This is a genomic window from Enterobacter sp. RHBSTW-01064 (assembly GCF_014103035.1).
In the GTDB taxonomy this organism is placed as follows: Bacteria; Pseudomonadota; Gammaproteobacteria; order Enterobacterales; family Enterobacteriaceae; genus Enterobacter; species Enterobacter mori.
Window position 1 is genome coordinate 343750 of the sequence record NZ_JABXOU010000005.1, and the last position, 107822, is coordinate 451571.

98 protein-coding genes, 2 tRNA genes, 1 pseudogene and 1 riboswitch (1 of these 102 running past the window's edge) are annotated in these 107822 nt (G+C 56.1%); of the genes and pseudogenes, 57 read left to right on the forward strand and 44 right to left on the reverse strand.

Annotated features, from left to right (window positions below):
- The 8 genes from ihfB to HV355_RS17010 all read left to right on the forward strand — a co-directional run.
- Nucleotides 1-268, forward strand: partial view of an integration host factor subunit beta gene (gene ihfB / locus HV355_RS16975; RefSeq protein ID WP_003858233.1) — the 3' portion only. Its footprint begins 20 nt before the window's first position; 268 of the gene's 288 nt are visible here — the last part of the coding sequence; its start codon lies off the left edge, out of view; it ends in the stop codon at nucleotides 266-268.
- 213 nt (nucleotides 269-481) lie between these two features.
- The gene (locus HV355_RS16980) at nucleotides 482-2746 is read left to right on the forward strand and encodes a ComEC family protein (RefSeq protein WP_182402765.1); all 2265 of its coding nucleotides are present in this window, start codon (nucleotides 482-484) and stop codon (nucleotides 2744-2746) included.
- A gap of 36 nt (nucleotides 2747-2782) precedes the next feature.
- Nucleotides 2783-4534, forward strand: coding sequence for a lipid A ABC transporter ATP-binding protein/permease MsbA (msbA, locus tag HV355_RS16985; RefSeq protein WP_089598356.1), 1752 nt, complete (start codon nucleotides 2783-2785; stop codon nucleotides 4532-4534).
- Entirely contained in the window at nucleotides 4531-5508 is a 978-nt protein-coding gene (gene lpxK, locus HV355_RS16990) for a tetraacyldisaccharide 4'-kinase (RefSeq protein WP_174340657.1), read from the forward strand. Before msbA ends, lpxK begins: the two co-directional genes overlap by 4 nt.
- Nucleotides 5509-5552: 44 nt before the next feature.
- On the forward strand, nucleotides 5553-6782 hold the full coding sequence (locus HV355_RS16995; protein ID WP_182402767.1) for a winged helix-turn-helix domain-containing protein: 1230 nt from the start codon (nucleotides 5553-5555) through the stop codon (nucleotides 6780-6782).
- A 45-nt stretch (nucleotides 6783-6827) separates the two neighbouring features.
- On the forward strand, nucleotides 6828-7010 hold the full coding sequence (ycaR, locus tag HV355_RS17000; RefSeq protein ID WP_006174474.1) for a protein YcaR: 183 nt from the start codon (nucleotides 6828-6830) through the stop codon (nucleotides 7008-7010).
- A complete protein-coding gene (gene kdsB / locus HV355_RS17005; protein ID WP_182402769.1) occupies nucleotides 7007-7753 on the forward strand; it encodes a 3-deoxy-manno-octulosonate cytidylyltransferase in 747 nt (248 codons plus the stop codon). The genes ycaR and kdsB overlap by 4 nt, the downstream gene beginning before the upstream one ends.
- Nucleotides 7754-7894: 141 nt before the next feature.
- Nucleotides 7895-8788, forward strand: a complete 894-nt coding sequence (locus tag HV355_RS17010) for a YcbJ family phosphotransferase (protein WP_042713970.1) — start codon at nucleotides 7895-7897, stop codon at nucleotides 8786-8788.
- On the opposite strand, the gene elyC is transcribed toward HV355_RS17010, so the two are convergent.
- Nucleotides 8765-9544, reverse strand: a complete 780-nt coding sequence (elyC, locus tag HV355_RS17015; RefSeq protein ID WP_126815672.1) for an envelope biogenesis factor ElyC — start codon at nucleotides 9542-9544, stop codon at nucleotides 8765-8767. The genes HV355_RS17010 and elyC overlap by 24 nt on opposite strands.
- A 124-nt stretch (nucleotides 9545-9668) precedes the next feature.
- On the opposite strand from elyC, the gene cmoM reads away from it, so the two are divergent.
- From cmoM to HV355_RS17050, 7 genes are all read left to right on the forward strand, one after another.
- A complete protein-coding gene (gene cmoM, locus HV355_RS17020; RefSeq protein WP_010429276.1) occupies nucleotides 9669-10448 on the forward strand; it encodes a tRNA uridine 5-oxyacetic acid(34) methyltransferase CmoM in 780 nt (259 codons plus the stop codon).
- Nucleotides 10449-10451: 3 nt separating this feature from the next.
- Nucleotides 10452-11774: a chromosome partition protein MukF gene (mukF, locus tag HV355_RS17025; protein WP_010429279.1), complete on the forward strand. Its 1323-nt coding sequence runs from the start codon at nucleotides 10452-10454 to the stop codon at nucleotides 11772-11774.
- Complete coding sequence (gene mukE, locus HV355_RS17030; protein ID WP_182402771.1) at nucleotides 11755-12459, forward strand: chromosome partition protein MukE; 705 nt, start codon at nucleotides 11755-11757, stop codon at nucleotides 12457-12459. Before mukF ends, mukE begins: the two co-directional genes overlap by 20 nt.
- Nucleotides 12459-16907, forward strand: a complete 4449-nt coding sequence (gene mukB / locus HV355_RS17035) for a chromosome partition protein MukB (protein WP_182402773.1) — start codon at nucleotides 12459-12461, stop codon at nucleotides 16905-16907. The genes mukE and mukB overlap by 1 nt, the downstream gene beginning before the upstream one ends.
- Nucleotides 16908-17085: 178 nt before the next feature.
- Nucleotides 17086-18909 carry a L,D-transpeptidase gene (gene ldtD / locus HV355_RS17040; protein WP_174340661.1) on the forward strand — a complete coding sequence of 608 codons (1824 nt, stop codon included), beginning with the start codon at nucleotides 17086-17088 and terminating at the stop codon, nucleotides 18907-18909.
- Between the two features lie 175 nt (nucleotides 18910-19084).
- Complete coding sequence (locus tag HV355_RS17045) at nucleotides 19085-19636, forward strand: YcbK family protein (protein WP_182402775.1); 552 nt, start codon at nucleotides 19085-19087, stop codon at nucleotides 19634-19636.
- Between the two features lie 20 nt (nucleotides 19637-19656).
- Complete coding sequence (locus HV355_RS17050; RefSeq protein WP_089598364.1) at nucleotides 19657-20304, forward strand: MBL fold metallo-hydrolase; 648 nt, start codon at nucleotides 19657-19659, stop codon at nucleotides 20302-20304.
- Between the two features lie 48 nt (nucleotides 20305-20352).
- Here HV355_RS17050 and HV355_RS17055 read toward each other — a convergent pair whose 3' ends face one another.
- From HV355_RS17055 to pncB, 4 genes are all read right to left on the reverse strand, one after another.
- The gene (locus tag HV355_RS17055; RefSeq protein WP_047648166.1) at nucleotides 20353-21543 is read right to left on the reverse strand and encodes an amino acid aminotransferase; all 1191 of its coding nucleotides are present in this window, start codon (nucleotides 21541-21543) and stop codon (nucleotides 20353-20355) included.
- Between the two features lie 184 nt (nucleotides 21544-21727).
- Nucleotides 21728-22786: a porin OmpF gene (gene ompF / locus HV355_RS17060; RefSeq protein WP_275943577.1), complete on the reverse strand. Its 1059-nt coding sequence runs from the start codon at nucleotides 22784-22786 to the stop codon at nucleotides 21728-21730.
- Nucleotides 22787-23391: 605 nt separating this feature from the next.
- Nucleotides 23392-24792: an asparagine--tRNA ligase gene (gene asnS / locus HV355_RS17065; protein ID WP_010429307.1), complete on the reverse strand. Its 1401-nt coding sequence runs from the start codon at nucleotides 24790-24792 to the stop codon at nucleotides 23392-23394.
- 166 nt (nucleotides 24793-24958) lie between these two features.
- Nucleotides 24959-26161, reverse strand: a complete 1203-nt coding sequence (pncB, locus tag HV355_RS17070) for a nicotinate phosphoribosyltransferase (protein ID WP_182402777.1) — start codon at nucleotides 26159-26161, stop codon at nucleotides 24959-24961.
- A gap of 254 nt (nucleotides 26162-26415) precedes the next feature.
- Between pncB and pepN the strand changes: the two genes are divergently transcribed.
- Nucleotides 26416-29028, forward strand: coding sequence for an aminopeptidase N (gene pepN, locus HV355_RS17075; protein WP_182402780.1), 2613 nt, complete (start codon nucleotides 26416-26418; stop codon nucleotides 29026-29028).
- A gap of 150 nt (nucleotides 29029-29178) precedes the next feature.
- On the opposite strand, the gene ssuB is transcribed toward pepN, so the two are convergent.
- Genes ssuB through ssuE form a run of 5 tightly spaced genes read right to left on the reverse strand, consistent with a single transcriptional unit; the run spans nucleotide 29179 to nucleotide 33419 of the window.
- Complete coding sequence (ssuB, locus tag HV355_RS17080; RefSeq protein WP_120158481.1) at nucleotides 29179-29949, reverse strand: aliphatic sulfonates ABC transporter ATP-binding protein; 771 nt, start codon at nucleotides 29947-29949, stop codon at nucleotides 29179-29181.
- Nucleotides 29946-30737 carry an aliphatic sulfonate ABC transporter permease SsuC gene (ssuC, locus tag HV355_RS17085; RefSeq protein ID WP_182402782.1) on the reverse strand — a complete coding sequence of 264 codons (792 nt, stop codon included), beginning with the start codon at nucleotides 30735-30737 and terminating at the stop codon, nucleotides 29946-29948. The genes ssuB and ssuC overlap by 4 nt, the downstream gene beginning before the upstream one ends.
- 9 nt (nucleotides 30738-30746) lie before the next feature.
- Complete coding sequence (ssuD, locus tag HV355_RS17090; protein ID WP_010429320.1) at nucleotides 30747-31892, reverse strand: FMNH2-dependent alkanesulfonate monooxygenase; 1146 nt, start codon at nucleotides 31890-31892, stop codon at nucleotides 30747-30749.
- Nucleotides 31889-32851, reverse strand: coding sequence for a sulfonate ABC transporter substrate-binding protein (locus HV355_RS17095; RefSeq protein ID WP_089598368.1), 963 nt, complete (start codon nucleotides 32849-32851; stop codon nucleotides 31889-31891). Before HV355_RS17095 ends, ssuD begins: the two co-directional genes overlap by 4 nt.
- Nucleotides 32844-33419, reverse strand: coding sequence for an NADPH-dependent FMN reductase (gene ssuE, locus HV355_RS17100; protein ID WP_108416018.1), 576 nt, complete (start codon nucleotides 33417-33419; stop codon nucleotides 32844-32846). The genes HV355_RS17095 and ssuE overlap by 8 nt, the downstream gene beginning before the upstream one ends.
- Nucleotides 33420-33667: 248 nt before the next feature.
- Here ssuE and pyrD point away from each other — a divergent pair, with 248 nt between their 5' ends.
- Nucleotides 33668-34678, forward strand: coding sequence for a quinone-dependent dihydroorotate dehydrogenase (gene pyrD, locus HV355_RS17105; protein WP_010429325.1), 1011 nt, complete (start codon nucleotides 33668-33670; stop codon nucleotides 34676-34678).
- Nucleotides 34679-34843: 165 nt separating this feature from the next.
- Nucleotides 34844-35386: a cell division protein ZapC gene (gene zapC, locus HV355_RS17110; protein ID WP_182402784.1), complete on the forward strand. Its 543-nt coding sequence runs from the start codon at nucleotides 34844-34846 to the stop codon at nucleotides 35384-35386.
- Here the strand turns inward: zapC and HV355_RS17115 are convergent.
- A complete protein-coding gene (locus tag HV355_RS17115) occupies nucleotides 35383-36492 on the reverse strand; it encodes a YcbX family protein (protein WP_108416021.1) in 1110 nt (369 codons plus the stop codon). The genes zapC and HV355_RS17115 overlap by 4 nt on opposite strands.
- A gap of 98 nt (nucleotides 36493-36590) precedes the next feature.
- Here HV355_RS17115 and rlmKL point away from each other — a divergent pair, with 98 nt between their 5' ends.
- The 6 genes from rlmKL to rmf all read left to right on the forward strand — a co-directional run bounded on the left by rlmKL (nucleotide 36591) and on the right by rmf (nucleotide 44515).
- Entirely contained in the window at nucleotides 36591-38699 is a 2109-nt protein-coding gene (rlmKL, locus tag HV355_RS17120; RefSeq protein ID WP_182402786.1) for a bifunctional 23S rRNA (guanine(2069)-N(7))-methyltransferase RlmK/23S rRNA (guanine(2445)-N(2))-methyltransferase RlmL, read from the forward strand.
- A 12-nt stretch (nucleotides 38700-38711) separates the two neighbouring features.
- Nucleotides 38712-40619 (forward strand): ABC transporter ATP-binding protein, encoded by a 1908-nt coding sequence (locus tag HV355_RS17125; protein ID WP_182402788.1) that lies wholly within the window; start codon nucleotides 38712-38714, stop codon nucleotides 40617-40619.
- A 13-nt stretch (nucleotides 40620-40632) separates the two neighbouring features.
- Entirely contained in the window at nucleotides 40633-41886 is a 1254-nt protein-coding gene (pqiA, locus tag HV355_RS17130) for a membrane integrity-associated transporter subunit PqiA (RefSeq protein ID WP_120158485.1), read from the forward strand.
- A gap of 4 nt (nucleotides 41887-41890) precedes the next feature.
- A complete protein-coding gene (pqiB, locus tag HV355_RS17135) occupies nucleotides 41891-43531 on the forward strand; it encodes an intermembrane transport protein PqiB (protein WP_108416024.1) in 1641 nt (546 codons plus the stop codon).
- The gene (gene pqiC, locus HV355_RS17140) at nucleotides 43528-44094 is read left to right on the forward strand and encodes a membrane integrity-associated transporter subunit PqiC (protein WP_042713752.1); all 567 of its coding nucleotides are present in this window, start codon (nucleotides 43528-43530) and stop codon (nucleotides 44092-44094) included. The genes pqiB and pqiC overlap by 4 nt, the downstream gene beginning before the upstream one ends.
- A gap of 253 nt (nucleotides 44095-44347) precedes the next feature.
- Entirely contained in the window at nucleotides 44348-44515 is a 168-nt protein-coding gene (gene rmf / locus HV355_RS17145) for a ribosome modulation factor (RefSeq protein ID WP_010429337.1), read from the forward strand.
- A 71-nt stretch (nucleotides 44516-44586) separates the two neighbouring features.
- On the opposite strand, the gene fabA is transcribed toward rmf, so the two are convergent.
- Nucleotides 44587-45105 (reverse strand): bifunctional 3-hydroxydecanoyl-ACP dehydratase/trans-2-decenoyl-ACP isomerase, encoded by a 519-nt coding sequence (fabA, locus tag HV355_RS17150; RefSeq protein WP_010429339.1) that lies wholly within the window; start codon nucleotides 45103-45105, stop codon nucleotides 44587-44589.
- 68 nt (nucleotides 45106-45173) lie between these two features.
- On the reverse strand, nucleotides 45174-46934 hold the full coding sequence (locus tag HV355_RS17155; RefSeq protein ID WP_182402790.1) for a Lon protease family protein: 1761 nt from the start codon (nucleotides 46932-46934) through the stop codon (nucleotides 45174-45176).
- Between the two features lie 186 nt (nucleotides 46935-47120).
- On the opposite strand from HV355_RS17155, the gene matP reads away from it, so the two are divergent.
- Nucleotides 47121-47573 (forward strand): macrodomain Ter protein MatP, encoded by a 453-nt coding sequence (gene matP, locus HV355_RS17160; RefSeq protein WP_010429344.1) that lies wholly within the window; start codon nucleotides 47121-47123, stop codon nucleotides 47571-47573.
- A 64-nt stretch (nucleotides 47574-47637) separates the two neighbouring features.
- On the opposite strand, the gene ompA is transcribed toward matP, so the two are convergent.
- On the reverse strand, nucleotides 47638-48693 hold the full coding sequence (ompA, locus tag HV355_RS17165) for a porin OmpA (protein ID WP_010429345.1): 1056 nt from the start codon (nucleotides 48691-48693) through the stop codon (nucleotides 47638-47640).
- Between the two features lie 355 nt (nucleotides 48694-49048).
- The gene (sulA, locus tag HV355_RS17170) at nucleotides 49049-49558 is read right to left on the reverse strand and encodes an SOS-induced cell division inhibitor SulA (protein ID WP_089598374.1); all 510 of its coding nucleotides are present in this window, start codon (nucleotides 49556-49558) and stop codon (nucleotides 49049-49051) included.
- A gap of 217 nt (nucleotides 49559-49775) precedes the next feature.
- Between sulA and HV355_RS17175 the strand changes: the two genes are divergently transcribed.
- Nucleotides 49776-50402 (forward strand): TfoX/Sxy family DNA transformation protein, encoded by a 627-nt coding sequence (locus HV355_RS17175; RefSeq protein ID WP_042719042.1) that lies wholly within the window; start codon nucleotides 49776-49778, stop codon nucleotides 50400-50402.
- Here the strand turns inward: HV355_RS17175 and yccS are convergent.
- Nucleotides 50359-52521 carry a YccS family putative transporter gene (gene yccS / locus HV355_RS17180; RefSeq protein WP_089598375.1) on the reverse strand — a complete coding sequence of 721 codons (2163 nt, stop codon included), beginning with the start codon at nucleotides 52519-52521 and terminating at the stop codon, nucleotides 50359-50361. The two genes, HV355_RS17175 and yccS, sit on opposite strands and share 44 nt — an antisense overlap.
- 18 nt (nucleotides 52522-52539) lie before the next feature.
- Nucleotides 52540-52986 (reverse strand): YccF domain-containing protein, encoded by a 447-nt coding sequence (locus HV355_RS17185; protein ID WP_100165146.1) that lies wholly within the window; start codon nucleotides 52984-52986, stop codon nucleotides 52540-52542.
- A gap of 123 nt (nucleotides 52987-53109) precedes the next feature.
- Here HV355_RS17185 and helD point away from each other — a divergent pair, with 123 nt between their 5' ends.
- Nucleotides 53110-55164 (forward strand): DNA helicase IV, encoded by a 2055-nt coding sequence (gene helD / locus HV355_RS17190; RefSeq protein ID WP_182402792.1) that lies wholly within the window; start codon nucleotides 53110-53112, stop codon nucleotides 55162-55164.
- 58 nt (nucleotides 55165-55222) lie between these two features.
- Here the strand turns inward: helD and mgsA are convergent, their stop codons facing one another.
- Together mgsA and HV355_RS17200 are read right to left on the reverse strand one after the other, a co-directional pair.
- Entirely contained in the window at nucleotides 55223-55681 is a 459-nt protein-coding gene (gene mgsA / locus HV355_RS17195; protein ID WP_008499922.1) for a methylglyoxal synthase, read from the reverse strand.
- An 80-nt stretch (nucleotides 55682-55761) separates the two neighbouring features.
- On the reverse strand, nucleotides 55762-56424 hold the full coding sequence (locus tag HV355_RS17200) for a DUF2057 family protein (protein WP_174339306.1): 663 nt from the start codon (nucleotides 56422-56424) through the stop codon (nucleotides 55762-55764).
- Between the two features lie 171 nt (nucleotides 56425-56595).
- Between HV355_RS17200 and HV355_RS17205 the strand changes: the two genes are divergently transcribed.
- Nucleotides 56596-57009, forward strand: a complete 414-nt coding sequence (locus HV355_RS17205) for a CoA-binding protein (RefSeq protein ID WP_182402794.1) — start codon at nucleotides 56596-56598, stop codon at nucleotides 57007-57009.
- Nucleotides 57010-57043: 34 nt separating this feature from the next.
- Here HV355_RS17205 and hspQ read toward each other — a convergent pair whose 3' ends face one another.
- From hspQ to HV355_RS17230, 5 genes are all read right to left on the reverse strand, one after another.
- Nucleotides 57044-57361: a heat shock protein HspQ gene (gene hspQ / locus HV355_RS17210; RefSeq protein WP_010429359.1), complete on the reverse strand. Its 318-nt coding sequence runs from the start codon at nucleotides 57359-57361 to the stop codon at nucleotides 57044-57046.
- 60 nt (nucleotides 57362-57421) lie between these two features.
- The gene (gene rlmI / locus HV355_RS17215; RefSeq protein WP_108416029.1) at nucleotides 57422-58612 is read right to left on the reverse strand and encodes a 23S rRNA (cytosine(1962)-C(5))-methyltransferase RlmI; all 1191 of its coding nucleotides are present in this window, start codon (nucleotides 58610-58612) and stop codon (nucleotides 57422-57424) included.
- A 91-nt stretch (nucleotides 58613-58703) separates the two neighbouring features.
- On the reverse strand, nucleotides 58704-60305 hold the full coding sequence (locus HV355_RS17220; protein ID WP_182402796.1) for a glycoside hydrolase family 43 protein: 1602 nt from the start codon (nucleotides 60303-60305) through the stop codon (nucleotides 58704-58706).
- 35 nt (nucleotides 60306-60340) lie between these two features.
- A complete protein-coding gene (locus HV355_RS17225; RefSeq protein ID WP_182402798.1) occupies nucleotides 60341-61654 on the reverse strand; it encodes a glycoside-pentoside-hexuronide (GPH):cation symporter in 1314 nt (437 codons plus the stop codon).
- A gap of 173 nt (nucleotides 61655-61827) precedes the next feature.
- A complete protein-coding gene (locus tag HV355_RS17230) occupies nucleotides 61828-62715 on the reverse strand; it encodes a helix-turn-helix transcriptional regulator (RefSeq protein WP_089598382.1) in 888 nt (295 codons plus the stop codon).
- Nucleotides 62716-62859: 144 nt separating this feature from the next.
- Between HV355_RS17230 and yccX the strand changes: the two genes are divergently transcribed.
- The gene (yccX, locus tag HV355_RS17235) at nucleotides 62860-63141 is read left to right on the forward strand and encodes an acylphosphatase (RefSeq protein ID WP_108416033.1); all 282 of its coding nucleotides are present in this window, start codon (nucleotides 62860-62862) and stop codon (nucleotides 63139-63141) included.
- On the opposite strand, the gene tusE is transcribed toward yccX, so the two are convergent.
- The gene (gene tusE / locus HV355_RS17240; protein WP_010429378.1) at nucleotides 63138-63467 is read right to left on the reverse strand and encodes a sulfurtransferase TusE; all 330 of its coding nucleotides are present in this window, start codon (nucleotides 63465-63467) and stop codon (nucleotides 63138-63140) included. The genes yccX and tusE overlap by 4 nt on opposite strands.
- Nucleotides 63468-63557: 90 nt before the next feature.
- Entirely contained in the window at nucleotides 63558-64217 is a 660-nt protein-coding gene (gene yccA / locus HV355_RS17245) for an FtsH protease modulator YccA (protein ID WP_108416034.1), read from the reverse strand.
- A gap of 269 nt (nucleotides 64218-64486) precedes the next feature.
- Between yccA and HV355_RS17250 the strand changes: the two genes are divergently transcribed.
- The 3 genes from HV355_RS17250 to HV355_RS17260 all read left to right on the forward strand — a co-directional run bounded on the left by HV355_RS17250 (nucleotide 64487) and on the right by HV355_RS17260 (nucleotide 66895).
- Nucleotides 64487-66115 (forward strand): ABC transporter substrate-binding protein, encoded by a 1629-nt coding sequence (locus HV355_RS17250; protein WP_182402800.1) that lies wholly within the window; start codon nucleotides 64487-64489, stop codon nucleotides 66113-66115.
- Between the two features lie 144 nt (nucleotides 66116-66259).
- Nucleotides 66260-66347, forward strand: a tRNA-Ser gene (locus HV355_RS17255).
- Nucleotides 66348-66637: 290 nt separating this feature from the next.
- Nucleotides 66638-66895 carry a YjhX family toxin gene (locus HV355_RS17260; protein WP_126816801.1) on the forward strand — a complete coding sequence of 86 codons (258 nt, stop codon included), beginning with the start codon at nucleotides 66638-66640 and terminating at the stop codon, nucleotides 66893-66895.
- Nucleotides 66896-66995: 100 nt separating this feature from the next.
- Here HV355_RS17260 and HV355_RS17265 read toward each other — a convergent pair whose 3' ends face one another.
- Nucleotides 66996-67832 carry an alpha/beta hydrolase gene (locus HV355_RS17265; RefSeq protein WP_182402802.1) on the reverse strand — a complete coding sequence of 279 codons (837 nt, stop codon included), beginning with the start codon at nucleotides 67830-67832 and terminating at the stop codon, nucleotides 66996-66998.
- Between the two features lie 297 nt (nucleotides 67833-68129).
- On the opposite strand from HV355_RS17265, the gene HV355_RS17270 reads away from it, so the two are divergent.
- Nucleotides 68130-68217: transfer RNA gene (locus HV355_RS17270), tRNA-Ser, on the forward strand.
- A gap of 44 nt (nucleotides 68218-68261) precedes the next feature.
- Here HV355_RS17270 and HV355_RS17275 read toward each other — a convergent pair.
- Genes HV355_RS17275 through hpxO form a run of 3 tightly spaced genes read right to left on the reverse strand, consistent with a single transcriptional unit; the run spans nucleotide 68262 to nucleotide 71415 of the window.
- Entirely contained in the window at nucleotides 68262-69197 is a 936-nt protein-coding gene (locus HV355_RS17275; protein ID WP_249420873.1) for a PDR/VanB family oxidoreductase, read from the reverse strand.
- 11 nt (nucleotides 69198-69208) lie between these two features.
- On the reverse strand, nucleotides 69209-70243 hold the full coding sequence (gene hpxD / locus HV355_RS17280; protein ID WP_182402806.1) for a molybdenum cofactor-independent xanthine hydroxylase subunit HpxD: 1035 nt from the start codon (nucleotides 70241-70243) through the stop codon (nucleotides 69209-69211).
- 17 nt (nucleotides 70244-70260) lie between these two features.
- Complete coding sequence (gene hpxO / locus HV355_RS17285; protein WP_182402808.1) at nucleotides 70261-71415, reverse strand: FAD-dependent urate hydroxylase HpxO; 1155 nt, start codon at nucleotides 71413-71415, stop codon at nucleotides 70261-70263.
- 239 nt (nucleotides 71416-71654) lie between these two features.
- Between hpxO and uraD the strand changes: the two genes are divergently transcribed.
- Both uraD and uraH read left to right on the forward strand, forming a co-directional pair.
- Nucleotides 71655-72155 (forward strand): 2-oxo-4-hydroxy-4-carboxy-5-ureidoimidazoline decarboxylase, encoded by a 501-nt coding sequence (gene uraD / locus HV355_RS17290; RefSeq protein ID WP_182402841.1) that lies wholly within the window; start codon nucleotides 71655-71657, stop codon nucleotides 72153-72155.
- Nucleotides 72152-72475 carry a hydroxyisourate hydrolase gene (gene uraH / locus HV355_RS17295; protein WP_042718743.1) on the forward strand — a complete coding sequence of 108 codons (324 nt, stop codon included), beginning with the start codon at nucleotides 72152-72154 and terminating at the stop codon, nucleotides 72473-72475. The genes uraD and uraH overlap by 4 nt, the downstream gene beginning before the upstream one ends.
- On the opposite strand, the gene guaD is transcribed toward uraH, so the two are convergent.
- Entirely contained in the window at nucleotides 72455-73771 is a 1317-nt protein-coding gene (gene guaD / locus HV355_RS17300) for a guanine deaminase (protein WP_182402842.1), read from the reverse strand. The two genes, uraH and guaD, sit on opposite strands and share 21 nt — an antisense overlap.
- 104 nt (nucleotides 73772-73875) lie before the next feature.
- Complete coding sequence (locus tag HV355_RS17305) at nucleotides 73876-75372, reverse strand: NCS1 family nucleobase:cation symporter-1 (RefSeq protein WP_029741848.1); 1497 nt, start codon at nucleotides 75370-75372, stop codon at nucleotides 73876-73878.
- Between the two features lie 144 nt (nucleotides 75373-75516).
- Here HV355_RS17305 and HV355_RS17310 point away from each other — a divergent pair, with 144 nt between their 5' ends.
- From HV355_RS17310 to puuE, 3 genes and pseudogenes are all read left to right on the forward strand, one after another.
- Nucleotides 75517-76233: a GntR family transcriptional regulator gene (locus HV355_RS17310; RefSeq protein ID WP_182402810.1), complete on the forward strand. Its 717-nt coding sequence runs from the start codon at nucleotides 75517-75519 to the stop codon at nucleotides 76231-76233.
- Nucleotides 76233-77109: pseudogene (gene hpxA, locus HV355_RS17315) on the forward strand (allantoin racemase). The gene HV355_RS17310 and the pseudogene hpxA overlap by 1 nt, the downstream one beginning before the upstream one ends.
- Nucleotides 77027-77926 carry an allantoinase PuuE gene (gene puuE, locus HV355_RS17320; RefSeq protein ID WP_249420876.1) on the forward strand — a complete coding sequence of 300 codons (900 nt, stop codon included), beginning with the start codon at nucleotides 77027-77029 and terminating at the stop codon, nucleotides 77924-77926. The pseudogene hpxA and the gene puuE overlap by 83 nt, the downstream one beginning before the upstream one ends.
- A 115-nt stretch (nucleotides 77927-78041) precedes the next feature.
- Here the strand turns inward: puuE and hpxZ are convergent, their stop codons facing one another.
- From hpxZ to hpxW, 4 genes are read right to left on the reverse strand one after another with little or no spacing between them, the layout of a single operon-like run.
- On the reverse strand, nucleotides 78042-78428 hold the full coding sequence (gene hpxZ / locus HV355_RS17325; protein ID WP_182402814.1) for an oxalurate catabolism protein HpxZ: 387 nt from the start codon (nucleotides 78426-78428) through the stop codon (nucleotides 78042-78044).
- Nucleotides 78425-79822, reverse strand: coding sequence for an AtzE family amidohydrolase (locus HV355_RS17330; RefSeq protein WP_182402816.1), 1398 nt, complete (start codon nucleotides 79820-79822; stop codon nucleotides 78425-78427). The genes hpxZ and HV355_RS17330 overlap by 4 nt, the downstream gene beginning before the upstream one ends.
- The gene (gene hpxX / locus HV355_RS17335; protein ID WP_010429424.1) at nucleotides 79819-80007 is read right to left on the reverse strand and encodes an oxalurate catabolism protein HpxX; all 189 of its coding nucleotides are present in this window, start codon (nucleotides 80005-80007) and stop codon (nucleotides 79819-79821) included. Before hpxX ends, HV355_RS17330 begins: the two co-directional genes overlap by 4 nt.
- A 10-nt stretch (nucleotides 80008-80017) precedes the next feature.
- On the reverse strand, nucleotides 80018-81601 hold the full coding sequence (hpxW, locus tag HV355_RS17340; RefSeq protein WP_182402818.1) for an oxamate amidohydrolase: 1584 nt from the start codon (nucleotides 81599-81601) through the stop codon (nucleotides 80018-80020).
- 143 nt (nucleotides 81602-81744) lie between these two features.
- Here hpxW and hpxU point away from each other — a divergent pair, with 143 nt between their 5' ends.
- The 7 genes from hpxU (at nucleotide 81745) to hpxK (ending at nucleotide 88092) form a co-directional block, all read left to right on the forward strand.
- Nucleotides 81745-82584 (forward strand): MurR/RpiR family transcriptional regulator HpxU, encoded by an 840-nt coding sequence (hpxU, locus tag HV355_RS17345; RefSeq protein ID WP_182402820.1) that lies wholly within the window; start codon nucleotides 81745-81747, stop codon nucleotides 82582-82584.
- Between the two features lie 191 nt (nucleotides 82585-82775).
- On the forward strand, nucleotides 82776-83558 hold the full coding sequence (locus HV355_RS17350) for a transporter substrate-binding domain-containing protein (RefSeq protein WP_010429429.1): 783 nt from the start codon (nucleotides 82776-82778) through the stop codon (nucleotides 83556-83558).
- A 4-nt stretch (nucleotides 83559-83562) separates the two neighbouring features.
- Nucleotides 83563-84228 carry an amino acid ABC transporter permease gene (locus tag HV355_RS17355; protein WP_182402822.1) on the forward strand — a complete coding sequence of 222 codons (666 nt, stop codon included), beginning with the start codon at nucleotides 83563-83565 and terminating at the stop codon, nucleotides 84226-84228.
- Entirely contained in the window at nucleotides 84228-84884 is a 657-nt protein-coding gene (locus HV355_RS17360) for an amino acid ABC transporter permease (protein ID WP_071787484.1), read from the forward strand. The genes HV355_RS17355 and HV355_RS17360 overlap by 1 nt, the downstream gene beginning before the upstream one ends.
- On the forward strand, nucleotides 84865-85602 hold the full coding sequence (locus tag HV355_RS17365; protein ID WP_010429436.1) for an amino acid ABC transporter ATP-binding protein: 738 nt from the start codon (nucleotides 84865-84867) through the stop codon (nucleotides 85600-85602). The genes HV355_RS17360 and HV355_RS17365 overlap by 20 nt, the downstream gene beginning before the upstream one ends.
- Before the next feature lie 13 nt (nucleotides 85603-85615).
- Complete coding sequence (locus tag HV355_RS17370) at nucleotides 85616-86857, forward strand: alanine--glyoxylate aminotransferase family protein (protein WP_148399662.1); 1242 nt, start codon at nucleotides 85616-85618, stop codon at nucleotides 86855-86857.
- Nucleotides 86854-88092: an allantoate amidohydrolase gene (gene hpxK, locus HV355_RS17375; RefSeq protein WP_182402824.1), complete on the forward strand. Its 1239-nt coding sequence runs from the start codon at nucleotides 86854-86856 to the stop codon at nucleotides 88090-88092. The genes HV355_RS17370 and hpxK overlap by 4 nt, the downstream gene beginning before the upstream one ends.
- Here hpxK and HV355_RS17380 read toward each other — a convergent pair.
- Nucleotides 88089-89204, reverse strand: coding sequence for an ABC transporter ATP-binding protein (locus tag HV355_RS17380; RefSeq protein ID WP_100165114.1), 1116 nt, complete (start codon nucleotides 89202-89204; stop codon nucleotides 88089-88091). The genes hpxK and HV355_RS17380 overlap by 4 nt on opposite strands.
- 321 nt (nucleotides 89205-89525) lie before the next feature.
- Here HV355_RS17380 and HV355_RS17385 point away from each other — a divergent pair, with 321 nt between their 5' ends.
- The 6 genes from HV355_RS17385 to HV355_RS17410 all read left to right on the forward strand — a co-directional run bounded on the left by HV355_RS17385 (nucleotide 89526) and on the right by HV355_RS17410 (nucleotide 96631).
- Nucleotides 89526-90740 (forward strand): extracellular solute-binding protein, encoded by a 1215-nt coding sequence (locus HV355_RS17385; protein WP_182402826.1) that lies wholly within the window; start codon nucleotides 89526-89528, stop codon nucleotides 90738-90740.
- A gap of 57 nt (nucleotides 90741-90797) precedes the next feature.
- Nucleotides 90798-92102, forward strand: a complete 1305-nt coding sequence (locus tag HV355_RS17390) for a sugar ABC transporter permease (RefSeq protein ID WP_108416055.1) — start codon at nucleotides 90798-90800, stop codon at nucleotides 92100-92102.
- 11 nt (nucleotides 92103-92113) lie between these two features.
- Entirely contained in the window at nucleotides 92114-92965 is an 852-nt protein-coding gene (locus HV355_RS17395; protein WP_042715482.1) for a sugar ABC transporter permease, read from the forward strand.
- 2 nt (nucleotides 92966-92967) lie between these two features.
- The gene (locus HV355_RS17400) at nucleotides 92968-94170 is read left to right on the forward strand and encodes an arabinogalactan endo-beta-1,4-galactanase (protein ID WP_182402828.1); all 1203 of its coding nucleotides are present in this window, start codon (nucleotides 92968-92970) and stop codon (nucleotides 94168-94170) included.
- Between the two features lie 29 nt (nucleotides 94171-94199).
- A complete protein-coding gene (locus HV355_RS17405) occupies nucleotides 94200-96257 on the forward strand; it encodes a beta-galactosidase (RefSeq protein WP_182402830.1) in 2058 nt (685 codons plus the stop codon).
- 131 nt (nucleotides 96258-96388) lie between these two features.
- The gene (locus HV355_RS17410) at nucleotides 96389-96631 is read left to right on the forward strand and encodes a PTS transporter subunit EIIB (protein ID WP_072250618.1); all 243 of its coding nucleotides are present in this window, start codon (nucleotides 96389-96391) and stop codon (nucleotides 96629-96631) included.
- A gap of 104 nt (nucleotides 96632-96735) precedes the next feature.
- Here HV355_RS17410 and HV355_RS17415 read toward each other — a convergent pair whose 3' ends face one another.
- Nucleotides 96736-98001 carry a maltoporin gene (locus tag HV355_RS17415; RefSeq protein ID WP_010429455.1) on the reverse strand — a complete coding sequence of 422 codons (1266 nt, stop codon included), beginning with the start codon at nucleotides 97999-98001 and terminating at the stop codon, nucleotides 96736-96738.
- 269 nt (nucleotides 98002-98270) lie between these two features.
- On the opposite strand from HV355_RS17415, the gene HV355_RS17420 reads away from it, so the two are divergent.
- Complete coding sequence (locus HV355_RS17420; protein ID WP_010429458.1) at nucleotides 98271-99347, forward strand: LacI family DNA-binding transcriptional regulator; 1077 nt, start codon at nucleotides 98271-98273, stop codon at nucleotides 99345-99347.
- A 42-nt stretch (nucleotides 99348-99389) separates the two neighbouring features.
- Here the strand turns inward: HV355_RS17420 and HV355_RS17425 are convergent, their stop codons facing one another.
- Nucleotides 99390-100391, reverse strand: a complete 1002-nt coding sequence (locus HV355_RS17425) for a magnesium transporter (RefSeq protein ID WP_089598404.1) — start codon at nucleotides 100389-100391, stop codon at nucleotides 99390-99392.
- 60 nt (nucleotides 100392-100451) lie between these two features.
- Nucleotides 100452-100621: riboswitch (M-box (ykoK) riboswitch) on the reverse strand.
- 159 nt (nucleotides 100622-100780) lie between these two features.
- Between HV355_RS17425 and HV355_RS17430 the strand changes: the two genes are divergently transcribed.
- Nucleotides 100781-101284 (forward strand): DedA family protein, encoded by a 504-nt coding sequence (locus HV355_RS17430; RefSeq protein ID WP_182402832.1) that lies wholly within the window; start codon nucleotides 100781-100783, stop codon nucleotides 101282-101284.
- 1 nt (nucleotide 101285) lies between these two features.
- On the opposite strand, the gene HV355_RS17435 is transcribed toward HV355_RS17430, so the two are convergent.
- A complete protein-coding gene (locus tag HV355_RS17435; RefSeq protein ID WP_108416060.1) occupies nucleotides 101286-102035 on the reverse strand; it encodes an SDR family oxidoreductase in 750 nt (249 codons plus the stop codon).
- A gap of 100 nt (nucleotides 102036-102135) precedes the next feature.
- On the opposite strand from HV355_RS17435, the gene HV355_RS17440 reads away from it, so the two are divergent.
- Nucleotides 102136-102495 carry a helix-turn-helix domain-containing protein gene (locus tag HV355_RS17440; RefSeq protein ID WP_182402834.1) on the forward strand — a complete coding sequence of 120 codons (360 nt, stop codon included), beginning with the start codon at nucleotides 102136-102138 and terminating at the stop codon, nucleotides 102493-102495.
- Nucleotide 102496: 1 nt separating this feature from the next.
- Here HV355_RS17440 and HV355_RS17445 read toward each other — a convergent pair whose 3' ends face one another.
- The gene (locus HV355_RS17445) at nucleotides 102497-103291 is read right to left on the reverse strand and encodes an SDR family oxidoreductase (protein WP_182402835.1); all 795 of its coding nucleotides are present in this window, start codon (nucleotides 103289-103291) and stop codon (nucleotides 102497-102499) included.
- Between the two features lie 125 nt (nucleotides 103292-103416).
- On the reverse strand, nucleotides 103417-103860 hold the full coding sequence (locus tag HV355_RS17450) for a helix-turn-helix domain-containing protein (RefSeq protein ID WP_148399646.1): 444 nt from the start codon (nucleotides 103858-103860) through the stop codon (nucleotides 103417-103419).
- A gap of 151 nt (nucleotides 103861-104011) precedes the next feature.
- Between HV355_RS17450 and agp the strand changes: the two genes are divergently transcribed.
- Nucleotides 104012-105253, forward strand: a complete 1242-nt coding sequence (gene agp, locus HV355_RS17455; RefSeq protein WP_010429482.1) for a bifunctional glucose-1-phosphatase/inositol phosphatase — start codon at nucleotides 104012-104014, stop codon at nucleotides 105251-105253.
- Between the two features lie 35 nt (nucleotides 105254-105288).
- On the opposite strand, the gene HV355_RS17460 is transcribed toward agp, so the two are convergent.
- Both HV355_RS17460 and wrbA read right to left on the reverse strand, forming a co-directional pair.
- Complete coding sequence (locus tag HV355_RS17460; protein ID WP_008499832.1) at nucleotides 105289-105516, reverse strand: YccJ family protein; 228 nt, start codon at nucleotides 105514-105516, stop codon at nucleotides 105289-105291.
- 20 nt (nucleotides 105517-105536) lie between these two features.
- Nucleotides 105537-106133, reverse strand: coding sequence for an NAD(P)H:quinone oxidoreductase (gene wrbA, locus HV355_RS17465; RefSeq protein ID WP_010429487.1), 597 nt, complete (start codon nucleotides 106131-106133; stop codon nucleotides 105537-105539).
- 392 nt (nucleotides 106134-106525) lie between these two features.
- Here wrbA and HV355_RS17470 point away from each other — a divergent pair, with 392 nt between their 5' ends.
- Nucleotides 106526-106696, forward strand: a complete 171-nt coding sequence (locus HV355_RS17470) for a general stress protein (protein WP_001273664.1) — start codon at nucleotides 106526-106528, stop codon at nucleotides 106694-106696.
- Nucleotides 106697-106813: 117 nt separating this feature from the next.
- Complete coding sequence (locus HV355_RS17475) at nucleotides 106814-107734, forward strand: DMT family transporter (RefSeq protein ID WP_182402837.1); 921 nt, start codon at nucleotides 106814-106816, stop codon at nucleotides 107732-107734.
- The last annotated feature ends 88 nt before the right edge of the window (nucleotides 107735-107822 follow it).

Consider the following 107822-nt stretch of genomic DNA (forward strand, 5'->3'; position numbering starts at 1 on the left):
TGAAAGACTTGCCAGTCAGCAACCGCACATCCCAGCAAAGGCTGTGGAAGATGCTGTTAAAGAGATGCTGGAGCATATGGCCACCACTCTTGCCCAGGGCGAGCGCATTGAAATCCGCGGTTTCGGTAGTTTTTCTCTGCACTATCGTGCTCCACGTACCGGGCGTAACCCGAAGACTGGCGATAAAGTTGAGCTGGAAGGCAAGTACGTTCCGCACTTTAAGCCGGGTAAAGAACTGCGCGATCGCGCCAATATTTACGGCAACTGAGTTTTAGCCATAATGGCTAAGCTGGGTTTAAAAGAAAGCACCTGCGGGTGCTTTTTTTGTGCCTCTCGTCTGCATTTCTGAATGCGTCACGCATTTCCATTCTGGCTTTTCTGCAAACCGCTAAAAACGTTGCAGCGCCCGCCGTAACGCCCCTTTTTCCTGTCTGACGACACGCTATTCTCACGGCATACTGCCCGAAACAGGGAGGTATAAATGGGGATCCACATTGTCAGTGCTTGTGCCATTCTGGCCATTATTCCGCTCTATTGGTTACCTGTTTTACCGGAACCAGAGAGCGTCTGGATGATGATTGCCGCAGGTATCGCGTTAGCCGCGCAGCAAAGACGATGGCTAACGTTCTCAGGCATCGGGTTGCTCTTTTTTTGCTGGGGCGTATTAGCGGCGCAGGAGAGCGTTTGGCCCTTGAATCATCTCACGACAGGGCCGCAGCAGGCGGAGGTGGTCATTACAGCAACCGACGGCGCAACAATGCATCAGGGAAACATTGTCAGCCTCAACGGAAAACGCTGGTGGGGCGTTACTGGGGTGACGCTGTATGGCAATTACCTGCCCCAAAAAGGGTGTGCCGGTCAACGCTGGGCCATGGTGCTGCGTCTTAGAGCGGTACATGGTGAATTAAACGACGGTGGCTACGATTCGCAGAAAAATGCTTTTGCCCGACATCAAACGCTGAGCGGGCGTTTTACGAATGCTGAGGCTGTTGACGCACGCTGTAGCCTGCGTTCACGGTACCTGGGCTCACTGCAAAACGTACTCACAGCATATCAGTGGGGGCCGGTGATCCTTGGGCTGGGGATGGGGGAGCGCCTGAATGTACCGCGTGAGATAAAAAATCTCATGCGCGAGACAGGGACAATACACCTGATGGCGATTTCGGGTCTGCACATCGCGCTGGCTGCGTCCATCGTCTGGTTACTGGCAAGAGGGTTGCAATATTTCCTGCCGAGCCACGCTATCCATTGGCAGTTTCCCATGCTTGCAGGGCTGTGCTTTGCGGCTTTTTATGCATGGTTAACGGGGATGCAGCCGCCCGCAATGCGCACGGTGGTCTCTCTCATGGTGGTGGCTGCGCTGCGGATTAGCGGCCGTCAATGGTCTCCCTGGCAGATCTGGTTAGCCTGCGTGGCGGCGATTCTGATTTTTGACCCTGTGGCTGTTCTGTCGCAAAGCTTTGCGCTGTCGGCGTTTGCGGTTGCGGCATTAATTTTTTGGTACCAGTGGCTACCGCTTCCGAACGGGCTCTGGATCCGCCGACTAAAACCTCTGGCAAATCTCATACATCTGCAAACAGGGATGCTGTGCCTGCTGCTTCCACTGCAGGTGCTGATATTTCATGGTTTCAGCCTGTCTTCATTCCTCGCAAATCTGTTTGCTGTTCCGCTGGTCACGTTTATTTCCGTGCCCCTGATCCTTCTCGGTATGCTGCTCCATCTTTTTCCGCTGGCGTTACTGGAGAACGCTGTCTGGTATGCGGCCGATAAGTCTCTGGCAGGGTTATTCGGGTTGCTGGCTCGCTTGCCGAACGGCTGGCAGGATGTCGATGAACGTTGGCAATACCTGACGCTGCTACCCTGGCTTGCCATTATCGGCTGGCGTTTTCGAAGCTGGAAAGTTCTACCGGCTGTTTGTCTGACAGCAAGTATTATGCTCGCACTTCCTTTGTGGCGAACGGATAAAACTGACAGCTGGACGCTGCACATGCTGGATGTCGGGCAGGGGCTGGCAATGGTGATTGAACGTCAGGGGAGGGCTATTTTATACGATACCGGGCTGGCCTGGCCGGGGGGCGATAGCGGGCAGCAGTTGATCATTCCATGGTTACGCTGGCATCACCTGAAGCCAGAAGGGGTAATCCTGAGCCATGAGCATCTCGACCACGCGGGAGGACTGGCATCGCTGCAAAAATCCTGGCCCGAAATGTGGGTGAGGAGTCCGCTGCACCAGGATGGACATCTTCCTTGTTTTCGAGGGCAGCGATGGCAGTGGCAGGGGCTAACGTTCAGCGTTCACTGGCCGCCTGAAGAAGGGCACGCCAAAGGTAATAACCGCTCCTGCGTGGTTAAGATCGACGACGGTGAGCAGAGCATCCTGCTGACCGGGGATATTGAAGCACAGGCTGAACTGGCAATGCTGAGCCACCGCTGGCGCAATCTTGCGTCTACACTCATTCAGGTACCTCACCACGGCAGCAACACCTCGTCTTCTATGCCGTTGGTGCAGCGTGCCGAAGGGGAAATAGCGCTGGCCTCTGCAGCCCGCTATAACGCGTGGCATTTTCCATCCGCGAAAGTGGTGCGGCGCTACGGAAAAGAGGGATATACCTGGCTAGACACCCCTCATTCTGGACAAATATCGGTGACATTTTCGCAACATAACAGGCAGATCCGACGCCTGCGTGAACACAATTTACCGCGTTGGTATCATCAGTGGTTTGGCGCGCCCGTAGATAACGGGTAGAATATGCGGCTATTTCAACAAATGCTGGTTTTTTGAATGCATAACGACAAAGATCTCTCCACGTGGCAAACGTTCCGCCGACTCTGGCCGATGATTGCCCCTTTCAAAGCAGGCTTGATCGTGGCGGGCGTAGCGTTAATCCTCAACGCAGCCAGCGATACTTTTATGCTATCGCTCCTCAAACCGTTACTGGATGACGGTTTTGGTAAAACGGATCGCTCAGTGCTGCTATGGATGCCGCTGGTGGTTATTGGGCTGATGATCTTACGCGGTATTTCCAGCTATATCTCCAGCTACTGTATCTCCTGGGTATCAGGAAAAGTGGTAATGTCCATGCGTCGCCGACTCTTCGGTCACATGATGGGCATGCCGGTCTCATTCTTTGATAAACAGTCTACGGGCACGCTGCTGTCACGTATTACCTACGATTCAGAGCAGGTGGCATCATCGTCCTCCAGCGCGCTGATTACCGTGGTCCGTGAAGGCGCATCGATCATCGGCCTGTTTATCATGATGTTCTATTACAGCTGGCAGCTGTCGCTCATCCTGATCGTGCTGGCCCCGGTTGTCTCCATTGCTATCCGCGTCGTCTCAAAGCGTTTCCGCAATATCAGTAAGAATATGCAGAATACGATGGGGCAGGTCACGACCAGCGCTGAACAGATGCTGAAAGGCCACAAAGAAGTGTTGATCTTTGGTGGTCAGGAAGTCGAAACCAAGCGCTTTGATAAGGTCAGCAATAAAATGCGCCTGCAGGGAATGAAAATGGTGTCGGCCTCCTCTATCTCCGATCCTATCATTCAGCTGATTGCCTCACTGGCACTGGCATTTGTTCTGTATGCGGCGAGCTTCCCGAGTGTAATGGAGACCCTGACTGCAGGGACCATCACCGTAGTGTTCTCCTCCATGATTGCGCTGATGCGTCCGCTGAAATCCCTGACCAACGTGAACGCGCAGTTCCAGCGCGGGATGGCAGCATGCCAGACGTTGTTCAGCATTCTCGATTCCGAGCAGGAAAAAGATGAAGGTACGCGCGTGATTGAGCGTGCAAACGGAGACGTTGAATTCCGCAATGTGACCTTTACCTATCCAGGCCGTGAAGTGGCAGCACTGCGTAATATCAACCTGACGATTCCAGCAGGTAAAACCGTTGCGCTGGTGGGCCGTTCCGGCTCGGGTAAATCAACCATTGCCAGCCTGATTACGCGCTTCTACGACATTGATGAAGGCGAAATCCTGTTAGATGGTCATGACCTGCGGGAGTATACCCTGCAGTCGCTGCGTAACCAGGTTGCACTGGTTTCTCAGAACGTGCATCTGTTCAACGACACGGTTGCCAACAACATCGCCTATGCGCGTACTGAAGAGTACAGCCGCGAGCAGATCGAGAATGCCGCACGCATGGCGTATGCGATGGACTTCATTAACAAGATGGATAACGGTCTGGATACCATCATTGGTGAAAACGGCGTGCTCCTTTCCGGTGGTCAGCGTCAGCGTATCGCCATTGCGCGTGCGCTGCTGCGCGACAGCCCAATCCTGATTCTGGATGAAGCGACGTCCGCGCTGGATACTGAATCTGAACGCGCTATCCAGTCAGCGCTGGACGAACTGCAGAAGAACCGCACCTCTCTGGTGATTGCGCACCGTCTCTCGACCATCGAACAGGCTGATGAAATCGTGGTGGTAGAGGACGGCGTGATTGTCGAGCGGGGCAGCCATGCCGATCTGCTCGCCCACCGTGGCGTCTACGCTCAGCTTCATAAGATGCAGTTCGGTCAACAATGATTGCACGCATCTGGTCCGGTGAATCACCGCTGTGGCGACTGCTTCTGCCGCTCTCCTGGCTCTATGGCCTGGTGAGCGGTGCCATTCGTCTGATGTACCGCCTGGGGCTGAAGCGCGCCTGGCGCGCACCGGTTCCGGTTGTGGTGGTCGGTAACCTGACCGCTGGTGGGAACGGCAAAACGCCGGTGGTGATCTGGCTGGTGGAGCAGTTGCAAAAACGCGGTATTCGCCCAGGGGTTGTATCGCGCGGCTACGGTGGTAAAGCGACGCACTATCCGCTTCTGCTTACGGCTGATACAACAACGGCCGAAGCGGGTGATGAACCGGTCTTGATCTATCAGCGGACAGGTGTGCCGGTTGCGGTCTCACCCGTGCGCAGCGACGCCGTTCAGGCACTGCTTGCCGGGCACGCGGTGGACATCATTATCACCGACGATGGCCTTCAGCATTACGCGCTGGCGCGTGATAAAGAGATTGTGGTTATCGACGGCGTGCGCCGTTTTGGCAACGGCTGGTGGCTGCCTGCCGGCCCGATGCGTGAACGCGCGTCGCGTCTTCAGTCCGTTGATGCGGTCATTGTTAACGGTGGCCAGGCTAAGCCAGGGGAAATCCCTATGCATCTTCAGCCTGGCATGGCGGTTAACCTGTTAACGGGCGAGCGTAAGGCGGTTGAACAGCTGCCTGCGCTGGTGGCGATGGCGGGTATTGGCCACCCTCCGCGCTTCTTCGCGACGCTGGAGCAGTGTGGTGCCCGGCTGGAAAAATGCGTTCCGCTGGCGGACCACCAGGCGTTGGTGGAAGGCCAGGTAGACGCCCTGACCGTACCCGGGCAGTCGCTGATCATGACCGAAAAAGATGCGGTGAAATGCCGTGCCTTTGCGAAAGAAAACTGGTGGTATCTGCCGGTTGACGCTGAACTCAGCGGCGAGCAGCCGGAACACTTGCTCAAGGAACTGATTGCGTTGGTGCGATAAACGCTTACGCGGTTCTGGTGGCGCTTTGACTGACAGGAAAACGCATGTCTTTACCGCAACTCTCGCTTTCAGCCGCACGTCATTTACACCTTGCTGCCCAAGGGCTGCTTAAAAAGCCTCGCCGTCGCGCACAACCCTCTGACATTCTCTCCACCGTACAGCGCATGTCGTTGCTGCAAATCGATACCATCAACATCGTGGCGCGAAGCCCTTATCTGGTGCTCTTCAGCCGCCTGGGCAATTATCAGCCGCAGTGGCTGGACAATGCGCTTAGCCAGGGTGAGCTAATGGAATACTGGGCACATGAAGCCTGTTTCCTGCCCCGCAGTGATTTCGCACTGATTCGTCACCGCATGCTCTCTCCGGATAAGATGGGCTGGAAATATCGTCAGGAGTGGATGCATGAACACGCCGCTGAAATTGAGCAGCTTATCGCGCATATTCAGGAAAACGGTCCAGTGCGTTCGGCTGATTTTGAGCATCCGCGAAAAGGGGCGAGCGGATGGTGGGAGTGGAAACCGCATAAACGTCATCTGGAGGGGTTGTTTACATCCGGTAAAGTGATGGTTGTGGAACGACGTAACTTTCAGCGCGTATACGACCTGACGCACCGCGTGATGCCGCACTGGGACGACGAGCGTGACCTGCTTACGCAGGAAGCGGCCGAAGCCATCATGCTGGAGAACAGCGCCCGCAGTCTGGGGATTTTTCGTCCGCAATGGCTGGCAGACTACTACCGACTCCGTCAGCCCGCGCTTAAACCGTTGCTGGATGTGTGGCAGCGCGAGCAGCGCGTCATACCTGTCGCTGTCGAAACGCTGGGCGAGATGTGGCTGCATGCCGATTTACTCCCGCTTTTACCACAGGCGCTGGAAGGTAAGCTCCAGGCGACACACAGCGCGGTACTGTCACCTTTCGACCCGGTCGTCTGGGACAGAAAACGGGCCGAGCAGCTGTTTAATTTCAGCTACCGGCTGGAGTGTTACACCCCCGCGCCAAAACGCCAGTACGGCTACTTCGTTTTGCCTTTGCTGCATAAAGGGCAACTGGTGGGGCGCATGGATGCCAAAATGCACCGCAAAACCGGGACGCTTGAAATTATCGCGCTGTATCTTGAAGACGGGGTTAAGGCGACGGCTACCCTGGAGAAAGGATTATCATCCGCCATTAGCGATTTTGCGCGCTGGCAAGGGGCGACCAGCGTGACGCTGGGTCGTATGCCGGACGGGCTGTTTACGACCTGCCGAAGTGGTTGGGAAACAGACACTCCCTGAAAAGGGAATGTGTTAAGCTTTAGCGATTACCCATACGGAGGAACTATGGATCACCGTTTACTTGAAATTATTGCCTGCCCGGTGTGCAACGGCAAACTCTACTACAGCCAGGATAAACAAGAGCTGATTTGCAAGCTGGACAGTCTGGCTTTCCCGCTGCGGGACGGTATTCCGGTCCTGCTGGAAAATGAAGCCCGTTCCCTGGTGGCAGAAGAGAGCAAGCCATGAGTTTCGTTGTCATTATTCCGGCGCGCTATGCATCAACGCGTCTGCCGGGTAAACCTCTGGTAGATATCAACGGCAAGCCAATGATTGTGCATGTCCTGGAGCGTGCGCGCGAATCGGGTGCAGACCGCGTCATCGTGGCAACCGATCATCCGGACGTGGCGCAAGCGGTTGAAGCGGCGGGTGGTGAAGTGTGCATGACTCGCGCCGATCACCAGTCCGGCACGGAACGTCTGGCGGAAGTGGTTGAGAAATGCGGTTTCAGCGATGATACGGTCATCGTCAACGTGCAGGGCGACGAGCCGATGATCCCGGCGGTTATTATTCGCCAGGTAGCGGAAAATCTGGCGCAGCGACAGGTTGGCATGGCCACCCTCGCGGTACCCATTCATCATGCTGAAGAAGCATTCAACCCGAATGCGGTTAAAGTGGTTATGGATGCCGAGGGCTATGCGCTCTATTTCTCACGCGCGACGATCCCCTGGGATCGCGATCGCTTTGCGGTATCGAAAGAGACCATTGGTGATTCATTCCTGCGCCACATTGGGATCTACGGCTATCGTGCGGGCTTCATTCGCCGCTATGTCAACTGGGCACCAAGCCCGCTGGAACATATTGAAATGCTGGAGCAGCTCCGCGTGCTCTGGTATGGCGAAAAAATCCACGTAGCCGTTGCCAAAGAAGTTCCCGGAACGGGCGTTGATACGCCGGAAGATCTTGAGCGCGTTCGCGCCGAACTGCATTAATTTTGCCTCCATCCCTCCTTTCGGGGGGATGTTCTCACCCCACAATTTTTCCTTTCTTACCCATTATTGATCTCTTCCGGGTGACATCCGTTGTTCTCGCGCTCATTATAAAAGCAGTAGCCTTAATGGGGGTAATCTCATATGGAACAGCTGCGTGCCGAACTGAGCCATCTGCTTGGCGAGACGTTGAGCCGGGTCGAGTGTGTGAATGAAAAGGCGGATACCGCACTTTGGGCGCTGTATGACAGTCATGGAAACCCAATGCCTCTCATGGCCAGAAGCTTTACCTCACCCGGCGTCGCCAGACAGCTGGCATGGAAAATATCGATGCTGGCAAGGGAAGGTACGGTGCGAATGCCGACGGTTTACGGTGTCATGACGCATGAGGAACACCCCGGCCCGGATGTCCTGCTTATTGAGCGCCTGCGTGGTGTCTCTGTTGAAGCCCCGGCGCGCACGCCGGACCGCTGGGAACAGCTGAAAGATCAGATCGTCGAGGCGTTGCTGGCCTGGCACCGGCAGGATAGCCGCGGGCTCGTCGGTCCCGTCGACAGCACTCAGGAGAACCTGTGGCCGCTCTGGTATCGTCAGCGGGTGGAAGTGCTGTGGGGAACGCTTAACCAGTTCAACAACACCGGTTTAACCATGCAGGACAAACGCATTCTGTTTCGCACCCGCGAGTGCTTGCCTGCGCTGTTTGACGGCTTTAATGACAACTGCGTGCTGATACACGGCAATTTTACCCTGCGCAGCATGCTGAAAGATCCCCGCAGCGACCAGCTGTTGGCGATGGTTGGGCCGGGCATTATGCTCTGGGCACCGCGCGAGTACGAACTGTTCAGACTATGCGACAGCGCCTCTGCGGAAGGTTTGCTCTGGCATTATCTGCAACGGGCACCTGTCGCGGAGGCGTTTCTCTGGCGGCGCTGGCTCTATTTACTCTGGGATGAAGTGGCGCAACTGGTGAATACCGGACGGTTCAATCGCGCTAACTTCGACCTGGCGACAAAATCACTCTTGCCCTGGCTCGCCTGACGCGCCTTTCAGCCATTGCCAGAGGCGTCCAAGCGTCTCGTAACCGACACGATCGCTGTGCATCAACCAGACCGGGGACGGGATTGCTCGTTCCCACGGGTTAAGCGGCGCGTTGATCGCTATCTGGTTAGCCGGTGCGGGTAGGGGGTGTAATCCATGTTTCTCGAAGAAAATCATCGCTCTCGGTAAATGCGACGCCGATGTCACGAGCAGGAACGGCACGTCGCCGATGGCCTGCTTCACCGCGGCGGCTTCCTCTTCGGTGTCTTTTGGGCTGTCCAGGGTGATGATAGATGAACGCGGCACGCCCAATGATTCAGCGACGCGTGCGCCAGCCTCCGCCGTACTCACCGGGTTTGTTTTGGCGGCGGCTCCGGTGAAGATCATTTTCGAACCCGGATTAGCAAGCCACAGGCGGATACCTTCGTTCAGGCGCGGCAGGCTGTTGTTGATCAGATTAGAGCTGGGTGCCCAGTTCGGATCCCAGGTATACCCGCCACCCAATACCACGATGTACTCCACTTTCTGATTTCCCTGCCAGGTCGGGTACTTATTTTCGATGGGGCGTAACAGACCATCCGCGACCGGCTGCAGGCTCAGCAGCAGCATCATCAGCCAGCCGAGGGTGATAAGCGTTTTGCCACTTTTCTGAAAGCGACTGAACCACACCAGTGCCAGCCCCAGCGCGATGAGAAGCAGCAGCAGGGGAAGGGGAAGCATCATGCCTCCGATGTATTTTTTTAGGGTAAAAAGCATCCTTTTTGGTTCCTTTTTTAACCATACAGCAGGCGATTACCCGTGATATTACACCAGAGTGGTTCATTCTCCGCGCGGGTGTGACAAAATAGCGGTTTTGCAGTTAGCGAGTGGAACCTTCCCAATGCGGGATCGCAATTTTGATGACATCGCGGAAAAGTTTTCGCGCAACATTTATGGCACCACCAAAGGTCAGCTTCGTCAGACGATCCTCTGGCAGGATCTGGACAAGCTGTTGGCGGAATTGGGTGACCGGCGGTTGCGCGTGCTCGATGCCGGTGGCGGGGAAGGTCAGACTGCAATTCTGATGGCGCAGCGGGGGCACCACGTCACGCTTTGCGATCTTTCTGCTGAGATGGTTACTCGCGCCGAACGCGCGGCAGAAGAGAAAGGTGTGAGCGACAACATGCATTTTATACATTGCGCCGCTCAGGACATTCCCCAGCATTTGGAAACGCAGGTTGATCTGATATTGTTTCATGCTGTGCTCGAATGGGTCGCCGAACCGCAAGCCATGTTAAAAACGCTGTGGTCGATGTTGCGTCCGGGCGGTGCGTTATCGCTGATGTTCTACAATGCAAACGGTCTGCTGATGCGAAACGTGCTGGTGGGCAATTTTGGCTACGTGCAGCAGGGTATGTATAAAAAGAAACGGCGCACGCTATCGCCGGATTTCCCACGTGAACCGCAGCAGGTCTATGGCTGGCTGGAGGAGATCGGTTGGGAGATCACCGGTAAAACAGGCGTGAGGGTGTTTCATGATTATCTGCGTGATAAACAAAAACAGCATGACTGTTTAGACGCCTTAACAGAAATAGAAACGCGGTATTGCCGCCAGGAGCCTTATCTGAGCCTTGGCCGCTATATACACGTCACCGCGCGCAAGCCGCAGAAGCAAGGATAATCTATGAGTGAATTTTCCCAGACAGTCCCCGAACTGGTTGCCTGGGCCAGGAAAAACGATTTCTCCATCACGCTGCCGGTAGACAGACTCTCCTTCCTGCTGGCGGTTGCCACGCTGAACGGCGAACGGCTGGATGGTGAAATGAGCGAGGGTGAACTGGTGGATGCGTTCCGCCATGTCAGTGATGCGTTTGAGCAAACCAGCGAAACCATTAGCGTGCGTGCCAACAACGCAATCAACGATATGGTGCGTCAACGTCTGCTGAACCGCTTTACCAGCGAGCAGGCGGAAGGAAACGCCATTTATCGTCTGACGCCTCTGGGGATCGGCATTACCGATTACTACATTCGCCAGCGCGAGTTTTCGACGCTGCGTCTCTCCATGCAGCTCTCGATCGTGGCGGGCGAGCTTAAGCGCGCCGCCGACGCGGCAGATGAAAACGGTGACGAATTTCACTGGCACCGTAACGTCTACGCGCCGCTGAAGTACTCGGTGGCAGAGATTTTCGACAGCATCGATCTGACCCAGCGTCTGATGGATGAACAGCAGCAGCAGGTGAAAGACGATATCGCTCAATTGCTGAATAAAGACTGGCGTGCAGCCATCTCCAGCTGTGAACTTTTATTGTCAGAAACCTCCGGTACGCTGCGTGAACTGCAGGATACGCTGGAAGCCGCAGGCGACAAGCTGCAGGCCAATCTGCTCCGCATCCAGGATGCGACCATGGCGCACGACGACCTCCACTTTGTCGACCGTCTTGTCTTCGATCTGCAAAGCAAACTCGATCGTATTATTAGCTGGGGCCAGCAGTCGATCGACCTGTGGATCGGCTACGACCGACACGTGCATAAATTTATCCGTACCGCGATCGACATGGATAAAAACCGCGTCTTCGCTCAGCGTCTGCGTCAGTCGGTACAAACCTATTTCGATGCCCCGTGGGCGCTGACCTACGCGAATGCCGACCGTCTGCTGGATATGCGCGACGAAGAGATGGCGCTGCGTGATGAAGAGGTTACCGGTGAATTGCCACCGGATCTGGAATACGAAGAATTTAACGAAATTCGCGAACAACTTGCGGCGATGATCGAAGAACAGCTCGCTGTCTACAAAACCAGACAAGCACCGCTGGATCTTGGTCTCGTGGTGCGCGACTATCTGGCGCAATATCCTCGCGCGCGGCACTTTGACGTTGCCCGCATCGTGGTAGATCAGGCGGTACGCCTGGGCGTCGCGCAAGCAGATTTCACCGGACTGCCGCCGAAGTGGCAGCCGATCAACGATTACGGAGCCAAGGTACAGGCGCATGTCATTGACAAATATTGAACAAGTGATGCCAGTGAAGCTGGCACAGGCGCTGGCGAATCCGTTATTTCCGGCGCTGGACAGCCAGCTGCGTGCCGGTCGTCACATTGGTCTTGACGAGCTGGATAATCACGCTTTTTTGATGGATTTCCAGGAATACCTGGAAGAGTTCTACGCGCGCTACAACGTGGAGCTGATTCGCGCGCCGGAAGGGTTTTTCTACCTGCGCCCGCGCTCAACCACGCTGATTCCGCGTTCCGTGCTCTCCGAGCTGGATATGATGGTCGGCAAAATCCTCTGCTACCTCTACCTCAGCCCGGAACGTCTGGCGAACGAAGGGATTTTCACTCAGCAGGAACTCTACGACGAACTGCTGTCGCTGGCAGATGAAAGCAAACTGCTGAAGCTGGTGAACAACCGTTCGACAGGTTCCGATCTTGACCGTCAGAAATTACAGGAAAAAGTTCGCTCTTCCCTGAACCGTCTGCGTCGTTTGGGCATGGTCTGGTTTATGGGCCATGACAGCAGCAAATTCCGCATTACGGAATCCGTCTTCCGCTTTGGCGCCGACGTGCGCTCGGGTGACGACGCCCGTGAAGCGCAGCTGCGCATGATCCGCGACGGTGAAGCGATGCCGGTGGAAAACCATTTGCAGCTCAATGATGAGCATGAAGAGAATCAGCCGGATAGCGGGGAGGAAGAGTAATGATTGAACGCGGTAAATTTCGCTCACTAACGCTGATTAACTGGAACGGTTTCTTTGCCCGAACCTTCGATTTGGATGAGCTGGTTACGACGCTCTCCGGCGGTAACGGTGCGGGTAAATCCACCACCATGGCGGCATTTGTGACGGCGCTGATCCCCGATCTGACGCTGCTGCACTTCCGTAACACCACCGAAGCGGGCGCGACAAGCGGCTCTCGTGATAAGGGTCTGCACGGTAAGCTGAAGGCCGGTGTCTGTTATTCGGTGCTGGACGTCATTAACTCCCGTCACCAGCGCGTCGTAGTGGGCGTTCGCCTGCAGCAGGTCGCCGGTCGCGACCGTAAAGTGGATATCAAACCGTTCGCCATCCAGGGGCTGCCAACATCCGTGCAGCCGACGGCGCTGCTGACGGAAACCCTGAACGAACGTCAGGCGCGCGTGCTGACGCTGCAGGAGCTGAAAGACAAGCTCGAAGCTATCGAGGGCGTGCAGTTCAAGCAGTTCAACTCCATTACCGACTACCATTCCCTGATGTTCGATCTGGGCGTGGTGGCGCGTCGTCTGCGCACGGCATCAGACCGTAGCAAATACTACCGTCTGATCGAAGCGTCCCTGTACGGCGGTATCTCCAGCGCTATTACCCGCTCCCTGCGCGACTACCTGCTGCCGGAAAACAGCGGCGTGCGTAAAGCCTTCCAGGATATGGAAGCCGCGCTGCGTGAAAACCGCATGACGCTGGAAGCCATTCGCGTGACCCAGTCTGACCGCGACCTGTTTAAACACCTTATCAGCGAAGCCACCAACTATGTGGCCGCAGACTATATGCGTCACGCCAACGAGCGCCGCATTCATCTCGATCAGGCATTAGAGTACCGCCGCGAGCTGTTTACCTCGCGTAAGCAGCTGGTGGCCGAGCAGTATAAGCACGTCGAAATGGCGCGCGAGCTGGGTGAGCACAACGGTGCCGAAGGTGACCTGGAAGCGGATTATCAGGCCGCCAGCGATCACCTCAACCTGGTGCAGACCGCGCTGCGTCAGCAGGAAAAAATCGAGCGCTATGAAGCGGACCTCGATGAGCTGCAAATTCGTCTCGAAGAGCAAAACGAAGTGGTGGCTGAAGCCGCCGACATGCAGGAAGAGAACGAAGCCCGCGCCGAAGCCGCCGAGCTTGAAGTGGATGAGCTGAAAAGCCAGCTTGCCGATTACCAGCAGGCGCTGGACGTGCAGCAGACGCGTGCTATTCAGTACACTCAGGCCCTGCAGGCGTTACAGCGTGCCAAAGAGCTGTGTCATCTGCCTGACCTGACGCCCGAAAGCGCCGACGAATGGCTGGATACCTTCCAGGCAAAAGAGCAGGAAGCCACTGAGAAACTCCTGTCTCTCGATCAGAAAATGAGCGTCGCGCAAACGGCGCACAGCCAGTTTGAGCAGGCTTACCAGCTGGTGGTGGCGATTAACGGCCCGCTGGCGCGTAATGAAGCCTGGGACGTCGCCCGTGAACTGCTGCGTGACGGGGTGAACCAGCGCCATCTGGCCGAGCAGGTTCAGCCGCTGCGCATGCGTCTCAACGAGCTGGAACAGCGTCTGCGCGAGCAGCAGGAAGCCGAGCGTCTGCTGGCGGAATTCTGCAAGCGTCAGGGGAAAAATTACGATTTCGACGAGCTTGAGGCTCTGCATCAGGAGCTTGAAGCGCGTATTGCGGCACTTTCAGACAGTGTCTCTAACGCCAGCGAACAGCGTATGACGCTGCGCCAGGAGATGGAGCAGCTTCAGTCCCGCTCGCAAAAACTGTTGCAGCGTGCGCCGGTCTGGCTGGCAGCTCAAAGCAGCCTGAGCCAGCTCAGCGAACAGTGCGGCGAGCAGTTTGAATCCAGTCAGGAAGTGACCGAATACCTGCAGCAGCTGCTGGAGCGCGAGCGCGAAGCGATTGTTGAGCGTGATGAAGTCGGTGCCCGCAAGCGTGAAGTCGACGAAGAAATTGAACGCTTAAGCCAGCCGGGCGGTGCGGAAGATGCACGCCTGAATACCCTGGCGGAGCGTTTCGGCGGTGTACTGCTGTCCGAAATTTATGACGATGTTGGCCTGGACGATGCGCCGTATTTCTCCGCGCTGTATGGTCCGTCGCGTAATGCAATTGTTGTCCCGGATCTGTCGCTGATTTCTGAGCAGCTGGCAGGACTGGAAGATTGCCCGGAAGATCTCTACCTGATCGAAGGGGATCCGCAGTCGTTTGATGACAGCGTATTCAGCGTCGACGAGCTGGAAAAAGCGGTGGTGGTGAAAATCGCTGACCGCCAGTGGCGCTATTCTCGCTTCCCGGAACTGCCGCTGTTTGGCCGTGCCGCGCGTGAAAACCGTATTGAAAGCCTGCACGCCGAGCGTGAAACGCTCTCCGAACGCTTTGCGACGCTGTCGTTTGACGTTCAGAAAACCCAGCGTTTGCACCAGGCATTCAGCCGCTTTATTGGTAGCCATCTTGGCGTGGCCTTTGACGCGGATCCGGAAGCAGAGATTCGCAGGCTCAATACCCGCCGTGGTGAACTTGAGCGCGCGATTGCCAATCATGAAAGTGACAACCAGCAGAGCCGCGTCCAGTTTGAACAGGCGAAAGAGGGCGTCGCCGCCCTTAACCGCATCCTGCCGCGCCTGAATCTGCTGGCTGATGACACGCTGGCTGACCGCGTAGATGAAATCCAGGAACGTCTGGATGAAGCGCAGGAAGCCGCGCGTTTTGTGCAGCAGCACGGTAATCAGCTGGCGAAGCTGGAGCCGGTCATCTCCGTTCTTCAAAGCGACCCGGAACAGTTCGAGCAGCTAAAAGAAGATTACGCCTGGTCACAGCAGGTGCAGCGCGAAGCGCGTCAGCAGGCGTTTGCCCTGACGGAAGTGGTGCAGCGTCGCGCCCACTTCGGCTACTCCGATTCAGCAGAAATGCTGAGCGGAAACAGCGATCTGAATGAAAAACTGCGTCAGCGCCTGGAGCAGGCTGAAGCCGAGCGTACCCGCGCTCGTGAAGCCATGCGTACGCATGCCGCACAGCTGAGCCAGTACAGTCAGGTCATGGCCTCGCTGAAAAGCTCCTTCGATACCAAGAAAGAGCTGTTGAACGATCTGCACAAAGAGCTGCAGGATATTGGCGTGCGTGCCGACAGCGGTGCGGAAGAACGTGCGCGCATTCGTCGCGATGAACTGCACAGCCAGCTCAGCAACAACCGCGCGCGCCGCAACCAGCTGGAAAAAGCGCTGACCTTCTGCGAAGCGGAAATGGACAACCTGACGCGTCGCCTGCGCAAGCTGGAGCGCGACTATCACGAAATGCGCGAGCAGGTCGTGACCGCGAAGGCGGGCTGGTGCGCGGTAATGCGCATGGTGAAAGACAATAACGTTGAGCGTCGTCTACACCGTCGCGAGCTGGCCTATCTTTCCGGGGACGAATTGCGTTCCATGTCGGATAAAGCGTTGGGTGCGCTGCGTCTGGCTGTGGCGGATAACGAACACCTGCGTGATGTGTTGCGCATGTCGGAAGATCCGAAGCGTCCAGAGCGCAAAATCCAGTTCTTCGTGGCCGTTTATCAGCACCTGCGCGAACGTATTCGTCAGGATATCATCCGTACCGACGATCCGGTCGAAGCCATCGAACAGATGGAAATCGAGCTGGGTCGCCTGACGGAAGAGTTGACCTCCCGCGAGCAGAAACTGGCTATCAGCTCCCGCAGCGTGGCGAACATCATCCGTAAGACCATTCAGCGCGAGCAGAACCGTATCCGCCAGCTGAACCAGGGCCTGCAGAGCGTGTCGTTTGGCCAGGTTAACAGCGTACGTCTGAACGTGAACGTGCGTGAGGCTCACTCTACGCTGCTGGACGTGCTGTCTGAACAACACGAACAGCACCAGGATCTGTTCAATAGCAACCGTCTAACCTTCTCTGAAGCGCTGGCGAAGCTGTATCAGCGCCTGAACCCGCAGATCGATATGGGCCAGCGTACGCCGCAAACCATTGGTGAAGAGCTGCTGGATTACCGTAACTATCTGGAGATGGAAGTTGAGGTTAACCGTGGCTCCGACGGCTGGCTGCGTGCGGAGTCTGGTGCGCTGTCGACGGGTGAGGCTATCGGTACCGGTATGTCGATTCTGGTGATGGTTGTCCAGAGTTGGGAAGATGAAGCGCGTCGTCTGCGCGGGAAAGACATCTCGCCATGTCGTCTGCTGTTCCTTGATGAAGCGGCGCGTCTTGATGCCCGTTCCATCGCCACGCTGTTTGAGCTTTGCGATCGCCTCGATATGCAGCTCATCATCGCGGCACCGGAGAACATCAGCCCGGAAAAAGGGACGACGTACAAACTGGTACGTAAAGTGTTCCAGAACAGCGAACACGTACACGTTGTCGGGTTACGCGGTTTTGCACCGCAACCACCTGAGTCCTTACCGGGTACGGCAGACGCCTCCTGAGGTGTTTTGTTACAAAGCGCGGCGCAGTAGCGCCGCTTTTTTTTTACTCATAGCTTGTGCTTACGGCTGCGTTATCTTTAAACTTCTTTACATAAGGTAAGCCAACAGCAATTGTGCCTACCTATAATGAAAGAAAGCCCCAATGTGATGGGCGTGTCGTGAAAACAGGGGGCAAGGGATGTTGCTAAAGAAAAATCGTGGTCGTCAGCTGTCAGTGCTGAGTTTGTGTCTGGCAGTGATGTTTGCTCCACTGTTCACCGCGCAGGCTGATGAGCCTGAGGTTGTACCGACTGACAGCTCTGCAACGATGGGCGCTCAGCCTACATCGTTGTCGCAGCCGCTGGAGCAGTCGCCAGCAACGGCCATTATGGCCGGTATTACGCCGTTACCTGAAGGTATCGACATAGAGTCTGTCCGTCAGCAGCTGCAGTCCGGGCTGCCATCAGGATATACGCCTGCTTATCTCAATCAGCTCACGCTGCTCTATGCCGCGCGTGATATGAAACCGATGTGGGACAATCGTGATGCGGTGCGAGCTTTCCAGCAGCAGCTGGCCGAAGTGGCCATCGCGGGCATTCAGCCGCAGTTTACGACCTGGGTTGAGCTGTTGACCGATCCTGCCGTGACGGGGAAGGCGCGTGACGTGGTTCTCTCGGATGCCATGATGGGGTATCTCCAGTTTGTGGCGGGTATTTCGGTGAATGGCAATCGCTGGTTATACAGCGAAAAACCGTACAAACTGGCGACGCCAGCCCTGTCGGTCATAAACCAATGGCAACTGTCACTGGATAGTGGCGACCTGCCGCGCTTTATCGCAAGCCTTGCGCCTGCACATCCGCAATACGCCACAATGCATCAGTCGCTGCTTGAGCTGGTTGCGGATTCGCGTCCGTGGCCGCAGCTGCGAGCGACCGCCACGCTGCGTCCGGGGCAGTGGAGCAGTGATGTTCCCGCACTGCGCGAAATTCTCAAACGTTCCGGCATTCTGGATAATGGGCCAAAGATTGCGCTTCCTGGCGATGACGGTCAAAGCGTGGCCGTGAGCCCGTCGGCACCGGTAAAAGAGACCAGTGCAGCTCCGCTAAGCTCGAAGCCAGCCGCGTATGATCGCGAGCTGGTTGCGGCAGTTAAGCAGTTCCAGGCTATTCAGGGGCTGGGTGCCGATGGCGTAATTGGTCCGTCAACGCGCGACTGGCTGAATGTTTCTCCGGCACAACGGGCGGGCGTACTGGCGCTGAATATCCAGCGTTTGCGCTTGCTGCCAGGCACGCTGTCTACCGGCATCATGGTAAATATACCGGCGTATTCGCTGGTCTATTACCAGAACGGGAGTGAAGTGCTGGCTTCGCGTGTGATTGTCGGGCGTCCCGATCGTAAAACGCCAATGATGAGCAGCGCGCTGAATAACGTGGTGGTTAACCCGCCGTGGAACGTTCCGCCGACGCTGGCTCGTAAGGATATCCTGCCTAAGGTCTGGAACGATCCAGGATATCTGGAGCGCCACGGGTATACCGTGATGCGCGGCTGGAACAGTAAAGAGGCGATAGATCCCTGGATGGTCGACTGGTCAACGATAACGGCGTCAAATTTACCGTTCCGCTTCCAGCAGGCTCCAGGCGCCCATAACTCGCTGGGGCGCTATAAATTCAACATGCCAAGTTCAGATGCAATCTATCTGCATGATACGCCGAACCACAACCTGTTCCAGAAGGATACGCGCGCGCTCAGTTCGGGCTGCGTCCGTGTGAATAAGGCCTCCGAGCTGGCAAATATGCTGCTGCAGGATGCGGGCTGGAACGATACGCGGATTTCAGATGCGTTGAAACAAGGTGATACCCGTTACGTTAATATCCGACACAACATTCCGGTCAATCTTTACTATCTGACGGCGTTTGTCGGCGAGGACGGGCGCACCCAGTACCGTACAGATATTTACAATTATGATCTCACTGCGCGATCCGGCGCACAAATTTTGCCAAAAGCTGAACAATTAATCAGGTAAATGAAGTAGTTCGGGCAAATTGATTGTCGTAAGTTATGGTGAATACGGGGCGATCTGGCTGTAAGCCGCGTATTCACTGGGGTTGGGCGCCTTGACGTAAGCTGTTTTGACGGTTAAGGTGCCCTTCGTGCGCTAAGCATATTTACGATTTCATTGACCTGTAGACCTGATTATCATGGACAAATTTGACGCTAATCGCCGCAAATTGCTGGCGTTAGGTGGTGTTGCGCTCGGCGCTGCGGCCATCCTTCCGACGCCAGTATTTGCCACCCTCTCGACACCACGTCCGCGTATTTTAACGCTCAACAATCTTCATACCGGTGAGTCGCTTAAAGCGGAGTTTTTCGATGGCAGAGGCTATATTCAGGATGAATTAGCAAGACTTAACCATTTTTTCCGTGATTTCCGCGCGAATAAAATAAAAGCCATCGATCCAGGACTGTTTGATCAGATTTTCCGCCTTCAGGGCCTGCTGGGAACCAGCAAGCCGGTGCAGCTCATTTCAGGATACCGTTCACTCGATACCAACAATGAACTGCGCGCCCACAGCCGTGGGGTAGCGAAAAAAAGCTATCACACCAAAGGGCAGGCAATGGATTTCCACATTGAAGGCGTTTCGTTAGCCAATATTCGCAAAGCCGCGTTATCTATGCGCGCAGGTGGTGTAGGATACTACCCACGTAGCAACTTTGTGCATATTGATACCGGGCCGGTTCGGCACTGGTAATAACGAAACACAGGAGCAGTATGAACTATCGTATTATTCCGGTTACCGCGTTCTCCCAGAACTGTTCGTTGATCTGGTGCGAGCAAACTAAACTGGCCGCGCTTGTCGATCCCGGCGGTGACGCTGAGAAAATCAAGCAGGAAGTCGCAGCAAGCGGCGTTACGCTGATGCAGATTTTGCTCACTCATGGTCATCTTGACCATGTGGGTGCTGCGGCTGAACTGGCTGAACACTACGGTGTGCCGGTGATCGGCCCGGAAAAAGAAGATGAGTTCTGGCTGCAGGGGTTACCCGCCCAAAGCCGTATGTTTGGCCTTGATGAGTGTCTGCCATTGACGCCCGATCGTTGGTTAAACGAAGGAGACCGCGTTACCGTAGGGAATGTGACTTTACAGGTGTTGCATTGTCCTGGGCATACGCCAGGCCATATCGTCTTCTTTGATGACCAGTCACGTCTGCTGATTTCCGGCGATGTTATTTTCAAAGGTGGCGTAGGACGCAGCGATTTCCCGCGCGGCGATCACGGTCAGTTGATTCAGTCGATTAAACAAAAGTTATTGCCGCTGGGTGATGACGTAACGTTTATCGCAGGACACGGTCCGATGTCGACGCTGGGCTATGAACGGCTCCACAACCCGTTCCTTCAGGATGAAATGCCTGTCTGGTAACCCGAATAAAAAAAGCCTGCATAATGCAGGCTTTTTTATGGGCGCAACTTACAGTACGGCGACAATCGCTTCGCACAGTGGCGCCATGTTGTCAGGCGTCATGCCTGCAACGTTCACGCGGCCAGACGCTACGGCGTACACGCCAAACTCTTCACGCAAACGCAGAACCTGCTCTTTGGTCAGGCCGCTGAAAGAGAACATGCCGTTCTGTTTGATGATAAAGCTGAAGTCGCGGTCAGCGCCTTTCTCAGCCAGCGTGTTCACGAACAGCAGGCGCATGCGCTGAATGCGCTGGCGCATATCGTTCAGCTCTTGTTCCCAGATAGCGCGCAGCGCATCGTTGCTCAAGATAGTGGCAACAACAGACGCACCGTGTGCCGGTGGGTTAGAGTAGTTCGCGCGGATAACCGATTTCATCTGGCTGAACGCACGATCGACGGTCTCTTCGTTTGCCGCGACCAGCGTACAGGCACCTACGCGCTCATTGTACAGGCCGAAGTTCTTGGAATAGGAACTCGCCACGATCAGTTCCTGATGCACGGCTGCGAACGCGCGCAGGCCTTCCGCATCTTCTTCCAGACCACGGGCAAAGCCCTGATAGGCGAAGTCAAACAGCGGCAGCCAGCCTTTTTCTACGGACAGCTTCGCCAGGTGTTCCCACTGCTCAAGCGTTGGATCGATACCGGTTGGGTTGTGGCAGCAGCCGTGGAACAGCACTACGTCACCCGCCTGCGCTTCGCTCAGGCTCGCCAGCAGGCCGTCAAAGTCGAGAGAGTGGTTTGCCGCGTCGTAGTAAGCATATTCACGCACTTCCAGACCCGCAGAGTTAAAGACGCTCTTGTGGTTTGGCCAGCTTGGGTTGCTCACCCATACGCGCTTAACAGAGGTGTTTTTCGCCAGGAAATCCGCCGCAACGCGCAGCGCGCCGGTACCGCCAGGGGTTTGTGCTGTGCGAGCGCGTTTGCTGCTCACAATTTCGCTGCCTTTACCGAACAGCAGTTCCTGAGTGCAGCGACCAAATTCAGGGATACCATCAATACCGAGGTAGTTTTTGGTGGTTTCGTTTTCCAGCAGATACTGTTCAGCTTTTTTAACGCTGGTCAGGACCGGGGTTTTGCCGGTTTCATCTTTATATACACCAATACCCAGGTTGATTTTGCCAGGGCGGTCGTCGGCACGAAACAGATCGGCCAGGCCCAGAATAGGGTCGGCAGGAGCGGCGGTAATGTTCTCAAACATGACGAAGTTCCATTGTGATTACAGAAGTGAAATCCGCTATCAGGTTAACGGTAGATTTACAAAATGCCAACCGTTTGCGACGAAAAGCGTGCGGCTTTTCAAAAGTCGCCATTATTTTCTGTCGGGCATAAAAAAACAGGGCCGAAGCCCTGTTCATTATGCATATAACAACGTGGTGTACTGATTAGAACTGGTAAACCAGACCTACAGCAACGGTATCATCGTTGTTGATGCCCAGCTTGTTGTCGTCTTTCAGCTGGTTGATCTGGTAGTCAACATAGGTGGACATGTTTTTGTTGAAGTAGTAAGTCGCACCGATGTCGATGTAGTTGATGTAGTCTTCATCACCCACGCCTTCTACGTCTTTCGCTTTAGATTTGTAGTAAGCGATGGATGGACGCAGGCCGAAATCGAACTGGTACTGAGCGACAACAGAGAAGTCCTGAGATTTGTTAGCGAAGCCGTTGCTGCCCAGACGAGCCGCGTTACGCATTTCGCCGTACAGCGCTGCCAGGTAAATGTTGTTCGCATCGTATTTCAGACCGGTTGCCCACTGCTCAGCTTTATCGCCTTCGCCCCACTGCAGGGTCTGCTGGTTGTTGGTACGGTCAGCCGCGCCGTAAGCACCGACGATGCCGAAGCCGTCGAACTCATAGCTCAGAGAGGTTGCCCAGCCGTCGCCGTTAGAACGGGTTGCGTCAGTGCGTTCATTTTTGCCCAGGTACTGAACGCCAAAGTTCAGACCGTCAACCAGGCCGAAGAAGCCGCTGTTACGGTAAGTCGCCAGGCCACCGGTACGGCCAGAGAAGAAGTTATCGCTTGCGCCAGTGTCGCCACCGAATTCTGGCAGCATATCGGTGATACCGATTGCGTCATAGACCAGACCGTAGTTACGACCGTAGTCGAAGGAGCCTGCGTCACCGAATTTCAGACCTGCGAATGCCAGACGGGTTTTGTTACCGGACTGAGCATCAGCGCCTTCAGAGTTGTTACCCTGGAAGTTGTATTCCCACTGACCGTAACCGGCCAGCTGATCGTTGATCTGGGTTTCGCCTTTGAAGCCCAGACGCGCGTAAGTCATGTCGCCATCGTTGCCGTCATTATCAGAGAAGTAATGCAGACCAACAGCTTTCCCGTAAAGATCTAATTTGTTGCCGTCTTTGTTATAGATTTCTGCAGCGTTTGCTGCACCGGCTACCAGCAGGGCAGGGATAACCACTGCCAGGATATTGCGCTTCATCATTATTTATTACCCTCATTGGTTTTTTTATGACACTCGCCACTGCCGTCAATAAATTCTGTCAATAAATATTTCCGGAACTATTGATGAGAGTTAGGTGTCTTTATGTATCTGACAGGCATCTTTCCATTCATAGAACCGTTTCGCTAGCCTGAAAGTGCTACAATTCTCAAGATTGGGTAACAAAAAGAAATAATGTGTAACTATATATGTATTTTTGGGAACTTTGTGAACCATCTCAAATTTCAGAGAGACTTGGTTAATTAAGCGGCGGTTTTATTCCTATATATATGAATTGCTTATGTTTAATTTGGCTAAAGGCAATTCATATAAACAGCGGTTAAACAGCTCATCTTTTCTTATGACCGCGAAAGGCCTTCTGGATGGCTGTGAAATTGAATAAAAAATATGCTATTGCTTGAGAATTAAATAAGCACAATAAGAATGCGGGATATTTTTTATTCACAGATATTTCATGGAAACAAAACGTAACAGCTAGTGCTTTTGACGGGGTTGTCTTTTAAAGAGGCTGACTTTGCGCTGACATAAACTGACATTGCAGAATAAAATAATGGCCAGCATGTGCTGGCCATTATCATTGAGGCGGGTTAGAAGCTTGCGTTACGCGGCGTACGTGGGAACGGAATCACATCACGGACGTTCTGAACACCGGTTACGTAGGCAATCAGACGCTCGAAGCCCAGGCCGAAGCCTGAATGCGGAACAGTACCGTAACGGCGCAGATCGCGATACCAGCTGTAGTCAGCCGGGTTGAGACCCATCTCTTCCATACGGGCATCCAGGACGTCCAGACGCTCTTCACGCTGAGAACCCCCGATGATTTCACCGATGCCAGGTGCCAGGACATCCATTGCGGCAACGGTTTTACCGTCTTCGTTAAGGCGCATATAGAAGGCCTTAATGTCTTTCGGGTAGTTTTTCACGACAACCGGTGCTTTGAAGTGTTTCTCTGCCAGATAGCGTTCGTGCTCAGAAGAGAGATCCACGCCCCAGTAAACCGGGTTCTCGAACTTCTCACCGCACTTCTCGAGGATGGCAACCGCATCGGTGTAATCCACCTGCGCGAAGTCAGCGGATACAAAGCGCTCCAGACGGGCAATAGCGTCGTTATCCACGCGCTCAGCGAAGAATTTCATGTCGTCTGCACGTTCTTCCAGAACGGCTTTAAACACGTATTTCAGCATGGCTTCCGCCAGGCCTGCCACATCATTGAGATCGGCAAAGGCCACTTCTGGCTCCAGCATCCAGAATTCCGCCAGGTGGCGACTGGTGTTGGAGTTTTCTGCGCGGAAGGTTGGGCCAAACGTGTAGATCTTAGACAGCGCACAGGCATAGGTTTCACCGTTGAGCTGGCCGGATACCGTCAGGAAGGCTTCTTTACCAAAGAAGTCTTTGTCGTAATCCACTTTACCTTCCGGCGTACGCGGCAGGTTTTCCATATCCAGCGTGGAAACGCGGAACATCTCACCCGCACCTTCAGTGTCGGACGCGGTGATCAGCGGCGTGGATACCCAGAAGTAACCCTGCTCATCGAAGAAACGATGCAGCGCCTGCGCCAGCGTGTGACGCACGCGGGCCACCGCACCGATCAGGTTGGTGCGTGGACGCAGGTGTGCCACTTCGCGAAGATACTCAATGCTGTGGCGTTTTGCCGCCATCGGGTAGGTATCCGGATCTTCCACCCAGCCGGTGACTTCAATCGCCGAAGCCTGAATTTCGAAGCTCTGGCCCTGACCAGGCGATGCGACAACCACGCCGGTAACAATGACGGAGCAACCTGTGGTCAGGCGCAGAACGTCATCATTGTAATTGGGCAGAGAATTATTAATGACGGCCTGTACAGGATCAAAGCAGGAACCGTCATAGACGGCGAGGAAGGAGATGCCAGCTTTAGAATCTCGGCGGGTACGCACCCATCCGCGCACGGTGACTTCTTGGTCAACGGCGACACGGCCCTGGAGTACGTCGGCTACAGGCACAACGCTCATAATATTCTCTCTGTTAATTGTCGGAAATGATAAACACTTGTCCGCCCTTATGGGGGGATATCTATGTTACCTGGCATCCGCCATCAGACAAGCAGATTTCGCAGTCTTAAGAGAAGAAATAAGAAATAAATAAGAAGTGGGGAGCCTTTACGGCTCCCGAAAGCGGTTAACTGGCTTTTTTAACCTGCGGCAGATCGAAGGCTTTGCGCAATGCGCGGACAAAAGCTTTGTCATGACAGATGGTTTTACCCGGACTATCAGAGAGTTTCGCCACCGGCTTGCCGTTACATTCCACCAGCTTTATGACGATGTTCAGAGGTTTTACCTGAGGAATATCGCAGGTCAAACGGGTGCCAATACCAAAGCTCAGATTCACTCTGGAGGAGAAGTGGCGGTAAAGATCCACCGCTTTGGCTAAATCAAGGTTATCAGAGAAGACCAGCACTTTCGTCATCGGATCAATGCCCAGCTTCTCGTAATGGGCAATGGCCTTTTCACCCCATTCCAACGGGTCTCCGGAGTCATGGCGTAAACCCTGATAACGCTCAGCAAATTCAGGACCGAAGTCGCGCAGGAAGGCATCCATTGTGATGCAGTCGGTGAGGGCGATCCCCAGTTGATTCGGATACTCATCAAGCCATGCGGCCAGGGCCGCGCGCTGGCTATTGGCCAGGTCAGGGCTGATCTGCTGATGCGCCTGGAACCACTCGTGCGCCTGGGTGCCCATTGGCGTCAGGTCCAGACGACGCGCAAGGTCGTAATTACTGGTGCCCACAAACCACGGCTCTTGCTGAAGACGTTTAACGATAGCCTGCTGTACTTCGCGAGAGAAACGACGGCGAGTGCCAAAGTCCATCAGGCGGAAGCGGGACATATCCAGCCCTTCGGTCAGGTGGGAAAATTCAACCAGCTTATTCTCCAGTGAGGCAACCGCCTGCTCGACGCCGGTTTCCGGCGAACGGTAGCGGTGGGCCAACTCGCTGATCACCGCCAGAAGCGGCACTTCCCACATGATCACTTCACGCCACGGACCGGCAAGGCGGATATTCAGCTTGCCATTATCGTTAGTCACCGTGACCTGCTCTGGCTTGTAGCGGAAGTCGCGCAGCCAGGTAAGGTAGTCAGCTTTAAAGAAGGGCAGGCCGGAAAGCCAGTGATATTCGTCGTCCTGCAGCGCCAGATGCTGCATGGCATCGACCTGTTCACGAATGGAATCCGCGTAGATACCCAGCAAGTCGTCGCCCCGGCAGCGAAACTCCGCCGCAACATGAACGTCATGGTAATGGTGGAAAACGGCTTGCTGCATATGCAGTTTATACGCGTCGGTATCCAGCAATGTATGCAGAACAGGAGAAGCGAATTGAGTCATAGGTGCGCAGTAGCATCCTCTCACGGGAGCGTTTAGTACAATAAACAACTCCGGAGTATACCTGTTTTAGTGATTTATTGAACCCCGATCACAACATAAGCGCTCTTTATGGTCGAGGGCATTTTGTGCCTCGTGTTATACAAATGTAGCGAAAAAGGTGTTTGTACCTGAAAAGATGAACATTCTGCATAGCGCGTTTTAGACAACAGGAATATATTGAAACGTTACTCGACAAACGATGCATAAGGTTTTCTATGACACAACAGCCACAAGCCAAATACCGCCACGACTACCGTGCGCCGGATTACCTGATTAGCGATATCGATCTGACTTTTGACCTGGATGCCACTAAAACCGTCGTGACAGCGGTGAGCCAGGTGACGCGCCAGAGCGCGACGGCTGTACCGCTGCGTCTTGATGGTGAAGACCTGACGCTGGTTTCCCTGCATATTAATGATGAAGCGTGGGCTGATTATAAAGAAGAAGGCAACCAGCTGGTTATCGACAACCTGCCGGAACGCTTTACGCTGCGCATCGTCAACGAAATCAGCCCGGCCGCCAATACCGCGCTGGAAGGGCTCTACCAGTCAGGCGTGGCGCTGTGTACCCAGTGTGAAGCAGAAGGCTTCCGCCACATTACCTGGTATCTGGATCGCCCCGATGTACTGGCGCGCTTCACCACCAAAATCATTGCCGATAAAACCCTGTATCCGTTCCTGCTCTCGAACGGCAACCGCGTGGGCGAAGGCGAGTTGGAGAACGGTCGTCACTGGGTACAGTGGCAGGATCCGTTCCCGAAACCGTGCTACCTGTTTGCGCTGGTGGCGGGTGATTTCGATGTCCTGCGCGACACCTACAAAACCCGCTCTGGCCGCGACGTGGCGCTGGAACTGTTTGTTGACCGCGGCAATCTTGACCGCGCGCCGTGGGCGATGACCTCGCTCATCAACTCCATGAAGTGGGACGAAGAGCGCTTCGGCCTCGAATACGATCTCGACATTTATATGATCGTCGCCGTCGACTTTTTCAACATGGGCGCGATGGAGAACAAAGGTCTTAACGTCTTTAACTCCAAATACGTGCTGGCGCGTACCGATACCGCCACCGATAAAGACTATCTCGATATCGAACGCGTGATCGGGCACGAATATTTCCATAACTGGACCGGTAACCGCGTCACCTGCCGCGACTGGTTCCAGCTGAGCCTGAAAGAGGGCTTAACCGTTTTCCGCGACCAGGAGTTCAGCTCCGATCTGGGCTCCCGCGCCGTGAACCGCATCAACAACGTGCGCACCATGCGCGGCCTGCAGTTTGCGGAAGATGCCAGCCCAATGGCGCACCCGATTCGTCCGGATAAAGTCATCGAGATGAACAACTTCTACACCCTGACGGTGTACGAAAAGGGCGCTGAAATCATCCGCATGATCCACACCCTGCTGGGCGAAGAGAATTTCCAGAAAGGGATGCAGCTCTACTTCGAGCGTCACGACGGCAGCGCCGCCACCTGCGACGACTTCGTCCAGGCGATGGAAGACGCGTCCAACGTGGATCTGTCCCATTTCCGCCTCTGGTACAGCCAGGCCGGTACACCTGTCGTGACCGTTAAAGACGACTACAATCCGGAGACCGAGCAGTACACCCTGACCATCAGCCAGCGCACGCCGCCAACGGCCGAGCAGGCGGAGAAACAGCCGCTGCACATTCCGTTCAGCATTGAGCTGTACGATAACGAAGGCAAAGTGATCCCCCTGAAGAAGGGCGGTCACCCGGTACAAAGCGTGCTAAACGTCACCCAGGCGGAGCAGACGTTTATTTTCGATAATGTTTACTTCCAGCCGGTACCTGCGCTGCTGTGCGAATTCTCTGCGCCGGTAAAACTGGAGTACAAGTGGAGCGATCAGCAGTTGACGTTCCTGATGCGTCACGCGCGCAATGACTTCTCTCGCTGGGATGCGGCGCAGAGCCTGCTGGCAACCTACATCAAGCTGAACGTGAACCGTTATCAGCAGGGCCAGCCGCTGACGCTGCCGGTTCATGTTGCGGATGCCTTCCGCGCGATCCTGCTGGACGAGAACATTGACCCGGCACTGGCGGCTGAAATCCTGACCTTACCGTCCGCGACTGAAATCGCCGAGCTGTTCGAGATTATCGACCCGATTGCGATTGTCGCAGTTCGTGAAGCGCTAACCCGCACGCTGGCTGCCGAACTGGCGGATGAATTCCTGGCCATTTACAACGCCAACAAGCTGGATGCGTACCGTGTTGAGCATGCCGATATCGGCAAACGTTCCCTGCGCAATACCTGTCTGCGCTATCTGGCCTTTGGTGAGGTGGAACTGGCGAACACGCTGGTCAGCAAGCAGTATCACGAAGCCGATAACATGACCGACGCGCTGGCTGCACTCGCCGCAAGCGTTGCCGCCGAGCTGCCGTGTCGTGATGCGCTAATGCAGGAGTACGATGACAAATGGCATCAGGATGGTCTGGTGATGGACAAATGGTTCATTCTGCAGTCCACCAGCCCGTCCGCCGATGTGCTGAGCACCGTACGTCGCCTGCTGAAGCACCGCTCGTTCACCATGAGCAACCCGAACCGCGTCCGCTCGCTGATTGGCGCGTTTGCCAGCAGCAACCCGGCTGCCTTCCACGCGGAAGACGGCAGCGGCTATCAGTTTATGGTGGAAATGCTGACCGAGCTGAACAGCCGTAACCCGCAGGTGGCGTCGCGACTGATTGAGCCGCTGATCCGCCTGAAACGCTACGATGCGAAGCGTCAGGCGAAGATGCGCGCCGCGCTTGAGCAGCTTAAAGGGCTGGAGAACCTGTCTGGCGATCTGTACGAGAAGATTGCTAAGGCGCTGGCCTGATGTAAAAAAGCCCGGTGGCGCTACGTCGTTTTGTAAGCCTAAAGTGTTACCCATGTTTCCGGTTCATACCCTACGCTTACCGGGCCTACGTGGGGTCGCGGGGCATCGGTTTTCTCCCTCTCCCTGTGGGAGAGGGCCGGGGTGAGGGCATCAGGCATTGGCCTTTATCCGCTGAATCTCCGCTTCCCCACGTTTCATCACCCGATCCAACACTTCCGCCTCCAGCTCCGCCAGTTTTGCCGAGCCCACGCGGCGAGGGCGTGGGATATCCACCGTCAAATCCAGACCAATCTTCCCGTCTTCTATCAGCAGCACCCGGTCCGCCATCGCGACGGCCTCGCTCACGTCATGCGTCACCAGCAGTACCGTAAAGCCATGCTCCTGCCACAGGGACTCAATCAAATCCTGCATTTCGATCCGCGTCAGCGCATCAAGCGCGCCGAGCGGTTCATCAAGCAACAGCAGGCCGGGACGGTGAATCAACGCGCGCGCCAGCGCCACGCGCTGTTTCTGTCCCCCTGACAGCGCAGCAGGCCACTCGCCTGCGCGGTTTTCCAGCCCGACGGCGGCCAGCGCCTGACGCGCGTTATCCCGCCAGTTGCCCTTCAGGCCGAGACCGACGTTGTCGATAACCGTTTTCCACGGCAGCAGGCGCGCGTCCTGAAACATCATGCGCGTATCGTCCTGAATATTGGCCAGCGGCGTTGAGCCTGCCAGGATTTCACCGCCGTTGGGGGCTTCCAGCCCGGCCAGAAGGCGCAGCAGCGTACTCTTGCCGCCGCCGCTGCGTCCGACAACGGCCACAAATTGTCCGGCGGGAATATGCAGATCCAGCCCGTTAAGAATGGTGTTTTCGCCGTAGCGTTTGGTGACGCCGTTGAGCAGTAACGGCGTCCCCTGGTTCAGTCGTGCAGTATTCATGCTTTTGCCTCCTGAAGGGTATAGGCCGGGTTCCAGCGCAGCCAGCTGCGCTCCAGCCACTGGGCGCTGACGTCAGCGAGTTTGCCGAGCAGGGCGTAAAGGATGATGGCTACCACCACTACGTCGGTTTGCAGGAATTCACGGGCGTTCATCGCCAGATAGCCGATGCCGGAGTTAGCCGAAATGGTTTCCGCCACAATCAGCGTCAGCCACATCAGGCCGAGCGCAAAACGCACCCCAACCATAATCGAGGGCAGGGCGCCCGGCAGGATCACGTGCATAAAGAGAGAAAAACCGGACAAGCCGTAGCTTCGCGCCATCTCAACCAGACCGCGATCGATATTGCGGATGCCGTGCCAGGTGTTGATGTAAATCGGGAACAGCGTGCCCAGCGCCACGAGGAAGATCTTGGCGCTCTCATCAATGCCAAACCACAGGATAACCAGCGGGATCAGCGCCAGATGCGGCACGTTGCGCAGCATCTGTATAGACGTATCCAGCAGCCGCTCACCCCAGCGCGAAAGGCCGCTGATCAGACCCAGAACCAGACCGATACTGCCGCCAATGGAAAACCCAATCACGGCGCGCCATGAGCTGATCGCCAGATGCTGCCACAGCTCGCCGCTCACGCTCAGCGACCAGAACGCTTCAACAACGCCCTCCGGAGAGGGCAGAATGCGGCTCGACAGCCAGCCGGTGGACGACGCGAGCTGCCAGAGGGCCACGATGCCGACGGGTAAAAACCACGGCGCGGCGCGCAGCAGCCATTTTTGTGATGTGGCAGACATGGTCACTCCTTAGCTCTGCGCGGCTTTTCGTGGAATAAATTCGTTCGCCACGGCTTCGCCCTGAAGCTGGAGTTGCTGCGGCTGCGGAATTTCCGGGATGGCGACATCCAGGTGCGGGAATAACAGTTCGCCCACCTTGTAGGCCTCTTCCAGATGCGGATAGCCGGAGAGGATAAAGCTGTCGATGCCCAGGTCTGCGTATTCATTAATCCGCGCGGCCACCGTTGGACCATCGCCGACCAGCGCTGTACCTGCGCCGCCGCGTACCAGACCAACACCCGCCCACAGGTTCGGGCTGATCTCCAGGTTCTCGCGCTTGCCGTTGTGCAGGGACGCCATCCGGTGCTGCCCGACGGAGTCGGTTTTAGCAAACGCGGCCTGCGCCTTCGCGATGGTCTCATCGTCCAGATGGGAAATCAGGCGGTCGGCGGCCTGCCAGGCTTCTTCATTGGTTTCGCGCACAATCACATGAAGGCGAATACCGAAACGCACCTTGCGACCGTGGGCTGCTGCCTTGGCGCGGACCTGGGCTATTTTCTCCTTCACCAGCTCAGGCGGTTCGCCCCAGGTCAGGTAGAGATCGACCTGCTCGGCGGCCAGATCCTGGGCCACATCCGACGATCCGCCAAAATAGAGCGGCGGGCGCGGCTGCTGCACCGGCGGGAAGTAGAGTTTCGCGTCGCGAACGTGAATATGTTTGCCTTCGAAGGTGACGGTTTCACCTTCCAGCAGGCGTCGCCAGACGCGGGTGAATTCGGCGGAGGCCTCGTAGCGCTCCGTGTGATCGAGGAACACGCCATCGCCCGCCAGCTCCTGCGGATCGCTACCTGTGACAAGGTTAAACAGGGCGCGACCGTTGGACAGTCTGTCCAGCGTTGCCGCCTGACGCGCCGCCACGGTGGGGGAAACCACGCTTGGACGTAACGCGACCAGGAACTTCAGACGCTGGGTGACCGGGATCATCGACGCGGCGACCAGCCACGCATCCTCGCACGACCGTCCGGTTGGGATCAGCACCCCGGTGAAACCGATTCGGTCCGCCGCCTGCGCAATCTGCTGCAGATAGCCATGGTCAACCGGGCGTGAACCCTCTTCTGTACCAAGATAGTGTCCATCACCGTGGGTGGGTAAAAACCAGAAAAGATTCAGACTCATGATTTAGCTCCTTCTTTGCCTGCGGGCTGCCAGATGCGTTCGCGAATATTGACTTGTTTTGGCACCAGGCGGTTTTGATAGAAAAGGTCAGCGGTTTGTTGCTGAAGGGCGGCGACCTGCGCATTAACAGGCGCAATGGTGGTCGGCGGACGGTGGCTGAGATAGCTCGCGATCACCGGTTCAGGTAAGCCCATGGTTTTTGCCAGCAGGGTAATGCTTTCCTGACGCTGGCTCTGGGTCAGGGCATCGGCCTGGGTAAAGGTATCCAGTACGCCCTGAATGAATGCGCCGTTTTTCTCCGCGTAAGGACGTGCAGCGAGATAGAACGAGCCGGTTTGTTTCAGCGTGGTGCCATCTTTCAGCACCCGCACGCCACCCTGCAGTAAGGCTGCGGAGTAGTACGGATCCCAGATGGCCCAGGCATCCACGTTCTTCTGCTGGAATGCGGCGCGCGCGTCGGCAGGCGTCAGGTAAACGGGCTGAATGTCGGTGAACTTAAGCCCGGCCTCTTGCAGGGCGCGCAGCAGCAAGTTGTGTGAGCTGGAACCTTTCTGGAAAGCCACTTTATGGCCTTTAAGATCGGCAACGCTTTTAATCTCGCTATTTTCAGGTACCAGAATCACCTCGGCTTTCGGTTTAGCGGGTTCAACCCCCACATAGACCAGATCGGCCCCGGCAGCCTGAGCAAAGATAGGCGGAATATCGCCCGTGCTGCCCAAATCGATACTGCCGACGTTCAACGCCTCCAGCATCTGTGGGCCTGCAGGGAACTCCACCCAGGAGAATTTGGTGTCCGGGAAGCGTTTTTCCAGAAGCTGGTGGCTTTTCGCCAGCACCATGCTGACGCTGCCTTTCTGATAGCCGATGCGCAGGCTTTCCGGCGCGGTTTCCGCCGCATGAGCCAGCGACGACAGAGCCATCAGCCCTGCCAGCCCGATACGTGTCAGTGTTTTAAACATGAGCGACTCCTTGCGACGGATTAAAAGCGGGAACCTGGATATCCCGGCGATGCAGCGCATGCCAGAACGTTTCCAGTGCGCCATCAAGGCGGGTTTGCAGATTTGGCGTAAAGTGGGGTTTGTGTTGATAGTCGATGACCTGTGAATCATCTGCGAAAACGCCATGCAGGATCTCCTGTGCTTTCAGGGCGTTCAGCACCGGTTTCAGGGCGTAATCCACCGCCAGTAAATGGGCAACCGTACCGCCCGTAGCCAGCGGCAGCACCACTTTGCCGTCCAGCGCGCGCTCCGGAAGCAGGTCAAGCAGGGTTTTCAGTGCGCCAGAAAAAGAGGCTTTATAAATGGGCGTCGCCACAATTAAGCCATCTGCCCCCTTGAGCTGCTCGATCAGTGTTTTCAGCGCGGGGCTGTCGAAGCGGGCATAGAGCAAATCTTCAGGTTCGAAGTTATGTAGATTCCAGTGGCACACTTCCACATCCAGAGCAGTGAGCTTTTCGCGGGCATATTCCAGCAGGGCGCTGGAACGCGAGGGAAACCGTGGACTACCGGCCAGGGTGATGACGCGCATGTTTGCTCCTTATAACTAATTGTTTGCTTTTATCTAACATTCATAACAATTTTAAGGAGTGTGACATCGCCGTGTTATTCCACTAAATGATTTATCTGCAATTTAAATGCGAAAAAGTGCATAAGAAACAGGCGCGCAGGTAAACGTTTGCGTTTTGCGCGATTTTTTTGCCGCAGGTCAATTCCCTTTCCGGGCGGGATCGCACATAATCCCCTCCCGGTTTGCACACCGGGAATCCAGGAGAGTTCATGTACTACCCCTTCGTTCGTAAAGCCCTTTTCCAGCTCGATCCTGAGCGCGCTCATGAATTTACATTCCAGCAATTACGTCGTATTACAGGCACGCCTCTGGCTGCGCTGGTGCGTCAAAATGTGCCGGAAAAACCTGTCCAATGCATGGGCCTGACCTTCAAGAATCCACTGGGCCTGGCTGCCGGTCTGGATAAAAATGGCGAATGTATTGATGCCCTGGGCGCGATGGGGTTTGGCTCCATCGAAATTGGTACCGTTACGCCGCGTCCGCAGCCGGGTAACGACAAGCCGCGTCTGTTCCGCCTGGTCGAAGCTGAGGGTTTGATCAACCGCATGGGCTTCAACAACCTCGGTGTCGATCATCTGGTTGAGAACGTTAAAAAATCCCATTTTGATGGCGTATTAGGCATCAATATTGGTAAAAATAAAGACACGCCGGTGGAGCAGGGCAAAGATGACTATCTGATTTGTATGGAAAAAGTCTATGCCTATGCCGGTTATATTGCGGTGAATATTTCATCACCCAATACCCCGGGCCTGCGCTCATTACAATATGGCGATGCGCTGGACGATCTTCTGAGTGCCATTAAAAATAAACAAAACGAGCTCCAGGCGATCCACCATAAATATGTTCCGGTCGCGGTTAAGATCGCGCCGGATCTTTCTATTGAAGAATTGATCCAGGTTGCCGACAGTTTAGTGCGTCATAATATTGATGGTGTGATAGCAACCAATACAACGCTCGATCGTTCTCTCGTTCAGGGAATGAAAAACTGTGACGAAGCGGGTGGGTTAAGTGGCCGTCCGGTACAATTAAAAAGTACGGAAATTATTCGCGCACTCTCTGCTGAATTACAGGGACGTCTGCCCATTATTGGCGTGGGCGGTATCGACTCTGTTATTGCTGCACGCGAGAAGATGGCTGCCGGGGCATCACTGGTGCAAATTTATTCCGGCTTTATTTTTAAAGGCCCGCCATTGATTAAAGAAATCGTTACTCATATCTAATCTTTTCTCCTAATCAGACAACCAGGGCTTTATTTCCGGCCCTGGTTGTTTTATATTCCGTCACTGTTGCTTATTTAGTCATTATAGTCTTTTATTAATGGTGTTATAAACGAGGCGGCAAACAGGACATTTTTAGTACAGGACGTTTGGGGACGGGAGAGACACATGCGAATTAAACCTGACGATAACTGGCGCTGGTATTTTTGCGACGAGCACGATCGAATGATGCTCGATTTAGCCAATGGCATGTTGTTTCGTTCACGTTTTCCGCGTCGAATGTTAACCCCGGATGCTTTCTCGCCGTCAGGCTTTTGTGTGGACGATGCTGCGCTTTATTTTTCCTTCGAAGAAAAATGCCGCGACCTGATGCTCTCCAAAGAACAGCGCGCTGAGCTGGTCCTGAATGCGCTGGTGGCTATCCGTTTCCTGAAACCGCAAATGCCAAAAAGCTGGCATTTTCTTGCACATGGCATGAGCTGGACCCCGGCAACGGGCGATGCGGCAAGCGTCAATCTGAGCGATACCGCAGAAGAGGTGAATTTACTGGTCGTTGAACCCGGTGAAAACGCCGCGCTCTGTTTGTTAGCGCAGCCCGGCGTGGCCATTGCCGGGCGAGTTATGCAGTTAGGTGATGCGATTAAAGTCATGAATGACAGGCTGAAGCCACAGCTGCGCGTTGATTCGTTCAGCCTTGAACAGGCCGTTTAAGCTTCCAGCTGGACGGACGTTTTCGGCACACAGCTGCAGCATAAAATCGTACCGTCATCACCTACCGCCGATTTCTTCAGCGCAGTGACTTCACCCTCGACCAGTTTGATTCGACAGCATCCGCAAATACCTGCACGACAGGAGTAAGGTACGCGGATCCCTGCCTGTTCCAGTTGCTCAAGTAATACCTGCTGATTGTTGCCACGGATAACTTTACCCTGCCAGTGAATATCGACCCCTGACGAAGGCGCGGACTCGATATCGACAAACTCCTCTTCCTGGCTGGAACCATAAATCCTGGCAGGGCCACGGGTGAGGATTTCTACTTCGTCACCGACGCGGATCACGCCGCTGGAGCGCGGGATGAGGTTCTGACCGAAATCCACATCACCGTTGTCCTGGGCGGTACGGAATGACTGCAACGTTTTCAACGGTTCACCGGAAGGATGTTTTTGGCCTTTTTCTGGGCTGACAGTGGTGAAAATGCAGCGACTACATGGCTTCACCACGTCGAAAATCACGCTGCCGATGCGGATCACCTTCCAGGTATCTTCGTCCCAGGCGTCGGCACCTGTGACCACCAGGTTAGGGCGGAACTGTTCCATCTGAACGCTGGCTTTGCAGCGGCGCTGTAAATCACGCAGCGAGGCTTCGTTGGTCAGCAGGAACGGGAAGCCATCGGCGAAGGAGAGGGGAACGGCGTCATGGCGCTTCACGCGACGCGTCAGTTCAGGACCAACCCAGCGCAGCTGCACGTCGCGGGAGAAGAACCCGCTCAGCCAGCGGTTAATTTCATCCGGGGCGATGCGCGCGGTAAAATGATTGCCCCACACTTCCGTTGGCGCGTCGACAGGGGCAAAATCAGCAAAGCGAATCACTACGCTGGAACCGTCCGGCGCGGTCAGGTGCAAACCGTCATGAAGTGGAGAAGGGGTAAAGCGAACCATCTGCGGGAACTGGCGTGCGGTAATGAACGTACCGTCAGGCTCGGTGACCATAAAAATGCGATCGAAGGCGAATCCGCTCATGTCGGCCAGCGCGTGAGAGACGCCGATGCCGCGCATGGATTTCACCGGATGAATAAAAAGCCTGGATAACGTCGCCACTGCACACTCCCACAAATGAAAATAAGCCTTCAACTTTATGACATACACGCCATATTAGCTATAATGCGCGACAATTTTCTAAGAGTAAAAGTGACGATATGAATTCTCTGTTTGCCAGTACGGCCCGTGGGCTGGAAGAGCTGTTAAAAACTGAACTGGAAAGCCTGGGCGCGCAAGAGTGTCAGGTGGTTCAGGGTGGTGTCCATTTTGAGGGCGACACGCGGCTTATTTACCAGAGCCTGATGTGGAGCCGTCTGGCGTCGCGCATCATGCTGCCGATGAAAGAGTGCAAGGTCTATAGCGACCTGGACCTCTATACCGGCGTACAGATGATCGACTGGACAGAGATCTTCACGCCAAATGCCACCTTTGCGGTGCATTTCAACGGCGTGAACGACGAGATCCGCAACAGCCAGTACGGTGCCCTGCGCGTAAAAGACGCCATTGTGGACTGCTTCACGCGTAAAAATAAGGAGCGTCCAAACGTCGATCGCGAAAATCCGGATCTGCGTATTAACGTCTGGCTGAACGGCGACACGGCGAGTATCTCTCTCGATCTGAGCGGCGCGGGTCTGCACCTGCGCGGCTACCGCGATCGCACCGGTATGGCGCCGATCAAAGAAACGCTGGCCGCCGCCATCGTCATGCGCTCCGGCTGGCAGCCGGGCACGCCGCTGCTCGACCCAATGTGTGGTTCTGGTACGCTGTTGATAGAAGCAGCCATGCTGGCAACTGACCGCGCGCCGGGGCTGCATCGCGGCCACTGGGGCTTTAAAGGCTGGGCACAGCACGATGATGCACTCTGGAAAGAGGTCAAAGACGATGCGCAGACCCGCGCGCGTAAAGGCCTGGCGGAGTACACCTCCCACTTCTACGGTTCGGACAGCGACCCGCGCGTCATTGAGCGCGCGCGCAGCAACGCCCGTCGCGCAGGTATCGGCGAGCTGGTCACCTTCGACGTGAAAGACGTGGCGAACCTGACCAACCCGCTGCCAAAAGGCCCGTACGGCACCGTAATCAGTAACCCGCCATACGGCGAGCGTCTGGACAGCGAGCCGGCGCTGATTGCCCTGCACAGCCTGCTGGGCCGCAATATGAAGGACTACTTCGGTGGCTGGAATCTCTCCCTGTTTAGCGCCTCACCGGAGCTGCTGAGCTGCCTGCAGCTGCGTGCCGATCGCCAGTTTAAGGCGAAAAACGGCCCGCTGGACTGCGTGCAGAAGAACTACCATCTGGCAGAGAAAGCGGCGGACAGCAAGCCGTCCGGCGTGGCGGAAGATTACGCCAACCGACTGCGCAAGAACCTGAAGAAATATGAGAAATGGGCAAAGCAGGAAGGGATTGAATGCTACCGCCTGTACGACGCTGACCTGCCGGAGTACAACGTGGCGGTTGACCGCTACGCGGACTGGGTGGTGATTCAGGAATATGCGCCACCGAAAACCATCGATGCGCAAAAAGCGCGTCAGCGCATGCTGGATGTGATTGCGGCCACCATCGCCGTGCTCGGCATTACGCCGAACAAACTGGTGCTGAAAACCCGTGAGCGCCAGAAGGGCAAAAACCAGTATCAGAAGATGGGCGAGAAGGGCGACTTTATCGAAGTGGGCGAGTACAACGCGCGCCTGTGGGTAAACCTGACCGACTATCTTGATACCGGCCTGTTCCTTGACCACCGTATCGCGCGCCGCATGCTGGGCCAGATGAGCAAGGGCAAAGATTTCCTGAACCTATTCTCCTATACCGGTAGCGCGAGCGTGCATGCAGGTCTGGGCGGGGCGCGCAGCACCACCACGGTGGATATGTCTCGCACCTATCTGGAGTGGGCGGAGCGTAACCTGCGTCTGAACGGCCTGACCGGACGCCAGCATCGCCTGATGCAGGCCGACGTGCTGGGCTGGCTGCGTGATACCGACGAGCAGTTCGATCTCATCTTTATCGATCCACCGACCTTCTCTAACTCCAAGCGTATGGAGGATAGCTTTGATGTTCAACGCGATCACCTGCGCCTGATGACCGACCTGAAACGCCTGCTGCGTAAAGGCGGCACCATTATGTTCTCGAACAACAAACGCGGCTTCCGCATGGATCATGAAGGCTTAGCCACGCTGGGACTGAAAGCGCAAGAAATCAGCCAGAAAACGCTGTCTCAGGACTTTGCCCGTAACCGTCAGATCCATAACTGCTGGTTAATCTCAGCGGTCTGAAAGGAAATATAAATGTCACTAATTAGCATGCACGGCGCCTGGCTGTCTTTCAGCGATGCGCCCCTTCTCGACGATACTGAACTGCACATTGAAGATAACGAACGTGTTTGTCTGGTAGGCCGTAACGGCGCGGGTAAATCCACGCTGATGAAGATCCTTAACCGTGAGCAGGGCCTGGATGACGGCCGTATCGTTTACGAGCAGGATCTGATTGTTTCGCGACTGCAGCAGGATCCACCGCGTAACGTGGCGGGTACCGTCTACGACTTCGTTGCGGAAGGGATCTCTGAACAGGCTGAATACCTGAAGGGCTATCATGAAATTTCGCATCTGGTGATGACCGACCCGAGCGAAAAAAATCTTAATGAAATGGCGCGCCTGCAGGAACTGCTGGATCATCACGGCCTGTGGCAGCTTGAAAGCCGTATCACTGAAGTGCTGGACCAGTTAGGTCTGGATGCGGATATGGAACTGGCATCACTTTCCGGCGGCTGGCTGCGTAAAGCGGCACTGGGACGCGCGCTGGTCAGCGGCCCGAAAGTGCTGCTGCTTGACGAACCGACCAACCACCTGGACATTGAAGCCATCGACTGGCTGGAAGGGTTCCTGAAGACCTTCAACGGCACCATCATCTTCATTTCACACGATCGTTCGTTTATCCGCAACATGGCGACCCGCATTGTCGATCTCGATCGCGGCAAACTGGTGACCTATCCTGGCGATTACGACACCTATCTGCTGGAAAAAGAAGAAAACCTGCGCGTAGAAGAGCTGCAAAACGCTGAGTTCGACCGCAAGCTGGCGCAAGAAGAGGTCTGGATCCGCCAGGGTATCAAAGCCCGCCGTACCCGTAACGAAGGCCGCGTGCGTGCGTTAAAAGCGATGCGTAACGAGCGTAGCGCCCGCCGTGAGGTGATGGGTAGCGCGAAGATGCAGGTGGAAGAGGCATCCCGCTCGGGCAAAATCGTCTTTGAGATGGAAGATGTGAATTACCAGGTTGACGGTAAAGTGCTGGTGAAAGACTTTTCCGCTCAGGTTCAGCGTGGCGACAAAATTGCCCTTATTGGCCCGAACGGCTGTGGTAAAACCACGCTGCTCAAGCTGATGTTAGGCCAGCTGCAGGCTGATAGCGGCCGCGTTCACTGTGGTACGAAGCTGGAAGTGGCCTACTTCGACCAGCACCGCGCGGAGCTTGACCCGGACAGAACGGTGATGGATAACCTCGCTGAAGGTAAGCAAGAAGTGATGGTTAACGGTAAGCCGCGCCACGTGCTGGGTTATTTGCAGGACTTCCTGTTCCATCCGAAACGCGCAATGACACCGGTACGCGCGCTGTCTGGCGGCGAGCGAAATCGTCTGCTGCTGGCACGTCTGTTCCTGAAGCCAAGTAACCTGTTGATTCTTGATGAACCAACCAACGATCTGGATGTCGAAACGCTGGAATTACTGGAGGAGTTAATCGACGGCTATCAGGGAACCGTGATGCTGGTGAGCCACGATCGTCAGTTCGTTGATAACACCGTGACCGAGTGCTGGATTTTTGAAGGTGAAGGCCGGATTGGTCAATACGTGGGCGGTTATCATGACGCGCGTGGACAACAAACTCAATCGCTGCTGCAAAAACAGGCAAAATCCAAAAGTGCACCGGATCCGGTTGTAGCGAAAGCAGAAACTGTCAAAAAAACTCCTGCTAAAATGAGCTATAACCTGCAGCGCGAACTGGAAGGCTTACCTCAGCGTCTTGAAGAACTGGAAGCTGCTCTTGAAACGCTGCAAATTCAGGTTGCTGATGCGTCATTCTTTACGCAGCCGCACGACTATACTCAGAAAATATTGGCTGAACTGTCCGCGGCTGAAAAAGCCCTGGAAGAAGCATTTGAGCGCTGGGAGTACCTCGAGTCTCTGAAAAACGGCGCATAAACAGGGATTAACTATGTGTGACCAGCACCACGCCGACAGGCATATATTATGCTCGCAATGCGATATGCTCGTGGCGTTGCCAGAGCTTGGTCACGGACATAAAGCCCTGTGTCCACGTTGCGGCGCAACGTTGACGACGGAGTGGGACGCGCCAAGGCAGCGTCCCACTGCTTATGCTCTTGCTGCATTGTTCATGTTGCTGCTTTCCAACCTCTTCCCTTTCATTTATATGAAAGTGGGCGGCATGACCAGCGAGGTCGATCTGCTTGAAATTCCTGGCGTGATGTTCTCGGAAGATTACGCCAGCCTCGGCACCTTTTTCCTCCTCTTTGTCCAAATCGTCCCGGCGTTCTGTCTGGTGGTGATCCTGTTGCTGGTAAACCGCGTCAGGATGCCCACATCCCTTAAAATTAAACTCGCGCGTATCCTGTTCCAGCTGAAAAGTTGGGGGATGGCCGAGATCTTTCTGGCGGGGATTCTGGTCAGCTTCGTCAAGCTGATGGCCTATGGTGATGTGGGAATTGGCAGTAGCTTTATTCCCTGGTGCCTTTATTGTGTATTACAGCTGCGCGCCTTCCAGTGCGTAGACAGGCGATGGGCGTGGGATGACATCGCGCCAGCACCGACGCTTGCGCAGACGGTTAAGGTCGGTGTGCCGGGTATCCGTCAGGGGCTGCGCTCTTGCTCATGCTGTACCGCCGTTCTGCCCGCGGATCTCGATGTGTGTCCTCGCTGTGAAACGAAAGGCCATGTACGTCGTAAAAATAGCCTGCAGTGGACGATGGCGTTGCTGGTCACGTCAATCATGCTCTATCTGCCAGCCAATATTCTGCCCATTATGATCACCGATTTACTCGGCGACAAAATGCCCTCAACCATCCTTGCTGGGGTCGTTTTGCTGTGGGGCGAAGGATCCTATCCGGTGGCTGGCGTGATCTTCATCGCCAGCATTATGGTGCCAACCTTAAAAATGATCGCCATTGCCTGGCTCTGCTGGGACGCCAAAGGTCACGGCAAACGCGACAGCGAACGCATGCACCTGATTTACGAAGTTGTTGAATTTGTTGGCCGCTGGTCAATGATTGATGTGTTTGTCATTGCCGTTCTCTCTGCGCTGGTGCGCATGGGAGGACTGATGAGTATTTATCCCGCAATGGGAGCGCTAATGTTTGCGTTGGTCGTCATTATGACCATGTTTGCGGCCATGACCTTCGACCCTCGTTTATCGTGGGATCGTGAGCCCGAGTCAAGCCATGAGGAAGAGTAAGAGCATGGAAAATAAGAGTGGAGAGGCGAAAGTGCAGAAGGTCAAGAACTGGTCTCCGGTGTGGATTTTCCCCATCGTAACCGCGCTGATCGGTGCATGGATCCTGTTTTATCATTACAGCCATCAGGGACCGGAAGTCACGCTTATCACCACCAATGCAGAAGGTATTGAGGGGGGCAAAACCACCATCAAAAGCCGCAGTGTGGATGTGGGCGTGGTTGAAAGTGCAACCCTGACGGATGATTTGACGCACGTTGAAATCAAGGCGCGTTTAAATTCCGGTATGGAAAAATTGCTGCATGGCGACTCGGTTTTCTGGGTGGTTAAACCGCAGGTAGGACGTGAGGGGATCAGCGGGTTGGGGACGCTGCTGTCCGGCGCTTATATTGAGCTGCAGCCGGGTAAGAAAGGGAGCCAGCCGGCACAATACGAGCTGCTGGACTCTCCGCCGCTTGCGCCGCCGGATGCGAAAGGCATTCGCGTGATCCTGGACAGTAAAAAAGCCGGACAGCTCTCGCCAGGCGATCCCGTGCTGTTCCGCGGCTATCGCGTGGGTTCAGTTGAAACCAGTACGTTTGACGCGCAAAAACGCACCATTAGCTATCAGCTCTTCATCAATGCGCCAAACGATCGTCTGGTCACCAGCAACGTCCGCTTCTGGAAAGACAGTGGGATCGCGGTAGATCTGACCTCGGCGGGTATGCGTGTCGAAATGGGCTCCCTGACCACGCTGTTTGGCGGTGGCGTCAGTTTTGACGTGCCGGAAGGGCAGGATTTGGGCCAGCCGGTTGCAGAGAAAACGGCGTTCAGACTCTTTGACGATCAAAAAAGTATTCAGGATGCGCTCTATACCGATCACGTTGACTTCCTGATGTTCTTTAAGGACTCGGTCCGTGGCCTTCAGCCGGGTGCACCGGTCGAATTCCGCGGCATTCGACTCGGAACGGTTGGACAGGTTCCGTTCTTCGTGCCGGGTCTTCAGCAGATGCTGGATGACGATTACCGTATTCCGGTGCTGATCCGCATTGAGCCGGAGCGTCTGCTCAACCAGATTGGCGAAAATCAGGATATTGCCACCCATATCAGCCAGCTGATGGAGCGCGGTCTGCGAGGCTCGCTGAAAACCGGAAACCTGGTCACCGGTGCGCTGTATGTGGATATGGACTTCTATCCTAAAGCGCCAGCGATTACCGGTATTCGTGAATTCGGGGGCTATAAAATTATCCCAACGGTCAGCAGCGGTCTGGCGCAAATCCAGCAGCGTCTGATGGATACGCTCGATAAGATTAACAATCTGCCGCTTAATCCGATGCTGGAAGCCGCGACCGGTTCGTTACATCAAAGTCAGGCGACGATGCAACGTCTGCAAACGACGCTGGATAATATTAATAAGATCACGGCAAGCCAGTCCATGCAGCAACTGCCGCAGGATATGCAGAAAACGTTGCGTGAACTCAACCGTAGCATGCAGGGCTTCCAGCCGGGTTCAGCGGCGTACAACAAGATGGTGGCCGATATGCAACGTCTTGATCAGGTCTTACGTGAACTGCAGCCTGTGCTGAAAACGCTCAATGAGAAGAGCAACGCACTGGTGTTCGAAGCGAAAGATAAAAAGGATCCTGAGCCGAAGAGGGCTAAACAATGAAAAAATGGCTAGCGATTGCAGGAGCGATGGTATTAACGGCCTGTAGCTCGGGTAGTGATAACAAAAGCTACTATCAGTTACCGCTGACGACCCAGGCGAGCGCACAAAGCACCGCCTCGCAGGGCAACCGTCTGTTATGGGTGGAGCAGGTTGCGGTGCCGGATTATCTGGCTGGCAATGGCGTGGTGTATCAAACCAGCGATGTGCAGTACGTTATTGCCAACAATAACCTGTGGGCCAGCCCGCTGGACCAGCAGTTGCGCAATACGCTGGTGGCGAATCTCAGCAGCCAGCTTCCTGGCTGGGTTGTTGCGTCACAGCCGCTGGGAAGCGACCAGGACACGCTTAACGTCACCGTGACGGGCTTCCACGGTCGCTATGATGGCGTCGTTGTGGTGAGTGGAGAATGGCTGCTGAATCATCAGGGGCAGCTGATTAAGCGTCCTTTCCATCTGGAAATGAAGCAGCAAAAAGATGGATATGATGAGATGGTGAAAGTGCTGGCCCAGGGTTGGGCGCAGGAGTCTGCGAGTATCGCCAGAGAGATTTCCAGACTGCCATAAGTAAAATTCATCGACAAAAGCCGCTATCAGATTTTCGCTGATTGCGGCTTTTCTTTCGTTTTGGCTTCAGGTTGTTACTTGTGCTGCATCACATTTTTGTACAAATGATCTTCTGCTTAGCTCACAAATATGACACCCGTATGAATTTTGAACGTTGACGCTGAGGCTAATTCGGGTTATTCGTTATCTGTGCTTGCACACTTTGCAATCACTGTTTTCTTTCCACCAGACAAAAGAATGAGGGAAACGAGGCATGAAGAGACAGAAACGAGATCGCCTGGAAAGAGCTCATCAACGTGGTTATCAGGCTGGCATCGCCGGACGTTCTAAAGAAATGTGTCCCTATCAGACTTTGAACCAAAGGTCTCAATGGTTAGGGGGCTGGCGAGAAGCCATCGGAGACAGGGCAGTACTTGCTTGATAGCGTCTCTTTAAAAAAGAAACCTCCGCACAGCGGAGGTTTCGCCTTTATGAAGCAGCTAAAAGCCGGGCTTAGAAAGCAGAGGTATCCTGGAACAGACCCACTTTCAGATCGTTCGCGGTATAAATCAGACGACCATCTACCAGCACTTCACCATCCGCCAGGCCCATGATCAGACGACGGTTAACGATGCGCTTGAAGTGGATACGGTAGGTGACTTTCTTCGCGGTAGGCAGTACCTGACCGGTGAATTTCACTTCACCCACGCCCAGCGCGCGGCCTTTGCCTTCGCCACCGAGCCAGCCCAGATAGAAGCCAACCAGCTGCCACATCGCATCGAGGCCCAGGCAGCCAGGCATTACCGGATCGCCAATAAAGTGGCAACCGAAGAACCACAGGTCCGGGTTGATATCGAGTTCTGCTTCTACGTAACCCTTATCGAAGTTACCGCCGGTTTCGGTCATTTTCACGACACGGTCCATCATCAGCATGCTTGGGGCCGGTAACTGTGGGCCTTTAGCGCCAAACAGTTCACCACGACCAGAGGCAAGAAGGTCTTCTTTTGTATAGGATTCGCGTTTATCTACCATGTTCTCAGTAAGCCTTATTTTAGTGAAGGACGCAGGATAGCTAACACGTGTACGCTGAACAAGTCCGATCAGTTTGAACTAAACCAACTTAACCAGCGTAACGGCCAGGGATAACGATGACGAGCATCCGGCTGTGTTGCCTGAGCAATGCGCTCCTGAATGGTCTGCATCAGCGTGGTTTGACCCTCGCCATCCCATACCAGGTTTGTCAGTAAGGGTAGTGCATCCTCAATGCCTTCGATGGCCCACAGGGTGAATTGTTCCTGTTCCACCGCATCAAGCAGTTCCTGGCTCAGGCTCAAATGGCGCGCGTTTGGCGCAGGGATAATAACGCCCTGTTTGCCGTTTAACCCACGCTGCTGACAAATGGAGAAGAAGCCTTCGATTTTCTCGTTCAGACCACCGACCGGCTGGGCGCGGCCAAACTGATCCACGGAACCCGTAATGGCAATGTTCTGATTAATCGGGACTTCTGCCAGGGCGCTGATCAAGGCACACAGCTCGGCCATTGAGGCGCTATCGCCATCGACTTCACTGTAGGACTGCTCAAACGTCAGGGACGCAGAGAAGGGGATCTGCTGCTCAAGCTGCAGTTCGGACATCAGGAAAGCTTGCATGATCATCATGCCTTTAGCATGAATGTTTCCACCCAGCTCCGCTTTTCGCTCAATATCCGTAAATTCACCGTCGCCAATGTGAACGACACAGCTGATACGGGAAGGCTCGCCGAACGCACGGGGGTGGCCGGGGAACTCAATTACGGACAAGGCGTTAATCTGTCCGATTCGTTCGCCTTCGGTTTCGACCAGAATCTGTTCCAGCAGGATTTCATCCTGCATGCGGTCCGCAAGATAGCCTTCGCGCCACTCACGCTGGGCAAGCATCTGGGTCAATTGTTCGCCTGTGAACGCGCCTTCGCCGCTGATTACACCCACTTCACGCAGCTGTTTGCCGATCCAGAGTGGGCAAAGCGGCAGGGTTTCCTGGTCGCCGGTGTAGCGTACCGCTTCGCGGATTAAGCCCGGCCATGCGTCAGCCGCAGGGGTTGGCAGCGCAAAACGTTCAGCAACGGCCATCACCCACTGGCACCACTGCGCCATATCATCCGCATCGGCAATTTGAATGTTGTCTTCGTATTCGCTGTAAACCGCCTGATCCGCCAGCTCTGGCTCCATTTCCTGGAAGTCGGCCAGAGACTCACGATCCCCCGTCAGCACGACGGTTAGAGAGAGCGGCATTGACGGGATGGATACAGGCAGAGGGCGAGACTCGTCATAGCCTACCCAGTCGAAGCGCTGCTGGCTCACGATCGTTTTCAGACGCATCCACAGCAGCGGTTGCGACATCAGGGTGCGCAGGGAAATAATAAGTACACCGCCGTTTGCGCGATGCACCAGCCCTGGCTGCAGGGAGAGCTCACCGTTAAACTGACGAAGACAACCAAACAGTTGTTCTGCTTCGACCCAGTTAGCGGTAACGACTTCGCCCTGCGCTGCAAAACGGTCATCAGCCTGCGTAGCGGGGGCGAAAGTGACATTATGTCCTGTGATACGATACTCGCCGCCGAAAACAGCATTCGCTTCCGGTTTCAGCTCGCGCATGGCATCACCCAGAAGCGTCAAATACTCGGCTTCTTCCGGGGCTTTGAGCAGCATGAAGGGAGATGTTGCCCATGGGCTTAACACCTGCTCCAGCGCGTAATGCAAACGCGGTTGTGTATCGCTAAGTATGAATTCGTGTGCTTGTGCGAGGTCTGGCTGTGCAAACAGTTCCTGATAGCTCTCGGTATCCGGAACCAGGTCACGCCATGCTAGTTTCGTAATGGTCAAAGTTGATGTTTTTTAGTCAGATGTAAAACCGTGGAGTATACCGTAAGCGGGGGGCTCTTCCCAAGCAGGATCGGGGATTTCAATGAGTGAATCTCAAGCGATGTTTCACAGGATATGATTTCTTTTCAGCAGATTGCCAAAAAACTGATATTCTGAACAGAGTTACGTGGTAACACTGAGATCGCAATGAAATATCAACAACTGGAAAATCTCGAAAGCGGCTGGAAATGGAAGTACCTGGTCAAAAAGCACCGTGAAGGGGAGCTGATCACCTGCTACATCGAAGCCAGCGCTGCGCAAGAGGCCGTGGATATTTTGCTGACCCTCGAAAATGAACCGGTACAGGTGAATAGCTGGATTGAGAAGCATATTAATCCCGCCCTGTTAAACCGGATGAAGCAAACTATCCGTGCGCGGCGAAAACGGCATTTTAATGCTGAGCATCAGCACACCCGTAAAAAATCAATCGACCTGGAGTTTATGGTCTGGCAGCGTCTGGCGGGGCTAGCGCAACGTCGAGGAAAAACGCTGTCAGAGACCGTAGTACAACTGATTGAAGATGCCGAGCACAAAGAGAAGTATGCCAGCCAGATGTCGACGCTGAAGAACGATCTTCAGGCTCTGCTGGGTAAAAAGTAGTTTCTTACTTTTCTTCAGACAATAAAAAACCCCGCATGGCGGGGTTTTTTTATAAGACGATAACTTATGCCGCAGGCTGAGTTACAACGTCTTTGATACCTTTAACTTCGATCTCAACGCGACGATCTGGTGCCAGGCAGTCGATCAGTGCAGCGCGAGCTTTCACGTTGTCACAGGTAGAACCGGTCACTGGGTTAGATTCGCCCATACCACGTGGGGAGATCTTGTTAGCTGGGATACCTTTAGATACCAGGTAATCAACTACAGACTGAGCACGTTTCTCAGACAGTTTCTGGTTGTAAGCGTCAGAACCGATACGGTCGGTGAAGCCCAGAACCACTACAGAACCATCTTTAGGATCCAGGTTGCTCAGCTGGGTGTACAGCTGATCCAGTGCCTGCTGACCTTCTGGTTTCAGGGTAGCTTTGTTGAAGTTGAACAGAACGTCAGACTTCAGAGTGAAGTGCTTGGTCTGTACTTCTGGAGCTGGAGCCGGAGCTGGAGCTACGATTGGTGCAGCATCTTCCTGCTGACCGAAACGGTAAGAAACACCAACGCTCAGCATGCCGTTGTCTGGACGAACGCCAACGGTAGCACCGTCACCAATGTTGTTAACCCACTGGTATTCCAGACGGGTAGCGATGTCACGGGTCATAGCCCACTCAACGCCACCAGCGAATACTGGGGAAACACCGGTGTCATGGTCGTCGCCAGCGATGCTGTTGCTGGAGTCTGCACGCCATACCATGCCGCCCAGGCGGGTGTACACGTCCAGATCGTCAGTTACTGGGTAACCCAGTTTAGCGGTCAGCTGAACGCCTTGAGCTTTGAAAGCGCCATTGACGTTGTCGCCTTTGTATGGCATACGACCTAACCAGTCGTAACCCATTTCAAAACCAACATACGGGTTAACCTGATAGCCACCGAACGCGCCTGCACCCAACTGGCTCTCGTGAGTCGGGCCATCGTTGTTCAGGCTGCTGTTGTACCAGCCGGTGTCATGGAACTGAGACCAGCCCAGTTTACCACCTGCATACCAGGTATTATCTTTCGGAGCGGCCTGCGCTACGGTAGCGAAGCCAGCCAGTGCCACTGCAATCGCGATAGCTGTCTTTTTCATTTTTTGCGCCTCGTTATCATCCAAAATTTGCCATGAAGATCTCTGCAGAGAAATCACGGTTAAATCCTTCACCGGGGGGCGTGGTCAAATATAAATCTACCGATATCTTCGGCTTAGGCCGAGCACCCCTGGCGATGTAAAGTCTACAACGTAGATGAAAACTTACAAGTGTGAAGTCTGTCAGGCATATGAAAAAAAAAGTTCCGTATACCTAATATTTAACATTTTTTGAACGAAAATTGTGCAGCAAAATTAACGAGAACCGCTCCAGACAAGCCTTGCCGAAGATTTGACGCGTTGAACTATTTCTGCATCTTATGGTCGAAAAAAATTCCAGGAAAACTCCTAATTTCACTCAATGATACAAATTTGAGTGAATTTTTAGCCCGGAATGTTGTCCTCTGCGATAAGAATCTGCACGAACCGGTCGCATAATAAACCCCATCGCGTGACCTTCTTCCGCTGCTTCCGTCAGTCTCAAGTGTTCCTCTTCCGACAGTTCATCAGGCAGCCATCCGATCACCACACTGTAATTCCCTGTGCGTAAGGCCCGAATCATTGAATCTACCGTATCGCAGGGTGAGAGTTGGTTAATCTGCATCACTTTCGCCAGCGGCAGGCCCGCAGACAGAACCCACTCGCGGCTCAATTTTTGTTGTGGCGTTAGCCAAAGCTGCCAGCGTGATTGCTGACCAAGCTGTTGCAACAGCGGCAGTAATAAGAGTTGCGTTAACAGAGGCTGGTCTTCACGGTAAACCACTTCACTGATAAGCCCTGTAGAATCACGCCCGACGGATTTCTGCGCGACATTGCCAGCGGTAGAAGAGAGAGATGTTGAGCGATTTGCATAGCCTGAAGTGTACATATTCATTCCAGCCCTGTAGTTACTGTATGGATATACAGTAACCCCTGTATGCATAAAGATCAACCTCATTTTCGGAAAGAGACTCGCAAATTTCACCCATTCTTGGTGCGCCATAAAAAATCATCTTGCCCTCCAGCAATAAGTTGCCTATTTTCCTGCTAACGGATCCGTTAGTGAGAAATATCGTTGTTAATAATTGATTTTAAATGGAATTATCATGAAAAAGATATCTTATGAGCGGATTTATAAATCGCAGGAATACCTCTCGCCGTTAGGCGAAATTCATCATCGGGCGCTATTCGGTGGGTACACCCTGGCGGTGGATAATGCGGTGTTCGCGATGGTGTCGGAGGGGGAACTCTACCTCCGGGCCTGTGAAGAAAGTGCCAGGTATTGTGTAAAAAACGCCTCTTCGTTTCTGACGCTGATGAAACGGGGCCGTCCCGTCCTGCTTAATTATTATCGGGTGGACGACGGGCTGTGGCAGGACAGGGACAAATTGCTCCAGCTTTCCTCCTTTGCTCTCGACGCGGCAAGGAAGGAGCGCTGCCAGCGCCATCAGCGCAACCGGCTAAAAGATCTTCCGAACCTGACCTTTCAACTTGAGGTGCTGCTTTTAGAAGCAGGCATCACTAATGAGGAAACCTTACGGGAACTGGGCGCCAGGAAATGCTGGTTAAAGATGAGGTCCAAAAACAAGGCCTTAAGTATTAAGGTGCTGTTCGCGCTGGAAGGTGCCATCGAAGGGCTACATGAAGCGGCGCTCCCGGCCGACATTCGCCGGGAGCTGACAGAGTGGTTTAATGCGCTGCCCGAGAGTCAGGAGCATCATTCCTCAAGGTAGCGATCTGCTGCTGCAGCCGGCAGATTTCCGGCAGCAGGGCAATCAGCAGGCCGATTTGCTGCAGGACCAGCGGGGCTTTGTTGTCGGCGCCCGGGTCAAGGTGGGCAATACGTTGGGCCAGTTCATCCAGCGATTGTTGAACGCGCGGCTCATCGGCTGGCCGATGATGAAGCGCATCATCGACGTAGCAGACAGCATCATCCAGTAAGGCGAGAATGCCCGGGTTGGTCAGTTTCTCACGGTGTGCGCCCAACGTAGAAATATAGCTAGTGAACGTATGATTCAGACACAGCAGACGAAAAGCGGTTTCCCGAATTTCCGCGGTGGCGCGCGGTTCCGTGGACATGTTCGAGACCACCGACGCCAGTTCCGCATCGCTGTTATGCGCATCGCGTCGGGCAATGCGATAAGCAAGGCGGTTATCGCGCCCCTGGTGGTATTGCTCAAGGATCGCATCAAGGTACCGGCAGTTTGCATTCATCGCCCTGTCTAACACACGCGGCAAATTACGAAAACGCCAGTCGGGCCAGATGAAACTCACCGCCGCCCAGGCGATAGCGCAGCCAATGAGCGTGTCGATCACGCGGGGCAGGGCAACTTCAAACCCTTCTCCCAGCAGGTTAAAGCACAGTAAAACCAGCAGCGTGATGAACATCGTCGCGTGGGCGTATTGCACATTACGGAAGGCGAAGAACAGTACGCCGGTAATGACGATCAGCACCAGTTGGCCTTCGATGGACGGCACGAAATAGAGCACCGGCAGGCCAATGGCGACGCCTACCAGCGTTCCAATAATACGTAACGCCAGGCGGTGGCGGGTGGCGTTATAGTTGGGCTGGCAGACAAACAGGCTGGTGAGCAGGATCCAGTAGCCGTGGTGTAAACCGGTTATTTGAATAAACGCATAACCCACGCACAGGACCAGTGACATTCTCACCGCGTGACGAAATAGAGCAGATTCCGGCGTAAAATTGCGGCTCAGCCGCAGCCACATGTCGCTAACGCTATGCACGCTGTCATCAGCAAGCTGATTATCGGCATCGTTGCCCGGCATGGCCATCGCCTGCTCGGATTCAATCGTCGCGAGCTGAGCATCGATTGCCCGCAGGTTATTAAGCAAAAACCCCAGCGCTTTTATATGTTCCGGTGCGGTTCCACTGGCCTGCACGCGGTCGATTGCCGCATCAAGATGGCTAAACGCGCGCTCAAACCGCGGGTCATGCTGATAGGGCGTTCGCAGTAAAATTGAACGCGCTAGCTGCTGGCACGCCTGAGACTGCATGGAAAGTAACCGCTGGAAGCGGAACATCACGTCGCTGTAGCGGAACGTTTCACGCAGGGCGGCATATTGAACGTGCGAAGAGCTGGCGCGTTCATGGATGTCCTGAGCGGCAAAGTAGTAGTGAAGTGTTCTTCGCGTCCCGCGTTGGCCGCGGTCTCCGCGCAGTCGGGTCAGCAGGGAGGCTTTGGTCTGGTTCAGCGTGGCGACCAGCTGGCCGTTTGCCAGCGCCAGATCGTAAAGAGGGGCCTGACTTTCCTCTTCGATATCCGGGTCAAACAGCCGGGATTTCAGCTCCAGATAATGAGCCAGCTGCTCATAGCTGCGAGCAAGATTATCCTGCAGAGGGCGCACCGGGAAGATGAGGTGCCCTGTTAACGTCAGTAGGTTATACCAGATGGCCCCCAGCAATAGCAGTACGGGTTGCTGGTACCACTGATCGTACAGCGACACGCCCAGCATGGTGTAAATAGCAATCAGCAGCGCGCCAAATGCGATGGTGGCATAACGCTGTCCAAGCCCGCCGAGCAGAATAAAGCCGCTGGTGGAGAGCGTAAGGCCTAAGGCAAATAGCCAGGGCCACGGGAAGAGCAGCTCGACAGACGCGGACGCAATAAAGAAACAGACAAGAGTGATAACCAGGTTGCGCAGACGCCCGGCCAGACGGTCATCGAGGTCCGCAAGCGCCCCCGCAACCACCCCTAACGTGAGCGGAATCGTGAGCTTAACGTCATTCAGCCACCACGGCAGGGCAACGGTGCCACAAAGAGCGATAAAAATTCTGACGTTATAAAGCCAGATGCTGTTCCAGGTATAACGGCGAAGCAGTGGGCTTAGCATGAGCGCGGCCAGTCCTTATTACTGAAAACGACGGCGAGCATTGGCCTCACGCGCGGCTTGCGCCACCTCAACCGGGACGACCCTACGTCCAACCGGCCACAGGGCAATGACGGCAATTTTAAAGTTCGCGATCCCAACAGGAATGCCAATAATCGTCACGCACTGGGCGATACCGGCAAAAATGTGCATCAGGCACAGCCACCAGCCAAAGAAAATCAGCCACAGAATATTCAGTACGGTGCCGCCGGTATTCATCAGCGCGTTTTTACCTTCCGGGTTCAGCTCATCAACGTGGACAGCCTCATTACCGTAGGGAATAAAGGAGAGTTTGGTGATTTCCCAGCAGGAGCGCGTCAGCGGCAGGGTAAAGATAAGCACGATGCTGACCAGAGTGGCAAAAAGCCAGGAAAGGGTGGTGGCAAAACCGCCCAGCACAAAATTCAACACATTCAGAACGGTACGCATAAACCCTCACTTCCTTTCGATAAAATTAACGCCCACTGATTGTAACGTTTTTTTAGGCTGGAGCACCTTAAAACTGGCAGTTAAACTATCAGGCAAATTATCTCTTCGTGGATCCGGCTGGATATGGAACTGAAAGCAACGTCAATGGGCAAACGCCTGGCTCAACACCCTTACGACAAGGTTGTGCTCCTTAACGCGGGAGTGAAAGTCTCCGGGGAACGCCACGAATATCTCATTCCTTTCAATCAAATGTTGGCGATCCACTGTAAACGTGGGCTGGTGTGGGGCGAGCTGGAGTTCGTTTTGCCTGCCGATAAAGTGGTGCGCCTTCACGGCACCGAGTGGGGGGAAACCCAGCGTTTTCATTACCATCTGAACACGCTCTGGCAGCAGTGGAGCCAGGATATGAGCGTGATTGCCGCCCAGGTTTTGCAGCAGGTACTGGATGAAATCGCGCAGGGCGATGCCCAACACAAATGGCTCACGCGCCAGCAAACTGCGGGACTGCAGCAAAAAATAAAACAGGCGCTGACTGCGTTGCCGTTCCCCGTAGCGCGTCTCAATGAGTTTGAAAATTGCCGCGATGCATGGCGGAAGTGCCAGGCATGGCTGAGCGATATTGATAAAAGTCGCCTGACGCATAACCAGGCCTGGACCGATGCCATGCTCACCCAATATGCTGATTTCTTCAGCACGGTCGAGTCATCGCCGCTTAACCCTGCGCAGGCGCGTGCGGTGGTCAACGGTGAACAGTCGCTGCTGGTACTTGCGGGTGCCGGGAGCGGTAAAACCTCGGTGCTGGTGGCTCGCGCAGGCTGGCTTCTGACCACTGGCGAGGCCGTTGCAGACCAGATTCTGCTGCTGGCATTTGGTCGCAAAGCCGCACAGGAGATGGACGAACGTATCCAGGCGAGACTGCATACCCAGGATATCTCGGCCAGAACGTTTCATGCGCTTGCGCTGCATATCATTCAGCAGGGCAGCAAGAAAGTCCCGTCCATCAGTAAGCTGGAAAACGACACGCAGGCGCGCCAGGCGCTGTTCATTAAAACGTGGCGGCAACAGTGCAGTGAGAAAAAAGCACAGGCAAAAGGCTGGCGTCAGTGGCTGGAGGAAGAGCTGAACTGGGCGGTGCCGGAAGGCAGTTTCTGGCAGGATGACAAGCTGGCACGTCGGCTCGGCTCGCGTCTCGATCGTTGGGTCAGCCTGATGCGCATGCACGGCGGTTCGCAGGCCGAGATGATTGAAAGTGCCCCGGAGGCGATCCGCGCGGTGTTTTCAAAGCGCGTGAAGCTGATGGCTCCGATGCTAAAAGCCTGGAAAACGGCACTGAAAGAGGAGAACGCCGTCGATTTCTCCGGGCTTATCCATCAGGCCATTATCATTTTAGAGAAAGGACGTTTCGTCAGCCCGTGGAAGCACATACTGGTGGATGAGTTTCAGGATATCTCTCCGCAGCGTGCCGCTCTGCTCTCTGCGCTGAGGGCGCAGAACAAACATACGTCGCTGTTTGCGGTGGGGGATGACTGGCAGGCCATCTATCGCTTTAGCGGGGCGCAGCTTTCACTGACGACAGCGTTTCACCACTATTTTGGCGAAGGCGATCGCAGCGATCTGGACACCACCTACCGCTTCAATGCGCGCATAGGCGAAATAGCCAACCGCTTTATTCAGCAGAACCCGCACCAGCTGACCAAACCGCTCAACAGCCTGACGCCGGGGGATAAAAAAGCGGTCACCCTGTTAGCAGAAGATCAGCTTGAGCCGCTACTGGATAAACTGAGCGGCTACGCGAAACCCGACGAACGCATTCTGGTGCTGGCGCGCTATCATCACCTCAAACCGGCCGCGCTGGAAAAGGCCGCTACACGCTGGCCGAAACTGCAGCTTGAATTTATGACAATTCACGCCAGCAAAGGGCAGCAGGCTGATTATGTGATTGTGGTGGGGCTTAAAGAGGGCAGCGACGGTTTCCCGGCCCCGGCCCGCGAGTCGGTGATGGAAGAGGCCCTGCTGCCGGTGCCGGAAGATTTCCCGGATGCAGAAGAGCGACGTCTGCTGTATGTGGCGATAACCCGCGCGCGTCATCGCGTATGGCTGTTGTTCAATAAAGAGGAGCCATCCGTGTTTGTCGATATTCTGAAGAGTATTGATGTGCTGGTGGCGCGCAAACCATAGCGATGTCAGGCAAGATTTTGTAGGCCGGGTAAGGCATAGCCGCCACCCGGCAAAAAAGCTACTTCAGTCTCTCGGAAAGATAGCGCTGGTAGTCCGGAATAAGGATATCCACCGGCGAGTTAAACTGCGGCGATTCAATGATGAAATCCGCCGTCGACAGGTTCGTTGCCACCGGAATATTCCACACCGTCGCCAGGCGCAGCAGCGCTTTAACATCCGGATCGTGCGGAACCGCGTTCAGCGGATCCCAGAAGAAAATCAGCACATCAATTTTCCCTTCCGAAATCTGTGCGCCTACCTGCTGATCGCCGCCCATCGGGCCGCTCAGCATGGCGTTCACTTCGAGACCCGTTTCGCGCTGGATCAGATTGCCGGTTGTACCGGTCGCTGATAGGGCGTGCTTTTCCAGCAATGACTGATGGCGGCGAACCCAGTTAAGCAGCATTTGTTTACAGTGATCGTGCGCAACCAGAGCAATATGTTTGCGTTCCGGGAGCGTGCGTGTTGTCAGTTCCATAATCATATCCATCAGGTTAACTGACTACACGATGACGGGAACCGCCTGATGCTGCAAGAGAAAGGCGTAAAAAATGTGGCTTACGACGAAGGTTGTTGTTTTGCCCACTGCAAAAAGCGGGCGCGCGTATCGGGATCGGCCTGCTGGAACCAGAATTTCAGGCGTTGCTCCGTCAGCGTCTGGGACTGAGGCGGTATAACATCCAGCTCTGAAACACCGGATAACAGCGTACTGTCGTCGGCCATCATGGTGGCAAACTGCGGAAGAGAGGCGCGTTTACCCGCTTTGTTATAAGACTCGGTTGCGGCCTCGTAGTCCGTGCCTTTTGGCGAGGTGGTTAGTGCCAGAATATCAAGCTTCACCGGGATCGGCATCGAATCCCCATCCAGCAGCTCAACGCGCGGCGCGGCGTCGAAAGCGACGGACTCTTTTTCGCTCTCAAGCCGCGGCAGGGTAATGTTTACCTGACTGACCCGCTGGGTATTAAAGCTGACAATCAGTGGGGGAGAGATGTACATCCGTTGTTCATGATTCGCAAGACCGATCGTTTTTTCTACCCGAAACACCAGCTGATGCGGCCCGTTATCCAGTTCGATGCTCTCTGCGCCGCGCAATAATGAACTGGAGACTTTTTTTCCGTCCAGCACCAGCAGGTCAATATCAGTAGAGAGCCGAAGCGTGGTTGCAAAAACGCAAACCGGCATCACTAACGCAATCACAGCAGAGACAATGCCGGTTTTCATAGGTGACTCCAGTTGAAAATTATACCCGCAAGAATGTATCAAAATTTTTCGATAATCACGTTTACTAACATATAGACATAAATCACCGTTTTGCCCTCATACATCTGTATGGGATGAATGGTTGAGATGTGCGCTTTGGCGTACACTTTGAAAAAAGCCAGGAGAAAAAGCATGAGAGAGAATGATATTGCCGAGATTTTGACATCCACGCGCACTATTGCGCTGGTGGGTGCCAGCGATAAACCGGATCGTCCAAGTTATCGCGTGATGAAATACCTTCTCGATCAGGGCTATCGCGTGATCCCCGTTTCGCCGAAAGTGGCGGGAAAGACGTTATTAGGCCAGCAGGGCTACGCCACGCTTAACGATGTACCGGAAAAAGTGGACATGGTAGATGTGTTCCGTAATTCCGAGGCGGCATGGGGTGTCGCGCAGGAAGCGATTGCCATTGGTGCGAAAACGCTGTGGATGCAGTTGGGCGTCATCAACGAACAGGCTGCCGTACTGGCGCGCGAGGCGGGTTTACAGGTGGTTATGGACAGATGCCCTGCCATTGAAATCCCCCGGCTGGGGCTGGCTAAGTAAAAAAAGGCCCGATTACCGGGCTTTTTTTACACGCTCAGTTGCGCAGGCGCGGTGCCTGCAACTGCTTGCGGATAGTCTGCGCTAATTCATCCATCGTGGGTTGCTCCGGATGTTCATCCTGCAGCTCACTGCTTAACTGCGCCTCAGCGAGGTAGGTGTGAACGGGTTGCCCGTCGTCACCTTCCATCACCACGTGGTACCAGGGCGCGGCACGAAGCTCTGCATCAACCGCCAGCTCGTCGGCTGACGGTTCGTCAAGGGAATACTCCGGGTCGATATCCACGACCACACCCAAATACCCAAGCAAGGTGTGGCGGACCTGCTGGCCGATACCGAATTTGCTGGCAATCATAGTCACCTCCCGGGAAACATTACTTACACAGGATGTGAGGGCAATATTTCTCTTTTCAAGTTACATGACGCGACAGGCAAACCCTTTCAGATACAGCCCTTCCGGGTAGGTAGCGATCACCGGATGATCGGCCGCCTGACGGAACTGCTCTATAAATTGTACATCACGACCAGCATCTATTGCGGCATCGGCGATGATTTTCTGAAATAAATCTGTGGTCATCAGGCCGGAGCAGGAGAACGTGAGCAGAACCCCGCCCGGGTTCAGCAGCTGGATAGCCAGCATGTTGATATCTTTATACCCGCGGCATGCACCCATCAGCTGGCTTTTGTTTTCCACAAACTTAGGCGGATCCATGACGATAACATCGAACTTCTCGCCCTGATCGCGATATTTACGCAGCAGCTTGAAGACGTCATCACGTACAAACTCCGCTTTGCTCAGGTCCAGCTTGTTTAGCTCAACGTTCTGTTTCGCCACGTCCAGCGCTTCCTGTGATGTATCCACGCTAACGACCTGGGCACAGCCGCCCATCAGCGCAGACACCGCAAAACCGCCCGTGTAGGAGAAGCAGTTCAGCACGCGCTTGTTCGCCACGTACTGACGGGTTGCCAGACGGCTGTCACGCTGGTCGAGGTAGTAACCTGTTTTGTGGCCGCCCTGAATATCCACCAGCAGCTTCATGCCGTGTTCTTCGATAGGCAGCAGGGCAGGCGGTAATTCACCGGTAACAGGCCCTTGCGTCAGCTCCATGCCCTCTTTTTTACGCACCGCCACATCGCTGCGGTCATAAATGGCGCATTCAGGGAACTGAGACTGAAGGGCGCTGATCAGGGCAGCACGCTGATATTCCGCACCTGCGCTTAACAGCTGCAGCACCATAAAGTTGCCGAAGCGATCGATGGTCACGCCCGGCAGACCGTCGGACTCACCGGCGATCAGCCGATAGCTGTCCAGCCCGTCACGTTTTGCCAGCCACTCACGCCACTGCTGAGCCTGCTGCAGGCGGCGGACGAAGAAATCGATATCGATGGTTTCATCTTTATCGAACGTCCAGACGCGAGCGCGGATCTGCGATGCTGGCGAGTATGCGCCGCGCGCTAACCATTTCCCCTGATGGTCAACGATATCGATGGTTTCACCGAGGTTGGCTTTACCTTCCATACGCGCAACCGCGCCGGAAAAGACCCAGGGATGGCGGCGCAGCAATGACTTCTCGCGCCCTTTGGCTAACACTAAACGTACACTCATAATTTCTATTCTGTCGATTGCATGGAAATGGCGCGTAGAGTACCACAGAAGGCCAGTGGCAATCATCTGCGGACACTCTGCGCGCCCTTAACTAAAAATCTTCCGGGAAATAGGCAAAGTAGTCAAAATCGGCCGGGATATGTTCGCCCGTGAAATCCTGACAGCACATCCCGACAAAGGCACCGGTGAAGCGCTCTATGCCACGTTCCTTAAAATATTCATCGGACAGTTTGCTGTATTCAACATAACCCCCAATCGGGATCCATTTTTTTTCATCGAGTGAATAGTAAAAAAGAGCACCATCATCTTTGACGCAGACTCTGAGGTAAACCAGACCTTCTGCGGCAATTTTTACCCCTTCTCCTGTCGGTAAGGAGAATCGGTTCAGGTCATTAACCATCAAATTGACCGTCCGTTCTCCCGCGTCGTTACAGGATATGTTCAGATAAACGTAGTTGGTGGTGTCGTAAAAGCAGACCAGCCCGGCCATCTGCTGGAAAGAGTGAGGCTTAAAATCTACGCATGTCTGAGCGGTAAATATAAAATCGGTTTGTCTTCTTGCCAGCAGGCTTTGATAGTGCTGTGAACTCAGGGATTCATAACCCCGCAACCGTAACCATCCGCGCCTTTCCGTAAGCGTGCACATTTCCTCGCTTAAGGGGATGCGTAACGACTGATAGTGGAGGGGCAGCTCCGGCGTATCGAACTCATCCCGGGCTGGCGGCGTTGGCCACGGACGTTCTTTCAGGCGCGTCTGCACCGTTAATTCTGGCGTAATGCTGTTATTTGTTAAGCGCAGCCAGCCATCCTCCGTCCAGTAAACCTGCTGAATAGCGGTTTCTCGACCCATCGGGCTGCGTCCTTTTGAGGGCAACGGTCGCCCGCATAAATGCACAATAAACCATTCGCCCAGAGCGTTATCAAAAAGATCCGCATGGCCGACGCGCTGTAAAGGTAAACGGCAATCAAAGCGAGATGTCATCATTTGCCCGATGGGATCGGTTTCGTAGGGGCCAAACAGATGCCGGGAGCGCGCCAGCGTGACGCCATGGTTATAAAACGTCCCGCCTTCGGCCACTAACAAATAGAACCAGCCGTTCAACTCATAAATGTGTGGCCCTTCGGTGATGCCCAACGCGGTACCGGCGAAAATTTTACGGCACTCGCCGGTTAAGCGACTATTCTGCTCATCGTATTGTTGGATGATAATGCCATTCCACTTGGGGAATCCTGCCTCCCCGCCGTCCCTGTAGCTCATCTCCATGCTCACAAGCCATTTCGTACCGTCACTGTGGTGGAACAGTGAGGGATCAATCCCTCTGCTATTGAGATACGTTGGCTCAGACCATTCACCTTCGATATCGTCCGTGGTCACGATAAAGTTATTCGGGTCCCAGAAACGACCGCTCACGTTTTTGACATCGGTATAGATGAGATAAAATTTTCCGGCATCGTAGCTGAGGCATGGCGCATAGATTCCGCCGGAATTCGGATTCCCGCGCATGTCCAACTGACTTTTCCGCTTCAGGGGATGAGAAATCAGCCGCCAGTTTTTGAGATCGTATGATTTATACAAACAAATACCTGGAAACCATTCAAATGTCGATGTTGCTAAGTAATACGCCTCACCCACTCTTATAATAGAGGGGTCCGGATTAAAGCCTGGGATAATGGGGTTAGTTATTATGGTCATCTTCGATTCCTGTTATGAAAATAGCGGTGGTAACGTCAGGCCTGTAACGCATTATGGGTCCGGTATTGCCTCATGATGAGGTACATCATGAAGACAAAAGCAGCGGGAATAAGCGTAAAGATAAGCCGCACAATCAGAATGGCGAGATCGGTTTGGATCGCAGCACTGCCTACATAGCCGCCCACGGTGAGCAGCCAGCCAATGATGGCACCGCCAACCGCAATGCCAATCTTTATAGCGAAAAGATTGGTTGAGAAAACTAAGCCACTCAGCGAAATGTTTGACTGTTTTTCAACGTTATCAATGATGTCACTGAGCAGGCTCCATTGCAGGGGGGCAGAACTGGCGTCGATGAAATGAATCAGGCAGATCACCAGGCAAACCGGCAGGACGTATTCTGCAGGAATGGCGAAAAGAATAATTAAGATAATGGCTTGTATAATTAACGAAATTTTATATGACAATACCCGGTCATAATTTTTATATAATAGCGTTGTCGACAATGCGCCCACAAATCGGGTGCAGAGAATAATAATAAGCACAAGTCCCACTAAATCGGGTCTTTTCAGATAATAGCTAACGAAGTAAATGGCTCCGCCCGTTTTCAGGATGCCAGCGATAAGGCTTGCAATATTGAGGCTGAAAATACAGCGCCAGTTATGATCTTTCACCACGACGGTCAGATCATCATAGATGCCACGAAAGTTACGTTTTTTATCCACCGCTTTCGTGTAATGTTCCCTGGTCATGGCAAAGCAACAGTAAAACATGATAGTGCTGATCGCCCCCATAATCACCATCGCCAGAAAATAGCCTTTCTGTAGATCGCCTTCACCCAAAATTTTGGTTAATGGTAGCGCCACGACGGAAACAATAATCCCTCCTAAAGCAGCGAAGGCAAAACGATAAGACTGCATTGAAACCCGTTCTTTTGCATCACTGGAAATGTTATTAATCAGCGCGCAGTAGGGAACGTTAACGAGGGAATAAAAAAGCGAGAGGGCAGTATAAGACACATACGCATAGACAATTTTGGCCGTCTCGCCAAAATCGGGTGTATAAAACGTCAGGGCACCAAAAATACCGAAGGGCAGCGAGAACCAGAGGAGATAAGGTCTGAACTGACCGTACCGGGTCTGAGTATGGTCGGCCAGATAGCCAATGTACACGTCGGCAATGGCATCAAACGCTCTGACGACCAGGAACATGGTCCCCATATGAAAAGCGCTTAGTCCGTAGATATCTGTATAAAAGTAGGCCATGAAAAGCATTATCGTTTGCCAGATAATATTGGACGCACCATCACCTAATCCATAACCAATCTTTTCTTTGAATCCTATTTTTCTCATAATAAATACCTTTTAATCAGGATGAGTACGAATCCGAAATGAGTGGCCAGTCTCAGGTTAAAAGATAAATATTAAGAGCATAAAAAAATGTATGAGAAAGATGCTTTTATATAATTTTTTTGCGCAGGTAGATTTGTGCCGATCACAGTTTTATCAACGACGCGGTTTTACGCTTAAAGCTGCACGTTATGACCGGTTTTTAACTGTTCTGATGTCAGATTGCTGTTCCTGAATTTTTTAGGTGTAACGCCGATAACCCTTCTGAACTGGAAGCAATAGTACGCAGCATCTGTAAACTCACATTTGTAAGCAATGTCGGTGATGCTAAGTTCTGTATTACGCAACAGCTGTATTGACAGGGCGATTTTCTTTCGCAGAAGATATTCCTTAAAACTCACCTGCATAATTTTTTTAAACGTTCTGGAAAAATGACTGGGTGAGAGTCCGACCGATTCAGCGGCTTCGTTCAAACTCATCGTAAATGAGGTTTGCGTTTCCAGGTTGATCACAAAAGAGATAATAACCGCAAAGATGGATTGATGATCCGTCTCTGTGGCGATTTTGGTTGCGTTTTCGGCATGCTGCAGAACGGTGCTGAGTAACAAAATCATTAACGGCTTAATTTCTTTTTCAGAATAGGCCGTCTCATTGACTTCTGAGAACCATTTGAAAATAAATTGTAATCTTTCTGCATCCTTTTCCTCCAGGCAGGAAACGACACCCGTATGTGATTCCAGGGCGGGTACTGGATATTTCAGATTGCTGAGCGCAGTATGATCATATTGTAAGATAAAACGTTCATGGTCTGCCGTAAAATCCAGTTCCATATCATGCAGCGTGAGTGGGCTGACATAGACAAGCGTATTATTCTGGAGAGCGAATTTTTCACGGCCAATACTATAGCTGCCTCTGGCTTTGTAAAACCACATTATTTCATGTTCGAGATGCATATGTGGCTTGATGTACATTCCACCTTCCGGCACTTTTTCCTGTGCGCGTAATATGTAATTTAACCCGGCTTTCGTTTCCAGCTTCTCAAAGAAATAATCTGATGGTGGCATAGGTTTTTCCTAAAATTCATCTGTTTATCCTGTTATTTTGATACCATATTTTGAGACGATTTAAAAACCGGCATAATTTGCTATTCTTTGAATTCGAATAGAAAGAGGGGCGGGCTGCGCTCCGGACGGATAAGGAGAATAACGATGTCAAACGTGTGCACCATCGCCTGGGTTTACGGCGTCGTTCAGGGTGTCGGCTTCCGTTACAGTACCCAGCGCGAAGCCGTACAGCTAGGGTTAACGGGATATGCACGTAATATGGACGACGGCAGCGTAGAGGTACTGGCCTGTGGTGAAGAAGAACAGGTTGAGAAGCTGGTGGCGTGGCTGAAAGCGGGCGGGCCGCGAAGTGCGCGGGTTGATAAGGTTTTAACGGAACCGCATCAACCCGGTCGGGAGTACGTTAACTTCGGTATTCGCTATTAAATGCACTTCACCGGCTTAGGCAAGCCAGCAATCTTTGTTGCCTGTTTTGCCGGGCCTTTTGGAAACAGGCGATACAGATAACGGCTGTTACCTTTCTCTTCGCCGAATTTATTGGCCATGGCTTTGACCAGCATACGAATAGCCGGAGAGGTGTTGAATTCGAGATAGAACTCGCGCACAAAACGCACCACTTCCCAGTGTTCGGGGGAGAGGACGATACCCTCTTTCTCCGCAATCACCGCTGCCAGCGCTTCGCTCCACTGGCCACTCTCTTTGAGATAACCGTCGTTATCGGTCTCGATCTCTTTGCCTTCAAAACTCAACATAATCATTCACGCATCAGTCAAAAACCGCAGCAGTGTATCAAAAAACAAAGCCCCGCATAAGCGGGGCCAGGTTTACATAGCTCTGTGGCTTTAATCGCGGCTGGCGAAGCCCAGAATGCTCAGCAGGCTGACGAAGATGTTATACAGCGACACGTACAGGCTCACGGTAGCGCGGATATAGTTCGTCTCACCGCCGCGAATGATGTTGCTGGTTTCAAACAGGATGGCACCTGAAGAAATCAGAATAAACACGGCGCTAATCGCCAGGTGCAGGGCAGGCAGCTGCAGGAAGATGTTTGCCACCATACCCACCAGCACGACCACGATACCCGCCATCAGCATACCGCCGAGGAAGGACATGTCCTTACGGGTAGTGAGTACGTAGGCCGAACAGCAGAAGAACACCAGTGCCGTACCGCCCAGCGCCATACCGATAAGGTCGCCCATCCCGGCAGACAGATACGCATTCAGCATCGGCCCCAGGATGTAGCCCAGGAAGCCAGTGAAGGCAAACGCAGACAGAATACCAACCGGTTTGTCAGCGGTTTTGTAGGTCAGGAACATCAGACCATACATCCCCACCAGCGTCAGGATCAGCCCCGGAGACGGCAGCATCAGCACGGTGCTGGCGGTGGCGGTGATCGCCGAAAACGCCAGCGTCAGGCTAAGCATGAAATAGGTATTGCGCAGCACCTTATGGGTACTGAGTAGCGATGTGCGGTCGCGTGAAGATGTAATTATACGATCCATGAGTCACTCTCTTATGACAGATGTAATTAACGGCAAGAATAGGAAACGGTGCGCCAGTCTCAAAGTGGTTTTACCCATCTTTACTCAGCACGTTAGCGCTGATGCTGGTTATTTCTTCTGCGAAAATCATTTCCCACAGGATGAACAGCGGATTACTAATTTTATTCAGATCAACCTCTTATAGGTTACTGAAAAATATTGCCTTATTTCAATGCGGGCGCTAAGAGTTATTCCCGGATCGTCATAAAACAGACAATAAGGCGAAGGATATGAAACCACAAACACGCACTAACTTTACACTCTCTTTGTTAACCGCGGCCATACTGTGCACCAGCACGGCAAGCTGGGCGGCTAACGTGCCGGCAGGAACGCAACTGGCAGAGAAGCAGGAACTGGTCAGGAACAACGGCAGTGAACCCTCATCGCTTGACCCGCATAAAGTCGAAAGCGATGTCGAATTCAATATTATCAGCGATTTATTCGAAGGGCTGGTCAGCGTTTCTCCGAACGGTGAGATCCAGCCGCGGCTGGCGGAGAAATGGGAGAACAAAAACAATACCGTCTGGACGTTCCATCTGCGTCCTGGCATCACCTGGAGCGACGGCACCGCCATTACTGCAGAAGATGTGGTCTGGAGCTGGCAGCGTCTGGTCGACCCTAAAACCGCTTCGCCGTACGCCAGCTATCCGGGCAACATGCACATCATCAACGCCGCAGAGATTGCGCAGGGTAAACAAGCGCCCGATAAACTGGGTGTGAAAGCCATCAACGACACTACGCTTGAAGTCACGCTCACCCAGCCAAATGCCGCTTTCCTGGCGATGCTGGCGCACCCGTCGCTGGTGCCGGTGGATAAAGTGCTGATTGGGCGTTTCGGTGATAAATGGACCAAACCCGAGCATTTCGTCAGCAGCGGTGCTTATAAACTGTCGCAGTGGGTGGTCAACGAGCGCATTGTGGCCGAGCGCAACCCGCGCTACTGGGATAACGCGCATACCGTTATCAATAAAGTGACGTACCTGCCCATCTCGTCTGAAGCCGCGGATGTGAACCGCTATAAGGCCGGTGAAATCGACATCGTTTATACGGTGCCGATCAATCAGTTTGCGCAGCTCAAGAAAACGCTGGGCAGCGAACTGGATGTTTCTCCACAGCTTGCCACGTACTGGTATGAGTTCAATACCACCCGTCCGCCGTTTAATGATGCCCGCGTGCGTAGGGCGCTGAACATGGCGCTGGATAAAGACATCATCGCGGAGAAAGTGTTAGGGCAGGGGCAGCGCCCGGCGTGGCTCGTCAGCCAGCCGGATATCGGCGGTATCACGCTAAAAAACCCGGATTACGCCAGCTGGCCGATGGAAAAACGTATTGCCGAAGCCAAAAAACTGCTGGACGAAGCCGGTTTTAACGCCAGCCACCCGCTGCGCTTTAATCTGCTCTACAACACGTCTGAATCGCACCAGCGCATTGCCATCGCGGCCAGCTCAATGTGGAAGAAAAATCTCGGCGTGGAGGCGAAGCTGCAAAATCAGGAGTGGAAAACCATGCTGGATACCATGCACACCCACAACTTTGACGTGGTGCGCTACGCCTGGATTGCGGATTACGATGATGCGGCGACCTTCCTCAACAACTACCGTACCGGAGACAGTGAAAACACCAGCCAGTACAGCAACCCGGAGTATGACCAGGCGTTAGTCAATGCGGCGAAAGCGAAAACGCCGGAAGAGCGCGGTAAATTCTACCAGCAGGCAGAGGATCTTTTAGGGCGCGACGTGCCTGCGATCCCGGTCTATCACTACGTCCGTACACACCTGGTGAAACCGTGGGTGGGCGGATTCACGCCGGATAAGCTGGGGTACTACTACACCAAAGATATGTACATCAAGAAGCACTAAGCCTGAATGCTGCATGTTGTGCTGAGAAAATGGCCAATACGTTGTCAATTCAACCGATTAAACGCGTATTGGCTATTTTTAAAGCGAACGAAAGCCGTGGCTCTTTACAGCACGCAGCGAGGTGTTTATAGTTCGCCTCACTTAGGAAGCGTGGCCGAGCGGTTGAAGGCACCGGTCTTGAAAACCGGCGACCCGAAAGGGTTCTAGAGTTCGAATCTCTACGCTTCCGCCAAATTTAAACCCCAGGTTGCTCGTCAATCTGGGGTTTTTCTTTTGCATTGGCCGATCCGGCTCACATTTTTAAAAAACCGCTATTCCCCTATATAAAACAGGCGTTATCATTCACGCCGTAAATATCTTGCTATCTCTCACCGAGGCTTTGATGCTGGAGAATGTTTTCATCAGATAATCAGTTTCCCGCCCTTTTCAGGACGGACTGGTTATCGCTGCGCTTAAACCTTACGCACGCACCTGCGGGTGTGGGCTCGTTTTTACGCATGATGATTACACAGGTTTTCCAGTATGAATTTATCCCGTCAGGAACAACGAACCTTACACGTTCTCGCCAAAGGTGGACGTATTGTGCACGTCCGCAACAGTTCTGGCCGCGTCACGTCCGTTGAGTGCTACACCCGTGAAGGGCTGGTGCTGAGCGACTGCACGCTTAACGTCTTTAAAAAACTCCGCACTAAAAAGCTGATCCGATCCGTGAACGGGCAGCCTTATCGCATCAATACCACCGGGCTGAACAACGTTCGCGCCGAGCTGGATAATCGGTAAACGGAATAAACAACGCCACCCTTGGGTGGCGTTGGCCTACGGTGGATCGTGCGAAATCTAGGCCGGGAAAGCGCAGCGCCACCCGGCAAGAAACGCGGCGTTATGAGCGGATAAAGGCCAGAATGTCCGCGTTGATAATATCCGCATGAGTGGTATGCATCCCGTGCGGGAAGCCCGGATAAACTTTCAGTACGCTGTTCGCCAGCAGCTTGTCCTGCAGTAGAGAGGCATTTTTATACGGCACGACCTGATCGTCGTCGCCCTGCAGCACCAGTACGGGAACCGTGATGGCTTTTAAATCCTCCGTCTGGTCGGTCTCTGAAAACGCCTTTATTCCCTCATAGTGAGCCTTGGCACTTCCGATCATTCCCTGGCGCCACCAGTTCTGAATGGTGCCCTGCGAAACGTCGGCCCCGTCCCGATTAAAGCCGTAGAAAGGACCGCTGGCGACGTCGAGGTAAAACTGGGCGCGGTTAGCCGCCAGCGCTTTGCGGAAGCCGTCGAAAACCTCGATGGGCGTCCCACCGGGGTTAGCGTCCGTTTTTACCATCAGAGGCGGGACGGCGCTGACGAGCACCGCTTTGGCGACGCGCCCCTGCGGTTGTCCGTACTGTGCAACGTAGCGGGCGACCTGGCCGCCGCCGGTGGAGTGGCCGACGTGCACGGCGTTGCGCAGGTCCAGGCTTTCAACCACGGCCGACGCATCGGAGGCATAATGATCCATATCGTGGCCTTCACTCACCTGATCCGAACGCCCATGACCGCGACGGTCGATAGCGATAACGCGATAGCCTTCCGCAAGGAAGAAGAGCATCTGGTTATCCCAGTCGTCGGCACTCAACGGCCAGCCGTGATGGAAAACAATGGGTTGCGCCTCTTTTGATCCCCAGTCTTTGTAGAAAATGTTGACGCCGTCTTTCGTTGTTACGAATGCCATACCGCAAACTCCTCAGTTAAAGGCAACATGATCGCAGGCTGAAAGGCTTGAATCCTCATCGCCCTGATTGATCCGGCTTTTTCGCGTTCACCGTACCGGTAGAACCTCTAAAGTGTAGGAGAAATACCAGAAGTAGACGGTTTCATTCCCGTTAAAAGCAGCCATACGCACGCTGGCCACGGGGGAGCAGGCCCTGCGTTTTACACCTCGGCTGAATGAGTTTTGCGCAGGCGCGTAGAAATCGAAAAATTCCTGCTTTACAAGGCGCTAATAGGTGTTTATAGTGCGCCTCACTTTGGAAGCGTGGCCGAGCGGTTGAAGGCACCGGTCTTGAAAACCGGCGACCCGAAAGGGTTCTAGAGTTCGAATCTCTACGCTTCCGCCAAATTCGAAAACCCTGCGATAGCAATATCGCAGGGTTTTTTCGTTTTACAGCGCAATCACCAGTTCCCCGGAATGGCTTCGGGAACAGCACAGCGCCACCTGCTGGTCCGGCGCGCCTTTTTCCGCCTCCGACTGCACGCTATCCCGGTGATCCACCACGCCGTCAATCACCGGCGTCAGGCACGCGCCACAGATCCCCATTTCGCACGACAGCGGCACGTCTACACCGTTTTCCTGCAATACCTGGGCGATGGTTTTATCCGCAGGCACCGGCCAGCGCTCGCCGGTGGAGGCCAGTTTGACCGTGAAGATCTCGCCGGTTTCACCGCCTGCGGCAGGAGCAGCGGGCTGAAACGCCTCGCTGTGAAGATGGGCGTCAACCCATCCCTTCGCTGTGGCCACCTCCCGCACTTTTTCCATAAACCCTGCTGGACCGCAGATCCAGGCGTGAAGCCCCGCATCAGCCGCCGGAAGATGCTCTGCCAGCGCTGTGCGCGGGCTGGCGGTATGAATGATGCACTCACCGCACTGCGAGAGCTCGCGCGCAAACGCCGCGCTTTCGCGGTTTCTGACGTAATAGTGCAGGGTAAACGGCGTTCCGGCTGCCTTCAGCTGCAGGGCCATCGCATACAGCGGCGTAATGCCAATTCCTGCCGCCAGGAGCAAAACCCGCTCTGCCTGACCAAGCGGAAACAGATTGCGCGGGGCGGAAATCATCAGCTTCTGCCCGGGACGCAGCGTCTCGTGAACGTAGCGCGACCCGCCGCGCGAGGCAGTTTCCCGGCCCACGCAGATAAGGTAGCTCTCTTCCTCACAGGCCCCGGTCAGGGAATACTGGCGCACCACGCCGCAGGGCAGATGCACATCAATGTGGGCGCCGGGCTGCCACGTCGGCAGTGCTTTACCGTCTTCAGACACCAGCCTGACGGCGAGGCTTTTGTCGCCCTCGCGCCACAGCCCGTCAACAATCACGCTCAGCATATCGGCCTCCGTCATACCAGGAAAAACTCGCCAAAGCCCATTTTTTTTAGTCCCCGACGGTAGGCTATTGAGCTTTTGTCAGCGGGAATATGGGCTTCCAGCGTCAGGTCCAGCGGCAGGCTTTCCGGACGCTGGGTTTCCACCATCAGGCGATCCTCTTCGAAGATGCGCAGGTTAAAGGCATGCACGTCTTCCACCGGAATATGTAGGTCAAGGTTGCGCGCAATAGGGGCGAACATGCGGGTGACGCGCGATGACACGGGCGACGCGGCGTTCATGATCACCAGTCTCGACTCTCCCGGAAAATGAATCGTCAGAGTGGCGGTAAACGGCAGATGCATTTCAAAATGGCGCAGCCACTGGAACCCTTCTGGCACCTGCACGGGTGAACCGGCGGGATAGTTGCTTACGGAGCTCCAGTAATCCGCCACGAAGCCGAACGGCGTCTCCTGTGGCTGATAGGCGGGCACAAGCTGATTATTGGGATCGGCAAAGGTATTAGTGTGGATCCACGCAAAGTGCGCCACGTCCAGAAACCCCTCCACCTGTCGCCCGGCGAAGCCATTCACCTCAAACGCCGGGCAGTTGATCTGCTGAAAGCCTGCGTCATCCCAGTGCGGCATGGTGGGAAGTGGCGCAGGATTGTCCGGGTCAAACGCCAGGCAGGTCCAGATCAGGCCGAAGCGCACCTCCACGGCGTAGTTAATCAGGTTCAGCTTCGCCGGAACGGGCTGGTCGGGGCTGGACGGAATACGGTTGCAGCGCCCGTCCTCCCCAAAGCGGAGGCCGTGATAGGGGCAGATAATCCCGTGCTCGTCGTGAAAGCCGAGCGTCAGTGGCACGCCGCGGTGCGGGCAGACGTCACGGGCGACCACGACCTGGTCGTTAATCCAGTAAATCACCAGCTGTTCATCCAGCAGGGTCGCCTTGAGCGGTGCCGGGCCGACGTCGCAGGCGCGCGCGACCGGATGCCAGCATTTCGCCAGGCGCAGCCAGTCCTCTGGCTCAAACGTGCAGTGGGCGGGTGGAGTCGGTTCTCTTTTCATCGTTATCCCTCTTACGTTCAGCCTAACGGGCCGCCCTGAATGGTCTCGCACAGACCGTTAATGATGCGCTCGCCGGTCTCCTCTTTGAGCTCCTGATACCAGGCCTGCGTCAACGCCATGTCTTTCCCGTGGGTGACGTCGCAGCGTTTACGCGCCTTCAGCACCAGGTCGCGCACCCGGTCGCAGCGCAGCGCTTCGTACTGCCGCAGCGCCAGCGAAATGCTGTGGTTTTCACGCAGGCATTCCCCCAGCACCACGGCATCTTCCATCGCCGCACAGCCGCCCTGGCCGATGTCCGGCGTGGTGCTGTGCGCGGCATCGCCGAGCAGCGCAACGTTTCCGCGCACCAGGCTGTCGAACGGCTCGATGTCGTGGATCTCAATGCGGTTGGTGGTCTCGGGATCCAGCGCCGCGATAAGCGTCTGCACCGGCGGCGCCCAGCCGCGGAAGTAGCCCGTGAGATCGGCGCGCAGGGTGGTGCGATCCTCTGCCAGGCCCGCGGGCAGCGGCACGTCAAAAAAGAAGTAGAAACGACCGCCGGAGACGGGCATCAGCGACACGCGTTTACCTTCGCCAACGAAGGTGGTCCACTGGTGCGCCGGGGCTATCTCTTCATCAATCTTCACCAGCCCGTTCCAGTTCACGTACCCGGCGTAGCGGCGCTCCGGGGTGTATCCCAGCACGTACGGACGAACCGCCGAGTGGCTGCCGTCGGCGGCAATCAGAAAATCGCCTGTTGCCGTGCTGCCATCGGTAAAGGTCACGCTCACGCCCGTGTCGTCTTCCTGAACGTGTTCCACCCGCTTGCCGAACTGCACCCTGTCGCGACCCCAGAAGTCCAGCATTTCGCGCTGGAGTTCAGCGCGCGAGACGGGGCAGGGACGCCCGCCGGTACGCTCAACCAGCGGGGCAAGGCTAAAGCGGGTCAGGGTCTCGCCGCGCCGGTAATCTTTGTAGGCCATAAAACGCATCGGACCGCCGTAAGTCTCGATGATGTCGCCCATGCCGAGGTGCTGCATGCATTTCACGCCGTTAGGCCAGATGGAGATGGCCGCGCCGACGGGCCTGATCTCTCTTACGGCTTCAAACACGGTACAGTCGATGCCCGCTTTCTTCAGCGCGACGGCGGCACTCAGGCCGCCAATTCCCGCACCAATAACGATTGCTTTCATGCTTCTCTCCTTTTGCAGGGTGTAAAAACATTCAGCAATTTGCGTACCAGGCTGCAGAGTGGCGAAAACGGCGTTGTGAGCGGTGAGTTTGCACTGCTAAGGTGCGCAAACGCGGTGAAGGTGCCTTTTTATGAATCAATAATTTCCTGTTGAGCTCTACGGAATCGACTGTTTCACACCTGCGCTCAGAATGGCGTGGTTTGTGCAAGAACCCGGAGGATGACAATAAAGGAGACGCTATGATCGCACTGCACGAGTTCAATCATCTTTCCCACGAAAAGGCGTTAGCGCTGATTCACCCCTGCGTGGCGCTCCCCGGCTGGGCCGACGCGCTGGCTCTGGGGCGGCCCTACGCCAACCGGGACGAATTGTTCAGTACGGCAAACGCGCTGACGCAAGCCTGGGACGAAGCGGCGCTAGCGCAGGCCCTGAGCGCCCATCCACGCATCGGGGAAAAGCCGGCGGGCTCACAGGCGGAGGCGGCGCTGTCGCGCCAGGAGCAGGGCGCGGTGAATGAAGGCGATGCTGACCTTGCTCAGGCGCTGCGCGAGGGGAATGCCCGCTACGAGGCCCGCTTCGGACGCGTGTTTCTGATCCGCGCGAAGGGCCGCAGCGGCGAAGACATTTTACAGGCGCTGCACGCGCGGCTTGAAAACAGCGATGCGCAGGAAGTTCGGGCCGCACTGGGACAGTTGCGGGAAATTACGTTACTACGTCTGGAAGGAGTCATTAGCGAATGAGCACACTCAGCACCCATATTCTGGATATCTCGACGGGCCAACCCGCAGAGGGCGTGACAGTTCATCTCGAACGGGAGGGTGAAATCATGGCGACGGGCGTGACCAACGTAAAGGGTCGCATCACCGAATTTGTCCCTTTCCTGCCAAAAGGCCGCTATCGGCTGGTGGCGGAGATCGGCGCGTGGTTTAGCGAAACCGGTCGCGACACGCTCTACCCCTGCGCGCAAATTGATTTTGTGACGGGAGAAACGGCAGGCGAGCACTTCCACCTGCCGTTTGTGATTGCGCCCGGCGGGTGGTCAACCTACCGGGGCAGTTGACCATACCCGCTCGCCGTTAACCCAGGTCTCGCTGATGTTGCGCTCGTCGCCCAAGGTCATCAGCACGAAAAGCTGCTCGTAGATATCCTGACAGCGGCGATTACGCAGGCGCTGCAGCGGCGTCACGTCAGGATCGATAACCACGAAATCCGCCTCTTTGCCGGGCGCGAAGTTGCCAATCTTATCGTCCAGCCTGAGGGCGTGCGCGCCGCCCAGCGTGGCGTGGTAAAACGCCTCGCTGGCGCGCAGGCGGTAGCTCTGAAGCTGGCCGACCTTGTAGGCTTCCCCCAGGGTGCGCAGCATGCTGAAGGTGGTGCCCGCGCCGACATCGGTGCCGATGCCCATCCGCACCTTGTGCTGCCAGCAGGCGGGCAGGCGAAACAGCCCGCTGCCGAGAAACAGGTTCGAGGTGGGGCAAAATGCCACCGCCGAACCGGTGTCGTGCAGGCACTGCCACTCGCTGTGGTGTAGATGAATCGCGTGGGCAAACACGCTGCGCTCGCCGGTCAGGCCGTAGTGGTGATACACGTCCAGATAGCGCTCATGTTCCGGCCAGAGGTCGCTTACCCAGGCCACTTCGTTGGGGTTTTCGCTCAGGTGGGTCTGCAGCCAGGTATCCGGGAACTCCTCTCTGAGCAGGCTGACCGCGGCAAGCAGCTCGGGTGATGAGGTCGGGGCAAAGCGCGGCGTAATGGCATAGCCCAGCCGCCCCCGGTGGTGCCAGCGCTGAATCAGCTCCCGCGTCTGCCGGTAGCTCTGCTTCGCGTCTTCGCTCAGGTAGTCCGGCGTGTGCCTGTCCATCATCACCTTTCCGGCGATTAGGCGCATGTTCAGGCGCAGGGCTTCGGTAAATAGCGCCTCGACCGATTCCGGGTGCAGCGTGCAAAACACCAGCGCGGTGGTGGTGCCGTTGCTCACCAGTTGCTGAATGAAAAATTCGGCGATCTCTTTCGCATAGGCTTCATCGGCAAACTGGCTCTCCACCGGGAAAGTGTAGGTGGTCAGCCACTCCAGCAGCTGTTCACCAAAGGCGCCGATCATCTCCGTTTGCGGGTAATGGACGTGGGTGTCGACAAAACCGGGCAGCAGCAGCCTGCCGCGCAGGTCGGTGTAGCCCTTGTGGGGGTCAAGATACTGCTCGCCCTCCTGCCACGGCATCTGCGCCAGAATTTTTCCGTTCTGTATAAACAGCACCCCGTCCTCAAGGTAGCGCGCGTGCCGGGCAATCTCGTCTGCGCTGTCGCAGACCTGGGCAATATCAAAAAATGCGCCGCGGATCGCTGTCTGGTAATCCATCATGGTTCCTGCCTTAATGTTTGCGTAGCGGGGTGAAAAGGCGCAGCAAGAACGGTGCCAAAAAATGGACGGGCCGCAGATACCCTGCGGCCGGAAGGAGGGGATTACTCTTTTTGCGTCGCCACGCGGGAGCTGAACGACGTCGCGCCCGCCGTCTCGCGATCTTCCCGCGCCAGCCAGCGGTAGGTCACGCCGCCGAGGAAGACGCCGATGAACCAGCTGAAGTTCGCCACCTCATGCAGGGCCGGAATAAAGCTAATCACCAGGCCCACGGCAACGGACGGGATTAGCGCGCCAATGGCTTTCGGGTTAAAGCCGTTGCGGTACCAGTATTTGCCCTTTGGCGTGTCGTCGAACAGATCGTCGACCGACACCTTGCCGCGTTTAATCAGGTAGAAGTCGGCAATCAGAATGCCGAACAGCGGTCCGATGAACGCCCCGAGCACGTCCAGGGTGTAGTGGATAAGCTCCGGCGAGTTGAACAGGTTCCACGGGGTGAGCAGGATCGAGCCGACGGCGGCAATCATGCCCCCGGTGCGGAAGCTGATTTTCTGCGGCGAGCAGTTAGAGAAATCAAACGCTGGGGAGACGAAGTTCGCCACGATGTTGATCCCGATGGTGGCGGTGATCATCGTCAGCAGGCCAATCGCCACGGCCAGATCGTTGCCCACGCGGCTGACGGTCTCGATCGGGTCGGTGATCATGCGGCCAAACAGCGACTGGGTGCCGGAGACAATGACCACGGTGACGATGGAGAACAGCAGGAAGTTAAACGGCAGGCCCCAGCGGTTGCCGCGGCGGATCTCGCCCATGCTTTTGCCGTAGCGGGAGAAGTCGCCAAAGTTGAGCAGTGGGCCGGAGAAGTAAGACACCACCAGCGCGGTCGCGGTGATCATCTGCCAGGTCTGCTCGCCCGCGCTCAGGGATTTGCTGGCGAGGGTGAAGGAAATGCCGTCAAAACCGGTCTTGTATACAATCCAGCCTGCAAGGGCCAGCATCACCACGTAGACCGCCGGACCGGCGATATCAATAAAGCGCTTGATGGCGCTCATGCCGTGCCAGAAGACCATCGCCTGCAGTACCCACATGATGGCAAAGCAGATCCAGCCCAGATGCGACAGGCCCAGGAACGCGCCGGTAGTAAGCGAAGAGAGCGACGGCCAGAACTTCAGCGCCACCAGCATCAAGGCGTTGGCGGCCAGATAGGTCTGAATGCCGTACCACGCGAAAGCAATCAGCCCGCGGATCACCGCCGGAATATTGGCCCCGAAGACGCCAAACGCCTGACGGCTTATCACCGCGTAGGGCACGCCCGCCATCTGGCTCGGTTTGGCCACCAGGTTGGCGCACAGCTGCACGATGCAAATTCCCACCAGCAGGCAAAGCAGCACCTGCCAGCTTGCCAGCCCGAGCGTAAAGAAGCTCGCGGCGACAACATAACCCCCCATGCTGTGGACGTCCGACATCCAGAACGAAAAAATGTTGTACCAGCTCCAGTTCTGGTCACGCGTCGGTGCCAGATCCTCATTGCAAAGACGTGGGCTGTAAACCGCACCGGAATCAGCGGCCGTACCCTGCTGCGCGTTTTGACTGTTTGGCATGAAACCTGCTCCTGTGAATGAAAACCCGTTGAGTGGGAGTGCAGACGGTATTGCAGGATCCAGGCCAAAATAATAAATCTTGTATGCAATATTTTATTTTTATGTATACGATTCGATAACGAAGAGTAAAAGACGGAGTGGTGAATGAACAACCTAAACGCCCTGCAGACCGCGCCAGACCTGCATGACAAAGATGAATCGATCTTTCAGGCGCTGATGACCGCGATTGTCGAACATCAGCTGCTGCCGGGGAGCAAGCTGCCGGAAGAGGCGCTGTCCGAGGTGTTTGGCGTAAGTCGCACGGGCATCCGAAAGGTGCTGCAGCGACTCGCGGCTGTGCAAATGGTCACCTTAACGCCCAAACGTGGTGCACACGTTGCCAGCCCGACGGTGGAAGAGGCGCAGCATATCTTCCGCACCCGCGCCCTGCTGGAGGTGGCCAACCTGCCGGACGTGCTGGCCCGCTGTCAGCCGCCGCACCTTGCCGCGCTGGAGGCCATTATTCGTCAGGAGCAGCAGGCGCACGAGGCGTACGACGGCCCGGCGGCGATCCGCCACTCTGCCAATTTCCACATTCAGCTGCAGGCGATCTCCGGCAACCAGGTGCTGACGGAGATGGTGACCGGCCTGAGCCAGCGCTCCTCGCTGGTGATTGCCACCTGGGGCGCGCCGTGGCGGCAGGGCTGTCGCAGCAACGATCACGAACAGCTTGTGGATCTGCTGCGCCAGAAGGCGCTCCAGCCGCTCAGCGATGCCTTAATGCACCATTTTGAACATATCGTCGCCAGCCTCTGCTTCGAGCGGGCGGGCGAGTGCCTGCCTGATTTTGCCCGGCTGTTTGCCGGCCACAAGGAGTCGTAATGTCCTCTGTCTGTATACAAGTAATCAACCCCAACACCAGCCTCGCGATGACGGAAACCATCGGCGCGGCGGCCCGCGCGGTGGCGGCACCGGGGACGGAGATCCTCGCGGTCTGCCCGAGCGCGGGCGTGCCGTCTATAGAAGGCCACTTTGATGAAGCCATCGCCGCCGTGGGCGTTCTCGAACAGGTCAGGCTCGGCAGAGAGCAGGGCGTGGATGGTCACGTCATCGCCTGCTTTGGCGATCCGGGCCTGCTGGCGGCGCGCGAGCTGGCGCAGGGGCCGGTGGTAGGGATTGCGGAAGCCGCCATGCATATGGCGACGCTGGTGGCGACGCGCTTTTCGGTGGTGACCACGCTGCCGCGCACGCTGATTATTGCCCGTCATCTGCTGCACCAGTATGGCTTTCAGGATCGCTGCGCGGCGCTGCACGCTATCGATCTCCCGGTGCTGGCGCTGGAAGACGGCAGCGGTCTGGCGCAGGAGAAGGTGCGCGCGCGCTGTATACAGGCGCTGAAAGAGGATGGCTGCGGCGCCATCGTGCTGGGCTGCGGCGGCATGGCGACGCTGGCGCAGGAGCTGACCCGAGAGCTGCGCGTGCCGGTTATCGACGGCGTCAGCGCGGCGGTGAAGATGGTGGAATCGCTGGTGGCGCTGGGGCTGTCGACCAGCAAGCACGGGGATCTGGCCTTCCCGGAGAAAAAAGCGTTAAGCGGACAGTTTCAGGCATTGAATCCATTTTGAAGGTGAGGGGAGACGTAATGGCGCTTTTTGAACAGGATTACCCGCGGGATCTGCGCGGTTACGCAGGCAACCCGCCGCACGCGCGGTGGCCGAATCAGGCGCGCATCGCCGTGCAGTTTGTGCTCAATTATGAGGAAGGGGCGGAAAACCACGTTCTGCACGGCGATGCCGGTTCCGAGCAATTCCTGTCGGACATCATCGGCGCGGCCAGCTACCCGGATAAACACATGTCGATGGACTCCCTCTACGAATACGGCAGCCGCGCCGGATTCTGGCGGATCCACAATGAATTTCAAAAGCGCGGCCTGCCGCTGACGGTCTTTGGCGTGGCGATGGCGCTGGCGCGTCACCCGGAGATCGTCGAGGCAATCAAGGGTGCGGATTACGACGTGGTGAGCCACGGCTGGCGCTGGATACATTATCAGCACATGGATATCCAACAGGAGCGCGAACACCTGCACAAAGCGGTGCAGGTGTTGACCGACCTGTTCGGCAAGCCGCCAACCGGCTGGTACACCGGGCGCGACAGCCCCAACACGCGTCAGCTGGTGGTGGAGCATGGCGGCTTCGACTACGACAGCGACTACTACGGCGACGACTTACCCTTCTGGACGGAAGTGGCCTGTAGCGACGGCACCCGCAAACCGCACCTGATTGTGCCCTACACGCTGGATGCAAACGACATGCGCTTCGCCACCGCTCAGGGGTTTAATACCGCCGAGCAGTTTTATACCTATCTGAAGGACAGTTTTGACGTGCTGTACGAAGAGGGGGAAAGCGCGCCGAAGATGATGTCCATCGGCATGCACTGCCGCCTGCTGGGGCGGCCGGGGCGTTTTCGCGCGCTGCAGCGGTTCCTGGATTATGTGCAGCAGCACGAGCGGGTGTGGGTCTGTACCCGCCAGCAGATTGCGGAGCACTGGCGGGAGGTGCATCCGTTTCAGAAGTAAGTGTGCCGTATTTAGCCGGGTGGCGGCTGCGCCTTACCCGGCCTACAGGACCCACAGAGCATACGGAGCATCGTAGGCCCGGTAAGCGCAGCGCCACCGGGCAGGTTTTTCAGCGTTACACCATCAAACTCACCTGCGCCGCCACGATCCGCCACCCGTAGGCAAACCGCACCCACGTCTGCTGCTGGCGGCCAGTGCGTTCCGTACCCTCCCGGGTAAACTCGGTGCTGCACACCGCATAATCCTCGCCGAAGGTGGTGATGACGGTGTGGCGCAACGTCCGCTGCAGCCCGGCGGACGGGCGCGCCGCGCGAAAGGCGCGGATTTCATCAATCCCGTACAGGTTTTCACCCGCCCCCAGACGCACCGTGTTTTTGTCGTGCCAGAACAGCTCGTCCAGCACCGCAACGTTGTTGCTGACCAGCGCGTCTTCATAGCGGTAAAACGCGGCGGTCACCTCGGCAACCACCCACGGCAGGTTAATGTCATCGTGATTCATCATGCGGCCACCTCCGCCGGACGGGCATCGGTGATGCCACTCTCCTCCAGCACGCGCGCGACGCGCAGGCAGGCCTGCTCGTTAAACGGCGCGGCAATCAGCTGCAGGCCAATTGGCATTCCCTGCGCGGTGCGCAGCGGAACGGTGGTCACGGGCAAACCTAAAAACGAAATCGGCTGGGTCAGCATGCCCATGCTGGCGCGAATGGGGAGCGGCTGGCCGTTAATCTCCATGGTCTGCTCGCCCGCCAGCGTGGCGCTGCGTGGGGTTGCCGGGGCGATCAGCACGTCGGCCTGCGCGAAGAGGGTTTTAAACGCCTGCCGGGCGTGTGCGCGAAACCGCTGGGCCTGAATATACCAGGCGGAGGGGATCATCGCCCCGGCCAGCAGCCGTTCGCGAGAGTGTGGTTCAAAACGCTCGGGCTCGCGGCGAAGCGCAGGCAGGTACTGGTTTCCCCCTTCGGAGGCGCTGATGATAAACGCTGCGGAGCGCGCCAGCTCGGCGTCCGGAAACTGCAGCTCATCCTGCACGTCGAGCGCCTTCGCCACCCGCGCCACGGCGTCTCGGGCATCCGCGTCGCACCAGGTGGTGAAGTAGCCGCCGAGCACCGCGCAGCGCAGACCGTCAAGCCCGCGCTCAAGCAGGGGGCGCGTCTGCTCGCGCGAGCTCTCTGCCTGAAAACCGTCGCTGCTGTCCCGCCCCTGCAGCGCGTCATACACGGACGCGAGGTCGCACACGCGGCGGGCAAAGGGACCGATATGATCCAGGCTCGCGACAAACGGATGGCTGCCGGATCGCGACAGGCGGCCAAAGGTGGGCTTCAGGCCATAGATGCCGCACAGGGAGGCCGGAACGCGAATCGAGCCGTTGGTGTCGGTGCCGAGCGAAAAGTGCACCAGCCCGGCGGCCACGGCGGCGGCTGAACCGCCGGACGACCCGCCCGCAATGCGCGCCAGATCGTGCGGGTTACGCGTCGTGCCGTAGTGGCTGTTTTCGGTCGTGAAGCCGTAGGCGTAGGCGTCCATATTCACCATCCCGGTCAGCAGCCCGCCCGCGCTGCGCAGCTGGCGCACTGCGAAGCTGTCAGCGGCCGCGGCGGGGCGCTGGCTGAACAGTTCTGCCCCGGCGAGGGTGGTGTGACCGGCAACATCGAACAGATTTTTTACCGCGTAGGGCACGCCCGCCAGCGGCGGCAGGGGGCGCTTCTCGCGGCGCAGGGTGTCGATGCTCTCGGCTTCGGCGAGCATGCGTTCTTCCGTCACGGCGGTCCAGGCGTTGATCTGCGGGTTAACGCGCGCAATGGCCTCCAGCGTCTGGCGAGCAATCTCGCGAGCGCTCAGCTCGCCTGCGCTCAGCGCATGCTGGATCGCGCTGATACTCATCTCGTGTAGCCTCATGCTTTGTATACTCCTGCGATCTCCAGACGGTCATCGAGCGGCAGCGCCATCAGCGGGGCGGCCAGGGCGGCAATGCGGTTGAACTGCAACTGCAGCTCGGCGCGGCGGGCATCGTCCAGCGTCACGCCGAGCACGGACTCCATTTGCGCAAGATACGCATGCCAGTCGGGCTGTTGTGTGGTCATTGTTTTCTCCTCAGAATCCGGCGGCCGCGCCATTGCTGCGCGGGTCAAATGCCCCTTCGAACAGCCCGTTGGGGTGGCGGACAATCGCGCCCGCGTGGCCCATCGCTTCACTGAAGTCCGGGAACATTTCTACCTCATGTCCCCGCGCGCGGAGCTGCGAGATCGTCTCAGCGCTAAAGCGCCCTTCAAGTTTTAACGTGTCCGAGGTTTGTCCCCAGGTGCGACCCAGCAGCCAGCGCGGGCGGGAAATGCTTTCCTGTAAAGGCACGCCCTGAATCGCGTAGCGGGTAAAGAGCGCGGCCTGGGTTTGCGGCTGTCCGTCACCGCCCATCGATCCGTAGACCATCACGCGCCCGTCCTTAAGACGCGCCGCCGCCGGGTTCAGGGTATGGAAGGGCTGTTTGCCCGGCGCGAGGGCCAGAAGATGATTGGGATCGAGGCTGAACGATGCGCCACGGTTCTGCCAGACGATGCCGGTGTCGGGCAGCACCACGCCGCTGCCGAACTCGTGATAGATACTCTGGATAAACGACACGGCGAGCCCGCTGTTATCCATCACCCCCATCCACACCGTATCGCCGGGGCCTTTTCCGGTGCCCCACGGCGCGGCGCGGCTATCGTCAACCCTGTCGGCAAGCGCCCGCAGAGCGGCGGGATCCAGCAGTTTCTGAACATCGGTTTTCAGCTCGCGCGGGTCGGTGATGTGGGCATCGCGCAGGCCAAAGGCCAGCTTGGTGGCTTCAATGATGCGGTGAATGGTGTCGGCATCGTCGGCCTCCGCCATGTTCAGACGATCGGTGATGCCGAGTATCGCCAGCGAGACCAGCCCCTGCGTCGGCGGGGCGTGGTTAAAGATCTCCCCCTGCTGGTGCTGCAGCCTCAGCGGCGCGGTGCGCCGGGCAGAATGCGCGTGTAAATCGGCCAGCGTCACGGGCAGGCCCAGCGTCTCCATGCCGTGCGCCAGTACGTTCGCCAGCGGGCCGCGATAAAAGCTGTCCAGACCGTCTTCCACCAAACGCGTCAACGTCGTGGCCATGGCGGGCTGGTAAAACCGGCTCCCGACCTGCGGCGGCTTACCGTCCACCAGCCAGGTTTCCGCGAAGCCGGGGACGGCCTTCAGTTCGTCGAATTTACTGGCCGTGGCATGGGCCTGAGAGGCCGTGACCGGGGTGCCGTTCTGCGCATAGTCAATGGCGTCGGCCAGCAGGCGGGCCAGCGGCAGCGCCTTGCCGGTCATCTCGCGCGAAACCTTCAGCGCCTCGTCCCAGCCGCTCACCGTACCGGCGACGGTCAGCGCCGCACGGGGCCCGCGATGGGGAATATGCGCCAGCCCGTCGTAGGAGGCGAGCGTTGCCAGCGATCCCGCCGCGCCGCTGGCATCAATGGCGACAGGTTCGCCTTCCGGCGGCACGATGAGCCAGAAGCCATCGCCGCCCAGCCCGTTCATGTGCGGATAAACCACGGCAATGGTGGCCGCCGCGGCGACCATTGCCTCTATCGCGCTGCCGCCTTCGCGCAGCACCGCCAGCGCGCTCTGGCTGGCGAGATGGTGGGGCGCAACGGCCATGCCGTGCGTGGAGACATTACTTTGCATGAAGCGTCCTCGTAACCTTGAAAGTCACAAGGTGCTGCAAAAGCTGTTCCAGTTCTGAAAGAAAAGTTTCAGTAAACTGGCACGTATAATGAATACGCAGAATAAAAGGTACAATGTAATGAAACAAAAGTTACAGAGGCGCTATGGAACAGTTAGATGAACGTCTGAAAGTACAGTACCCGTCGCTGTCACCGCAGGAGCAGCGGGTGGCGGATTTTATTTTCGACCATTTTGACGATCTCATTAGCTACAACAGCGCCGAGCTGGCGCAGCTGAGCGGAGTGTCGAAAGCCACGGTCAGCCGTCTGTTTAAGCGTCTGGGCTATGAGAAATATAAGGACATGCGCGACGAGCTGCGCACCCTGCGCCAGAGCGGGATGCCGCTCACCGATAACCGCGATGCGGTGCAGGGCAATACGCTGCTGGCGCGCCACTATAAGCAAGAGATGGCGAACCTGACCCAGTGGGTCAATGCCCTCGACGCGCAGCAGTTTGCCGACGCCATGGCCTGCATGGTGAAGGCACGGCGCATCGTCATTATCGGCATGCGTAACGCTTATCCTGCGGCGCTGCACCTGCGCCAGCAGCTGCTGCAGGCGCGCGGTCAGGTGCTGGTCCTGCCGCAGCCGGGGCAGAGCCTGAGCGAGGAGCTGGTGGATTTAGCGCCCGACGATCTGGTGGTCATGATGGCCTTTCGCCGCCGCCCGCGCATCATCCGCCCGCTGATGCAGCAGCTTCAGAGCAGCGGTATTCCGGTGCTGCTGATGTGCGAGCCGCAGGCGCACAGCCTGTTTCCGCTGGCGAGCTGGCAGCTCTGCGCCCCTCTGGACAGCGTCTCGGCCTATGACAGCTACTCCTCGGTCAACAGTCTGATCAACCTGCTGGCGAATGCTTTCCTGCATGAAATTCTTGATAAAGGCCGTCCGCGCATTCACGACATTGCTTCCCTCTACCAGCAGCTGGACGAACTCGAACAGCGATAATGGGGCATCAGACTGGTGCTTTGCATTAAAATGGTGCAGCTGTCGGGTCGGGAAAACGCACGTTTTTTCGACCCGTCCACGTTTTATCAGGCTTTACAAGAATATTCCCCGCTTCGCTTTATCTGGCACATTAGTTGCAAAATCACATTCAAAGAATCTTTTGTTTCATGTTAACGTTACGGGGAAGCACCATGAAAAAATTGTTGATTGCACTGGCCGGGGCCGCATGCCTCTTCACACAGCTGCCGGCAAAGGCTGACCAGCTTCAGGATATTGAGAAGCGCGGCACTATCCGCATTGCCGTTCCGCAGGACTTCCCGCCGTTTGGCTCGGTGGGGACCGATCTGCAGCCGCAGGGCTATGACATCGACATGGCGCGCTATCTGGCCAAACAGATGAAGCTCAAGCTGCAGCTGGTGCCGGTGACCAGCGCCAACCGCGTGCCGTACCTGCAAACCGATAAGGTGGATCTGGTCATTTCAAGCCTCGGTAAAAACCCGGAGCGCGAGAAGGTGATCGACTTCAGCCGCGCCTACGCGCCGTTCTTCCTCGGCGTATTTGGTCCGAAAGGGGCCGAGCTGAAAGACGCCGCCGCGCTGAGCGGAAAAACCATCGGCGTGACGCGCGGGGCGGTGGAGGACATGGTGCTGACCGGCCTGGCGCCGAAAGACGCGGACGTGAAGCGCTACGAAGACAACAACACCACGCTCTCCGCCTACCTCTCCGGCCAGGTGCAGTACGTGGCAACCGGCAACCTCGTGGTGGCGGCCATTTCGCGCCAGAACGCGGATAAAGCCCCGGTGCCGAGCTTTATGCTGAAAGATTCGCCGTGCTTTATTGGCCTGAAGAAAAACGAACCGGCCCTGAAGGCAAAAGTGGATGCGCTGATTGAGCAGGGCATTAAGGACGGCACGCTGAACGGCCTGTCCGAGCAATGGCTGAAGGCCCCGCTGCCGGCAAGCCTCGGCGTTTAAGGCTATGGCTGAGCAACTCGATTTTTCAGCGCTCTGGCCGTACTGGCCGGAGCTGCTGGCGGGGCTGTGGGTCACCGTTCAGCTGACGGTGATGGCAACCGTCGGCGGGCTGGCAACAGGGATTTTCGGGGCGGCGATCCGCAGCGGACGCACCACCTGGTTCAGCCGGCTCTGGGGCGGCTACGTGGAAATCATCCGCAACACGCCGTTTGTGGTACAGCTGTTTTTCATCGTCTTCGGCCTGCCGAATCTGGGGCTGAAGATGACGGCGGGGGAAGCGGCGCTGCTGGCCATGGTGGTGAACCTCGGCGCGTACAGCACCGAGATTATCCGCGCGGGCATTCAGGTCACGCCGAAAGGGCAGTGGGAAGCCGGACGCGTGCTCGGGCTGACCCGCCTGCAGACCTTTATTCGCGTGGTGCTGCCGCCCGCGCTGCAGCGCATTTACCCGGCGCTGGTGAGCCAGTGCATCATCGTGATGCTCGGCTCGTCGGTGGTGTCGCAGGTCTCGTATGAAGAGCTGACCTTCGCCGCCAACCTGATCCAGTCCAGAACGTTTCTGAGCTTTGAGGTTTATCTGGTGACAACCGGCATTTACTTAGCGCTGTCGATTACCCTGCGCCAGCTGATGATGGCGGCAGGACGCAAATGGCTGGGGGTGCAGGCATGATGACCACCTTTACCGACTGGGACATTATTCGCAACCTGCTGCTGGCCGGACGCTGGACGGTGCTGCTGTCGCTGGTGGCGTTTGTCGGCGGGGCGGCGGTGACGCTGCCGCTCCTGCTGCTGCGCCTGACGGGCGGGCGCGCGGTGAGGCGCATCATCCGAGGCTACATTGAGCTGTTCCAGGGCACGCCGCTGCTGATGCAGCTGTTCCTGGCCTTCTTTGGCGTGGCGCTGTTCGGCATCGACGTTTCGCCGTGGACCGCCGCCTCGCTGGCGTTAACCTTCTACACCAGCGCGTTTCTGCTCGACATCTGGTTTGGCAGTATTCGCGCCTTGCCAAAAGGGCAGTGGGAAGCCTCGCGCTGTCTGGGGCTGACCTTTGGCCAGACCCTGTTTCGCGTGGTCGCCCCGCAGGCGCTGCGCATCGGCATCGCCCCGACGGTCGGTTTTGCCGTGCAGGTGATCAAAGGCACCGCGCTGGCGTCGATCATCGGCTTTATCGAGCTGACCAAGGCCGGGACCATGCTGACCAACGTGACGTATCAGCCGTTTAAGGTCTTTGCGCTGGTGGCGCTGGGCTACTTTATTCTGTGTTATCCGCTGTCGCGCTACAGCCGCTATCTGGAGACGAAATTCAATGCCTCTCATCACCATTAATCAGGTGCAGAAGTACTACGGCGAAAACCACGTGCTCAAGGGCGTCGATCTGGATATCGACATGGGCCAGGTGATCTCCATTATCGGGCGCAGCGGGTCGGGCAAAAGCACGCTGCTGCGCTGCATCAACGGGCTGGAAGGGTATCAGGACGGCAGCATCAAGCTGGGCGGCATGACCATTACCGACCGGGATTCTCAGGCGCGTGAAATCAGCCGCTCGGTCGGGATGGTGTTCCAGAGCTTCAACCTGTTCCCGCACATGACGGCGCTGGAAAACGTGATGCTGGCCCCGCGTCGGGTGCTGAAGAAAAGCGCCGCCGAATGCCGCGAGCTGGCGCAGCGCATGCTGGAAAAAGTCGGCCTCGGTGACCGTCTGGATTACTACCCGTCGAGCCTCTCCGGCGGCCAGCAGCAGCGCGTGGCGATTGCCCGGGCGCTGGCCATGTCGCCGAAAGTTTTACTCTGTGACGAGATCACCTCCGCGCTTGACCCGGAGCTGGTGGGCGAAGTGCTTAAGGTGCTGGAGCAGCTGGCGGCCGAGGGGATGACGCTCATACTGGTTACCCATGAAATGAATTTTGCCCGCGAAGTGGGCGACCGCGTGGTGTTCATGCACCAGGGGAAAGTCTGGGAGCAGGGCGACAGCAAAACGCTGTTCGCCAACCCGCAGACCACGGAACTGAAGCAGTTCATCTCCTCCGTGCGCGGCCTCAACTGATAAGGACTTAACAATGGATATCGCACAATTTCCGCAAATCAATCCGCCCCAGCGCCTGCTGATGGGGCCGGGCCCGATCAACGCCGACCCGCGCGTGCTGCGCGCCATGTCGAGCCAGCTGATCGGCCAGTACGATCCGGCCATGACCCACTACATGAACGAGGTGATGGCGCTCTATCGCGGGGTGTTCCACACCGAGAACCGCTGGACGATGCTGGTGGACGGCACCTCCCGCGCGGGAATTGAAGCCGTTCTGGTCTCCGCCATTCGCCCGGGAGATAAGGTGCTGGTGCCGGTCTTTGGCCGCTTTGGTCATCTGCTGTGCGAAATTGCCCGCCGCTGCCGCGCGGAGGTGCATACCATCGAGGTGCCGTGGGGCGAGGTGTTTACCCCGGACCAGGTCGAGGATGCGATTAAGCGTATTCGTCCGCGCCTGCTGCTGACCGTGCAGGGCGACACCTCCACCACCATGCTGCAGCCGCTCGCGGAGCTTGGCGCGATTTGCCGCCGCTACGACGCGCTGTTTTACACCGACGCCACCGCGTCCCTCGGCGGCAACGCGCTGGAGACCGACGCCTGGGGGCTGGACGCCGTCTCGGCCGGGATGCAGAAGTGCCTTGGCGGCCCGTCGGGCACGTCGCCGATCACCCTGAGCGCGCGCATGGAGGAGGCGATCCGCCGCCGCAAATGCGTTGAGGAAGGCATTCGCACCGACGCCCACCGCGACGGCGACGAGGAGATGATCTACTCCAACTATTTCGATCTTGGCATGGTGATGGACTACTGGGGGCCGGAGCGGCTGAACCACCACACCGAAGCCACGACCGCGCTGTTTGGCGCCCGCGAATGCGCGCGGCTGATCCTGCAGGAAGGGCTGGATAACGGCATCGCCCGCCACAGGCTGCACGGCGATGCATTGCTGAAGGGCATTCAGGCGATGGGGCTGGAGACCTTCGGCGATCTGAAGCACAAGATGAACAACGTGCTGGGCGTGGTTATCCCGCAGGGCGTCAACGGCGATCAGGTGCGCAAGCTGATGCTGGAGGATTTCGGGATTGAAATCGGCACCTCGTTTGGCCCGCTGCACGGCAAAGTGTGGCGCATTGGCACCATGGGCTACAACGCGCGCAAAGACTGCGTGATGACCACCCTGAGCGCGCTGGAGTCGGTGCTGAACTACCTGAAGTTCTCCACCACGCAGGGGGCCGCCATGCAGGCTGCGTGGGACCACTATCGCCGCGAGACGCCGCAATGAGCCCGGCGGCAGAACGGGTGATGGCGCGTGCCGACGCGCTGGCCGCCATCAGCGAAACCCCGGATGCGCTGACAAGGGTATACCTCTCGGCGCAGCATCTGCAGGCCAACCAGCTGGTCGGCGAGTGGATGCGCCAGGCGGGTATGACCGTCTGGCAGGACAGCGTGGGCAATATCTGTGGACGCTATGAGGGCGCGCAGGAAGGGGCGCAGGCGGTGCTGCTCGGCTCGCATCTGGATACCGTGCGCAACGCCGGGCGCTACGACGGCATGCTCGGGGTGCTCACCGCCATCGAAGTAGTGGACGGCCTGCACCAGCAGGGGCGGCATCTGGCCCAGGCCATCGAGATTGTCGGCTTTGGCGACGAAGAGGGCACCCGTTTTGGGATCACCCTGCTTGGCAGCCGGGGCATTACGGGCACCTGGCCGCAGGGCTGGCTGGAGACGTGTGATGCCCACGGCATCAGCGTGGCGCAGGCGATGGTGCAGGCGGGGCTCGATCCCGCCCGCGTGGCGCTGGCGGCACGCCATCAGGACGATTTCAGCGCCTGTCTGGAACTGCATATCGAACAGGGACCGTGTCTGGAGCAGGAAGGGCTGGCGCTGGGCGTGGTGGAAGCCATCAACGGCGCGCGCCGCCTCAGCTGCCGCTTCACCGGGGAAGCCGGACACGCGGGTACCGTGCCGATGAATCACCGCAAGGATGCCCTTGCCGCCGCCGCCGAGTGGATGGTGCTGATCGAAAATACCACCCGACAGCGGGGCGGTCATCGCGTGGCGACGGTCGGGGAACTGCGCTGCCTGCCGGGCGCGGTCAACGTGATCCCCGGTGAGGTTGCGCTCTCGCTGGATATTCGCGGCCCGCAGGATGCCCCGCTGGACGCGCTGCTCGCGGAACTGCTGGCGCAGGCGCAGGCCATTGCCGCTCGTCGCGGGCTGAGCTTCAGCGCCGAGGAGTTTTACCGTATCGCCGCCACGCCGTGCGATGCGCGTTTGCAGGATATGCTGGGACAGGCCGTTGAGTCGGTGCAGGGGCGCTCATTATCGCTGCCGAGCGGTGCCGGGCATGACACCATCGCGCTGGCAGAACGCTGGCCGGTCGGCATGCTGTTTGTGCGCTGCAAGGGGGGCGTCAGCCACCATCCGGCGGAATCGGTGATGGCTGAGGATGTTGCCCTGGCGATCGAGGCGTTTGGGCGGGCGGTGAGAACGCTGGCTGACGGTGGCGCGCGTTAAGCCACCGAACGCACCGCATCGTCGATATCCGCGCTCACCCGGACATCCTGCTCGTCAAAGACCATGCAGTGGCGATCGTCGAAGGCCACGTCTATCTTCTGCCAGGGCGCGAACTTCACGTCGCCCGGCAGCAAAATCTTCACGTTGTCATGGCCATAGCATTGCCCAAACAGGTAAGTATTGTTTCCCAGTCGCTCCACCACTTCACAGTTAAATTCCAGCCGCGTGCCGCGGTGAAGATCGGTGGTTAAATGTTCCGGACGGATGCCCAGCGTGACCTGACTGCCCGGCTGCAGCGGTGTGGTGGTTATCGCGAGCGTGAGCGACTTCTGCTGTGATAGCCTGACGCTAAGCTTGCCCGGCTGCCAGGCTTCAACGGTCGCCGGCAGAAAGTTCATCTTCGGCGAACCGATAAACCCGGCGACAAACTTATTCGCCGGCTTGTAGTAGAGATCCATCGGCGCGCCCATCTGCTCCACCTTGCCGTAGTTCATCACCACAATTTTATCGGCCAGCGTCATGGCCTCAATCTGATCGTGGGTGACATACACCATGGTGGTTTTCAGCTCCTGGTGCAGACGAGCGAGGTGCAGGCGCATCTCCACGCGCAGTTCGGCATCCAGGTTGGAAAGCGGCTCATCGAACATAAAGACGCGCGGGTTCCGCACGATAGCACGGCCAATCGCGACGCGCTGGCGCTGGCCGCCGGAGAGCTGTTTGGGTTTGCGGTCCAGCAGGTGGGAGAGCTGCAGCGTTTTGGCGACCATCTCGACCTGATGACGGATCTGATCTTTCGGCACTTTATTCACCTTCAGCCCGTAACCCATGTTTTCGGCCACCGTCATATGCGGATAGAGCGCGTAGGACTGAAAGACCATCGCCACACCCCGATGGGAAGGGGCGATGTCGTTCATCACCTCGTTACCGATCAGCACTTCACCCTCGCTTATCTCCTCCAGCCCGGCAATCATGCGCAGCATAGTGGATTTGCCACAGCCGGAAGGCCCGACGAATACGGCAAACTCACCGTCCTCAATATCAAGATTAACGTTGTGGAGCGTGACGGTGTCGCCAAAGCGCTTGGTGACATTCCTCAATTGTATGTTCGACATCAGTGTTCCCCAGGTAAACCGTCGAGTATGTTTTACGTATAACAATTGTGTTCAACGTGGCCGGACGGTGCAATTTGTCTGCCTTGACTATAACTTCCAGTATTCATGCGCCCTATATAGATATTCCATTAATGTTATGACGATCACACAACTTACAGTTTTATGTAGAGTTATCATGATGTGAAGGGTAGCGTATAACAAACCAAAGGCATTTGGTGTCAGACGTGCAACGCCAGTTTTATCAGGATATATAGCGGGGTTTGTAGGGCATCAGAAGCAATAACAACCATAAAATTGTTATACCTTCACATGAGGTTGATAATGAAAAAGAACATACTCGCTGCTCTGATCCTCTCTACGCTCGCGGTACAGGCTCACGCCACCGCGCAGCTTAACGTCTGGGAAGACATCAAGAAGTCGTCCGGTATTAAAGATGCGGTCGCGGACTTTGAAAAACAGTACGACGTCAAGGTTAACGTGCAGGAAACCCCTTACGCACAGCAGCTGGAAAAACTGCGCCTGGACGGCCCGGCAGGCATTGGCCCGGACGTGCTGGTCATTCCTAACGATCAGCTGGGCGGCGCCGTCGTGCAAGGGTTATTGACCCCCCTGAATCTGGAGGCTAAGCAGACCGAACAGTACACCCCGGCCTCGATTAACGCCTTCAAAATGGATAACGCCCTCTACGGCGTGCCGAAAGCGGTTGAGACGCTGGTGCTGATCTACAACAAAGATCTCATCGACAAGCCGCTCAGCTCGCTGCAGGACTGGTATGACTTTTCTAAACAGCAGCGCGCAAAAAACCAGTACGGTCTGCTCGCCAAGTTCGATCAGATTTACTACAGCTGGGGCGCGATCTCCCCGATGGGCGGCTACATCTTCGGTCAAAACGGCAAAGGCGGCTATAACGCCAGCGACGTCGGCCTGAACAAGCCGGGCGCGGTAGAAGCCGTGACGTACCTGAAAAAATTCTACGCTGACGATATTTTCCCGGCCGGGATAGTCGGTGACAACGGCCTGAACGCAATCGACTCCCTGTTCACCGAGAAGAAAGCGGCAGCCGTCATCAACGGCCCGTGGGCGTTCCAGCCGTATGAAGCGGCAGGCATCAATTACGGCGTGGCGCCGCTGCCCACGCTGCCGGACGGCAAGCCAATGAGCTCCTTCCTCGGCGTGAAAGGCTACGTCGTTTCCACCTGGAGCAAGGACAAAGCGCTGGCGCAGAAATTTATCGAATTCATCAACCAGCCGCAGTACGTGAAAACCCGCTACGTGGCCACGCGGGAGATCCCGCCGCTGACCGCAATGATCGACGACCCGGTAATCAAGAACGACGAGAAGGCGAGCGCCGTTGCGGTGCAGGCCGCGCGAGCCACCGCCATGCCGGGTATCCCTGAAATGGGCGAAGTCTGGGGGCCGGCCAACGCCGCGCTGGAGCTGAGCCTGACCGGTAAACAGGATCCCAAAGCCGCGCTGGACAGCGCAGAGAAACAGATCCAGATGCAAATCGAAGCCATGCAGGCCAGCAACCAGTAATTTTCTGACGTCGCAGAACGGGAGGCCGCTCTCCCGTTTTATTGAAAGGAGTTGTCTGTGAGTATCATCCCGGAAAATTTTGCCAGACCGCACGGGGCCGGGCGTCACGCCTGGACCGGCCTGCTGCTGGCGCTCATCCCCGGCTTCGGCCAGTTCTATCATCGCCAGTGGCTGAAGGGCGTTATCTTCCTGGTGCTGCTGGCCAGTTTTATCGGCGTTTTTGCCGATTTCCTGCGCGAAGGACTTTGGGGCCTGGTGACGCTGGGGGAGGAAGTGCCGCGGGATAACTCCATCTTCCTGCTGGCAGAAGGGATCATTAGCGTACTGATTGCCGCATTTGGTGTGATGGTGTATTACCTGTCGATGCGCGATGCGTGGGTCAACGGCCGAAAACGCGATGAAGGGCTGGGGCTAAACAGCGTGCGTAAGCAGTATCAGATGCTGCTGAGCGACGGCTTTCCGTATCTGATGATCACGCCGGGCTTTATTCTGCTGGTGTTTGTGGTGGTTTTCCCGATCCTCTTCGGTTTTGCCATCGCCTTTACTAACTACAATCTTTACCACACGCCGCCGGCTAAGCTGGTGGACTGGGTTGGGTTTAAGAACTTCATCAATATTTTCACGCTCTCCATCTGGCGCTCAACCTTCTTTGACGTCCTGCAGTGGACGGTGGTCTGGACGCTGCTCGCCACCACGCTGCAATGTACCGTGGGCGTGCTGCTGGCTATCCTGGTGAACCAGAAAGACCTGCGCTTTAAGCCGCTTATCCGCACCATCTTCATTCTGCCGTGGGCGGTGCCGGGTTTTGTCACCATTCTGGTGTTTGCCGGAATGTTCAACGACTCTTTCGGTGTGATAAACAATGCCATTCTGGCCTTCTTCGGCATTGCGCCGAAAGCCTGGATGACCGATCCGTTCTGGACAAAAACGGCGCTGATCCTGATGCAGACCTGGCTCGGCTTCCCGTTTGTTTTTGCCATGACCACCGGCGTGCTGCAGGCGATCCCTGACGATCTGTACGAAGCCGCCACCATGGACGGGGCCAGCAGCGCGACCAAGCTGCGCACCATCACGCTGCCGCTGGTGCTTTATTCCATTGCGCCAATACTGATTACCCAATACACCTTCAACTTCAATAACTTCAACATCATCTATCTCTTCAACAACGGCGGGCCGGCGGTGGTGGGGTCCAATGCGGGTGGGACAGATATCCTGGTGTCGTGGATCTACAAGCTCACCATGTCGTCGTCGCAGTACGCGATTGCGGCGACCATCACTATTCTGCTGTCGATCTTTGTCGTCGGCCTGGCGCTGTGGCAGTTCCGCGCCACCAAATCTTTCAAAAACGACGACATGGCGTAAGGGACGTAACAATGGCTCAATCACAAAGTATTAAACGTGAGAAGTGGGTACGCCTCTCGCTCTCCTGGCTGGTTATCGTGCTGGTGTCGACGATTATCATCTACCCGCTGGTGTGGACGGTCGGCGCGTCGTTTAACGCGGGTAATAGCCTGCTCAGCTCCTCAATTATTCCAGAGAACTTTTCGGTGCAGCACTACGCCGACCTGTTTAACGGCCAGGTGAACTACATGACGTGGTACTGGAACTCGATGAAAATCAGCTTCCTGACCATGGTGCTGACCTTAATCAGCGTCAGCTTTACCGCCTATGCCTTTTCGCGCTTTCGCTTTAAGGGACGCCAGAACGGGCTGATGCTGTTCCTGCTCCTGCAGATGATCCCCCAGTTCTCGGCGCTGATTGCCATCTTCGTGCTGTCGCAGCTTTTAGGCCTCATCAACAGCCATCTGGCGCTGGTGCTGATCTACGTGGGCGGCATGATCCCGATGAATACCTACCTGATGAAAGGCTACCTCGACGCCATCCCGAAAGATCTGGATGAATCCGCGCGCATGGACGGGGCCAGTAATTTCCGGATTTTCATCGAAATTATCATGCCGCTATCGAAGCCGATTGTGGCGGTGGTGGCGCTGTTCTCCTTCACCGGGCCGCTGGGGGATTTCATCCTCTCCAGCACGATTCTGCGCACCCCGGACAAATACACCTTACCCATCGGGCTCTATAACCTGGTGGCGCAAAAAATGGGTGCCAGCTACACCACCTACGCGGCAGGCGCGGTGTTGATTGCGGTGCCGGTAGCGATCCTCTATCTGGCATTACAAAAATACTTCGTCTCCGGCCTGACCTCCGGGAGTACCAAAGGATAATCATGAAAAGACTCAAACCTGCTTTACTTGCCGTTTGCCTCTCATGTGGCCTGGCCGCGAGCGCGTTTGCTGCGGACGGGGTGCAAACGCGTCCTTTTAACGCCATGCCCGCGGACTTTATCAAGGGCGCGGATATTTCGACGCTGCTGGAAGCGGAACAACATGGTGCCAAATTTTATAACCAGAGCGGCCAGCAGCAGGACGCGATGGCTATCCTCAAAGCTAACGGCGTGAACACCGTGCGCCTGCGCCTGTGGGTTGATCCGCAGGATGCCGACGGCAACACCTACGGCGGCGGCAGTAATAATCTCGAAAACACCCTCGCGCTGGCGAAGCGCGTAAAGGCGCAGGGCCTGAAGCTGCTGCTCGATTTCCACTACAGCGATTTCTGGACCGATCCGGGCAAACAGTTCAAGCCAAAAGCCTGGGAGAAGATGGACTACCCGCAGCTGAAAACGGCTATTCATGACTATACCCACGACACGATCGCCCGCTTTAAGAAAGAGGGCGTATTGCCGGACATGGTGCAGATAGGAAACGAAATTAACGGCGGCATGCTGTGGCCGGAAGGGAAAAGCTGGGGGCAGGGCGGCGGTGAATTTGACCGCCTGGCCGGGCTGCTCAACGCCGCGATTGGTGGGCTAAAGGAGAACCTGACCGACGGCGAGCAGGTGAAAATCATGCTCCATCTGGCCGAAGGCACCAAAAATGACACCTTCCGCTGGTGGTTTGATGAAATCACGAAGCGCGACGTGCCGTTCGATATCATCGGCCTGTCGATGTACACCTACTGGAATGGCCCGATTAGCGCGCTGAAGGCCAACATGGATGACATCAGCAGGCGCTATAACAAAGACGTGATTGTGGTGGAAGCGGCCTACGGCTATACGCTGGAGAACTGCGATAACGCCGAGAACAGCTTCCAGGCCAAAGAAGAAAAGGACGGCGGCTATCCCGGCACCGTTCAGGGTCAGTACGATTATATTCACGATTTAATGCAGTCCGTTATTGATGTGCCTGACCGTCGCGGCAAGGGCATCTTTTATTGGGAACCGACCTGGATAGCCGTTCCGGGCACCACGTGGGCCACCAAAACCGGCATGAAATATATCCATGACGAGTGGAAAGAGGGTAATGCCCGTGAGAATCAGGCGTTATTTGATTGCCAGGGCAAAGTGCTGCCGTCAATAACGGTATTTAACTAGTTTTTATCTCCATTCAGGACGTTTTAAATATGAATAAATTTGCGCCTTTAAGTCCAAAGGTCGCGGCGTTATTGCATGGCGCCGACTATAACCCGGAGCAATGGGAGAATTACCCCGGTATTATTGAAAAAGATATCGCCATGATGCAGCAGGCGAAATGTAATGTCATGTCGGTGGGGATATTTAGCTGGGCGAAACTGGAACCGCATGAAGGGGAATATGATTTTGCCTGGCTGGACAGCATTATTGAAAAACTCTATGCGGCGGGCATTCATATATTTCTCGCGACGCCGAGCGGCGCGCGTCCGGCATGGATGTCGCAAAAATATCCGGAAGTGCTGCGCGTCGGGCGCAACCGCGTCCCCGCGCTGCACGGCGGGCGTCATAACCACTGCATGTCGTCTCCGGTCTACCGCGAAAAGACGATGAAAATTAACAGCCTGCTGGCGGCGCGTTATTCGCATCATCCGGCGGTGCTGGGCTGGCATATCTCCAATGAGTACGGCGGCGAATGCCACTGTAGCCTGTGCCAGGAACGCTTCCGCGACTGGCTAAAGGCGCGCTACAAAACCCTCGATGCGCTGAACCATGCGTGGTGGAGCACCTTCTGGAGCCATACCTACACCGACTGGTCGCAGATTGAGTCCCCCGCGCCGCAGGGAGAAATGTCGATTCACGGCCTGAATCTCGACTGGCGCCGCTTCAATACCGCGCAGGTCACCGATTTTTGCCAGCATGAGGTGGCACCGCTGAAGGCCGCCAATGCCGAACTGCCGGTGACGACCAACTTTATGGAGTATTTCTACGATTACGACTACTGGCAGCTGGCGAAAGCGATCGACTTCATCTCCTGGGACAGCTACCCGATGTGGCACAAGGAGAAAGACGAAACGCAGCTGGCCTGCTATACCGCCATGTACCACGACATGATGCGCAGCCTGAAGGGCGGTAAACCCTTTGTGCTGATGGAGTCCACGCCGAGCACCACCAACTGGCAGCCGACCAGCAAGCTGAAAAAACCGGGAATGCATATTCTCTCCTCTATTCAGGCGGTGGCGCACGGGGCGGATTCTGTGCAGTACTTCCAGTGGCGTAAGAGCCGCGGGTCGGTGGAGAAATTCCACGGTGCGATTATCGATCACGTGGGGCATCTTGATACCCGCGTCGGGCGCGAAGTGACGCGTCTGGGGGAGATGCTGGCGCGTCTGCCTGAGGTGGTGGGGTGCCGCACCGACGCGCGCGTGGCCATTATCTTTGACCAGCAAAACCGCTGGGCGCTGGACGATGCCGAAGGCCCGCGCAACATGGGGCTGGAGTACGAAAAAACCGTCAACGAACACTATCGTCCATTCTGGGAAAAGGGCATCGCGGTCGACGTCATCGACGCTGACGGCGATCTGAGCCGCTACGCGCTGGTGATTGCCCCCATGCTCTACATGGTGCGCGAAGGTTTCGCCGAGCGGGCGGAAGCCTTTGTGGCCGCGGGCGGGCATCTGGTGACGACCTACTGGAGCGGGGTAGTAGATGAGACCGATCTCTGCCACCTCGGCGGTTTCCCGGGCCCGCTGCGCAAGCTCCTCGGCATCTGGGCGGAAGAGATTGACTGCCTGGGCGAGGGGGAGCGAAACCTGGTTCAGGGGCTGGCGGGCAATGCGGCGGGCCTGCAGGGGCCGTATCAGGTCAGGCATCTGTGCGAGCTGATCCATACTGAATCCGCGCAGGCGCTGGCGACCTACCGGGATGATTTCTACGCCGGTCGCCCTGCGGTGACGGTCAACCGCTTCGGCAAAGGCAAGGCGTGGCACGTGGCGTCGCGCAACGACCTGCCGTTCCAGCGCGATTTCTTCGCCGGGATTATCGCCGAGCTGGCGCTGCCGCGCGCGGTCGAGGGGGATTTCCCTCCGGGCGTGGTCGCGACGGCGCGCACGGATGGCGAAACCGCCTGGGTGTTTGTGCAGAACTACACGGCCCAGCAGCAGCTCATCACGCTGCCGCAGGGGTATACCGACTGCATGACCGACACTGCTGCAGCAGGCGACACCGCGCTGCTGCCGTGGGACTGTCGGGTGCTCAGGCGTAAAGCGTAGTTGATTTTCTCCCTCTCCCTGTGGGAGAGGGTTGGGGTGAGGGCATCAGACCGCACCGTCCCGGCAACAAGGCACAAAACGCCTGCTCCCCGAGCAGGCATTTTTTTATCTGCATAACAGAGAGGCGTATTATGGACAGTCAAATTACCCAGCGTTTAATTCCGGCATTTGGCGGCGACGATAATATCGAGCACGTCGAAGCCTGTATTACCCGCCTGCGCGTGACGGTAAAAGATTTAAATAAGGTCGATTCACAGGCGTTACAGAATGAGGGGGCGCTGGGGGTGATTATTATCGGTCAGCAGGTGCATGCTATATTCGGCAGGCAGTCTGATACATTACGGAAATTATTAGACGAACATTTTAATCAGTAAATATAAAAAAGGGATAGCCAAAGTAATGGCTATCCCAAAGCAGTAAAATAGACTGCAGGTTGTTGGAGATACGATAACGATTAACGCAAATTATGAATTAAGACTTACCACCAGGCCTCGACCTGCACACCAAAGTTCCAGGTATTGTTGGCCGTGCCATCCTCGAAGGATTGCCCTTTTTCGGAGTCATTCAGATAGGAGGCGAAGACGCGCAGTTCAGGACGTGACATAAACTCAGGACCGTCTGCCAGGCCCAGCGCGAGGGTGTACTTCTCGCCGCTCTGCTTGTACTTAGTGCCGTCGGTATAAGTATCTTCCTGGTAGAATCCGCCCACTTCGCCAATCAGACGCACGTATTCGGTGAACTGATACTGTGCGCGCCCCACCAGCGATACCAGGCGTGATTTGTCCGTATACTGCGTGGTGTCGTCTGCCGAGCCCCATGTCAGGACGTGGTTAAAGGAGAACTTGTCGGTAATCGGAATTAAGCCGGTGTTAATCACGCGGTAGCCGGTGGCGTCGTTCACGTAGTTCCACATGTCGTACCAGCCCCCACCCTGTGACACCATGTTCTGGGCCAGACCTTTATTGGCGTACTGCAGCACCAGCTTGTTATAGCCGCCAAACATATCCTGGCTGATCTCACCGGTGACCATCACGCCGTTATCGGCCTCGTACAGCCCGCCGTACTCTTTCTGCTTGTTGGTCGGGTTTGGCATGGCGTAATCAATACCCACTTCCGTCCACGCGCCCGCCCACGGCTTCCAGCCCGCATAGCGAAGGTCGATGTAGTTGATGTTAACGTCGCTGTCGCCATCCACGCGATAGTCCACGTCGTTAGCATCGCCGCGGATCCACGCAACGGAGACTGCGCCCGGGCCAAGCGTGTAGTTCTCGATACCCGCACCGGAGCCGGAAATATTCCAGTATTTGGTATCAATGATGTGCAGGTCATGGCGCTGGTAGTAGCGCTTACCGCCCCAAATTACCGCATTGGGATCTCCGGGGATCAGCCCCTTGATCTGCAGGTTAAGCTGGCGCAGGCCGAACTGGGCATCGTCATCTAAGGTGGTTTCATTGTCGTTGGAGCCGTCTGATACCATGCTCACCATGCTGTCGAGATAGAAACTGACGTCGTTCTTTTTGTATACCTCGGAGCCTAGCTCCAGCTCGCCGTAGGTGTCGGCCTCGTTACCCAGACGGCCAATTTTGTTTTTTTGCCACTCCTCCATCCCACCATCCCGTGAGACGCCCACGCCGGAGCGAAGATATCCATGAAAATCAATCGGTACTGAAGACGCTGCAAACAGCGAAGGCGATGCCAGCGCGGCAGCCAACGCAACAGATACAGAGCGGATCGTCGTGTTCATTGTAACCCTCTTATTGTTTTGTAATACGTTCACAAATCCGCTGTCATAAAATGCCTAAACCCGTTGGCTGGCAATTACACGATCTGAAATGTGTGATTAACTGCAAATAAAATAGACAATTTTGTTACGAGTAATGAGATTGGACACAAATTATGGCATTGTGAGCGTCATACTTTTTGATGGTGTTATGCCCGCAGCGAGAGGGTGACAAGCGTTTTTTTTCAGCACCCCTGTTACAATCAGCGCATAACAACATAAGGAACCGGACCATGAAGTCGAAAAGCGCAACGTTAGAGGACGTGGCACGCCATGCGGGCGTCTCCTATCAGACCGTGTCCAGGGTACTGAATAAGTCTGCCAATGTATCCGACGCCACGCGCAGCAAGGTGGAGAAATCCATAGAGTTATTGCGGTATGTACCCAACCGACTGGCTCAGCAACTGGTGGGCAAGCAGAGCCAGACCGTTGGGCTGGTGACCATTTCGCTGGCGCTGCACGCGCCTTCGCAGGTTGCGGCGGCTGTGAAACGCTATGCCAATGTGGAAGGCTACCAGGTACTGATCTCAATGATTGATGAGAACGTCAACCACAGCATCCAGGATTCCATCAACGAGCTGAAATCCCAGCTGGTGAGCAAAGTGATCATCAACGTGCCGCTGGAGGCTGAAGCGGCGCAGAAAATCGCCACCGACAACGATGACATTGTCTGCCTGTTCCTCGACGTGGACCCGTACAGTTCCGTGTTTAACGTTTCGTTTAACCCGGCGGACGGCACCCGCGCCAGCGTCAAATATCTTTACGAACTGGGGCATCGCGACATTGCCCTGCTGGCGGGGCCGACGTCTTCCGTCTCGGCGCAGCTGAGGCTGAAAAGCTGGATCGAGACCCTGAAGGGCTACGGCCTGGAGCCAGCATCGGTCATTCGCGGCAACTGGGATGCGCAAAGCGGTTATTCGGGAGCGTTGCAAATGCTGCGGGAGACGGCGCAGTTTACCGCCGTGCTGGTGGCTAACGACCAGATGGCGCTCGGCGTGCTGAGCGCGTTCCATCAGCAGCAGATTTCAATTCCGGGCGAGAAGTCGGTGATTGGCTACGATGACACCTATGAAAGCTCGTTCTTCTACCCGGCGCTGACGACGGTATCGCTGGATTTAGATCTGCAGGGTAAAGAGGCGGTGCGCCGTATTCTCGACAGCGGTGAAGAGAATGCCCAGCGGATGTCCTCGATTTTACCTGCCCGTCTGGTGGTGCGTCAGTCCACCGGGCCAAAAGGGGAAAAGGGGAAAAACCTGCAGGCGCTTGCCCAGCAGTTGCGTGAGATCGCGCATCAGCTCGGCGATGCGTAGCGAAGTGAGCACCTCAATCACGTGAATGAGGTGCTCGCAAGCTTACTCTAGCCCCAGCGTGTACTGGGCAATTTTGAAGTAGATAATCAGCCCGGTCCCGTCAATCAGCGTGGCGATAAACGGTGCGGACACCACGGCAGGGTCGATCCGGCAGCGCTTGAGCACCATGGGGATCACGGACGACACAATCGCGCTCCAGAGCGTGATACACACCAGCGTCAGGCTGACGATAAGCGTGATCTCCAGGCCGATACCCATCATCCAGGCGCGAATACACCCGGCGATACCGAGCGTGGCGGCAATCATCAGCGAGGTGGTCATCTCTTTGCGCAGCACGCGCCCGACGTCGCGAAGGTGGACTTCCCCCAGCGCCATCGCGCGCACCAGCGTGGAGGTGATCTGCGTCCCGCTGTTGCCGCCCGTGCCAATCAGCAGCGGAATAAAGAACGCCAGTGCAATGGCGGACTCCAGCGCCTCCTCGAAGTGCTGGATCACCGAGCTGGTATACGCTTCCGCGACAAACAGCAGCAGCAGCCAGACGGAGCGTTTTTTCCACAGGCTAAAGGCGCTGGTTTCCAGATAGGGCTTTTCCAGCGGCAGCGTTGCACCCTGAAGCTGAGCATCTTCGGTGACGTCATCTTCCAGCAGATGGGCGATCTCGCGCTCGGTCAGGCAGCCGACCAGCTTGCCGTGGGTGACCACCGGCACCACATCCGCCCCGGCGTGGGCCAGCACGCCTGCCACGTCCGCACGTTCATCTTCGGGTTTAACCTGAATAAATTCCGAAATCATCAGCGCCTTAACGGACTGCAGCGTATCGGTAGTCTGCAAGAGTTTGCGCACGGCAATCATGCCCGCGAGGCGACCGTTATCTTCAATGAAAATATGCGACGGAATATCGTCGTCTTTTAATTTTTCGAAGAATTGCTCGCGCGCCAGCGCCACGCATAATGAAATATCAAGGACGATAAAGTCAGTATTCATATATTGCGCGATCGCGCTGTCATTGAATGCCAGATTTTGGTTGTGAATAGCGTAAGACATAGTGAATTCCCTTTGAATAATAACATCTCTCAGGGGCGAGCAAGACAGGGCATGTCGAAGAGGAGATCCCCACGTCCTGGGTTCAGCACTGTACACCGTATCCCGTAAGGGAAGTTATACTGACAAAGCCTTGATTCGACAGTGCCTGTTTTACCCTGTGCCGGTTCTCTCGAACCCACCAGAGCGATAACGTGTATTTGTACAGGAGCCTCGCCATAACGAGATCGTTGTAAAACGAGAGGGATAATACGCTTATTTCATTTTGCCGCTCAGAAAATTAAATAATGTTTAAGAATGGTTTAGGAGAGTTTTATTAATTAAACGTTGAGGGTTTATTTAAGGTGATTCATTTCTAATAAAGGATTAAATAATCAATGGAGGAGAGGAAAATGGCGTGGCTTGATAATCTGCTGAATCATTTTGCCCTCTATCCGGCACATCTTTTCGCGCTGTTATTCGTGATGGCGCTGAGTAAATCCACGGTGCTGGTCTCCTCCGTGCTGCCGCCCGCCTCGGTGATGCTGCTGGCGGGCATCAGCGTCGGCCAGGGGAGCATGCATCCTGCGCTGGCGTGGCTTGCCGTGGTGATGGGGGCAACGGCGGGGTCGGTGCTGAACTACCATATCGGCCAGCTGATGGGGCATACCCGGCTGGTCACGCGTTTCACGTCGAAGCACACCGATAAGTTCTTGCGGGTACAGCACCAGCTGCAAACGAACGGTGTCATCGTGCTGTTTACGTCGCGCTTTCTGGCGGTCCTGCGCTACATCGTACCGCTGGCAGCTGGGATGCTCAGGCTGAATGCAGCCAAGGTCTACGCCGTCAGCCTGCTTTCCGCCTGCGTATGGGCGGCGCTGTACGTCGGCGCGGTCACCGGCATCAGCGCCTTTTGATTTACAAACTTCCCATTCCGCCGTCCACCAGCAGCTCCGTTCCTACCGTATAGCTCGACTCGTCGGACGCCAGATAGAGCGCGGCTTTTGCCAGCTCCGTCGTCGAGCCCATTCTGCCGAGCGGGACCAGCTTGATGACCTCTGCCATCATCGCGTTAAGCGCCTCATCGCTTAGGCCCGTCTTCGTAAACGCCGGGGTTTCCACCGGACCGGGGCTCAGACCGTTGACGCGGATCCCGCGTGGCAGCAGCTCCGCCGACAGCGTACGCGCCAGAGACAGCAGGGCGGCCTTGCTCGCGGCATACACGCTGCTGGTGGGCAGGCCGATGCGCGCGCTCACGGAGCCGCAGAGAATAACCGACGATGGGTTATTCAGCAGCGGCAGCAGCGCCTGAATTAAAAAGAACGGTCCCTTCAGGTTGATGCCCATCAGGCGGTCCCAGGCATCCTCCTGCCAGGCTTCCAGCGGCGCGTGCGTCACGTCGCCAGCGTTGAGAAACACTGCATCGAGGCGCGGCCAGCGAGCGGCGAGAGTGTCCGCCAGCGCTTTTTGCGACGTGATATCTCCCGCATCGGTCGGGATCACCCAGGCCTTATCGCCAAGAATACGTTCTGCTTCGGCGAGGGTGTCCGGGTTGCGTCCGGTCACGGCGACGCGCGCGCCTTCGGCGATAAACGCCTGCGCGGTGGCAAGACCGATGCCGCTAGTGCCGCCGGTAATCAGCGTATATTTATCTGTTAAACGACCCATGTTCTTCTCCTGAAATGTCACTGGAGAAAGCACTATAGAAACGTTAGTATCGAAAGGAAACCAGGTACCAAATGGATACTAACGCGGCAAGAGGTGTGCTATGGCAGAAATGCTGGACGTGTCATGCGAAAAAAAATCTGAGGTTTACACCTGCCCAATGACGCAGTTTGTGAACCTGATTTCCGGTAAATGGGCGATCCCGATCCTCTATCGCCTGATTATCCTCAATACGCCCGTGCGGTTTGGCGAACTGCTGAGGGCGGCCGCGCCCATCACCCAAAAAGAGCTGACCAAACAGCTTCGCCTGTTTGAACAGCGCGGGCTGGTGACGCGGACGGTCTATCCGGAGATCCCGCCGCGCGTGGAGTATCAGATAACCGGCCTGGGGCTAACCCTTCAGGGTGCGCTTTCTCCGCTGGCCGCCTGGGTGAGCGAATACGGTGACCAGCTGGAGCGTTAGGCTAGCGTTTTACGTAGCGCGGTGCCGGAATGCCGGTGCGCGCGCTGTTGAACAGCTCAAGGCGCGCCACTTCGTAGCGCTCCCACAGGCCTGCGTCATGCATCGGGGGGATGGTGATCGGTTCGCCCTGATCCAGACCCGCCAGCGACGCATCGACCATATCGTCGGTGGTCATCACCGATCCTTCCGGCAGATCGTTCACCGTGACGCCTGAATGGCTCCAGATTTCTGTCGCCGTGGCGGCGGGCAGCACGGCCTGAATACGCACGCTGCTGTCGGCAAACTCTTCCTGTAGCCCACGGGTAAAGCTTAGTACCCACGCCTTGGTGGCGCTGTAGAGCGCGCTGCCCGCCCGCACGTGCAGGGCCAGCACCGACGCGATATTGATCAGCGTGCCGCGATTGTTCTGCGCCAGTCGGGGCAGGATGGCGTAGGTCAGACGCATCAGCGCCGTGGTGTTCAGGGTGTTGATGGCCTGATGCTGCGCCACGTCACCTGCGAGGAACGGCGCCATCTGGGCGGTGCCCGCGTTGTTAATAAGCGTGTCAATGGCGGTATTGCTGCGCAGCTTCTCTTCCACGGCGCGGATCCCGGTCTCGTCGGTGAGATCGGCCACCAGAATATCGACGGCCACGCCATAGCGCGCGCGCAGGTCGGCAGCGAGGGTTTTCAGGCGATCCTCGCGGCGGGCAACCAGTACCAGGTTAGCACCGCGCGCGGCAAGACGGTCAGCATAGACAGCACCAATCCCGGAAGAGGCGCCCGTAATCAGGGCGGTGGTGATTTGCGTAGTCATCGTGTGTTACCTCAAGACAAAGTGGGTTATTTGGTTTCAAGATGAAACTGAATTAACTTTCTGTCATTTGGTTTTATAATGCAACCATTTTGGTGAGCATTTTGTGCTTTTGCCATCGGGAACGATCAGGAGGGGAGTTTAGCCTCGATCTCTTCTGGCGTCAGTTCGCGCCCATCGTCGGCAATAAGCGCCAGCCTGCGCAGGGGTTTGCGCTGTTCGCTATCGACCAGCACGGTGCCGCATTCGTTTTCAGCAAACAAAAATTCATTCCCCCACTGGGACAGAGCAACCAGCACCGTTTGCAGGGCGCGCCCTTTATCGGTCAGGACATACTCCTGCCAGGCGCTGCCGTCGGACGCGGGCTGAAGCGTAAGAATGCCTTCGTCGACCAGCAGCTTCAGCCGCGTGGTCAGCATGTTTTTTGCGATACCGAGGCTTTTCTGGAACTCGCCGAAGCGTTTAATCCCGCGCAGCGCGTCGCGCACGATCAGCAGCGACCACCAGTCGCCGATGATATCCAGTGAACGGGCGACGGGGCAGGTGCTCTCTTCAAGGCGGGTACGTTTCACGGTCAATTCTCCGGTAGGGTGTGGTTTTATTATAAAACTAATTGGCACACACCGTAAGCACGTTAATCATCACTTTGAGAAATGCTTCCCGAAAAAGCTGTCACGAATGTGTCACACTCGCCGCAACAATAAAACGCGTGAGGAATAAGGGATGAGAAAAGCACTACTCGCAGTTGCAGTCGCAGGTACTCTTTCAGTGACCTTTGGCGCACAGGCGCAGGAGACGCCAGACGGATATCAGCTGGAGCAAGTTTTAATCATGAGCCGTCACAACCTGCGCGCGCCGCTCGCCAATAACGGCAGCGTGCTGGAGCAGTCCACGCCGAAGCAGTGGCCGGAGTGGGAAGTGCCGGGCGGTCAGCTCACCACCAAGGGTGGCGTGCTGGAAGTCTATATGGGCCATTACATGCGCGAGTGGCTGGCGCAGCAGGGAATGGTAACCACCGGAGAATGCCCTCCAGCGGATAGCGTTTATGCCTATGCCAACAGCCTGCAGCGCACCGTCGCCACCGCGCAATTCTTTATCACCGGCGCGTTCCCGGGCTGCGACGTTCCCGTGCACCATCAGGAAAAAATGGGCACCATGGATCCGACCTTTAACCCGGTGATTACCGATAACTCGCCGGAATTCCGTGAAAAAGCGCTGAAGGCGATGGAGACGGAACGGCAGAAAATGCAGCTTGGCGAAAGCTATAAGCTGCTGGAGCAAATGACGAACTACGCGGATTCTCCGTCCTGCAAAGAGAAAAAGGTCTGCTCGCTGGCAGACGCGAAAGACACCTTCAGCGCCGACTATGAAAAAGAGCCTGGCGTATCCGGGCCGCTGAAGGTGGGTAACTCGCTGGTGGATGCGTTTACGCTGCAGTATTACGAAGGCTTCCCGGCCGACCAGGTGGCCTGGGGTGAGATCAAGACTGACCAGCAGTGGCGTGTGCTGTCGAAGCTGAAGAACGGCTATCAGGACTCGCTGTTTACCTCCACCGAGGTGGCGCAAAACGTGGCGAAACCGCTGGTGAAATATATCGATAAAACCCTGGTCACCGAACAGGCGAAAGCGCCTAAGATCACACTGCTGGTGGGGCATGATTCGAACATTGCTTCCCTGCTCACCGCCCTGGATTTCAAACCGTATCAGCTGCACGACCAGCAGGAACGTACCCCGATTGGCGGCAAGATTGTCTTCCAGCGCTGGCATGACAAAAATGCCAACCGCGAGCTGATGAAAATTGAGTATGTCTACCAGAGCTCAGAGCAGCTGCGTAACGCCAGCGTGCTGTCACTGCAGTCGCCTGCGCAGCGCGTGACGCTGGAGCTGAAAGACTGTCCGGTGGATGCGAATGGCTTCTGCCCTGTCGATAAATTCAATGCGGTCATGAATAACGCGGCGAAGTAAATGAGAACCCCCCGCTGCGGCGGGGGGGGAAACGCTTAGACGTTTTTACGTTCGATGGTTTGCTCACCCCAGAAGAGCGAGTCTTTATCCGTTTTTTCGAAGGCGCGCACCAGCACCTCATCATTACCTTCCTCCCAAATCTGCTCGGCCAGCTTTTCATCGTATTTAGCGACTTCAAAGATAGCTTCGGCAATCTCCGGAGAGGTATTGCGTAAACTTGCCCATTCGCCCACGTGGTGAGCTTTGGATTCTTGAGTTGGCATGCTTGTCCTCCTGTTGGGTGTTAGCCGTTCAGTTTTTTGGCCAGACCCGCGACGTGTTCACCCTGATAGCGGGCGATAGCCAGTTCTTCATTGCTTGGCTGGCGTGAACCGTCCCCACCGGCAATGGTGGTTGCACCGTAAGGCGTACCGCCGCGCACCTGGGAAACGTCAAACAGCTCCTGCGCGCCGTAGCCAATCGGCACAATCACCATCCCATGATGAGCAAGGGTAGTCCAGGTTGAGGTAATCGTCTGCTCCTGACCGCCGCCGGTGCCGGTAGAGCTGAATACGCTGGCGAGTTTGCCGTAGAGCGCCCCGGATGCCCAAAGTCCGCCGGTTTGATCGAGGAAGGTGCGCATCTGACCCGACATATTGCCGAAGCGGGTTGGGGTGCCGAAGATAATGGCATCATAATCTGCCAGCTCTTGCGGGGTGGCGACCGGGGCGTTTTGCGTTTTCCCCCCGGCTTTCGCGAAGGCTTCCGCCTGCATGGTTTCCGGTACGCGTTTCACCACAACCTCCACGCCATCAACCCTGTTTGCACCTTCTGCTACCGCGTGAGCCATGGTTTCAATGTGTCCATACATGGAATAATAGAGCACCAGAACTTTTGCCATTTTGCATCACTCCTCGTTTGTTTTTTCTGACAGCGGATCGCTGCGTTCTTTTAAAGATATGCCATCACAGCCAGACTGCAAAAATGAACGGCATTTCTTTGATTTATAACAATATGATTACAAAGATGGCTTTGTAGCAAAATGAAACAACTTTCTCTCAGTCGAATTTTGAAATGATAAGAAAGGTTTATGAGTCACCGTCGCGTCGTCTCACCCAAAAGACTGAGATCATGTTGCAGAATATTACCTCTGGCTTGCTGGATAGCCGCATTCCACTAAGCTTAGTTTCACGCGGCACAGATAAAGGCACTGTCCTTGAGTCGCGAGGTGAAAGAATCCTCTTTTACTGAATGCAATATGATGTCTAATGTTTCACACTCTGGAGGTTAGAGATGGCAAACCATCGTGGTGGTTCAGGTAATTTCGCTGAAGACCGTGAAAGAGCATCAGAAGCAGGTCGTAAAGGTGGCCAGTCCAGCGGGGGTAACTTCAAAAATGACCCTCAGCGCGCATCAGAGGCTGGTAAAAAAGGGGGCAAAAACAGCCACGGCAGCAATAAGTAACACGCCGGGTTGAACCCCTGCCGCCGGGATTTCCCGGCGGTTTTTTTATTTCTGCAACATTGAACTGTAACCAAAGGCAACGCACACTAGAGAATTGATTTTAATTGCGAGTGCCGCATGTCTGTCTCACGCTTCAAATTCTCCGTAAAACCGCAGGAAGCCATCCTCATTCTCATCACCATGTTCTGGGGCGGGACGTTCCTGGCCGTTCAGTACGCGGTAACCCTTAGCGATCCGTTCTTTTTTGTTGGCCTGCGCTTTGCGACGGCGGCGCTTGCCGTTGGGCTGATTTCGCTTAAAACGCTGCGGGGGCTGACGCTTAAAGAGCTTAAGGCCGGCGTGGCGATTGGTGTGGCGATAGCGATGGGCTATAGCCTGCAGACGTGGGGTTTACAGACTATCTCCAGCAGCAAATCCGCGTTTATTACCGCCATGTATGTGCCGCTGGTGCCGCTATTGCAGTGGCTCTGCCTCGGCAGAATTCCGGGCCTGATGTCCTGTATTGGCATCGTGCTGGCGTTTATCGGTCTGATCTTACTGGCCGGGCCGGAAAATAACCTGCTGGCGCTGGGGCCGGGCGAAATCATCACCCTGATTGGGGCGATTGCCATTGCGGCGGAAATTATTCTGATTAGCGCCTGGGCGGGCAAGGTCGACGTTAAGCGGGTGACGGTGGTGCAGCTCGCCACGGCGTCGCTGGTGGCCTTCGCGACGATGGTTCCGGCAGGCGAGTCCGTACCGCCGATTTCCACCGGGCTGGTTGTGGTCGCACTGGGGCTGGGTATCTTCAGCGCCATTATTCAGGTCACCATGAACTGGGCGCAGCGCAGCGTATCGCCAACCCGTGCGACGGTGATTTATACTGGTGAACCGGTCTGGGCGGGCATTTTCGGGCGGCTGGCCGGGGAGCGTCTGCCGCTGCTGGCCCTGGTGGGCGCGGCATTTATCGTCGCCGGGGTGCTGGTGAGTGAGTTAAAGTTAAAAAAACGACGTAAGTCGATTGCCGGGTTGGGCGCTGAACAAGGGGCAGATAGCTAACAACGCGCACGCTGCCCGTTTTGCCCGGCGGCGCTTCGCTTGCACGGGCCTACAATTGGCATGTAGGCCGGGTAAGCGTAGGGTATGA

Excerpts from the sequence above, each read along its gene's own strand:
- HV355_RS16980 (WP_182402765.1), top strand. The coding sequence starts at position 482 with ATGGGGATCCACATTGTCAGTGCTTGTGCCATTCTGGCCATTATTCCG.
- msbA (WP_089598356.1), top strand. The coding sequence starts at position 2,783 with ATGCATAACGACAAAGATCTCTCCACGTGGCAAACGTTCCGCCGACTC.
- lpxK (WP_174340657.1), top strand. The coding sequence starts at position 4,531 with ATGATTGCACGCATCTGGTCCGGTGAATCACCGCTGTGGCGACTGCTT.
- HV355_RS16995 (WP_182402767.1), top strand. The coding sequence starts at position 5,553 with ATGTCTTTACCGCAACTCTCGCTTTCAGCCGCACGTCATTTACACCTT.
- ycaR (WP_006174474.1), top strand. The coding sequence starts at position 6,828 with ATGGATCACCGTTTACTTGAAATTATTGCCTGCCCGGTGTGCAACGGC.
- kdsB (WP_182402769.1), top strand. The coding sequence starts at position 7,007 with ATGAGTTTCGTTGTCATTATTCCGGCGCGCTATGCATCAACGCGTCTG.
- HV355_RS17010 (WP_042713970.1), top strand. The coding sequence starts at position 7,895 with ATGGAACAGCTGCGTGCCGAACTGAGCCATCTGCTTGGCGAGACGTTG.
- elyC (WP_126815672.1), bottom strand. The coding sequence starts at position 9,544 with ATGCTTTTTACCCTAAAAAAATACATCGGAGGCATGATGCTTCCCCTT.
- cmoM (WP_010429276.1), top strand. The coding sequence starts at position 9,669 with ATGCGGGATCGCAATTTTGATGACATCGCGGAAAAGTTTTCGCGCAAC.
- mukF (WP_010429279.1), top strand. The coding sequence starts at position 10,452 with ATGAGTGAATTTTCCCAGACAGTCCCCGAACTGGTTGCCTGGGCCAGG.
- mukE (WP_182402771.1), top strand. The coding sequence starts at position 11,755 with ATGTCATTGACAAATATTGAACAAGTGATGCCAGTGAAGCTGGCACAG.
- mukB (WP_182402773.1), top strand. The coding sequence starts at position 12,459 with ATGATTGAACGCGGTAAATTTCGCTCACTAACGCTGATTAACTGGAAC.
- ldtD (WP_174340661.1), top strand. The coding sequence starts at position 17,086 with ATGTTGCTAAAGAAAAATCGTGGTCGTCAGCTGTCAGTGCTGAGTTTG.
- HV355_RS17045 (WP_182402775.1), top strand. The coding sequence starts at position 19,085 with ATGGACAAATTTGACGCTAATCGCCGCAAATTGCTGGCGTTAGGTGGT.
- HV355_RS17050 (WP_089598364.1), top strand. The coding sequence starts at position 19,657 with ATGAACTATCGTATTATTCCGGTTACCGCGTTCTCCCAGAACTGTTCG.
- HV355_RS17055 (WP_047648166.1), bottom strand. The coding sequence starts at position 21,543 with ATGTTTGAGAACATTACCGCCGCTCCTGCCGACCCTATTCTGGGCCTG.
- ompF (WP_275943577.1), bottom strand. The coding sequence starts at position 22,786 with ATGATGAAGCGCAATATCCTGGCAGTGGTTATCCCTGCCCTGCTGGTA.
- asnS (WP_010429307.1), bottom strand. The coding sequence starts at position 24,792 with ATGAGCGTTGTGCCTGTAGCCGACGTACTCCAGGGCCGTGTCGCCGTT.
- pncB (WP_182402777.1), bottom strand. The coding sequence starts at position 26,161 with ATGACTCAATTCGCTTCTCCTGTTCTGCATACATTGCTGGATACCGAC.
- pepN (WP_182402780.1), top strand. The coding sequence starts at position 26,416 with ATGACACAACAGCCACAAGCCAAATACCGCCACGACTACCGTGCGCCG.
- ssuB (WP_120158481.1), bottom strand. The coding sequence starts at position 29,949 with ATGAATACTGCACGACTGAACCAGGGGACGCCGTTACTGCTCAACGGC.
- ssuC (WP_182402782.1), bottom strand. The coding sequence starts at position 30,737 with ATGTCTGCCACATCACAAAAATGGCTGCTGCGCGCCGCGCCGTGGTTT.
- ssuD (WP_010429320.1), bottom strand. The coding sequence starts at position 31,892 with ATGAGTCTGAATCTTTTCTGGTTTTTACCCACCCACGGTGATGGACAC.
- HV355_RS17095 (WP_089598368.1), bottom strand. The coding sequence starts at position 32,851 with ATGTTTAAAACACTGACACGTATCGGGCTGGCAGGGCTGATGGCTCTG.
- ssuE (WP_108416018.1), bottom strand. The coding sequence starts at position 33,419 with ATGCGCGTCATCACCCTGGCCGGTAGTCCACGGTTTCCCTCGCGTTCC.
- pyrD (WP_010429325.1), top strand. The coding sequence starts at position 33,668 with ATGTACTACCCCTTCGTTCGTAAAGCCCTTTTCCAGCTCGATCCTGAG.
- zapC (WP_182402784.1), top strand. The coding sequence starts at position 34,844 with ATGCGAATTAAACCTGACGATAACTGGCGCTGGTATTTTTGCGACGAG.
- rlmKL (WP_182402786.1), top strand. The coding sequence starts at position 36,591 with ATGAATTCTCTGTTTGCCAGTACGGCCCGTGGGCTGGAAGAGCTGTTA.
- HV355_RS17125 (WP_182402788.1), top strand. The coding sequence starts at position 38,712 with ATGTCACTAATTAGCATGCACGGCGCCTGGCTGTCTTTCAGCGATGCG.
- pqiA (WP_120158485.1), top strand. The coding sequence starts at position 40,633 with ATGTGTGACCAGCACCACGCCGACAGGCATATATTATGCTCGCAATGC.
- pqiB (WP_108416024.1), top strand. The coding sequence starts at position 41,891 with ATGGAAAATAAGAGTGGAGAGGCGAAAGTGCAGAAGGTCAAGAACTGG.
- pqiC (WP_042713752.1), top strand. The coding sequence starts at position 43,528 with ATGAAAAAATGGCTAGCGATTGCAGGAGCGATGGTATTAACGGCCTGT.
- rmf (WP_010429337.1), top strand. The coding sequence starts at position 44,348 with ATGAAGAGACAGAAACGAGATCGCCTGGAAAGAGCTCATCAACGTGGT.
- fabA (WP_010429339.1), bottom strand. The coding sequence starts at position 45,105 with ATGGTAGATAAACGCGAATCCTATACAAAAGAAGACCTTCTTGCCTCT.
- matP (WP_010429344.1), top strand. The coding sequence starts at position 47,121 with ATGAAATATCAACAACTGGAAAATCTCGAAAGCGGCTGGAAATGGAAG.
- ompA (WP_010429345.1), bottom strand. The coding sequence starts at position 48,693 with ATGAAAAAGACAGCTATCGCGATTGCAGTGGCACTGGCTGGCTTCGCT.
- sulA (WP_089598374.1), bottom strand. The coding sequence starts at position 49,558 with ATGTACACTTCAGGCTATGCAAATCGCTCAACATCTCTCTCTTCTACC.
- HV355_RS17175 (WP_042719042.1), top strand. The coding sequence starts at position 49,776 with ATGAAAAAGATATCTTATGAGCGGATTTATAAATCGCAGGAATACCTC.
- yccS (WP_089598375.1), bottom strand. The coding sequence starts at position 52,521 with ATGCTAAGCCCACTGCTTCGCCGTTATACCTGGAACAGCATCTGGCTT.
- HV355_RS17185 (WP_100165146.1), bottom strand. The coding sequence starts at position 52,986 with ATGCGTACCGTTCTGAATGTGTTGAATTTTGTGCTGGGCGGTTTTGCC.
- helD (WP_182402792.1), top strand. The coding sequence starts at position 53,110 with ATGGAACTGAAAGCAACGTCAATGGGCAAACGCCTGGCTCAACACCCT.
- mgsA (WP_008499922.1), bottom strand. The coding sequence starts at position 55,681 with ATGGAACTGACAACACGCACGCTCCCGGAACGCAAACATATTGCTCTG.
- HV355_RS17200 (WP_174339306.1), bottom strand. The coding sequence starts at position 56,424 with ATGAAAACCGGCATTGTCTCTGCTGTGATTGCGTTAGTGATGCCGGTT.
- HV355_RS17205 (WP_182402794.1), top strand. The coding sequence starts at position 56,596 with ATGAGAGAGAATGATATTGCCGAGATTTTGACATCCACGCGCACTATT.
- hspQ (WP_010429359.1), bottom strand. The coding sequence starts at position 57,361 with ATGATTGCCAGCAAATTCGGTATCGGCCAGCAGGTCCGCCACACCTTG.
- rlmI (WP_108416029.1), bottom strand. The coding sequence starts at position 58,612 with ATGAGTGTACGTTTAGTGTTAGCCAAAGGGCGCGAGAAGTCATTGCTG.
- HV355_RS17220 (WP_182402796.1), bottom strand. The coding sequence starts at position 60,305 with ATGACCATAATAACTAACCCCATTATCCCAGGCTTTAATCCGGACCCC.
- HV355_RS17225 (WP_182402798.1), bottom strand. The coding sequence starts at position 61,654 with ATGAGAAAAATAGGATTCAAAGAAAAGATTGGTTATGGATTAGGTGAT.
- HV355_RS17230 (WP_089598382.1), bottom strand. The coding sequence starts at position 62,715 with ATGCCACCATCAGATTATTTCTTTGAGAAGCTGGAAACGAAAGCCGGG.
- yccX (WP_108416033.1), top strand. The coding sequence starts at position 62,860 with ATGTCAAACGTGTGCACCATCGCCTGGGTTTACGGCGTCGTTCAGGGT.
- tusE (WP_010429378.1), bottom strand. The coding sequence starts at position 63,467 with ATGTTGAGTTTTGAAGGCAAAGAGATCGAGACCGATAACGACGGTTAT.
- yccA (WP_108416034.1), bottom strand. The coding sequence starts at position 64,217 with ATGGATCGTATAATTACATCTTCACGCGACCGCACATCGCTACTCAGT.
- HV355_RS17250 (WP_182402800.1), top strand. The coding sequence starts at position 64,487 with ATGAAACCACAAACACGCACTAACTTTACACTCTCTTTGTTAACCGCG.
- HV355_RS17260 (WP_126816801.1), top strand. The coding sequence starts at position 66,638 with ATGAATTTATCCCGTCAGGAACAACGAACCTTACACGTTCTCGCCAAA.
- HV355_RS17265 (WP_182402802.1), bottom strand. The coding sequence starts at position 67,832 with ATGGCATTCGTAACAACGAAAGACGGCGTCAACATTTTCTACAAAGAC.
- HV355_RS17275 (WP_249420873.1), bottom strand. The coding sequence starts at position 69,197 with ATGCTGAGCGTGATTGTTGACGGGCTGTGGCGCGAGGGCGACAAAAGC.
- hpxD (WP_182402806.1), bottom strand. The coding sequence starts at position 70,243 with ATGAAAAGAGAACCGACTCCACCCGCCCACTGCACGTTTGAGCCAGAG.
- hpxO (WP_182402808.1), bottom strand. The coding sequence starts at position 71,415 with ATGAAAGCAATCGTTATTGGTGCGGGAATTGGCGGCCTGAGTGCCGCC.
- uraD (WP_182402841.1), top strand. The coding sequence starts at position 71,655 with ATGATCGCACTGCACGAGTTCAATCATCTTTCCCACGAAAAGGCGTTA.
- uraH (WP_042718743.1), top strand. The coding sequence starts at position 72,152 with ATGAGCACACTCAGCACCCATATTCTGGATATCTCGACGGGCCAACCC.
- guaD (WP_182402842.1), bottom strand. The coding sequence starts at position 73,771 with ATGGATTACCAGACAGCGATCCGCGGCGCATTTTTTGATATTGCCCAG.
- HV355_RS17305 (WP_029741848.1), bottom strand. The coding sequence starts at position 75,372 with ATGCCAAACAGTCAAAACGCGCAGCAGGGTACGGCCGCTGATTCCGGT.
- HV355_RS17310 (WP_182402810.1), top strand. The coding sequence starts at position 75,517 with ATGAACAACCTAAACGCCCTGCAGACCGCGCCAGACCTGCATGACAAA.
- hpxZ (WP_182402814.1), bottom strand. The coding sequence starts at position 78,428 with ATGATGAATCACGATGACATTAACCTGCCGTGGGTGGTTGCCGAGGTG.
- HV355_RS17330 (WP_182402816.1), bottom strand. The coding sequence starts at position 79,822 with ATGAGGCTACACGAGATGAGTATCAGCGCGATCCAGCATGCGCTGAGC.
- hpxX (WP_010429424.1), bottom strand. The coding sequence starts at position 80,007 with ATGACCACACAACAGCCCGACTGGCATGCGTATCTTGCGCAAATGGAG.
- hpxW (WP_182402818.1), bottom strand. The coding sequence starts at position 81,601 with ATGCAAAGTAATGTCTCCACGCACGGCATGGCCGTTGCGCCCCACCAT.
- hpxU (WP_182402820.1), top strand. The coding sequence starts at position 81,745 with ATGGAACAGTTAGATGAACGTCTGAAAGTACAGTACCCGTCGCTGTCA.
- HV355_RS17350 (WP_010429429.1), top strand. The coding sequence starts at position 82,776 with ATGAAAAAATTGTTGATTGCACTGGCCGGGGCCGCATGCCTCTTCACA.
- HV355_RS17355 (WP_182402822.1), top strand. The coding sequence starts at position 83,563 with ATGGCTGAGCAACTCGATTTTTCAGCGCTCTGGCCGTACTGGCCGGAG.
- HV355_RS17360 (WP_071787484.1), top strand. The coding sequence starts at position 84,228 with ATGACCACCTTTACCGACTGGGACATTATTCGCAACCTGCTGCTGGCC.
- HV355_RS17365 (WP_010429436.1), top strand. The coding sequence starts at position 84,865 with ATGCCTCTCATCACCATTAATCAGGTGCAGAAGTACTACGGCGAAAAC.
- HV355_RS17370 (WP_148399662.1), top strand. The coding sequence starts at position 85,616 with ATGGATATCGCACAATTTCCGCAAATCAATCCGCCCCAGCGCCTGCTG.
- hpxK (WP_182402824.1), top strand. The coding sequence starts at position 86,854 with ATGAGCCCGGCGGCAGAACGGGTGATGGCGCGTGCCGACGCGCTGGCC.
- HV355_RS17380 (WP_100165114.1), bottom strand. The coding sequence starts at position 89,204 with ATGTCGAACATACAATTGAGGAATGTCACCAAGCGCTTTGGCGACACC.
- HV355_RS17385 (WP_182402826.1), top strand. The coding sequence starts at position 89,526 with ATGAAAAAGAACATACTCGCTGCTCTGATCCTCTCTACGCTCGCGGTA.
- HV355_RS17395 (WP_042715482.1), top strand. The coding sequence starts at position 92,114 with ATGGCTCAATCACAAAGTATTAAACGTGAGAAGTGGGTACGCCTCTCG.
- HV355_RS17400 (WP_182402828.1), top strand. The coding sequence starts at position 92,968 with ATGAAAAGACTCAAACCTGCTTTACTTGCCGTTTGCCTCTCATGTGGC.
- HV355_RS17405 (WP_182402830.1), top strand. The coding sequence starts at position 94,200 with ATGAATAAATTTGCGCCTTTAAGTCCAAAGGTCGCGGCGTTATTGCAT.
- HV355_RS17410 (WP_072250618.1), top strand. The coding sequence starts at position 96,389 with ATGGACAGTCAAATTACCCAGCGTTTAATTCCGGCATTTGGCGGCGAC.
- HV355_RS17415 (WP_010429455.1), bottom strand. The coding sequence starts at position 98,001 with ATGAACACGACGATCCGCTCTGTATCTGTTGCGTTGGCTGCCGCGCTG.
- HV355_RS17420 (WP_010429458.1), top strand. The coding sequence starts at position 98,271 with ATGAAGTCGAAAAGCGCAACGTTAGAGGACGTGGCACGCCATGCGGGC.
- HV355_RS17425 (WP_089598404.1), bottom strand. The coding sequence starts at position 100,391 with ATGTCTTACGCTATTCACAACCAAAATCTGGCATTCAATGACAGCGCG.
- HV355_RS17430 (WP_182402832.1), top strand. The coding sequence starts at position 100,781 with ATGGCGTGGCTTGATAATCTGCTGAATCATTTTGCCCTCTATCCGGCA.
- HV355_RS17435 (WP_108416060.1), bottom strand. The coding sequence starts at position 102,035 with ATGGGTCGTTTAACAGATAAATATACGCTGATTACCGGCGGCACTAGC.
- HV355_RS17440 (WP_182402834.1), top strand. The coding sequence starts at position 102,136 with ATGGCAGAAATGCTGGACGTGTCATGCGAAAAAAAATCTGAGGTTTAC.
- HV355_RS17445 (WP_182402835.1), bottom strand. The coding sequence starts at position 103,291 with ATGACTACGCAAATCACCACCGCCCTGATTACGGGCGCCTCTTCCGGG.
- agp (WP_010429482.1), top strand. The coding sequence starts at position 104,012 with ATGAGAAAAGCACTACTCGCAGTTGCAGTCGCAGGTACTCTTTCAGTG.
- HV355_RS17460 (WP_008499832.1), bottom strand. The coding sequence starts at position 105,516 with ATGCCAACTCAAGAATCCAAAGCTCACCACGTGGGCGAATGGGCAAGT.
- wrbA (WP_010429487.1), bottom strand. The coding sequence starts at position 106,133 with ATGGCAAAAGTTCTGGTGCTCTATTATTCCATGTATGGACACATTGAA.
- HV355_RS17470 (WP_001273664.1), top strand. The coding sequence starts at position 106,526 with ATGGCAAACCATCGTGGTGGTTCAGGTAATTTCGCTGAAGACCGTGAA.
- HV355_RS17475 (WP_182402837.1), top strand. The coding sequence starts at position 106,814 with ATGTCTGTCTCACGCTTCAAATTCTCCGTAAAACCGCAGGAAGCCATC.